This is a genomic window from Flavobacterium nitratireducens, from assembly GCF_029625335.1.
Classification (GTDB): Bacteria; Bacteroidota; Bacteroidia; order Flavobacteriales; family Flavobacteriaceae; genus Flavobacterium; species Flavobacterium nitratireducens.
The window spans coordinates 1,038,086-1,153,428 of the sequence record NZ_CP121111.1 but is presented as its reverse complement, the minus strand read 5'-3'; the positions used below and the strand labels follow the sequence as shown (position 1 = coordinate 1,153,428).

Annotated in this window: 95 protein-coding genes, 4 tRNA genes, 3 rRNA genes and 10 pseudogenes (1 of these 112 cut by a window edge); 43 read left to right on the top strand and 69 right to left on the bottom strand. The window is 34.2% G+C overall.

Annotation, left to right across the window (positions count from 1 at the left end; genetic code table 11):
* The 3 genes in view from P5P90_RS05450 to P5P90_RS05440 are tightly spaced (at most 37 nt apart) and all read right to left on the bottom strand, a layout consistent with a single transcriptional unit that may run on beyond the window.
* A protein-coding gene (locus P5P90_RS05450; protein ID WP_278036176.1) for a DUF1456 family protein crosses the window boundary here: on the bottom strand, positions 1-302 show its 5' portion. Its footprint begins 112 nt before the window's first position; 302 of the gene's 414 nt are visible here — the first part of the coding sequence; its start codon is at positions 300-302; the stop codon falls past the left edge of the window.
* A 37-nt stretch (positions 303-339) separates the two neighbouring features.
* Positions 340-1,383 (bottom strand): aminotransferase class I/II-fold pyridoxal phosphate-dependent enzyme, encoded by a 1,044-nt coding sequence (locus P5P90_RS05445; protein WP_278036175.1) that lies wholly within the window; start codon positions 1,381-1,383, stop codon positions 340-342.
* Positions 1,384-1,388: 5 nt separating this feature from the next.
* Positions 1,389-2,399: a dipeptide epimerase gene (locus P5P90_RS05440; RefSeq protein ID WP_278036174.1), complete on the bottom strand. Its 1,011-nt coding sequence runs from the start codon at positions 2,397-2,399 to the stop codon at positions 1,389-1,391.
* Positions 2,400-2,710: 311 nt separating this feature from the next.
* Here P5P90_RS05440 and P5P90_RS05435 point away from each other — a divergent pair, with 311 nt between their 5' ends.
* The gene (locus tag P5P90_RS05435; RefSeq protein WP_278036173.1) at positions 2,711-3,115 is read left to right on the top strand and encodes an excinuclease ABC subunit B; all 405 of its coding nucleotides are present in this window, start codon (positions 2,711-2,713) and stop codon (positions 3,113-3,115) included.
* Here the strand turns inward: P5P90_RS05435 and uvrB are convergent.
* The 8 genes from uvrB to trmD form a co-directional block, all read right to left on the bottom strand.
* On the bottom strand, positions 3,112-5,103 hold the full coding sequence (uvrB, locus tag P5P90_RS05430) for an excinuclease ABC subunit UvrB (RefSeq protein ID WP_278036172.1): 1,992 nt from the start codon (positions 5,101-5,103) through the stop codon (positions 3,112-3,114). The genes P5P90_RS05435 and uvrB overlap by 4 nt on opposite strands.
* A gap of 954 nt (positions 5,104-6,057) precedes the next feature.
* The gene (gene rlmF, locus P5P90_RS05425; RefSeq protein WP_278036171.1) at positions 6,058-7,017 is read right to left on the bottom strand and encodes a 23S rRNA (adenine(1618)-N(6))-methyltransferase RlmF; all 960 of its coding nucleotides are present in this window, start codon (positions 7,015-7,017) and stop codon (positions 6,058-6,060) included.
* Between the two features lie 376 nt (positions 7,018-7,393).
* Positions 7,394-8,056: a thiamine diphosphokinase gene (locus P5P90_RS05420; protein WP_278036170.1), complete on the bottom strand. Its 663-nt coding sequence runs from the start codon at positions 8,054-8,056 to the stop codon at positions 7,394-7,396.
* Between the two features lie 147 nt (positions 8,057-8,203).
* Complete coding sequence (locus P5P90_RS05415) at positions 8,204-9,007, bottom strand: DUF4249 domain-containing protein (RefSeq protein ID WP_278036169.1); 804 nt, start codon at positions 9,005-9,007, stop codon at positions 8,204-8,206.
* Positions 9,008-9,025: 18 nt separating this feature from the next.
* Positions 9,026-11,428 (bottom strand): TonB-dependent receptor, encoded by a 2,403-nt coding sequence (locus P5P90_RS05410; protein WP_278036168.1) that lies wholly within the window; start codon positions 11,426-11,428, stop codon positions 9,026-9,028.
* A 193-nt stretch (positions 11,429-11,621) separates the two neighbouring features.
* On the bottom strand, positions 11,622-13,853 hold the full coding sequence (locus P5P90_RS05405) for an NADP-dependent isocitrate dehydrogenase (RefSeq protein WP_278036167.1): 2,232 nt from the start codon (positions 13,851-13,853) through the stop codon (positions 11,622-11,624).
* A gap of 268 nt (positions 13,854-14,121) precedes the next feature.
* Positions 14,122-14,472, bottom strand: coding sequence for a 50S ribosomal protein L19 (gene rplS / locus P5P90_RS05400; RefSeq protein WP_278036166.1), 351 nt, complete (start codon positions 14,470-14,472; stop codon positions 14,122-14,124).
* A 227-nt stretch (positions 14,473-14,699) separates the two neighbouring features.
* Positions 14,700-15,374: a tRNA (guanosine(37)-N1)-methyltransferase TrmD gene (trmD, locus tag P5P90_RS05395; RefSeq protein WP_278036165.1), complete on the bottom strand. Its 675-nt coding sequence runs from the start codon at positions 15,372-15,374 to the stop codon at positions 14,700-14,702.
* 209 nt (positions 15,375-15,583) lie between these two features.
* On the opposite strand from trmD, the gene P5P90_RS05390 reads away from it, so the two are divergent.
* Positions 15,584-16,516 (top strand): peptidylprolyl isomerase, encoded by a 933-nt coding sequence (locus tag P5P90_RS05390; RefSeq protein WP_278036164.1) that lies wholly within the window; start codon positions 15,584-15,586, stop codon positions 16,514-16,516.
* Between the two features lie 123 nt (positions 16,517-16,639).
* Here the strand turns inward: P5P90_RS05390 and P5P90_RS05385 are convergent, their stop codons facing one another.
* A complete protein-coding gene (locus P5P90_RS05385) occupies positions 16,640-17,200 on the bottom strand; it encodes a thioredoxin family protein (protein WP_278036163.1) in 561 nt (186 codons plus the stop codon).
* A gap of 98 nt (positions 17,201-17,298) precedes the next feature.
* Between P5P90_RS05385 and P5P90_RS05380 the strand changes: the two genes are divergently transcribed.
* Positions 17,299-17,640 (top strand): tRNA-binding protein, encoded by a 342-nt coding sequence (locus tag P5P90_RS05380; protein ID WP_278036162.1) that lies wholly within the window; start codon positions 17,299-17,301, stop codon positions 17,638-17,640.
* 7 nt (positions 17,641-17,647) lie between these two features.
* Here the strand turns inward: P5P90_RS05380 and P5P90_RS05375 are convergent, their stop codons facing one another.
* From P5P90_RS05375 to P5P90_RS05360, 4 genes and pseudogenes are all read right to left on the bottom strand, one after another.
* Positions 17,648-18,451: a sulfurtransferase gene (locus P5P90_RS05375; protein WP_278036161.1), complete on the bottom strand. Its 804-nt coding sequence runs from the start codon at positions 18,449-18,451 to the stop codon at positions 17,648-17,650.
* Positions 18,452-18,562: 111 nt separating this feature from the next.
* The gene (locus P5P90_RS05370) at positions 18,563-19,468 is read right to left on the bottom strand and encodes a mechanosensitive ion channel family protein (protein WP_278036160.1); all 906 of its coding nucleotides are present in this window, start codon (positions 19,466-19,468) and stop codon (positions 18,563-18,565) included.
* A gap of 97 nt (positions 19,469-19,565) precedes the next feature.
* Positions 19,566-19,950, bottom strand: a pseudogene (locus P5P90_RS05365) (PUR family DNA/RNA-binding protein).
* A gap of 72 nt (positions 19,951-20,022) precedes the next feature.
* A complete protein-coding gene (locus P5P90_RS05360; protein ID WP_278036159.1) occupies positions 20,023-21,783 on the bottom strand; it encodes an ABC transporter ATP-binding protein in 1,761 nt (586 codons plus the stop codon).
* A gap of 202 nt (positions 21,784-21,985) precedes the next feature.
* Between P5P90_RS05360 and P5P90_RS05355 the strand changes: the two genes are divergently transcribed.
* The 3 genes from P5P90_RS05355 (at position 21,986) to yajC (ending at position 24,497) form a co-directional block, all read left to right on the top strand.
* Positions 21,986-23,089 carry a Glu/Leu/Phe/Val family dehydrogenase gene (locus P5P90_RS05355; protein ID WP_278036158.1) on the top strand — a complete coding sequence of 368 codons (1,104 nt, stop codon included), beginning with the start codon at positions 21,986-21,988 and terminating at the stop codon, positions 23,087-23,089.
* A 189-nt stretch (positions 23,090-23,278) separates the two neighbouring features.
* On the top strand, positions 23,279-24,190 hold the full coding sequence (nusB, locus tag P5P90_RS05350) for a transcription antitermination factor NusB (RefSeq protein ID WP_278036157.1): 912 nt from the start codon (positions 23,279-23,281) through the stop codon (positions 24,188-24,190).
* Between the two features lie 34 nt (positions 24,191-24,224).
* Positions 24,225-24,497 (top strand): preprotein translocase subunit YajC, encoded by a 273-nt coding sequence (gene yajC / locus P5P90_RS05345; protein WP_278036156.1) that lies wholly within the window; start codon positions 24,225-24,227, stop codon positions 24,495-24,497.
* Between the two features lie 126 nt (positions 24,498-24,623).
* Here the strand turns inward: yajC and pepT are convergent, their stop codons facing one another.
* The 3 genes from pepT to P5P90_RS05330 all read right to left on the bottom strand — a co-directional run bounded on the left by pepT (position 24,624) and on the right by P5P90_RS05330 (position 27,063).
* The gene (pepT, locus tag P5P90_RS05340) at positions 24,624-25,904 is read right to left on the bottom strand and encodes a peptidase T (RefSeq protein ID WP_278036155.1); all 1,281 of its coding nucleotides are present in this window, start codon (positions 25,902-25,904) and stop codon (positions 24,624-24,626) included.
* Positions 25,905-25,967: 63 nt separating this feature from the next.
* Complete coding sequence (locus P5P90_RS05335) at positions 25,968-26,375, bottom strand: DUF1003 domain-containing protein (RefSeq protein ID WP_278036154.1); 408 nt, start codon at positions 26,373-26,375, stop codon at positions 25,968-25,970.
* A 127-nt stretch (positions 26,376-26,502) separates the two neighbouring features.
* A complete protein-coding gene (locus P5P90_RS05330) occupies positions 26,503-27,063 on the bottom strand; it encodes a hypothetical protein (RefSeq protein WP_278036153.1) in 561 nt (186 codons plus the stop codon).
* A gap of 294 nt (positions 27,064-27,357) precedes the next feature.
* Here P5P90_RS05330 and P5P90_RS05325 point away from each other — a divergent pair, with 294 nt between their 5' ends.
* The 5 genes from P5P90_RS05325 to guaB all read left to right on the top strand — a co-directional run bounded on the left by P5P90_RS05325 (position 27,358) and on the right by guaB (position 32,976).
* Entirely contained in the window at positions 27,358-28,377 is a 1,020-nt protein-coding gene (locus P5P90_RS05325; protein ID WP_278036152.1) for a quinone-dependent dihydroorotate dehydrogenase, read from the top strand.
* A 107-nt stretch (positions 28,378-28,484) separates the two neighbouring features.
* Positions 28,485-29,348 (top strand): hydroxymethylglutaryl-CoA lyase, encoded by an 864-nt coding sequence (locus P5P90_RS05320; RefSeq protein WP_278036478.1) that lies wholly within the window; start codon positions 28,485-28,487, stop codon positions 29,346-29,348.
* Positions 29,349-29,457: 109 nt separating this feature from the next.
* Complete coding sequence (locus P5P90_RS05315; protein ID WP_278036151.1) at positions 29,458-29,964, top strand: hypothetical protein; 507 nt, start codon at positions 29,458-29,460, stop codon at positions 29,962-29,964.
* 65 nt (positions 29,965-30,029) lie between these two features.
* The gene (locus P5P90_RS05310; protein WP_340696442.1) at positions 30,030-31,370 is read left to right on the top strand and encodes a DUF5723 family protein; all 1,341 of its coding nucleotides are present in this window, start codon (positions 30,030-30,032) and stop codon (positions 31,368-31,370) included.
* 133 nt (positions 31,371-31,503) lie between these two features.
* The gene (gene guaB / locus P5P90_RS05305; protein ID WP_278036149.1) at positions 31,504-32,976 is read left to right on the top strand and encodes an IMP dehydrogenase; all 1,473 of its coding nucleotides are present in this window, start codon (positions 31,504-31,506) and stop codon (positions 32,974-32,976) included.
* A 68-nt stretch (positions 32,977-33,044) separates the two neighbouring features.
* Here guaB and P5P90_RS05300 read toward each other — a convergent pair whose 3' ends face one another.
* The 14 genes and pseudogenes from P5P90_RS05300 to pyrE all read right to left on the bottom strand — a co-directional run bounded on the left by P5P90_RS05300 (position 33,045) and on the right by pyrE (position 46,704).
* The gene (locus P5P90_RS05300) at positions 33,045-33,425 is read right to left on the bottom strand and encodes a PH domain-containing protein (RefSeq protein ID WP_278036148.1); all 381 of its coding nucleotides are present in this window, start codon (positions 33,423-33,425) and stop codon (positions 33,045-33,047) included.
* A 162-nt stretch (positions 33,426-33,587) separates the two neighbouring features.
* Positions 33,588-33,887 carry a DUF1905 domain-containing protein gene (locus tag P5P90_RS05295; RefSeq protein ID WP_278036147.1) on the bottom strand — a complete coding sequence of 100 codons (300 nt, stop codon included), beginning with the start codon at positions 33,885-33,887 and terminating at the stop codon, positions 33,588-33,590.
* A gap of 17 nt (positions 33,888-33,904) precedes the next feature.
* Positions 33,905-34,525, bottom strand: a complete 621-nt coding sequence (locus P5P90_RS05290; RefSeq protein WP_278036146.1) for a hypothetical protein — start codon at positions 34,523-34,525, stop codon at positions 33,905-33,907.
* Positions 34,526-34,654: 129 nt separating this feature from the next.
* Complete coding sequence (locus P5P90_RS05285; RefSeq protein ID WP_278036145.1) at positions 34,655-36,139, bottom strand: MFS transporter; 1,485 nt, start codon at positions 36,137-36,139, stop codon at positions 34,655-34,657.
* 325 nt (positions 36,140-36,464) lie between these two features.
* Positions 36,465-37,124: a response regulator transcription factor gene (locus P5P90_RS05280; protein ID WP_278036144.1), complete on the bottom strand. Its 660-nt coding sequence runs from the start codon at positions 37,122-37,124 to the stop codon at positions 36,465-36,467.
* Between the two features lie 88 nt (positions 37,125-37,212).
* Positions 37,213-39,624: a DUF4202 family protein gene (locus P5P90_RS05275; protein ID WP_422851721.1), complete on the bottom strand. Its 2,412-nt coding sequence runs from the start codon at positions 39,622-39,624 to the stop codon at positions 37,213-37,215.
* 31 nt (positions 39,625-39,655) lie between these two features.
* Positions 39,656-40,033: a nitrite reductase small subunit NirD gene (nirD, locus tag P5P90_RS05265; RefSeq protein WP_278036143.1), complete on the bottom strand. Its 378-nt coding sequence runs from the start codon at positions 40,031-40,033 to the stop codon at positions 39,656-39,658.
* 104 nt (positions 40,034-40,137) lie between these two features.
* On the bottom strand, positions 40,138-42,645 hold the full coding sequence (gene nirB, locus P5P90_RS05260) for a nitrite reductase large subunit NirB (protein WP_278036142.1): 2,508 nt from the start codon (positions 42,643-42,645) through the stop codon (positions 40,138-40,140).
* 341 nt (positions 42,646-42,986) lie between these two features.
* Positions 42,987-44,053: pseudogene (gene arsB / locus P5P90_RS05255) on the bottom strand (ACR3 family arsenite efflux transporter).
* A 2-nt stretch (positions 44,054-44,055) separates the two neighbouring features.
* Positions 44,056-44,688: an arsenate-mycothiol transferase ArsC gene (locus P5P90_RS05250; protein ID WP_278036141.1), complete on the bottom strand. Its 633-nt coding sequence runs from the start codon at positions 44,686-44,688 to the stop codon at positions 44,056-44,058.
* A 16-nt stretch (positions 44,689-44,704) separates the two neighbouring features.
* Positions 44,705-45,175: a DUF6428 family protein gene (locus P5P90_RS05245; protein WP_278036140.1), complete on the bottom strand. Its 471-nt coding sequence runs from the start codon at positions 45,173-45,175 to the stop codon at positions 44,705-44,707.
* Positions 45,176-45,193: 18 nt separating this feature from the next.
* Positions 45,194-45,526, bottom strand: a complete 333-nt coding sequence (locus tag P5P90_RS05240) for an ArsR/SmtB family transcription factor (protein WP_278036139.1) — start codon at positions 45,524-45,526, stop codon at positions 45,194-45,196.
* Positions 45,527-45,650: 124 nt separating this feature from the next.
* Positions 45,651-46,043, bottom strand: a complete 393-nt coding sequence (locus P5P90_RS05235) for an SRPBCC family protein (RefSeq protein ID WP_278036138.1) — start codon at positions 46,041-46,043, stop codon at positions 45,651-45,653.
* Between the two features lie 7 nt (positions 46,044-46,050).
* A complete protein-coding gene (gene pyrE / locus P5P90_RS05230) occupies positions 46,051-46,704 on the bottom strand; it encodes an orotate phosphoribosyltransferase (protein ID WP_278036137.1) in 654 nt (217 codons plus the stop codon).
* 7 nt (positions 46,705-46,711) lie between these two features.
* On the opposite strand from pyrE, the gene P5P90_RS05225 reads away from it, so the two are divergent.
* Positions 46,712-47,317, top strand: coding sequence for an NUDIX hydrolase (locus tag P5P90_RS05225; protein ID WP_278036136.1), 606 nt, complete (start codon positions 46,712-46,714; stop codon positions 47,315-47,317).
* Positions 47,318-47,450: 133 nt separating this feature from the next.
* A complete protein-coding gene (locus P5P90_RS05220) occupies positions 47,451-48,800 on the top strand; it encodes a DEAD/DEAH box helicase (RefSeq protein WP_278036135.1) in 1,350 nt (449 codons plus the stop codon).
* Between the two features lie 166 nt (positions 48,801-48,966).
* On the opposite strand, the gene P5P90_RS05215 is transcribed toward P5P90_RS05220, so the two are convergent.
* The 3 genes from P5P90_RS05215 to P5P90_RS05205 form a co-directional block, all read right to left on the bottom strand.
* Positions 48,967-49,545, bottom strand: coding sequence for a PhnA domain-containing protein (locus P5P90_RS05215; RefSeq protein ID WP_278036134.1), 579 nt, complete (start codon positions 49,543-49,545; stop codon positions 48,967-48,969).
* 123 nt (positions 49,546-49,668) lie between these two features.
* Positions 49,669-50,124 (bottom strand): pantetheine-phosphate adenylyltransferase, encoded by a 456-nt coding sequence (gene coaD / locus P5P90_RS05210; protein WP_278036133.1) that lies wholly within the window; start codon positions 50,122-50,124, stop codon positions 49,669-49,671.
* Positions 50,125-50,408: 284 nt separating this feature from the next.
* Positions 50,409-51,383: a D-alanine--D-alanine ligase gene (locus P5P90_RS05205; protein ID WP_278036132.1), complete on the bottom strand. Its 975-nt coding sequence runs from the start codon at positions 51,381-51,383 to the stop codon at positions 50,409-50,411.
* A gap of 215 nt (positions 51,384-51,598) precedes the next feature.
* On the opposite strand from P5P90_RS05205, the gene P5P90_RS05200 reads away from it, so the two are divergent.
* The 3 genes from P5P90_RS05200 to P5P90_RS05190 all read left to right on the top strand — a co-directional run bounded on the left by P5P90_RS05200 (position 51,599) and on the right by P5P90_RS05190 (position 56,883).
* Positions 51,599-52,228: a PASTA domain-containing protein gene (locus P5P90_RS05200; RefSeq protein WP_278036131.1), complete on the top strand. Its 630-nt coding sequence runs from the start codon at positions 51,599-51,601 to the stop codon at positions 52,226-52,228.
* The gene (locus tag P5P90_RS05195) at positions 52,218-53,261 is read left to right on the top strand and encodes an RluA family pseudouridine synthase (protein WP_278036130.1); all 1,044 of its coding nucleotides are present in this window, start codon (positions 52,218-52,220) and stop codon (positions 53,259-53,261) included. Before P5P90_RS05200 ends, P5P90_RS05195 begins: the two co-directional genes overlap by 11 nt.
* Positions 53,262-53,523: 262 nt before the next feature.
* Positions 53,524-56,883, top strand: a complete 3,360-nt coding sequence (locus P5P90_RS05190; protein WP_278036129.1) for a PAS domain S-box protein — start codon at positions 53,524-53,526, stop codon at positions 56,881-56,883.
* Here P5P90_RS05190 and P5P90_RS05185 read toward each other — a convergent pair.
* The 14 genes and pseudogenes from P5P90_RS05185 to P5P90_RS05120 all read right to left on the bottom strand — a co-directional run bounded on the left by P5P90_RS05185 (position 56,880) and on the right by P5P90_RS05120 (position 66,963).
* Entirely contained in the window at positions 56,880-58,004 is a 1,125-nt protein-coding gene (locus P5P90_RS05185) for an ABC transporter permease (protein ID WP_278036128.1), read from the bottom strand. The genes P5P90_RS05190 and P5P90_RS05185 overlap by 4 nt on opposite strands.
* 81 nt (positions 58,005-58,085) lie before the next feature.
* Complete coding sequence (locus P5P90_RS05180) at positions 58,086-59,192, bottom strand: ABC transporter permease (protein WP_278036127.1); 1,107 nt, start codon at positions 59,190-59,192, stop codon at positions 58,086-58,088.
* Positions 59,193-59,204: 12 nt separating this feature from the next.
* Positions 59,205-59,939, bottom strand: a complete 735-nt coding sequence (locus P5P90_RS05175) for an ABC transporter ATP-binding protein (protein WP_278036126.1) — start codon at positions 59,937-59,939, stop codon at positions 59,205-59,207.
* A 3-nt stretch (positions 59,940-59,942) separates the two neighbouring features.
* Positions 59,943-60,854 carry an ABC transporter ATP-binding protein gene (locus tag P5P90_RS05170; RefSeq protein ID WP_278036125.1) on the bottom strand — a complete coding sequence of 304 codons (912 nt, stop codon included), beginning with the start codon at positions 60,852-60,854 and terminating at the stop codon, positions 59,943-59,945.
* A 76-nt stretch (positions 60,855-60,930) separates the two neighbouring features.
* Positions 60,931-61,749, bottom strand: coding sequence for an HlyD family secretion protein (locus tag P5P90_RS05165; RefSeq protein WP_278036124.1), 819 nt, complete (start codon positions 61,747-61,749; stop codon positions 60,931-60,933).
* 68 nt (positions 61,750-61,817) lie between these two features.
* A complete protein-coding gene (locus P5P90_RS05160) occupies positions 61,818-62,546 on the bottom strand; it encodes a TolC family protein (RefSeq protein WP_278036123.1) in 729 nt (242 codons plus the stop codon).
* Complete coding sequence (locus P5P90_RS05155) at positions 62,521-63,075, bottom strand: TolC family protein (RefSeq protein WP_278036122.1); 555 nt, start codon at positions 63,073-63,075, stop codon at positions 62,521-62,523. The genes P5P90_RS05160 and P5P90_RS05155 overlap by 26 nt, the downstream gene beginning before the upstream one ends.
* Complete coding sequence (locus P5P90_RS05150; protein WP_278036121.1) at positions 63,072-63,665, bottom strand: TetR/AcrR family transcriptional regulator; 594 nt, start codon at positions 63,663-63,665, stop codon at positions 63,072-63,074. The genes P5P90_RS05155 and P5P90_RS05150 overlap by 4 nt, the downstream gene beginning before the upstream one ends.
* A 56-nt stretch (positions 63,666-63,721) precedes the next feature.
* Positions 63,722-63,916 (bottom strand): DUF6132 family protein, encoded by a 195-nt coding sequence (locus P5P90_RS05145; RefSeq protein WP_278036120.1) that lies wholly within the window; start codon positions 63,914-63,916, stop codon positions 63,722-63,724.
* Between the two features lie 7 nt (positions 63,917-63,923).
* A pseudogene (trxA, locus tag P5P90_RS05140) lies at positions 63,924-64,217 on the bottom strand (thioredoxin); the annotation flags it as partial.
* Positions 64,207-64,416, bottom strand: coding sequence for a hypothetical protein (locus P5P90_RS05135; protein WP_278036119.1), 210 nt, complete (start codon positions 64,414-64,416; stop codon positions 64,207-64,209). The pseudogene trxA and the gene P5P90_RS05135, both read right to left, overlap by 11 nt.
* Positions 64,413-65,246, bottom strand: coding sequence for a methyltransferase domain-containing protein (locus P5P90_RS05130; RefSeq protein ID WP_278036118.1), 834 nt, complete (start codon positions 65,244-65,246; stop codon positions 64,413-64,415). Before P5P90_RS05130 ends, P5P90_RS05135 begins: the two co-directional genes overlap by 4 nt.
* Before the next feature lie 8 nt (positions 65,247-65,254).
* Entirely contained in the window at positions 65,255-65,467 is a 213-nt protein-coding gene (locus tag P5P90_RS05125) for a YgaP family membrane protein (RefSeq protein WP_278036117.1), read from the bottom strand.
* 77 nt (positions 65,468-65,544) lie between these two features.
* A complete protein-coding gene (locus tag P5P90_RS05120) occupies positions 65,545-66,963 on the bottom strand; it encodes an MBL fold metallo-hydrolase (protein WP_278036116.1) in 1,419 nt (472 codons plus the stop codon).
* A gap of 189 nt (positions 66,964-67,152) precedes the next feature.
* Between P5P90_RS05120 and P5P90_RS05115 the strand changes: the two are divergent.
* Together P5P90_RS05115 and cydB are read left to right on the top strand one after the other, a co-directional pair.
* Positions 67,153-68,483 (top strand): annotated as a pseudogene (locus P5P90_RS05115) (cytochrome ubiquinol oxidase subunit I).
* Positions 68,484-68,486: 3 nt separating this feature from the next.
* On the top strand, positions 68,487-69,563 hold the full coding sequence (gene cydB / locus P5P90_RS05110; RefSeq protein WP_278036115.1) for a cytochrome d ubiquinol oxidase subunit II: 1,077 nt from the start codon (positions 68,487-68,489) through the stop codon (positions 69,561-69,563).
* 102 nt (positions 69,564-69,665) lie between these two features.
* Here the strand turns inward: cydB and P5P90_RS05105 are convergent, their stop codons facing one another.
* Together P5P90_RS05105 and P5P90_RS05100 are read right to left on the bottom strand one after the other, a co-directional pair.
* Positions 69,666-70,451, bottom strand: coding sequence for a sulfite exporter TauE/SafE family protein (locus tag P5P90_RS05105; protein WP_278036114.1), 786 nt, complete (start codon positions 70,449-70,451; stop codon positions 69,666-69,668).
* 69 nt (positions 70,452-70,520) lie between these two features.
* Positions 70,521-71,156 (bottom strand): Crp/Fnr family transcriptional regulator, encoded by a 636-nt coding sequence (locus tag P5P90_RS05100; RefSeq protein ID WP_278036113.1) that lies wholly within the window; start codon positions 71,154-71,156, stop codon positions 70,521-70,523.
* Between the two features lie 317 nt (positions 71,157-71,473).
* Here P5P90_RS05100 and P5P90_RS05095 point away from each other — a divergent pair, with 317 nt between their 5' ends.
* Together P5P90_RS05095 and P5P90_RS05090 are read left to right on the top strand one after the other, a co-directional pair.
* Positions 71,474-71,779 (top strand): rhodanese-like domain-containing protein, encoded by a 306-nt coding sequence (locus P5P90_RS05095; RefSeq protein ID WP_278036112.1) that lies wholly within the window; start codon positions 71,474-71,476, stop codon positions 71,777-71,779.
* Between the two features lie 50 nt (positions 71,780-71,829).
* Positions 71,830-73,410 carry an NADP-dependent glyceraldehyde-3-phosphate dehydrogenase gene (locus P5P90_RS05090; protein ID WP_278036111.1) on the top strand — a complete coding sequence of 527 codons (1,581 nt, stop codon included), beginning with the start codon at positions 71,830-71,832 and terminating at the stop codon, positions 73,408-73,410.
* A gap of 86 nt (positions 73,411-73,496) precedes the next feature.
* On the opposite strand, the gene P5P90_RS05085 is transcribed toward P5P90_RS05090, so the two are convergent.
* The 3 genes and pseudogenes from P5P90_RS05085 to P5P90_RS05075 all read right to left on the bottom strand — a co-directional run bounded on the left by P5P90_RS05085 (position 73,497) and on the right by P5P90_RS05075 (position 75,958).
* Positions 73,497-74,186 (bottom strand): NUDIX hydrolase, encoded by a 690-nt coding sequence (locus P5P90_RS05085; protein WP_278036110.1) that lies wholly within the window; start codon positions 74,184-74,186, stop codon positions 73,497-73,499.
* A 147-nt stretch (positions 74,187-74,333) separates the two neighbouring features.
* Positions 74,334-74,741: a sigma-70 family RNA polymerase sigma factor gene (locus P5P90_RS05080; protein ID WP_278036109.1), complete on the bottom strand. Its 408-nt coding sequence runs from the start codon at positions 74,739-74,741 to the stop codon at positions 74,334-74,336.
* 42 nt (positions 74,742-74,783) lie between these two features.
* Positions 74,784-75,958: pseudogene (locus tag P5P90_RS05075) on the bottom strand (IS3 family transposase).
* Between the two features lie 59 nt (positions 75,959-76,017).
* On the opposite strand from P5P90_RS05075, the pseudogene P5P90_RS05070 reads away from it, so the two are divergent.
* The 8 genes and pseudogenes from P5P90_RS05070 to P5P90_RS05035 all read left to right on the top strand — a co-directional run.
* A pseudogene (locus tag P5P90_RS05070) lies at positions 76,018-76,875 on the top strand (aldose epimerase family protein); the annotation flags it as partial.
* A 976-nt stretch (positions 76,876-77,851) separates the two neighbouring features.
* Positions 77,852-79,365 (top strand): 16S ribosomal RNA (locus P5P90_RS05065).
* 130 nt (positions 79,366-79,495) lie between these two features.
* Positions 79,496-79,569, top strand: a tRNA-Ile gene (locus P5P90_RS05060).
* A gap of 101 nt (positions 79,570-79,670) precedes the next feature.
* Positions 79,671-79,747 (top strand) — tRNA-Ala (locus P5P90_RS05055).
* A 159-nt stretch (positions 79,748-79,906) separates the two neighbouring features.
* Positions 79,907-82,789: ribosomal RNA gene (locus P5P90_RS05050) — 23S ribosomal RNA — on the top strand.
* Between the two features lie 147 nt (positions 82,790-82,936).
* Positions 82,937-83,045: ribosomal RNA gene (gene rrf / locus P5P90_RS05045) — 5S ribosomal RNA — on the top strand.
* Together the 16S, 23S and 5S rRNA genes with 4 tRNA genes alongside form the textbook arrangement of a ribosomal RNA operon.
* Positions 83,046-83,109: 64 nt before the next feature.
* Positions 83,110-83,182, top strand: a tRNA-Phe gene (locus tag P5P90_RS05040).
* 7 nt (positions 83,183-83,189) lie between these two features.
* Positions 83,190-83,275, top strand: a tRNA-Leu gene (locus P5P90_RS05035).
* A gap of 98 nt (positions 83,276-83,373) precedes the next feature.
* Here P5P90_RS05035 and P5P90_RS05030 read toward each other — a convergent pair.
* Positions 83,374-83,850, bottom strand: a complete 477-nt coding sequence (locus tag P5P90_RS05030; RefSeq protein WP_278036108.1) for a DUF6265 family protein — start codon at positions 83,848-83,850, stop codon at positions 83,374-83,376.
* Between the two features lie 314 nt (positions 83,851-84,164).
* On the opposite strand from P5P90_RS05030, the gene prfA reads away from it, so the two are divergent.
* From prfA to P5P90_RS05015, 3 genes and pseudogenes are all read left to right on the top strand, one after another.
* Complete coding sequence (gene prfA, locus P5P90_RS05025; protein ID WP_278036107.1) at positions 84,165-85,241, top strand: peptide chain release factor 1; 1,077 nt, start codon at positions 84,165-84,167, stop codon at positions 85,239-85,241.
* A 133-nt stretch (positions 85,242-85,374) separates the two neighbouring features.
* Positions 85,375-86,649: pseudogene (locus P5P90_RS05020) on the top strand (DUF5723 family protein); the annotation flags it as partial.
* Positions 86,650-86,766: 117 nt separating this feature from the next.
* Positions 86,767-87,549 (top strand): annotated as a pseudogene (locus P5P90_RS05015) (OmpA family protein); the annotation flags it as partial.
* Between the two features lie 78 nt (positions 87,550-87,627).
* Here P5P90_RS05015 and P5P90_RS05010 read toward each other — a convergent pair.
* The 3 genes and pseudogenes from P5P90_RS05010 to P5P90_RS05000 form a co-directional block, all read right to left on the bottom strand.
* A pseudogene (locus P5P90_RS05010) lies at positions 87,628-88,747 on the bottom strand (GTP cyclohydrolase).
* 16 nt (positions 88,748-88,763) lie between these two features.
* Entirely contained in the window at positions 88,764-89,339 is a 576-nt protein-coding gene (locus P5P90_RS05005) for a transporter (protein ID WP_278036106.1), read from the bottom strand.
* The gene (locus P5P90_RS05000) at positions 89,293-89,718 is read right to left on the bottom strand and encodes a transporter (protein WP_278036105.1); all 426 of its coding nucleotides are present in this window, start codon (positions 89,716-89,718) and stop codon (positions 89,293-89,295) included. The genes P5P90_RS05005 and P5P90_RS05000 overlap by 47 nt, the downstream gene beginning before the upstream one ends.
* A gap of 121 nt (positions 89,719-89,839) precedes the next feature.
* On the opposite strand from P5P90_RS05000, the gene P5P90_RS04995 reads away from it, so the two are divergent.
* The 5 genes from P5P90_RS04995 (at position 89,840) to P5P90_RS04975 (ending at position 95,850) form a co-directional block, all read left to right on the top strand.
* The gene (locus P5P90_RS04995; RefSeq protein ID WP_278036104.1) at positions 89,840-90,127 is read left to right on the top strand and encodes a DUF4834 family protein; all 288 of its coding nucleotides are present in this window, start codon (positions 89,840-89,842) and stop codon (positions 90,125-90,127) included.
* A gap of 45 nt (positions 90,128-90,172) precedes the next feature.
* Positions 90,173-92,614, top strand: a complete 2,442-nt coding sequence (locus P5P90_RS04990; RefSeq protein ID WP_278036103.1) for a YfhO family protein — start codon at positions 90,173-90,175, stop codon at positions 92,612-92,614.
* 45 nt (positions 92,615-92,659) lie between these two features.
* Entirely contained in the window at positions 92,660-93,949 is a 1,290-nt protein-coding gene (locus P5P90_RS04985; RefSeq protein WP_278036102.1) for a glycosyltransferase family 4 protein, read from the top strand.
* Positions 93,950-93,956: 7 nt separating this feature from the next.
* Positions 93,957-95,423 (top strand): oligosaccharide flippase family protein, encoded by a 1,467-nt coding sequence (locus tag P5P90_RS04980; protein WP_278036101.1) that lies wholly within the window; start codon positions 93,957-93,959, stop codon positions 95,421-95,423.
* Between the two features lie 130 nt (positions 95,424-95,553).
* The gene (locus P5P90_RS04975; RefSeq protein ID WP_278036100.1) at positions 95,554-95,850 is read left to right on the top strand and encodes a hypothetical protein; all 297 of its coding nucleotides are present in this window, start codon (positions 95,554-95,556) and stop codon (positions 95,848-95,850) included.
* 50 nt (positions 95,851-95,900) lie between these two features.
* Here P5P90_RS04975 and uvrA read toward each other — a convergent pair whose 3' ends face one another.
* Positions 95,901-98,711 (bottom strand): excinuclease ABC subunit UvrA, encoded by a 2,811-nt coding sequence (uvrA, locus tag P5P90_RS04970; RefSeq protein WP_278036099.1) that lies wholly within the window; start codon positions 98,709-98,711, stop codon positions 95,901-95,903.
* Positions 98,712-99,017: 306 nt separating this feature from the next.
* Here uvrA and P5P90_RS04965 point away from each other — a divergent pair, with 306 nt between their 5' ends.
* Positions 99,018-99,602 (top strand): RNA polymerase sigma factor, encoded by a 585-nt coding sequence (locus tag P5P90_RS04965; protein ID WP_278036476.1) that lies wholly within the window; start codon positions 99,018-99,020, stop codon positions 99,600-99,602.
* 55 nt (positions 99,603-99,657) lie between these two features.
* Positions 99,658-99,801, top strand: coding sequence for a hypothetical protein (locus tag P5P90_RS04960; protein ID WP_278036098.1), 144 nt, complete (start codon positions 99,658-99,660; stop codon positions 99,799-99,801).
* Positions 99,802-99,863: 62 nt separating this feature from the next.
* Here P5P90_RS04960 and P5P90_RS04955 read toward each other — a convergent pair whose 3' ends face one another.
* A complete protein-coding gene (locus tag P5P90_RS04955) occupies positions 99,864-100,511 on the bottom strand; it encodes an endonuclease III domain-containing protein (protein WP_278036097.1) in 648 nt (215 codons plus the stop codon).
* Between the two features lie 136 nt (positions 100,512-100,647).
* Between P5P90_RS04955 and bcp the strand changes: the two genes are divergently transcribed.
* Positions 100,648-101,100 (top strand): thioredoxin-dependent thiol peroxidase, encoded by a 453-nt coding sequence (gene bcp / locus P5P90_RS04950; protein ID WP_278036096.1) that lies wholly within the window; start codon positions 100,648-100,650, stop codon positions 101,098-101,100.
* Between the two features lie 117 nt (positions 101,101-101,217).
* Here the strand turns inward: bcp and P5P90_RS04945 are convergent, their stop codons facing one another.
* From P5P90_RS04945 to recF, 8 genes are all read right to left on the bottom strand, one after another.
* A complete protein-coding gene (locus P5P90_RS04945; RefSeq protein ID WP_278036095.1) occupies positions 101,218-102,606 on the bottom strand; it encodes an MFS transporter in 1,389 nt (462 codons plus the stop codon).
* Between the two features lie 1,638 nt (positions 102,607-104,244).
* On the bottom strand, positions 104,245-104,796 hold the full coding sequence (locus P5P90_RS04940; RefSeq protein WP_278036094.1) for an RNA polymerase sigma factor: 552 nt from the start codon (positions 104,794-104,796) through the stop codon (positions 104,245-104,247).
* Positions 104,787-105,761 carry a glycosyltransferase gene (locus P5P90_RS04935; RefSeq protein ID WP_340696463.1) on the bottom strand — a complete coding sequence of 325 codons (975 nt, stop codon included), beginning with the start codon at positions 105,759-105,761 and terminating at the stop codon, positions 104,787-104,789. Before P5P90_RS04935 ends, P5P90_RS04940 begins: the two co-directional genes overlap by 10 nt.
* A 263-nt stretch (positions 105,762-106,024) precedes the next feature.
* Positions 106,025-107,038: a UDP-N-acetylmuramate dehydrogenase gene (murB, locus tag P5P90_RS04930; RefSeq protein ID WP_278036093.1), complete on the bottom strand. Its 1,014-nt coding sequence runs from the start codon at positions 107,036-107,038 to the stop codon at positions 106,025-106,027.
* Between the two features lie 376 nt (positions 107,039-107,414).
* The gene (locus P5P90_RS04925; RefSeq protein WP_278036092.1) at positions 107,415-108,482 is read right to left on the bottom strand and encodes a glycosyltransferase; all 1,068 of its coding nucleotides are present in this window, start codon (positions 108,480-108,482) and stop codon (positions 107,415-107,417) included.
* Between the two features lie 6 nt (positions 108,483-108,488).
* Positions 108,489-109,163, bottom strand: coding sequence for a DUF2461 domain-containing protein (locus P5P90_RS04920; protein ID WP_278036091.1), 675 nt, complete (start codon positions 109,161-109,163; stop codon positions 108,489-108,491).
* A gap of 17 nt (positions 109,164-109,180) precedes the next feature.
* Entirely contained in the window at positions 109,181-109,567 is a 387-nt protein-coding gene (locus tag P5P90_RS04915) for a rhodanese-like domain-containing protein (RefSeq protein WP_278036090.1), read from the bottom strand.
* A 171-nt stretch (positions 109,568-109,738) separates the two neighbouring features.
* The gene (gene recF / locus P5P90_RS04910) at positions 109,739-110,818 is read right to left on the bottom strand and encodes a DNA replication/repair protein RecF (RefSeq protein WP_278036089.1); all 1,080 of its coding nucleotides are present in this window, start codon (positions 110,816-110,818) and stop codon (positions 109,739-109,741) included.
* A 241-nt stretch (positions 110,819-111,059) separates the two neighbouring features.
* Here recF and P5P90_RS04905 point away from each other — a divergent pair, with 241 nt between their 5' ends.
* The 4 genes and pseudogenes from P5P90_RS04905 (at position 111,060) to P5P90_RS04890 (ending at position 115,311) form a co-directional block, all read left to right on the top strand.
* Complete coding sequence (locus P5P90_RS04905) at positions 111,060-111,833, top strand: tetratricopeptide repeat protein (protein WP_278036088.1); 774 nt, start codon at positions 111,060-111,062, stop codon at positions 111,831-111,833.
* A 95-nt stretch (positions 111,834-111,928) separates the two neighbouring features.
* Positions 111,929-112,504, top strand: a complete 576-nt coding sequence (gene ribH / locus P5P90_RS04900; protein ID WP_278036087.1) for a 6,7-dimethyl-8-ribityllumazine synthase — start codon at positions 111,929-111,931, stop codon at positions 112,502-112,504.
* Between the two features lie 166 nt (positions 112,505-112,670).
* Positions 112,671-114,569 (top strand): DNA mismatch repair endonuclease MutL, encoded by a 1,899-nt coding sequence (gene mutL / locus P5P90_RS04895; RefSeq protein ID WP_278036086.1) that lies wholly within the window; start codon positions 112,671-112,673, stop codon positions 114,567-114,569.
* Positions 114,566-115,311 (top strand): annotated as a pseudogene (locus P5P90_RS04890) (rhomboid family intramembrane serine protease). The gene mutL and the pseudogene P5P90_RS04890 overlap by 4 nt, the downstream one beginning before the upstream one ends.
* Positions 115,312-115,343: the final 32 nt, after the last annotated feature.

The following is a 115,343-nucleotide window of genomic DNA, read 5'->3' as shown; positions in this document are numbered from 1 at the left end:
GGTTCGCCAGTAGCTGATTCTTTAGCTTTGGCAGGGATTTCGGACTTATGTTTAGCTAAAACTTCCTTAGGGTTTTTAGGGTTTTCCTTAGTCCCTCTTAAGTGAATTACAAGGCCATTTAAAAAATTACGTAAAACTTGATCGCCACATTCTACATAGTTAGGATGTTTTTCATCACGAAAAAATGCACCCAATTCGGATTTAGAAATTCTAAAATCTACCAATTCTAAAATTTCAACTATTTGATCATCGCGAAGCATTAGGGCTACACGTAATTTTTTAAAAATATCGTTGTTTGTCATTTTGTTTTATTTTTTACAAAGGTACATTATTATCATGTTAGCTAGTCTGCTTATTTTGATATTCGTTGAGGATTTTAATTATTTTATTTAAATCCTTTTTTTTGTGATTCGCAGTTATAATGATTCTATTCAGATATTCGTTATCAGAATTATATTTGAAATTTGTAATGATTATTTTTTTTGATGCCAGGATTGTATTGATGTTTTCAATCTTGGGGTAAATAACAGGATAATTTTGTTCAAAGAGAATCTTATTATTAGTCGCCAGTTTTAAACCTAAATAGGTTAGATTTTCTTGAAGTTTTTTTTGTTGTTTCTTGATTATTTTTTTTGCTTCGGCAATTGTATTTACAAACGCAGGATTCATTCCTGCACTCGACACAAAAATATCATTGTTTTTTAGTTTTTCAATAAAAACACTACTTCCAGCAACAACACCCCCTGATACACCTAAAGCTTTACCTAAAGAAGATACTAATATCTTATGTTGGATATTGCTATATTGTATAGAAGAATACAAACCACAACCCTCTTTACCTACTATTCCTAAAGAATGAGATTCGTCAATTACTAAGGCAATTTCTTTATGATTTGGGATTTGCTCTAAAACGCTAAGATCAACTGCATTAACAGAATTAGAAGGAACTGCGTCTGTGAGGATGGCTATTTTTTCTGTTGTATTATCTAATATCCTCGGGTTGATTTTTCCATTTATGAAAAAAGGAGAACTATTATTGTGTGAAATTGCTTTATGATTATTTGGAAAATGATAAAAAAGAAAGTTTTCAAATTCCAAATGTTTCAAAACCAATTGTGCTGCTAACATACCTGAAGAGACAGTAAGAGCGGCTTGTGATTGAATAAATTCAGCTAAAAAAGTTTCACCTTTCTCATAAGCCGAAAGTTTTATATTGGCATTTCGAGAACTTCCATAAGCTGTTCCCCAATGCTTGATGTTTTTGGCTGCTATTTTTTGGAATTTTTTATTTGGCGGTAAGCCTAAATAAGCTGTCCCGCCAAAGTATATGTATTTTTCGTTGTCGATTTTTATAATTCGATTTGGGAATTCCTCTACTGTCATTTTAGTTATTTTAAAACAACACCGGTTCCATTCAATTCTGAATAATCAATTTTTCCATGAGCTATTTTTACTCCTTTGGCAATATCTTCCGATAAAAGTAAAGCACCATCCATATCCACATAATCCAGTTGAGGCAATAAATGGGCTATTGCTGAAATTCCAACTGATGATTCCGTCATGCAGCCCACCATCGTTTTTAATCCTAGTCTTTTGGCTTGTTCAATCATTCTGCGTGCTGGAGTTAATCCGCCACATTTTACTAGTTTGATGTTGATACCATGAAAATGATTATAGCATTTGGCAACATCTTGTTCTACAATACAGCTTTCATCAGCAATTATAGGAAGCACCGAATGTTTGTAAATGAATTCATGACCTGCCCAATCATCCGCTTTTAAGGGTTGTTCTAGGAATTCAACACCTAATTTTTTTAGTTCGATGGCGTTGTTTAGCGTTTCTTCAATTCCCCAGCCACAATTTGCATCAATTCTAAAAATAGCATTAGTATGTGCTCTTAAAGCTTTGACAATTTCGATATCATTACTCGTTCCTAATTTGATTTTATAGATAGGCCAAGGTAGCTCTTTCATTTTCGACACCATCTTGTCTATCGTATCAATCCCAATGGTATAGTTAGTCAAAGGGTTTCTTTCGATATTATAGTGCCAAAGTTCATGTAGTTTTTTTCCTTGTTGACGTGCATACAAATCGTTGTAAGCCATATCTAATGCACAAAGGGCAAACATATTATGTTTAAGCTGTGGATACATTTTTGCCCAGAAATCTTCAGGTGTTTCATCAATTGTTGATTCGATGAGTATTTGTACTGCTTCTAAATCCTGTTTCATCATGGGTACGGTGATATTGTAATAAGGATTTGAAGTTGCTTCGCCATATCCTGAGAATCCACCACTTTTTAATTGTACTATTAAAGAGGGTTGGGTATCTATTGATTCTCTAGAGATTGTGAATGTGTGCTTTAGTTGTAGCTCGTATTCTCTAATAATCAATTCCATAATAGTCTGGTTTTATTATAAAATTAAGCTTTAAAAATGAATAATTTTTGCCCGATATGAAGAATTTTTAAATTCTGATTTTTTGAACCACATTTTGCTTAAATGATAAAAAAGTATAGTCGGAAAAACAAATAGTTTAAAAAGAGGGTTTTTACCATGTGATTTACTATCGACGAATAGCAAAAAATGATGATTTTTGTCCTTTTTTAAGTGGTTTTAAAATGCGATTTTTAAATCAAAACCGATGATTTTGAGTGTTTGATTGGGTTTTTATCTTAAAAAATGATATTTTAGCTAAAATTATTTATGATATGAGTACTAGCGTAGAAAAAAAGAAATTGCTTTTAGAAATGATTGCTTATGCGACAATCGATGGTCAACTGAGTAAAAAAAGCTATGATTTTTTATTTTTAATTGCTAATGAATTAAATTTCGAGAAAGGAGTTTTTTTAGACCTTTTTGGAGAAGAATTACCTGTTTTATCGGGTAATTTGAAACTTACAAGAATTAAACAATTTTATCAATTATTGCTCTTTTTTCAGAATGATGGTATTTTGCACAAACAAGATCCAGAATTAATAATTCATATAGCAATAAGTATGGGACTAGATATTGAAGCGATCAAAATTCTAGTCAAAAAAATGAAAAACATGCCTAATTCTGTTATTCCTGACGATGTTTTGTGGAATATGTTTTACGCAGATTATGAATATTAAGGCAGTTGTTCTTGTAATTTTTTTACTTCGTCTCTCAATTTAGCGGCTTGGATAAAGTCAAGTTCTTTTGCTGCCTTTTCCATTGCTTTACGCTTTTCGCGAATGCGTTTTTCAATTTCCTCTTTCGATAAGTATTCTGTTATCGCCTCTGCTGCTGAATTTATTGTATGTCCCATTTCGTATTCAATTGAAGGGCTTTTGGTAAAAGCACTATCAATTTTTTTATTTAAAGCTTGAGGGACAATATTGTTAGCCGTGTTAAAATTGATTTGTTTTGTTCTTCGATAATTGGTCTCGTCGATTGTTTTTTGCATACTATCGGTAATTTTATCGGCATACATGATGGCTTTACCATTTAAGTTTCGGGCGGCACGACCAATAGTTTGCGTTAAGGAACGATGCGAACGCAAAAAACCTTCTTTATCCGCATCTAAAATAGCTACAAGAGAAACTTCTGGTAAATCTAAACCTTCACGTAACAAGTTTACTCCAATCAATACATCAAATAGTCCTTTTCGCAAATCTTGCATGATTTCAATACGCTCTAAAGTATCTACATCTGAGTGAATGTAACGACAACGAATGCTTACTTTTGCTAAGTATTTCGCTAATTCTTCTGCCATTCTTTTAGTTAAAGTGGTAACTAAAACACGTTCGTCTAATTCGCAACGTTGTTGGATTTCCTCAATTAAATCATCAATTTGATTCAAACTAGGACGTATTTCGATAACAGGATCAACTAAACCTGTTGGGCGAATAACTTGTTCTACGACCACACCACCTGATTTTTGTAATTCATAATCCGCTGGAGTTGCTGAAACATAAATGACTTGGTTTTGCATGGCTTCAAATTCCTCAAATTTTAATGGTCGGTTGTCCATGGCTGCAGGAAGTCTAAAACCGTACTCAACTAAGTTTTCTTTGCGGCTTCTGTCGCCTCCGTACATGGCGTGAACTTGTGAAAGTGTTACGTGACTTTCGTCAACAACCATTAAATAATCTTTTGGGAAATAATCCAATAAACAGAAAGGACGTGTTCCTGCTTCACGGCCATCAAGGTAGCGCGAATAGTTTTCGATACCAGAACAATAACCTAATTCCCGAATCATTTCCAAATCGAAATTGGTGCGTTCTTCCAAACGTTTTGCTTCGAGATGCTTGCCTATTTCCTTGAAATAATCGACTTGTTTGACTAAATCTTGCTGGATTTGCCAAATCGCATTTTGCAATACATCGGGCGAAGTCACAAACATATTGGCTGGATAAATCGTCAACTTGTCAAATCGTTCAATAACTTTAGAAGTTTTAATATCAAAACTTTCTATTTCTTCAATTTCATCGCCAAAAAAATGAATGCGATAGGCGTCATCGGCGTAACTAGGGAAAACTTCCACTGTATCACCTTTAATTCTGAAATTTCCAGGATTAAAGTCGGCTTCCGTTCTAGAGTACAAACTCTGCACTAAAGAGTGTAATAATTTAGTTCGAGAGATTTCTTGATCTCTTTCGATAGCGATCACATTTTTTTGAAATTCTATTGGGTTTCCAATACCATATAAACAAGAAACAGAAGCAACCACAATAATGTCTCTTCGTCCTGAAAGTAGGGAAGAAGTAGTGCTCAAGCGCATTTTTTCTAACTCTTCATTGATAGATAAGTCTTTCTCAATATAGACTCCTGTAACAGGGATAAAAGCTTCCGGCTGGTAATAATCGTAATAAGAAACGAAATATTCTACTGCATTATTAGGGAAAAACTGCTTGAATTCCGAATACAATTGAGCCGCTAAGGTTTTGTTGTGTGCCAAAACTAAGGTGGGGCGTTGTACTTCCTGAATCACATTAGCCACTGTAAACGTTTTACCAGAACCTGTAACTCCTAGCAATGTTTGAAATTGTTCACCATCAACGATACCTTGTGCTAATTTTTCGATTGCTAGAGGTTGATCTCCTTTTGGTTGGTAATCCGATACGACTTGGAATTTCATTTGTTTTTTGTTGCAAAGTTGGAAGTTGCAAAGGTACAAAGTTTATCGGCAAAGTAAATTAATAGGCTGGGAACTGGGATAGTTTTTTATTTTTTTAATTTGTAAACCAAATTTTCTTATCTCACACAATAAGTGATTGAATTTTAAAATACAAATGATTTAGCTCGACTAAAATTGTCATCCCACATGATAAAATCCTCTCCGCTTGGCGCTATTTTTGTCTTTTTTATTAATGAAGGATTGCTAGGATATGCCTCTTTTTTTTGTCGAACTTTAAGTGAATAAAGCTAATTACACCTCCGTTTTCATCATAACTTCCTTTTAGAATTAAATCATGCCAACCATCAGTTTTTTGTGAACTTATGAAAATAGGAGGATTTGTTACAGAAAAATAAGTGTTAACAGTAAAGTCACTATTTAATAAATAAAAAAACAACCACCACTTCCGCAAAAATACCTACCTAAAAGACTGATAAAATATTCGTTTTTTCCATCGTCATTTAAGTCAATTTGGTAAAAACTGAAGGTTCTATCTATAGAAGTTAGGATTGTGAGGTTTTCTTTGTAATTTCTCGAAGAAATTTTATTATTCTATTCGCAGTGATTGCATCAGTGGTTTCTTTTTGATAATTGACATTGCTTGCGTTCACGCTTCTTATTTGTTTGGATGTTTTTTCAATTTTTGTAGAATTGTTTGTATCCAAAATATTATTTGGTTCTATTCCTTTATTGTTTTTGTTTTGACAACTGGCAATGAGAATAATCAAAAAAAGCTTATTCGAAGTGATTTAAATATTCGCATCTATTTATGGTTTAGTTACTAATATAAATATTACACTCAAGCAATGTACTGAAAATTTAAAAAACTATTGTTTAAAAACCGATAGTTTTTTAATGATGGAAATCCGTAAAGTTGAGAATTTACACATTCCGTTTTTAAGGATAAAAAAGTTATTAAAATCGCGGTTGCTTTATTTCAAATTCCCAATCTTGTTGTTGGTTTTCAGTCAGGAAAGACCAAGCAAGAATACGACTGGTTTTTTGGCCTTGAGCCATATCTATAGTGCGAATTTGAGCCGCGTTGACTTTGTTTAGTGTTTTGTATAAACTTTTCAAATGGGATTGTTTAGATACAAGTGTAGTAAACCACAAGCATTGCATCGGGTAACGGGCACTTTCAAAAATCATTTGTGTAACAAATCCTAACTCACCACCTTCACACCATAATTCATGGTTTTGTCCGCCGAAGTTCAAAACGGCTTTAGTTTGTTTTTGACCTTTTAAATTACTTACTTTTCTTAGGCTTCCTTCGTTTGCTTCTTCTGCCGATTTGTGAAAAGGTGGATTGCATATCGTGAATGCAAATCGATCTTCGGGAGTAATGATATTTTTAAAAATATAACGCGGTTCGAGTTGCAATTGCAAACTAATGGCATCTATTAAATGGGGATTGGCTTCGATAATTTTTGCGCAGTTTTTTAATGCTTTTTCGTCGATATCGGTTCCTACAAAACTCCATTCGTAAACCGAATTCCCGATGATTGGGTAGATACAGTTTGCTCCAGTGCCAATATCCAAACCTTCGATTTCCATACCTGTTGGTATTTCACCATTATTGCTTTCTGCAAGCAAATCAGCTATGTAATGGATGTAATCGGCTCTGCCAGGAATAGGAGGGCAAAGATAATTTTTAGGAATGTCCCAGTCCTTAATGTTGTAATGACTTATTAACAGTGCTTTATTTAAGCATTTTACGGCACTAGGATTGCTGAAATCAATACTTTCAATTTGATACTCATTAGTAAAAACATAGTTTTTTAATTCTGGGCAAACTGGAAAAAGTTGCTTGAAATCATAACGAGAACGGTGTAAATTGCGTGGATGTAAGTTTGATTTTTCAGTAATTGCAGTCATTTTAGGAGCGCTTAAATTTTGCGCAAAATTAAGCTTTTAATTTGGTAATGACTAATACTTAGTTCTTTGATTTTGAATTTGATAAGGGTTTTTGAGTAGAATTTCGAAAAAAAATAAATATGACTATCCGTTTCTTATACCAATCGTTGAGAACGGCACACAGATGAAACGGATTTTAATGGATGGATTATCACAGATTGTGATTCGCAAAGAGCTATAAAGATCCGTTTTTATCTGTTTAATCAGTGTTACCTGCCTGTCGGCAGACAGGTCTGTGGCTTATTTTTTATTTATTCCGCATAGCGGACAGTCATAAAAATAAAAATTGAATCGATTTCGATATTCAGGATTACTTTTGGGAATATTATATATACAATTAATCCATGCATTCCATCAGAAGTAAATCACCTTCTTGATGTTCAATAATTACTAAACCATCTTGAGCAACATGATTACTGCTTCCAGTGCGATAACCTATAGTGAGGCTATCATCTTTGAGAGGGTAGAATAAATTTTCGGAATGTATACCTGTAACATGGCCTATCGGAATTAACGAAATCGGAGTATTTGCAGTATACCATTTTTCAAATCTTCGAGGTAAAAGAAAAACCTTTGAATGATCGTCAAGAATTACAATTTTTAGTTTTTCTCTGTAACGGACAATATTGGTTAGGTTAGTTATAGTATGATCAGCCCTTTTTCCAGTTGCCCAAACTACATTAACCGCAGGAATATTTCTTTCGTACAAATAATCGAAAGCTTTTTCCAAGTCGGTTTTATCTTGGTCAGGTGTGTGGACTATTTCTATAGGATATTGCTTTTCTTTATAGTAGTTTGGATCGAAATCTCTGTCAAAATCGCCTAGCAAAACATCTACTTTGATATCGAGTTCCATGACACGTTCCATAGCAGAGTCGAGCACGATTACAAGTGGAGACCATTCCAATAACTGACCTAATAATTCAGGGTTACAGGCCGCACCATTGGCAATAATTAGTGCAGGTTCTTGATCGTCGCGAACTATATGATGTGATGACAAAGGATTTAGGATTTAATATGGCTAATTTTAGAAAGCAAAGATAGTTATAGTTTTGCGTTCCTATTTATTTTTTTAGAGTTGATTTAATCAGAAGAATTTATCTATAGATTAAATTTTTCTTTTTCAAATCATTGAATAGTATAGGTTCTAGCTGTCTGTTTCTCCCAAAGTAAAATAACCCAGAGGGAAATTATTAGGATTACTTATATTTTTGATATTTCCTCTAACAGTGGTCGGTGGGGTTTGGAATGGACCACCTGAATTGGTTCCAGTATTGCCAATTAAGATATTCATGTAATTGTAATATTGTTTAGATATCCCCATGTGTAGCAATTCTACGACATCCCCAGTTTTTAAATCGTCATTACTTGAATTACTGAAAAATTCATTACCCTGAAAGTAGATGTCTTCATCGATACTGTAGCTTATGGTTGCTTCATTTGTATATTTATAGCGATATAAATAGTAATTATTTACGTTTTCCGGGTCGTTAAAGTAGGCTTTAACCTCAATATCTTTTCCTGTAATTCCGCCTTCGTTGTTTTGTTCAACGCGAGTTATAGGTGTTAAGGACTGAAAAATTTCTGTTCCTGTATAGGTTTCACCTTTGTAAACAATAGTAAGGGTATATGTATCTCCAATTTTTGGAACAAAATTCGAACAGGAATACTCTCCTGTATTTGGAATTTCAACGAAATTAAAAGTAGTGTTTGTGCTGTTTTTTATGGAAATTTGGGCTCCACTTACCACTGGAATTTCAGTGTCATAATATCCTGTAGTGGTGGTTAATTTTATTTTTTGGGTACTTCCGGTAGTTCCTTTTGCCCATACAATGGTTGCTTCGATAACTAATCGGGGTGCTGCGGTGTCTAATTTTAAATCGACAACTTCTTCGCAACTACTTAGAATAGCGCTTACAAGAGTTAATAATGGAAATAATATCTTTTTCATTTGTTGATTTTTTAGAAATTAGAATTTAAAATTATAACTAACCGCAGGTACGATTCCAAAAATGGATGTTTTAACGGCTTCGTTAATGCCGGTATCTGTGTTTTGTCTAAACGTCATTGATGCCGCATTCTGGCGATTGTATAAATTGTAAATACTAAAAACCCATTCGCCTTTCCAGTTTCTGTTTTTGTTTTTATAAGGTGTTAAGGTCGCTGAAATGTCTAAGTGATGATAGGCAGGTAAACGATTTCTATTTCGGAAACCATAATTTGGTACATCTACACCTGCATAATTGTATTTACCATCTGGGTAAGTTGCGGGTTGCCCGGATTGTAAGATGAAATTAGCTCCAAAATCCCATTTTTCATTCAAGTGATATGCGGTAGTAATGGCTAAATTGTGTGTTTTGTCGTAGGCTGAACTATACCATTTACCGTAATTAATCCCTATTTCTTCAGGTGTTCTTCCAGGGGTTTGTTGTTCAGATAGTGAGAGGGTATAGGAAAGCCATCCATTCAATCGACCTTCATTTTTTTTAAACATCAATTCTAATCCATAGGAACGCATTTTTCCATTGAGAACGACTTGTTCTATAGCCTTATTAGCAATTAAAATGGCACCGTCAATATAGTCAAGGCGGTTTTGAATTTTTTTATAAAAACTTTCAATTTCTATCGAATAATCGCCATTTTTAATGTTTTTAAAGTAACCTATAGCTACTTGATCAGCAATTTGTGGTTTGATGTAGTTATCACTTGGCATCCAAACATCCAATGGAGTGGGAGAGGAAGTGTTAGATACTAATTGTAAATATTGAACCATACGATTGTAGCTGGTTTTTACAGCTTCATTATCGTTGATTTGATAGGAAATTGACATACGAGGCTCTAGGTAATTGTAACTTTGGATGGTTTTGTTTTTACCATAGAATTTACTGCCTGTAGGTGTTGCTTTTTCATAAATTTGAAAATCAGGATTAAAAACTACAGGATTGTTGTTCTCGTATAAATTAATAGTCGAATTTCCTAAACGATAAAACAAGCTATAACGTAAACCATAAGCAACACTGAATTTATTGTTTAATTTATTTTCGGCTTCAATATATACGGCGGGTTCAAAGGCGTATTTTTTGTCTAATTGGTCTGCATTAATTCCTGATTCTGGGCTAGAAGGTTTAATTGTTCCAGGATTAAATTCATAGTAAATTCCGTTTATCCCATAATTTAATTTAAAGTCATCCGAAATATAGTTTTTAAAATCGTATTTTATGTTGTAGTTTTTAATTCCAGATTTCCAGTTAAAGCCTACGAAATCTAAATCCAAACCATAGTAATAATCGCTGTAAATAAGGGAAAGATTTGAAAATAATTTATCAGAATACAGATGATTCCATCGCAAATTGAGCGTGGTGTTACCGTAAGTATTGCTGAAACTTTTATTAATGGCAAAAACATCGCGACCAAAATAACCCGATAAATAAAGGTTGTTGTTGTCGTTAATTTTAAAATTTAATTTGGTATTTAAATCATAAAAGTAAGCCGAGTTGTTTTTTTGATCTTCCGAAAGTTTTAAGAATAAATGGGCATAAGATGATCTTCCTCCAATTAAGAAAGAGCCTTTGTCTTTAACAATTGGACCTTCAGCAAGTATTCGACTTGAAATTAAACCAATTCCACCATTCACGTGGAAATCTTTACTGTTTCCGTCTTTTTGATAAATATCCAAAACGGAAGAAGCTCTTCCTCCAAAGCGAGCTGGAATTCCGCCTTTATATAGTTTTAAATCCTTGATAGCATCGGGATTGAAGACCGAGAAAAAACCAAAAACATGCGAAGAATTATAAATTGTAGCTTCGTCAAGTAGAATTAAATTCTGGTCTGCACCGCCACCGCGAACATTAAATCCTGAAGCGCCTTCTCCTGCATTTGTTACTCCTGGTAAAAGTAAAATGGATTTGATTACATCAACTTCGCCAAGAACAACTGGCATTTTTTTGATTGAGGAAATAGAGAGTTTGTTCACACTCATTTCGGGTGTTCTAATATTAGCTCTGCCTTGATTGTTGGTTATGACTACTTCTTCAAGTTGCTCGCTATTTTCAGTAAGTGCCCAATTTAACTTGTTGCTTTTTGTAATAATGATGTCTTTTGTAATGTTTTGATAACCAATGTAACTGATGTTTATTTTTTGTGTTCCAGAAGGAATACTTATAGAATAAAAACCATATTCATTGGTTGTGGTTCCGATTTTTAACTCTGGAAAATAAATAGAGACACCAATTAAGGTTTCGTTGTTTTTAGAATCTGTGATAATACCGCTTAGGGTGATTTTTTGCTTAACCGATTCTGTATCGTTTTGCCCAAAAAAGTGGAAACAAATCAATAGTGCTGAAAATAGAAAACTAATTTTTTTTGTAATCATTTTTTGAAGTTTGAATTACAAATTTCAATCATTATACTAGAAAAGACAAGAGGAAAACTGTTAATTATTGATTAATATAGAGGGTTAATTTAGAGATTAGATTTTTGTCTAAAAGCGGTGTTTTTTAATGTTTTAAATAAAAAAAAAGACAACCCTTTCGAGTTGTCTTTAGTTTGTTTATGAATAAATAAAATTAAGCTAATACAGAAATTTTATCTAAAATTGTATTGAAAGTAGTGCTTGGACGCATTGCTTTGCTTACTAAAGCAGGATTTGGTTGGTAGTAACCACCAATTTCCTGAGCTTTACCTTGAGCACCAATTAATTCAGCATCAATTGCGGCTTCGTTTTCAGTCAATTCTTTCGCAATTGGAGTAAAAATAGCTTTCAGTTCAGCATCTTTATCTTGAGCAGCTAAAGCTTGAGCCCAGTATAAAGCTAAGTAGAAGTGAGAACCACGGTTGTCAATTTGACCTACTTTTCTAGCTGGAGATTTATCGTTTTTCAAGAAAGCATCGTTAGCTTGATCTAAAGTTTCAGAAAGAACGATTGCTTTTTCATTATTTAAAGTTTGTCCTAAGTGCTCTAATGAAGCGCCTAGAGCTAAAAATTCTCCTAATGAATCCCAACGTAAATAACCTTCAGTGATGAATTGCTCAACGTGTTTTGGAGCTGAACCACCTGCACCTGTTTCAAACAATCCTCCTCCGTTCATTAATGGAACGATAGATAGCATTTTAGCAGAAGTTCCAACCTCTAAGATTGGGAATAAATCTGTTAAGTAATCACGTAATACGTTTCCAGTTACAGAGATAGTATCTAAACCTTCGATGATTCTCTCTAGAGTAAATTCAGTTGCAGCAACTGGGTTTAAAATACGAATATCTAATCCTGTTGTGTCGTGATCTTTTAGGTATGTGTTTACTTTTTCGATTAATTGTCTGTCGTGTGCTCTGTTTTCGTCTAACCAGAAAACAGCAGGAGTGTTCGATAAACGAGCTCTATTTACGGCTAGTTTTACCCAGTCTTGAATAGGAGCATCTTTTGCCTGACACATTCTGAAAATATCATTAGCTTCAACGGCTTGTTCCATCAATACGTTTCCGTTAACATCTACTACACGAACAACTCCGTTAGTAGATATTTGGAATGTTTTATCATGAGATCCGTATTCTTCTGCTTTTTGAGCCATCAAACCTACGTTTGGAACAGATCCCATTGTAGTTGGGTCAAAAGCACCGTGTTTTTTACAAAAATCGATTGTAGCTGTATATACTCCAGCGTAAGAACGGTCTGGAATGATTGCAATAGTATCTTGTAGTTTTCCTTCTTTGTTCCACATTTGACCAGAAGTACGAATCATTGCTGGCATAGAAGCGTCAACAATTACATCTGAAGGAACGTGAAGGTTTGTAATTCCTTTGTCTGAATTTACCATTGCAAGAGCTGGTCCGTTTTCAATCGCTTGATTGATGGCAGCTTCAACTTCTGCTTGTTGTGAGTGTCCTGCGATTTTAGCATAAACATCACCTAAACCATTTTTAGTATTTACGCCAAGTTCAGCGAATAAAGCGGCATATTTTTCGAATACATCTTTAAAGTAAACTTCAACGATAGCTCCAAAGATGATTGGGTCAGAAACCTTCATCATAGTAGCTTTTAAGTGAACAGAAAGTAAAACGCCTTGTTCTTTAGCTTCAGCGATTGTTTTAGCAACAAAAGATTTCAAAGCGCTCAAGTGCATTACTGAACTATCGATAATTTCACCAGCCTTCAATGGAGTACTTGCTTTAAGAACAGTAGCAGTACCGTCTTGTGCAATGAATTCGATTTTTACATCAGTAGCTTCAGCTACAGTAAGTGATTGCTCACTTCCGTAGAAATCACCGCTTTCCATAGAAGCAACTGCTGTTTTAGAATCAGCTGACCAAGCTCCCATTGAATGTGGATTTGCTTTAGCATAATTTTTTACCGCTTTTGGAGCTCTACGATCAGAGTTTCCTTCACGTAAAACTGGGTTTACTGCAGAACCTAATACTTTTGCATATTTAGCTTTAATAGCTGCTTCAGCGTCATTTTGTGGTGTTTCTGGGTAGTCAGGAACGTTATAGCCATGAGCTTGTAATTCAGCAATAGCTCCTTTTAATTGAGGAACAGATGCAGAAACGTTTGGTAATTTAATAATGTTTGCTTCTGGAGCAGTAGCTAATTTTCCTAATTCCGTTAATGAATCTTTTACTCTTTGCTCCTCAGTTAAAAACTCAGGGAAATTAGCAAGAATACGAGCTGCAACTGAAATGTCTTCAGTTTCAATTTCGATGCCTGCTGTAGCTGTAAAAGCTTGTACAATTGGTAAAAACGAATAAGTAGCTAACAAAGGTGCTTCGTCAGTTAATGTGTAAACAATCTTTGATTTTTGTGTCATTTTTTTTGTTTTATAATCGTAATTCTCTGTGAAAGAATGTGAAATGTATTGTTTGCTTTGAATAAAGCGGTGCAAAGATATGGAAATCAGACTAAAATATCCTCTGCTTTGTTATAGTTTTGAGTGAATTATGGGAATACTAACGACATTGTTATAAAATGTTATTTTTTTAAAGAATGTTCGGATAGTTTTGTTGAATGTTAAGGGGTTGTTATAGCAAAAAAAGTCCCGATGATAATCGGGACTTTTATGATAAAGAGATAAAAGATTATCTTCTTTTGTCTTTGATTTTTGCTTTTTTACCAGTAAGTTCTCTGAAGTAGAAAATTCTAGCTCTACGTACAGCACCTTTCTTATTGATTTCAATTTTTTGTAAAGCTGGTAAGTTGATAGGGAAGATACGCTCAACACCTACTGCTCCAGACATTTTACGAATTGTAAAAGTTTCAGTACTTCCAGTACCTCTTCTTTGGATTACAACTCCTTTAAAGAACTGAGTTCTTGTTTTTTCACCCTCTTTAATTTCGTAGTAAACTGTGATTGTGTCTCCAGCTCCGAAATCAGGGAAATCTTTTTTTGCAACAAATTCGCTATTAACGAAATCTACTAAATTTGCCATTTTAATGCTAATTTTGGATTAATATCGGACTAACATTCACGGGTATCGCCAGAGGTTAATCAAATGTGGCTGCAAAAGTAGTTAAAAAAATTAAATTCCAATAAAAGAAATTACAAATTCCAATAAAAAAAATTAAACTCTAAATAAAATCATATCCCAAATGCCGTTTTTCAACTGCTTAATCAATTGGAATTTGGAATTTAAAATAGTAGAATTTTAAAGGAAATTTATTCTAATAAATCCGGTCTTCTATTTTTAGTGTGCTCGTAAGCCATATCTTCTCTCCATTTGTCAATTTTAGCAAAGTTTCCGCTAGTTAATACTTCCGGGACTTTCCAGCCTTTGTAATCAGCAGGTCTGGTATAGATAGGTCCTGATAATAAATTGTCCTGAAAACTATCTGTAAGCGCAGAGGTTTCATCGCTTAAAACACCTGGTATTAATCGAATTAAGGCGTCTGATAAGACTAATGCTCCTAACTCTCCGCCGCTTAGTACATAATCTCCAATTGAAATTTCTTTGGTAATAAAATGGTCACGAACTCTTTGGTCAACTCCTTTGTAATGACCACAAAGAATGATGATGTTTTCATACATCGACATGGTATTTGCCATTTTTTGATTCAAAGTTTCTCCATCAGGCGACATATAAATGATTTCGTCATAGGTTCTTTGACTTTTTAAATAGGTGATGCAATCGTCAATAGGTTGGACCGTCATTACCATTCCTGCTCCGCCACCATAAGGATAATCGTCTACACTTTTTTGTTTGTTTGTGGTGTAATCTCTTAAATTATGAATATGAACTTCTACAAGGCCTTTATCTATTGCTCTTTTCATGATAGAAGCTTCAAATGGACTGCGTAATAGTTCTGGTAAAACAGTAATAATGTCAATGCGCATGATTGTAATTCTAAGTTTGAATGCTGCAAAGGTACAAAGTTTTTTTTCAGAAGTAATCTAGTGTGGTTGCGGCGTTTTTTTTATTTAGTAATTAATGTTAGCCTATATTTATTTTGTTGTTTTTAAAGTGAAAATAATTTTCTGTTTTGTACATGGATACATTCTATAATTTAATTAGTAAATTTGCGCTTCAATAAAAATTTTAAAAAATGGAAAACGGAATATATGCTAAATTCAATACCGCTAAAGGTTCGGTTTTAGTAAAATTAACCCACGATTTAACTCCAGGAACGGTAGGTAACTTTGTAGCCTTAGCTGAGGGAAATTTAGAAAATAATAAAAAACCTCAAGGGGTAAAATATTATGACGGATTAACTTTTCACAGAGTAATTCCTGATTTTATGATTCAAGGAGGATGTCCTTTAGGTTCGGGAACTGGAGATCCTGGATATAAATTTGATGATGAATTTCACCCAAGTTTAAAACATGATAAACCAGGAGTGCTTTCTATGGCTAATGCTGGTCCTGGAACAAATGGTTCTCAATTTTTTATTACTCACGTGCCAACTTCTTGGTTAGATGGAAAACACACTGTTTTTGGACATGTTGTAGAAGGACAAGAGGTTGTTGATGCTGTTGCTCAAGGTGATGTTTTAGAAACTTTAGAAATTATTCGTGTAGGTGAAGAAGCTAAAAAATGGAATGCTGTTGAGGCATTTAGAGTTTTTGAAGGAAACAGAAAAAAACGTTTAGAGGCTGAAAAAGCGGCTGCTGAAGAAGCTTTAGAAAAATTAGCTGCCGGATTCCAAAAAACAGAAAGTGGATTGCGTTACCAATTTATTCAAAGAGGTGAGGGTAAAAAAGCGGAAAATGGAAAAACGGTTTCTGTACATTACACAGGACAATTGCCTGACGGAAAAGTTTTTGATAGTTCTTACCCACGTAAAAAACCAATCGAATTTCCATTAGGACAAGGTAATGTAATTGAGGGATGGGACGAAGGTATTGCTTTGTTACAAGTAGGAGATAAAGCTCGTTTTGTAATTCCAGCTCATTTAGGATATGGTTCTCGTGGAGCAGGAGGTGTGATTCCACCAAATGCTACTTTGATTTTTGACGTTGAATTAATGGACGTGAAATAATTTTAGTATTCAGTGATCAGTTTTTAATGATCAGCTTGATTAAAATACAAAAGGGGTTTTCAAATCGAAAACCTCTTTTTTTATATCTGCTTCTTTCTTCTTTCTTCTTTCTTCTGCTTTCTGTTAAACTGTTTTCCATTTAATATTACAGCCTATACTTGGTTTTTGATTGGGATTGATGCTTCGATTGTATAAAATGCCGTCAATGGCACCACGTAAATCACTTCCGCTTAAAGGGATTCCGTTTCCGGGACGACTGTCGTCTAGTTGACCACGATAGACTAATTTGTTTTGATTGTCAAATAAATAAAAATCAGGTGTGCAGGCGGCGTTGTACGCTTTGGCTACTTCCTGAGTTTCGTCATAAAGGTATGGGAATTCAAAATTGTTTTGGAAACCATATTCTGCCATTAATTCAGGTCCGTCTTGAGGATAATTAATTACGTCATTGCTTGAAATAGCAATAATACCTATTCCTTGTACTCGGTAATCATTGGCGATTCTTATAATCTCATCAATTACATGATGCACAAAAGGACAGTGATTGCAAATAAAAAACACTAAAGTTCCTTTCTCTCCTTTTAAATCAGAAAAAGAGAAGAAATTGTTTGGTATTGTATCTTTTAAATAAAATTCTGGAGCTATAGTTCCTAGATCAATCATGTTAGAAGGTGTGCGTGCCATTATGCAAATACGTTAATTTGAGGTATAAAGTTACTAAAATTGAAAGTGTTTAAAATGTAAAAACTAATTTTGGAGAAAAATAATACTTTAGAATTTTTATGGAAACGAATCTGACTTGGTCTGAATTTGAAAAAGTAGCGATGCATGTAGGAACAATTATCGCAGTAAATGATTTTCCAGAAGCCCGAAAACCTGCTTATCAGCTTACGATTGATTTTGGAAAAGAGATAGGTGTTAGAAAAACATCGGCTCAAATAACTAAACGTTATACCAAAGAGCAATTGTTAAACCGGCAGATTGTTGCAGTTGTAAATTTTCCAAAAAAGCAAATAGGTAAATTTATGAGCGAATGTTTGGTTTTGGGAGCCGTTGGACAAGAAGGTGATGTTATCCTACTAGCTCCCGATTTTAAAGTTGAAAATGGTTTACGAATAGGATAACTATTTATTATTTTTCGATTGGTAAATTGTGGTCTAGTCCCCATTCTGTCCAAGAACCATCATATACCGCTTTTGGAGAATTGTTTAAGATTAATTCGTAAGCAATGAGATTAATACAGGCTGTAATACCAGAACCGCAGGAAAAATATAAGTTTTGATCCTGATGTGGCAGGATTTGTTTTAATTCTTCTTTAGGTAAATAATGTCCGTCTTTTAAAACTTTTGTAAAAGGGAGGTTCACGGCATTTGGAATATGTCCGCTTCGTAAGCCTTCACGAGGTTCTTCAGTTTCTGCATGAAATCGGTCCGATGAACGGGCATCAATCACTACAGCTTCTTTAGAAGTGAGATTGTTTAAAATTTGAAATTTATTTTTGAACATTTCTGGTTTGAAACGAGCTTCAAAATCGCCTTTAGGATAAGATTGAGGATTTACTTTTTGTAATGCGCCTCCCTCTTTTTCCCAAGCTGGAAATCCACCATCTAAAACCCAAACATTTTCATGTCCCATGCTTTTGAATAAATACCATGCCCGAGGGCTAGAATAGATTCCTTTGGTATCATAAACAACAATTTTGCTATGCTTGCTAATCCCTAGCTTTCTTGCTTCTTCGGTAAAAGCTTCTGGTTGCGGTAAGGTGTTTGGTAAAGGTATAGTGGTGTCGCTAAATTTGTTTTTAATATCAAAGGTACGAGCGCCTATGATTTGTAATTCATGTGGGGGACTATCCAAGACAGCATCTAAAATTATTAATTCGGGGTTGTCAAGATTGTCTTTAAGCCAACTAACAGATACGATAGGAGTTTTCATTTGATGATTCTTTTTGTGGTTATTGTTACACTAAGTTACAAAAAAGAATGGGCTTGTGTGATAAAGCGATGGTAAATAAAAAAGCCTGAAAACTATTTTCAGGCATAAAAGTTATTTGGTTTCTAAGGTTTCGGCAGCTTTATGGATAACTAATTGAGGGAATGGAATTTCAATTCCTTCTTTGTCAAAAGTGATTTTGATTCTTTTTCTGAGTTCGCCAGTAATGTCCCATTTTTTATCAGGAAAACTTTCTCCTAGTATTTTTAAAACTATGGAAGAGTCGGCAAATTCATCAATTCGAAGAAATTGTGGTGCTTGGATTATATATTCTTTCCATAAAGGATCATTGGCAAGTTCATTTCCTATTTGGTTTATGATATTAATGACTCTTTCAATGTCACAGTTGTAAGCTACTCCAATATTGATATTGATTCTGGAGAATTCATTAGAAAGGTTAGAAACCCTTTTGATTTCACCATGTGGGATATGATGTACGGTACCGTCCAGATCTCTAAGGGTTGTTTTACGTAGCGTAATTTGTTCGACTTTTCCGCTGGCTGAATCTAAATTGACAACATCGCCTACACGATATTGATTTTCCAAAATAATAAAAAGTCCAGAAATAATATCACGAATGAGATATTGACCTCCAAAACCGAATGCTAAACCTACAATTCCAGCAGCTGCAAGGATAGGGCCAATTTCGATCCCAAATTCATTCAATACCATCAATATGGTAATGCATAGAATAGCAATTTTTGTGGTGGTAGAAAATATTTGAATAAGCGTTGTTTCTCTTTTTTCTTCCGCTTCTTTTGAAGAGTATTTATCCGGTCGTATTGCTATACGTATAGCTTTTTGGATAAAGCGGATTAAAATTTTGTTTAGTAAAAAAGCAATACTTACGATGAAGATAATTTTTACACCGCTTGTCAATAACCAAGGAATAATTAATTCGGTGTACTGAATTAAGTTTTTACTCAAGATGTCTTGCCAATTAATAGTTGTTAAGTTCATGTTTTCTCTTTTTAATCAATAAAAAAAGTCCAAAAATCAGATATTTGATTTTTGGACTTACAAATGTTTAACCTTATAAAGCTTGATGAATATTAAATTAAATATCGTCAAAATCAATATCGGTGAAATTAGATATTTGAGGTATCACCATCTTCAATGTTTACTTTGTCAGTAGTGTATTCCTTTTTAAAATCTTTTTGATGTCTTTCTGAAATTACTTCTTCTCCTTTGTGGTTTAATACATAAGATGTCATTTCTCCAAGGATTTCTGTAAAGGCAGTAAAGTCCTCTTTGTACAAATATATTTTGTGTTTTTTGAAATGAAACGAACCGTCTTCTTCTGTGAATTTTTTACTTTCTGTAATGGTAATATAATAATCATCAGCTTTGGTAGCTCTCACATCGAAGAAATAAGTTCTTCTTCCTGCACGTAAAACTTTAGAAAAGATTTCTTCTTTTTCTAACATGTCATTTTCTCTCATAATCCGTTCTGTACAATAATATGGTTGTTAATTGAAACCAAAAATGATAAAAATATATGTATAAAGCAAGATTTATAGTAATTCTTTTTCAGAAAGTTGTTTTAAATATAATGAGGCATAATAGCCTTCTTGATTTATAAGCTGGTTATGAGAACCTTGTTGAATGATTTTACCATCTTCAAGGATAATTATTTTATCGGCATTTTTAGCAGAAGAAACACGGTGACTCACAATGATGGTTGTTTTGTCTTTGCAAATGGTGCTAAGATTATTTAAAATCGCTTCTTCTGTTTCGGTGTCAACCGCAGATAAACAGTCGTCAAACAATAAAATGGGTGGGTTTTTAATGATTGCTCTTGCAATGGAAACACGTTGTTTTTGTCCTCCAGAAAGTGTGATTCCTCTTTCACCTAGTACGGTGTCGTATTGTTTATTAAATCCCATAATGTTGTCATGTACTACCGCATTTTTAGCTGCAGTCATCACCTCTTCCATACTGGCATCTTCTTTCCCAAATTTAATATTGTTTTTAATACTGTCAGAGAACAAAAAAGCATCCTGAGGGACAATTCCAATGCTATTTCTCAAATCGAATAAATTGAGTTTGCTAATTTCTTCTTGGTCAATTTTAATTTTTCCTTCGGTTACATCATACATTCTTGAAATTAATGAAAGTACAGTAGATTTTCCCGAACCTGTTTTTCCTAAGATGGCTAGTGTTTCTCCTTTATGAATAGTGAACGAAATGTTTTGAAGTGCAGTAATATTTGTGTCTTCATAAGTATAACTCACATTTTCGAAGCTAATTGTACCTTCGATAGTAGAAGGTTTAGGATTGTTGTTCTTTATTTCAGGTTCGATTTTTAGGAATTCGTTAATTCTTTTTTGAGAAGCTTCGGCCTCTTGAACCATAGAAGAAACCCATCCCAGAGAGGCTACTGGCCAGGTAAGCATGTTAATGTAGAGAATAAATTCGGCAATCGTTCCAATGCTTTTTAAAGTCCCATTGATGTACATAGAACCTCCTACATACACAACGACCAAGTTGCTAATTCCTATTAATGCTAACATTAATGGTCCAAATAGCGATTGTACTTTAGCCAAATCCATGCTTTTGCTTTTGCTTTCTAGGGCGAGAGCCTGCATGTTATTTTGATGTTGAGCTTCTATAGAATAGGCTTTGATCACTCGTACGCCAGAAAAGATTTCCTGAGTAAAGCTAGAGACTTTGGATAAGTATTGTTGAAAAGTAGTGCTCCTTGTATTGATTTCTGTACTTAGTTTAAAAATAGCATACGACAGTATTGGCAGCGGAAGTAACGTATATAAGGTTAGTAGTGGTGATACTTTGTACATATACATTATTACAATGGCAAAACGGATAAAGGTGTTGATAGTATACATAACCGCAGGGCCAACATACATTCTTACTTTGGAAACATCTTCGCTAATACGATTCATCAAATCACCTGTGCGATTTTTTTTGTAGAAATTTTGAGATAGGTTTTCGTATTGTTGAAAAACTTCATTTTTTAAATCAAATTCGATACGACGTGACATTACAATTAATGTTTGGCGCATTAAAAAAGTTAAAAATCCAGCAATAATTGCAGTAGCAATAATTAAAAGAATATTTGAAATTAGCTCTTGCTGAAGAACAGCTTTAGGGATATTTGTGTCTTTTGCAAAGTTTTCAATCGCCAAGAACGACTTACTAATCAGTTTAGGAGTGAATAGCATGAAGATTTGTGCGATTATGGTGAATAAAATACCAAGTAAAAAATGGTATTTGTATTTGATGAAGTATTTATTTAAATAGAGTAATTCTTTCATTTTTTTAAGAGATTCTATATAGAATTGCTATTATTTTTAGTTGATTTTTGTCTTTAGTTGATTTTTGAATTCTTAAAAATAATTGATATTTTTAAATTAATTTTCGATTTTGTGTTTTAAAAATGAATTATTTGTTTTTTTTATATAGTTTTGAATAGTTATTTTGATGAATTCGTAAATATTATTTTAAAAACTGATACAAATGGATGCTACTTTCATAACAGAAAAGGAACTAAAAAAAATGGATCCTGTTTTTGGACAATTATCGTTTAATGATCATGAACAAGTTGTATTTTGTAATGACAAAGATACAGGTTTAAAAGCAATTATTGGTATTCATAACACGGTTATGGGACCTGCTCTAGGAGGGACTCGAATGTTTAATTACGCTAGTGAATGGGATGCTTTGAATGATGTTTTGCGTCTGTCGCGTGGTATGACTTTCAAATCAGCTATTACAGGTTTGAATATTGGGGGAGGAAAAGCGGTAATTATAGGCGATGCAAAAACACAAAAAACACCTGAATTAATGCGAAGATTTGGCGAGTTTGTTCATTCATTGAGCGGAAAATATATTACTGCCGAAGATGTGGGTATGGAAACAAGTGATATGGATTTAGTAAGAGATGTAACGCCATATGTAACTGGTATTTCTGAATCAAGAGGTGGAGCTGGAAATCCATCACCTGTAACTGCTTACGGTGTGTATATGGGGATGAAAGCAGCTGCCAAATCACAATTTGGTTCAGATAATCTAGCAGGTAAAAAAGTTGTAGTTCAAGGAATTGGTCACGTAGGAGAGGCGCTTGTTGATTATTTGACAAAAGAAGAGGCAATTGTTACTATTGCCGATATCAATTATGAAAGATTGAATGCTGTAGGTGCTAAATACGGAGCTCAAATTTTTACAGGTTCTGATTTATTTACAACTGATATGGATATATATGCACCATGCGCTATGGGAGCCACTATAAACAATGATACAGTTTATAAAATTAATGCAAAAGTAATTGCTGGTGCGGCTAATAATCAATTGGCTGAAGAGAATATTCATGGGGCTATTTTGCAAGAAAGAGGTATAACCTATGCTCCTGATTTCTTGATTAATGCTGGAGGGATTATCAATGTTTATGCAGAATTGGCTAAATATGATAAAAATGAAATTATGAGCAGAACTGAAAATATTTATAATACCACTTTAGAAATTCTCGATTTTGCAGCACAAAACGGAATTACTACGCATCAAGCAGCTTTAAATGTGGCACAAAAACGCATTGATCAACGAAAATTAGAAAATAGTAAATAAGGTTGTTATAATTCAGGTAGTAGTCATGGTTTTCAAATCAAATGAAAACCATGACTTTTTTATTTAAGAATTAAAGCCTGATTCATGAATTTTAATTTTATTATAAAAAAGGAAATCCTTATTTTTGCAAACTAATTTTTTAAAAGTTCTTATAAGGTGGTAAATAGACGACACATCCGCGTTAAAGTTATGCAAACCATTTATGCGATGCATCAAAACGGCTCAGATAACATGGAAAAGGAAGAGAAATTCCTTTTTTACAGTATCGATAATATTCAAGATTTATACCTTACAATGATTTCTTCTCTGCTTGAAATTTGTAAAAAAGAATCTCAATTTTTGCATCTATCAAGTCAAAAACATTTAGCAACTGCTGCCGAACGTAATCCTAACGAGAAATTTATTAAGAACAGTATTTTTGAAATCCTTTCCGAAAACAATTCTTTAAGTATCGCTTTAGAAACAAGAAAAATCAATGCATGGCATTTGCATGAGGATTATATAGCCTTGTTGTTGCAGGCTATTAAAGAAAGTTCGTATTATCAAAAATACATGAGTAATCCGGAACGTTCATTTGAGGAAGATAGACAGTTAATTGTAGATTTGTTTACCGAAGTGATTGTTCCAAATGAAAAATTATACGAGTTCTTAGAAGATGATAAATTGACTTGGATTGATGATATCCCAATGGTAAATACGCAAATTATCAAACAATTGAAAGCGATGAAGCCTATTGAAAATGATAATTTTAAAGTGCCAAAATTGTATAAGGACATTGAGGATAAAGATTTTGCTAGAGATTTGTTTCGTAAAACAATTTTAAACGAAAAAGAGTTAGCTAAAGAGTTTGTAGACAAAACACCTAACTGGGATAGTGATCGAATTGCTGAGGTTGATACCATTATTTTGAAAATGGCTATTTGCGAATTTTTGAAATTCCCATCCATTCCAGTAAAAGTGACTTTGAATGAATATTTAGAATTAGCCAAAGAATATTCTACTCCAAAAAGTAGTATTTTTATCAATGGAATTTTAGATAATTTGGTTAAAGAATTAGAAAGTAGTAAAAAAATGATTAAAACCGGTCGCGGTTTAATGTAATAGTATAGTAATCAATTAAAAAGAATTAAATATCATGGGTCAATTAAATCAGTTTTTGCCGTTTATTTTAATGTTTGTAGTTATCTATTTCTTTATGATTAGACCACAACAAAAAAGAGCAAAACAAGAAAAAGAATTTGAAAACAACTTGAAAGTAGGAGATAAAGTAATCACTAAAAGTGGTCTTCATGGTAAAGTCGCTGAATTAGCTGAAACAACCGTAGTTCTTGAAACAATGGCAGGAAAATTAAAAATGGAGCGTTCGGCAATTTCTATGGAAATGAGTGCTTCATTGGCTAAGAAATAAGATTCAATTTAGAGAAAATTATAAAGAAGTCGTTTCAACTTTAATTCGAAACGACTTCTTTTTTTTGGGTGAATCTCTGAGATTTTCTTCCAGATTTTATAGAGCTAGATTTTAAAGGTTTAACTTTTATTTATTTTTCTTTTTTGTCAGTTCCTTTTCTAAACCAAAGTTTGGTAATGCAGTAAGCTCGGCAATTTTTACAATTACTTCAACTGCTTTTTGCATGCTTTCTACTGGGACATACTCGTATTTACCATGAAAGTTGTGTCCGCCTGCAAAGATATTTGGGCAAGGTAGTCCCATGTAAGATAATTGGCAGCCATCTGTTCCCCCACGAATGGGTTTAATAATAGGTTTGATATTCAAAGTTTTCATTGCTTTTTCGGCAATATCTACAATATGTTTTACCGGAAGCACTTTTTCCTTCATATTGTAATATTGATCTTTGATTTCGGCAACAGCAATGTCTTCGCCAAATTGTTTGGCATATTTTTTATTGATTTTGCGTACTATTTTTTCAATTTTTTCTTTTCTTTTTTCGAATTTCTTTTTGTTGTGATCTCTAATGATAAGGGATACTGTGCTTTCTTCAATTGTACCTGAAACATTATGAATATGGTAAAAACCTTCATAACCTTTAGTTCTTTCAGGAACTTCATCGGCGGGTAATTCGTTAATAAAAGCATTAGCAATTAACATCGAGTTAATCATTTTTCCTTTGGCATAACCTGGGTGTACACTTTTTCCTTTGAAAGTGATTTTGGCTCCAGCCGCATTAAAATTTTCATATTCAAGTTCACCAATTTGGCTTCCGTCCATGGTATAAGCCCAGTCGCAACCAAATTTTTCCACATCAAAAAAATGAGCACCTCTCCCGATTTCTTCATCAGGAGTGAAACCTACTCTAATTTTACCGTGTTTAATTTCAGGATGGTTAATTAGGTATTCCATTGCTGTAATAATTTCAGTAATTCCAGCTTTGTCATCAGCGCCTAAAAGTGTTGTACCGTCAGTGGTAATAATCGTTTGTCCTTTGTATTGTAACAAGTCTTTGAAATAATCTGGAGATAAAACGATGTTTTGTTCTGCATTTAGAACGATGTCTTTTCCATCGTAGTTTTCTATAATTTGCGGTTTTACATTAGCCCCGGTAAAATCAGGAGTAGTGTCAAAGTGAGAAACGAATCCAATAGTAGGAATCTTTTCTTCAACATTACTAGGAAGCGTAGCCATGATATAAGCTTTGTCATCAATAGTAACCTCTTGCATTCCTATTGCTTTTAGTTCTTCTACTAATTGATTAGCTAAATCCCATTGTTTTTTTGAACTTGGAGTAGTATTAGAATTAGGATCCGATTCAGTATCAACAGTTACGTAGCTGATAAAACGATCAATAATATTTTGCATATAATGGTGTTTTTTTGTTGGTTTGCAAAGGTAGTATTAATTTGAACTAAAATAAAGTATGCTTTATTGCATATTTTCTAAAATTTGGATTATTTTATCTAGTTTTTCAACCTCTAGCGAATTCAATTTTGCTGCCAAGGCTTCAATTTCTAGTTTTGCTTCCTTATTGGTATTATAATCATCTTGCGCCTGAATTCGATCTCTTTCATTTTGTCGATTTTGCGCCATCATAATAATTGGAGCAGCATAGGCAGCTTGGGTAGAAAATAATAGGTTGAGTAAAATAAACGGATAAGCATCCCAATGATAGCAAAAGCCAATAAGATTTAGTCCCATCCAAACGATTACAAAAACAGTTTGCAAAATGATAAAACGCCAAGATCCCATTCCTTTGGCAACGGAGTCGGCTATACGGCTTCCAAATTCTAGGCTGTCATAGTGTCGTTGGTGCCAGTTTTTTGATAAATTCATATTTAGTGTTTTTAAAATTAGTATGAAGGTATAAAAAAATCGCAAAGACAATGATTGATTCTGCTTTCTATTGATGCATAAATCATTGCCTTTGCGATGAATTTTAATTTGGTATTTACATTAAAAATTATTCTCTCAATTTGTTCACTTTTTCTTGTGTTTTAATCAAGTCCTCGTTGAGTTTGTTAATTTTAATTTGCTGTTTGCTGATTTTGATGTTTTCTTTTTCAATTTCAGTAGGGCTAAGTTTTCCTCTTGTTTTTTTGTTTTCGAATTTTTTCTTTTCGTTAGCGAGCGTTTTTTCTTCATTAACAATTTTAGCTTTCAGCTTATTGATTGCTTTCTCCCCTGAAAGAATTTTGTCTTGTTTTTTCTCTAAATCGTTCAGTTTTTTTTCAAAATTCCGTTCATTTTTTTCAGCTCTTCTAGCCTCTTTTAATGCTCGTTTTTCTTCTCTCATTTTTGTTTTAAGAAGTTTAGCTTCTTCTTTTATCGCTATTTTTTCGGCATCATTTAAAGCTTTAGAATTGTCTTGCATATTCATTTTCATGATAGTGTCTTTTACTGTAGTGACAGTAGTTGTAGTCGTTTTAGTGACTAGTTTTATGGAGTCATTTGTGACATTCTGAGCCCAAAAGAATTGAAAACTAGAAATCATACCTAAGGTAAATAATGTTTTTAGTCTCATAATGATTCATTTTTAAGTTAATAATAAGTAGGTTATCATTGATTTGATAACGACAAATTAAGAAAAATCAGTATAAAACGGAAGTATTTTAGAACTGTTAAAATTGTTGGTAAATCATTTTTTTTATCGTAAGTAGTTGTATTTTAGCTTTTTGTATGAAGGTGTTTTTGTTTTTTTTGGGTTTTATTTAACGTAAGTTTATTAGGTTGTTTATGAGGTTATTTCTTTAAAGTTCTTATTTATAATTTTTTTATCCATTAGATAATTCTATTTTTGCACTCAAATTAAAAACCTATGTACAAACAGCTTATCCGACCATTGTTTTTTTGTTTTGATCCTGAAAAAATTCATCATTTTACCTTTGCATTAGTCCGTGTAACTTCTAAAATCCCTGGTTTTTCATCAATCTATAAATCACTTTATTTAGTCAATGATAAAAGATTAGAAAGAGAAGTTTTTGGATTGAAATTTAAAAATCCAGTAGGCTTAGCGGCGGGTTTTGATAAGGATGCTAAATTATATAAGGAATTATCCAACTTTGGTTTCGGGTTCATCGAAATAGGGACTTTAACTCCAAAAGGACAAGATGGGAATCCAAAAAAACGTTTGTTTCGTTTAAAAGAAGATTCGGCGATTATTAATCGAATGGGATTTAATAATGGAGGTGTCATGGAAGCGGTGGAACGACTAAAATCAAATCCAGGTGTATTAATAGGTGGAAACATAGGTAAAAATAAGGTGACTCCTAACGAAGAGGCTACTTCTGATTATGAAATTTGTTTTGATGCTTTATACGATTATGTCGATTATTTTGTGGTAAATGTAAGTTCGCCAAATACGCCTAATCTTCGTGAATTGCAAGATAAAGAACCGTTGACACAGTTGTTGCAAACCTTGCAAAATAAAAATTTGGCTAAGCCAAAACAAAAGCCAATTTTATTAAAAATTGCTCCAGATTTGACAGATGAGCAATTGTTAGATATTATTGATATTGTAAAAGAGACTCAGATTTCAGGTGTAATTGCTACCAATACGACTATTTCACGTGAAGGTTTACAATCAGAAAACAAAACCGAAGTGGGCGGCTTATCAGGGAAACCATTAACCAAGCGCGCTACAGAAGTGATTCGTTTTCTTTCTGAAAAAAGTAACAAGGCTTTTCCAATCATTGGAGTGGGAGGAATTCATTCGGCAGAAGATGCTATTGAAAAATTAGAAGCTGGAGCAAGTTTAGTGCAATTGTATACGGGCTTTATTTATGAAGGTCCAGCCTTGGTGAAAGCAATAAATAAAAAGATTTTGAGCAAGAATTAATCTTGTTGAAATACAAAATGATAAAAGCGTAATTCGTATTTCGATTGCGCTTTTTTTTGTGCTTTCTAAATTTTGCCAGTTTGCAACTTTTAGTATCTTTGGATGCTATGGAGCCAATTAAAATTATCGAATGCCCTCGTGATGCCATGCAAGGTATCAAAAGTTTTATTCCTACTGAGAAGAAAGTCTCGTACATTCAGGCTTTATTGCGTGTAGGCTTTGATACGATTGATGTTGGGAGTTTTGTTTCGCCAAAAGCAGTACCTCAAATGCAGGATACAGCAGCTGTTTTAGAACAATTGGATTTGTCAACAACCAAGAGTAAAATATTAGCTATAATTGCTAATACTAAAGGTGCTGAAACAGCTTCTCAATTTGAAACCATTCACTATTTAGGTTTCCCTTTCTCAATTTCTGAAAATTTTCAAATGCGTAATACCCACAAAACAATCGCCGAATCGATTGTGAGCATGCAAGAAATATTGGAGATAGCCTATAAAAATAATAAAGAAGTTGTGGCTTACTTATCTATGGGTTTTGGTAATCCGTATGGAGATCCATGGAATGTTGAAATTGTAGGCGAATGGACCGAGAAATTAGCAACAATGGGAGTTAAAATCCTATCGCTTTCGGATACTATTGGAAGTTCAACTCCTGATGCAATTCGGTATTTGTTTAGTAATTTGATTCCTAAATATCCTCAAATAGAGTTTGGCGCTCACTTGCATACCACATACGATAAATGGTTTGAAAAAATAGAAGCCGCATACCAATCCGGTTGTCGTAGATACGATGGCGCAATTCAAGGTTTTGGAGGTTGTCCTATGGCAAAAGATGAATTAACGGGAAACATGCCCACTGAGAAATTACTATCGTATTTTACAGCTAATAAAGAACAGTTGAATTTAAATCCATTGAGTTTTGAAAGTGCTTACAATGAAGCATCCAAAGTGTTTAATTCTTATTTTTAGCATGTTTAGGAGATACTATTTTGGTAAGTAATGCGTTAAAAGATAGCTAATTAATTCTAAGAGAATGAAAAAGTATTGTTTTTATAAAATCATTTGCATACTCCTTCTTATGGGAAGTAGTTTTTCTTGTACAAGTGATTTGAACTTTGATCAGGCCAATGATTTAAAACTCACTCCTGTTTATGAAGCAAATTTTAGCTATTTTGATGTGCCAGCAAAAAGTTTAGTGTCGGATACTGGAATGGAAATTCCTTGGGGGGGTGATGAATATGATTTTGATGTTTTTAGAGATAAATATCTGAATAGTTATTTACGAAAAGTTGATTTTCATTTCGAAATCAACAATACAATAAAAAGATCTTTTTTCTTAAATATTGTTTTGCTTGATGCAAATAATAGAGCATTAACTACAATAAAAAAAGATATTCCAGCCTATTCAGGAACAGCTACTATTGTTACCAGTACTGAAATTTTTGAAAACAATAGATTAGAATTGTTGAAAAAAACGGTGAAAATGGGCTTTTTAATAACAATAGGTTCTGGCTCTGCTTTGAATGCAAATAGTACTGGAAATTTAGTTTTACGTTCAAGTGCCACAGTTTATTTAGAAATCTAATGAGAAAGGGTTTTATATTTTTAATGGTACTATTTGTAGTTAATTGTTTTTCTCAGAATAAGCAAGTGTTGTACAATCTTACTTCGGTTCCACAATCTCTGATGTTAAACCCAGGAGCAGATTTTAAATACAGCTATTATTTTGGGGTTCCTATGCTTTCAGGTTTTTCTTTTAAAGTAGGGTCTAGTGGTTTTTCAGCTTATGATTTGTTTGCTAATGATGGAGTCGATTTTAATCAGAAATTGCGAAAAGTGGTAAATTCGACTACCAGAAATGATCATGCTGCAATCAATGAACAAATTGAATTACTTAATGGAGGCTTTAAATTAGGAGATTGGCTTGAAGACAAAGGGTATTTGTCTTTTGGATTGTATCAAGAATTTGATTTTTGGAATTATGTTCCTAAGGATCCGCTCGTTTTGGCATTATATGGTAATCAAAATTACATAGGAAAATCATTTGATTTATCGGATATAAGTGTTAAAGCAGAAGTGCTTACGGTATTGCATCTAGGTTATCACAAAAACATAGCTGATAATTTTATTGTTGGAGCAAGAGGGAAAATTTACTTCAGTGGATTTAATGCTTCATCAACCCAAAATTCGGGTTATATCCTTACCCGACCATCTAGTACCACTATGTACGAACAAATTGTAAGGTCTAATTTGACTTTAAATACTTCTGGAGTTTCAAAATATTTAGAAGACGATTATAATGGAGATACAGCTTCGGATGTACAAAATCAACTTTTATTTGGTGGAGATATGGGCTTGGGATTTGATTTAGGTTTTACTTATTATCCTAAAAAAAATACTCAAATTACCGCTAGTATTCTTGATGTTGGTTTTGTTAAACATACAAAGGATGTTGCAAATTATACGTATAGTGGTATCTACAAATACGAAGGGATTAATCCTAGTTTTACGAGCACAGATGATCCAGATGGTGTTTATAGTGATTTTAATGAGGCAATTAAAAGAGATACTTTGTACAATAAATATACTACTTGGCGTCCTGTAAAATTAAATGCGTCTTATCAATATTCATATGGGGTAAGCAAGGACGAAGACTGCGTGTGTGAAGCAGGAGAAAAACCATTCAAGAATGCAGTTGGTGCGCAACTTTTTATAATGAGTACGCCAAGGCTTCCTATTACCGCTTTAACGGGATTCTATCAAAGAAATATATCAAATAAGTTACAATTAAAAGCTACCTATACATTGGATTCTTATTCCTATACCAATATTGGATTGGGGTTGTCTGCTAGATTGGGAGCCTTCAATATGTATTTTATGGGGGATAATTTATTAGGCTATCGTGATTTGTCAAAATCACAAAGTCTTTCTTTTCAATTTGGGTTTAATTTTATTTTTAAAGATAGTAATGAACCACCTAGTCGATATTAAGTTAAGAATGTTTTGTAGCTTAAATAATATTAACAAATAGCTCGAATTGGACTCTAAAATTTAATTGGAATACAAATTTAATAAATCAAAATAATTTGCTATATTTGCACGCAATTCAACTAGAAATTGCAACATGATAGCACACAATTCAAAGATTATCGGTGAAGGTTTAACTTACGATGATGTATTATTAGTTCCTAATTACTCACAAGTGCTTCCTCGCGAAGTGAGTATCAAAACAAAATTCTCAAGAAACATAACACTTAATGTTCCTATTGTATCTGCTGCTATGGATACAGTAACCGAAAGTTCTATGGCTATTGCTATGGCACAAGAAGGTGGAATAGGTGTTTTACATAAAAACATGACTATAGAGCAGCAAGCTGCTAAAGTACGTAAAGTAAAACGTGCTGAGTCAGGTATGATTATCGATCCAGTAACTTTACCACTTACAGCTACAGTAGCTGATGCTAAAGCTGCGATGAAAGAATACGGAATTGGTGGAATTCCAGTAGTTGATGAAAATCAAACATTAAAAGGAATTGTAACCAACCGTGATTTGCGTTTCGAAAAAAACAGTACACGTCCTATCGTTGAGGTAATGACTAAGGAAAACTTAGTAACCGTTGCCGAAGGTACTTCATTAGCTGAAGCTGAAGTAGTTTTGCAAGGACATAAAATTGAAAAATTACCAGTAGTAGATCAAGATAATAAATTAGTAGGTTTGATTACATTTAGAGATATTACTAAATTGAATCAAAAGCCAAATGCTAATAAAGATAAGTACGGTCGTTTGCGAGTAGCTGCTGCATTAGGGGTTACTGCTGATGCTGTAGAAAGAGCGACTGCTTTAGTAAATGCTGGAGTAGATGCTGTTATTATTGATACCGCTCACGGACATACTAAAGGAGTGGTTGATGTTTTAAAAGCGGTTAAAGCACAATTTCCAGATTTAGATGTTGTGGTTGGAAATATTGCTACACCAGAAGCTGCTCAATATTTAGTAGAAAATGGTGCTGATGGAGTAAAAGTAGGTATTGGACCTGGTTCAATTTGTACTACACGTGTGGTGGCAGGTGTTGGTTTTCCTCAATTCTCAGCTGTATTAGAAGTAGCCGCTGCTATTAAAGGTTCGGGTGTTCCAGTTATTGCTGATGGAGGTATTCGCTACACAGGAGATATTCCTAAAGCTATTGCTGCCGGTGCTGATTGTGTAATGTTGGGTTCATTATTAGCAGGAACAAAAGAATCTCCTGGAGAAACTATCATTTTCGAAGGAAGAAAATTCAAATCCTATAGAGGAATGGGGTCTGTAGAAGCAATGCAAACAGGTTCAAAAGATCGTTATTTCCAAGATGTTGAAGATGATGTTAAGAAATTAGTTCCAGAAGGAATTGTAGGTCGTGTTCCTTACAAAGGGGAATTAAATGAAAGTATGTTACAATTCATAGGAGGATTACGTGCAGGTATGGGATATTGTGGAGCAAAAGATATTGCTACCTTACAAGCTACTGGACGTTTTGTGCGTTTAACTTCAAGCGGAATTTCTGAAAGTCACCCTCACAATGTTACAATAACGAAAGAAGCTCCAAATTATTCTAGATAATTCTACGCTTATAATTATAAAAAACGAAAGGCTGTCTTTGATTAGACAGCCTTTCGTTTTATAAAATATTATTTCAAAACATGTGTGGCTAAAACATTATGAACATCATAAACATTAACCGATTTATTAAATTGTTTTCGGATACTAGGCGTTTGTTCGCTTGAAACCCAAATTTTTAATTCCGCTTCCAAGTCAAAGGTGCCAGCAGTTTCAATACTGAAGCGACTAATGCTTTTATAAGTGATTGATTTGTATTCTGTTTTACTTCCTGTAACACCTTGTTTGTCAATTAGAATAAGTCTTTTGTTAGTGAAGATAAATACATCTCGAATAAGTTTGAAGCCCAGTTCTATTTCTTCGCTGCTAATAAGTAGTTTGCCATAATCTTTTTGTAACTCCTCTTGGCTTACAGTTCCTGCGTTACCAAGTATTGCCGAAAATAATCCCATAATTAATTATTAAATTGTACTACTCGTATGGCTTTTCGTTTACGCCCCGTTTATTGGTTTCTGGACTCCTTTTTTTAATAATGAATTTAAAATCAGATTGATAGAAATAAGTACGAATATATAATTTTGAATTGTTATTTATGAGTTCAATTTAAAAATAGTTTATAGCCAAAGTGTAATTTGGAGTTTTTTTCCAACAATGATTCTCTCTTTTTTACGGATTTCGGCTTTTAAAGGAAGAAGGTAAGTTTTCATTTTAGTATCAAACCAAATTGCCGTTTTCCATTCGGTTTTTCCAGTTTTGGCCACCGCTTTTAATCTTCCCCAACCTTCTTCTTCTGATTGCAGGCCTGTTCGTATTTCTGTAGCTATAGTTGTAGGCAAAGAAATAAAATACCAACCTCCAGGCGAAGGGTGTTGCCAGGTTTCAGCTGAAAATTGATATTTTATTTTTGCATTCAATACGTTTAATTTTTTAATTAATTGTATTTAGGAACGAAGAGGAATTCTTCTGTTCGGTTGGTTTTGGTCGAAATTCTAATTTCTTTTAAACAGCTTCCTTTTTCATCTTTGGTTTCACAATGCACCAAAACTTCGTCAATGAGCGTGTCATTTTTATCTTTGATGATGATTTTAGAAAGTTCTTTGTTGGTATAATAAAAATACTGAGTGTAGAACGGATTAAAATTATCTACTATTTTAGTAATACTTCCATCTGAATTATAATGATAAATGGATTCATTTTGTTTGTATTGTTTTCTGGTGTAACAACTGATGCGTTCACGCTGATTTGGTTTCCAGCGGGTTTTACAGTAATAAGGTTCTTTATCAGGATATCTTTCTACAATAAACCATAATTTTTTTTCGGTTTGCTGCAATACCTTGTCTAAGGAATCCACAGTTTGTGACGATTTGATGCGGCCATTGCGGGTAAAGATCATTTGTTTTTTATACAATAGTTTCTTCTGGTTGTTTTCCAGTAAATATTTTTCCTCGGTTGCTAGTTGTATTCCATCAGGTAGTTGTTTTATCGTAGTATATTTTTTTGAAACACAAGATGGTATCATTAACAGGATAATGAAAAGAGATAAGTTTTTCATAATCATAACGTTTAGTTCTACTAAGTTAATGATAAAGACAATTGGTTAAGTGTCTTGTGAGTAAAAAAAGAATGCAACACTCTTAAACTTAAGGGTGCTGCATTTTTTAATTTGATGGAAATAATAATATTATTTTACAACATCTATTTGCTTAGATAATTCAGGTTGGTTTTTGTTCATCATATTTGTGATAGTGATGTGCATCCAAACCAAACAGATGATAGAGAATAGTAAAATGAATATCCAGGAACTGGACCATAATCCGGTAGCGGTCAATAAGTAGCTGAAGATAATTGGACCGCAGAATCCACCTAAACCGCCTAATAGTCCTACCATTCCACCTACAACACCCACTTCAGAAGGGAAATACTCAGGAATGTGTTTGTAAACGGCCGCTTTTCCAATTCCCCATGAAATACCAATCAGGATTACCAAAACCAGATAAACCCACATGTTAGCATCAAAGTTGATTTTAGTGATTCCTTTAGCTAATAATTCTTTTTTGACAACCTCTTGGTTTTCTTTTACAATTACTTCCTGCCAGGATGTTTTAGTTGGGAAAATATTAGAACCATCAGTACTTAGTTCTTTTTTAGCTTCCAATGGAATATTAGTTTCACCTACTTTTATATTTGTTGTTGAAACTTCGGTAACCCTACCTGCTTTTTTAGCCATGATTCCTGCTCCTGCTGTGGTGATTTCCATTTTTGGCACCATTAACAAAGCACTTAATAGTACTGATGAACCCAGTACCCAGTACATTACTTTTCTGGCTCCGTATTTATCGGATAAATAACCTCCAAAGGCACGAATTACACCTGATGGTAAGCTAAACATCGTGGCAAACATACCTCCCATAACTAAACTGGTTTGGTACACGTTCATGAAATTTGGCAATAACCATTGAGAGTAAGCTACAAAACATCCAAATACTAAGAAGTAGTAAGCTCCAAAACGCCATACCCGAACATTTTTCAACGTACTTAACATTTGTGGGATAGTTTTAGTCGATTTTTCTAATTTTTTGTTTTCGGCAAATATCAAAAAAATAATACCAATTATTAATAAGACAGCTCCGTAGATAAGCGGCAGGATTTTCCATCCGTTTTCCGGGTCACTAGCTGAAAATTGGTTCAATAAAGAAGGAGCAATAAAAGTAGTGATAGCCGCTCCTGCATTTCCCATTCCGAAAATACCTAAAGCTCTTCCCTGCCATTCTTTAGGATACCATATAGAAGTATAACCAACACCGACAGCAAATCCTGTTCCTACCATTCCAAATAAAAAACTTAAAATAGCAAACATAGAAAAGCTATCTGCTGTTGGAAGTAAAAATAAAGGAATCGAACATAGTAATAGTAAAAAAGAGAATACGTATTTTCCACCAAATTTATCTGTTAGAATACCCATTGGTAAACGCATTATTGATCCTGTTAAAATTGGTATTCCAAGTAACCATCCTACTTGTACAACACTCCAATTGAAAATACCTTTGTCAACTAAGTAAGTTACTAATACACCATTAAGTGTCCAGCAAGCAAAACAAACAGTAAAAGCCAATGTATTAAGAAATAACATTCTGTGCGACTTTGAAAGAGAATTTGTATTTTTCATGATACTTGTGTTTTTAAGCAAATTTATGTAGTATAGACTAGTAAAAAGCTGCGAAAACGCAGGTTTTGAAAAATAAATACGTAAAAATACTTATTTTTATACGTATTTATGTGTTTGCTGCAAGTAAGTAGTCAGTTTCCTGTCGTTTATTTCTAAATTTTGGTTTATTATTTTTTTTAGTTTTATTGATTGTTTAAAGTTAAGTTTAGTGTTGGGATATGGCAGAGAATTATGGAATAAGTTTTTTATTCAGGATTATGTACAAATAAAAAATCCTGTTTTCTAGTCTAAACTAAAAAACAGGATTTGGATAAGATTAAGCTTATTATATCAATGAATACTCGGTAGCTTTGTTTGAAAGTTCCATTAGATTTTTGACTTTCAGTTTTTTCATTAGGTTAAAACGGTGTACTTCCGCAGTACGTTTGCTAATCTCTAAGGCTTCGGCAATTTCTTTGTTTCCTTTACCCGATAATAATAAGGTTAAAATTTCTTTTTCTCTTTTGGTAATGGTTAAATCTTCGGTAAGAGCCGGCTTTGGATCCAAAGAAGTTGAGGAATTAGTCAATTGATTAATTAAGATAGACGAAATGTCTCCTGTAAAGTATTTTCCTCCGTTAGCTACAGCGTGCAGGGCTTTCATGAATTCTTCTTTGCTAGATCCTTTTAGCAAATAACCATCGGCACCCGCTTTAATTGATTTTAAGACATATTCTTCAGATTCATGCATTGACAGCACAATAATTTTTACAGGATTGTTTTGGTTTCGTAATTTTTCAACTACTTCTATTCCTGTATATTGAGGCATTCTAATATCTACAATCAATAAGTCGGGATTGGTAGTCGTTACAACGTCTAATGCTTCTTGTCCATCTGTAGCTTCTCCAACTACTTCAATATTTTTTTCGCTTTCTAAAAGTGATTTTATACCATCTCTTACAAAGAAATGATCATCAGCAAGGACAACTTTAATCATTTGGTTCATAACGTACGTTTTTTTAAAGGATATAAAAAATTTACTTATTTTAAAGTCGTGCAATATACGTATTTTTTACGTATTTTCTTTGCAAAAATTATATAGGAATATTAAATGTAATTCGGGTGCCTTCTCCAGGTATCGAATTGATAAAAACCCTGCCATTAATGTATTGAACGCGTTCTTTCATGAATAGTAATCCCATTCCCGATTCACTATTGCGTTTTTTTTCTACTGTATTAATATCAAAACTTTTTCCGTTATCGTCAACGGTAATGCTAAGTATGTTATTGCTATGTGAAAGTTGCACGATAATATGGGATGAATCGGCATATTTGATAGCATTATTGATGGCTTCTTGCGTAAGGCGATAAATATTGATTTCGATTAATGAATCTAATCTTTGGTCAAAATCGGTTTTATTGTAAAACAGGACGTTCTTTCCAGTAAGTTTGGCTAATTCCAAGGTAAGTTTAGCAATCGAAGAAACAATACCGTGATCACTTAATTCGGGTGGCATTAGGTTAAAAGTAGCAGTTCGAACGCCTTTGATAATATCTAAAGATAATTTTTTAAGGTGTTCTATTTTTTGAGCCGATTTCTCCTTGTCATCGAGGTTAATACTTTCCAAACTAAATTTTAGTCCCGTAAGCATTTGTCCAATTCCGTCGTGGATTTCTCGCGCAATTCGGTTTTGTTCATTTTCTTGATTTTCAACAATTTTACTAGAAATAATCTTTTGTTGATTTATTTTTTCAATAATATTTTCACGATTTAATCGCTCTACTTCAAGTTCGGCATTTTTACGAATGGTGATGTTGAAACAAATGACTAATAATTCGGATTCTTCTTTGCGGATGCGAACAGGAATCATCGACATATCAAGCCAAAGTTTGTTACCATTTCTGTCGGTTGTATTGATTTCGCCTTGCCAACCGCTTCTTTGTTTGTCGGCAATAATTTGTTCAATTTCCTGTTGTTCCTTGGCAACTTTAGTTAATGCCTTGGAAAAGCTTTTGTCATTATCAAAAGAGGGATTGTATTGTAACAATTTAGAGAATTTCTCCCCCATGTGTATGATTTTACCTTGCGGACTTATACGGCAATATAAAAGAGTGTTCTCCATTGCAAAATTCAATGATTTTAGTTCTTTTACTGAATTTTCCTTTGCAATGCTTATCGTTTCTGTGTCTCTAGCAAGTTTGATTGCCCTTTTTTCAGAGAGGATAAGTTTTGAGATTAAGACTTCTATTTTTTTATTGGTAGGCTTAAAAATGTATTGGAATTCTAATAGTAACACTAGTAAAGTGAAAGTTAGAATACCATATTCAATATTACGTTGACGGGTTACTTTTTCGGAAGCTTCATATTCGTATTGACTTACAATGCGATTCATTTTGGTTAGAAAAATGGCTACATTGTCTAAGATTGTTTTTATTTCTTTTGGATAATTGTCTCTAGAAAGTGTTTCTTTATTGTGCGACAAAAATTTTTGAACTGCAAAATCTATTTTGTTAACATTGGGCTTTATGTCTGTATATAAAGAAGAAAGAGTGGTACTTTTTTCACTTGGAAAATTTAAACTATCGTTTCCTTTTTCAAGAGCAATATGAGTAGATTTCCATAGTTCAAGTGTCTTTTTGATGTTAGCCACTTCTTCATCAATGTTAGAATTTATAGAAGAAGAATTTAGAATAAGAATTTCTTTAGCTAACCGCTGACTTAACATTCTTTGTTTTCCCGATATGTTAATCAAACGGGAGTCATTGAGTTGACTGCTTATGTTATGCTGAATCAATAACTGACTCAGCAGAATCGTAATGGCAATAGTAATTAAAGCAAATAGATACATTTGCTTTAATTGTTTAAAATTAAGATTTTCAGAAAACGCTTTGGCTTCTTTTATCATAATGGGTCGAATTACAATCCTAAAGCTGTCTTTAATTAATTGTAGATTTTCAGGACTGTAGTTGATTTGCAGAGCAGCTTGATGTCCTTTTTCAGACATTTTATTCCAGGTTTTCAGAATAATGTTTTTAAGCTTTTCGGTATCGTGTTTTTCTACAAAGGGAGCTAAGTAGTATTCTAAGAATACCAAACAAATTACATCTTCTAACAGTTGGGTTTCTTCGTCTTTTTTAAGTAGTTTTTTTTCAATTAAGAATGAAACTCTGGCAATAAATTCAGTACTGTATCCTGCTTTTTCTAAGATTTCAGCAGTAAGTTTAGCGTGGAATTTTTTCAGGTCTTCACGCCATTTTAAATAACCCACACGATCCATTGGGTACGATTCACGGGCAATTTTCCAGCGACAGATATGCTGTGCTTTAGCAGCAATTTGTACTTCTTCAGATGCATTAGGAAAAAAAACTATAAGTTTCTCATACATTCTATTAGAGTATAGAAGTTCTTTAGGGAAACTTATGGATTCGTGTATTTCTATATTAGGATCTTGTGCATTTTCGGCATCAATCCATTCGCTTGCTTGTTGGAATTTGTTGTATGTCATTTGGAGTCAATTTTACTTCAAATATACATATTTATTCCATAAACCCAATGAATACTTCGCCTTCAACAATTTTTACAGGGTAGGTAGCAATGGTATAATCTTCGCCATTTAAATTGCTTCCATCCTTAAGGGAAAAGGTTTTTTTGTGGATTGGACAGGCAATTTTTGGTGTTTCTTCAGCAGAACCAATCATGCCTCTAGAAAGTACCATTTCTAATTTGTGAGGGCATACATTTTGGCAAGCATACCATTCTCCTCTTCTTTCAAAGTTAATTACAGCAATTTGTTTGTCCTTGTATTTAACGCAATTTCCTCCATCAGCAGGAAAGTCAGAGGTTTTACCTGCTTTAAACCAAACGGTAACATCGTTTAGGGTTACACTATTATATTTGTTTAATACGTTTTCCATGATATTTAATTTTTATTTTACCCTGTCTCTTTTTTTAAGAAGAAGAGACAGGATTAGAAATTGTAATTAATTTACTGATTGTTGTGTTTTTTTAGCTTTTAAGATTACCAATGTTTAGGCATTTTTTGCTCTCTTAATGGGATGTACTCTAGGTTGTCATCGCGGTCATCTGAGTTAGAGAAATGTTTGAATCGTTTCATCATTTCAGGGTCTTCGATAGCTTGTTTCCATTCGCACTCGAAAGTATCAACTAAACCTTGCATTTCTTCTTCCAGCGCGGCATTGATTCCTAAGCTGTCATTGATGATTACATTTTTCAAATAATCGATTCCGCCTTCTAGTTTTTCCAACCATGTTGATGTACGAACTAATGGACCAGCCGTACGGATATAGTACATAAGGAAACGATCCATGTATTTGAATACGGTATCTTTATCAATTTGTTCGGCCAAAAGTACTGCGTGTTTTGGATTTGCTCCACCGTTTCCACAGATGTATAAGTTCCATCCGCCTTCCACAGCGATAACTCCAAAATCTTTTCCTCTGGCTTCAGCACACTCACGGATACAAGCCGAAACACCACCTTTTAGTTTGTGTGGAGAACGGATTCCTCTGTAACGGTTTTCTAATTCTATTGCTAATGTTGTACTGTCGTCCATTCCGTATCGACACCAAGCATTACCTACACAGCTTTTTACGGCTCTTAAAGATTTTCCGTAAGCATGGCCACTTTCGAAACCTTTGTCAATCAGTTTTTTCCAAATAGAAGGTAAGTCGTTTAATTCAGCTCCAAATAAATCTACACGTTGTGCTCCGGTGATTTTTGTATATAAGTTGTATTCTTTTGCAACTTCTCCAATGGCGATTAATTTTTCTGCGGTTACTTCACCACCAGCCATTCGAGGCACGACAGAGTAGGTTCCGTTACGTTGAATATTAGCTAAGAAACGGTCGTTTGAATCTTGAGAAGTCACATGTTTGTTAGCTGTATCATTGTAAATACTAGAGAAGATGGAAGATAGTACTGGTCTGCAAATTTCGCAACCATCACCTTTACCAACAGTTCCTAGTACTTCGTTGTGATTCGTGAATTTATTTATTTTTACAATGTCGTATAATTCTTGACGACTATACGTAAAGTGCTCACAAACGACATCTTTTACTTCTTTTCCAAGTGATTTTTGGGCTGCTTTTACTAAATCAGAAACCATTGGTTTACAACCACCACAACCAGAAGTTGCTTTAGTTGCTTTTACAACATCCGATAATGTTTCGCAACTTCCATCAGTTATAGAACAACAGATACTTCCTTTAGTTACATTTTCACAAGAACAAATTACAGCCGAATCAGGTAAATCCATGGCACTACCCATCGTAGAACTTTCACCGCCCCTAGCTCCCAGGATTAAATCTTCTGGGTTTTTAGGCACTGCCATTCCGTTGATGTAAATTTGGAATAGACTATTGTAATCACTTGAATCTCCTACTAGGATACCTCCAAGTAATTTAGTTCCGTCTTTAGAAACGTTGATTCTTTTGTAGATACCAGTGAATTTATTTTCATAAACAATTGGAGTTCCGTCTTGGTGCTCAATAAAAGGGTCTCCAAAACTGGCTACTTCAACACCAATTAATTTCAATTGAGTAGACATGTCAATGCTTTCACGCATTGTTTTTTCGTTTCCTAAAATCTGTTCAGCGGCAACATCAGCCATTTCATAACCTGGCGCAACCAAACCGTAAATCATGTGGTTGTATAGGGCAACCTCTCCGATAGCGTAAATGGAAGGGTCAGAAGTTTGCATCTGGTTGTTTACCACAATTCCTCCGCGAACACCAACTTCCAGTCCTGCACCTCTTCCTAGTTCGTCCCTTGGTTTGATACCTGCAGAAATGACAAGCATGTCTACTTTAAGCAGTTCTTCTTCTTCAAACATCATTCCGGTGATAGCCTTATCACCGTCAATAAATTGTGTTGATTTACTTAGATGTATTTTGATGTTTAGTTCTTCTATTTTTGAACGAAGCATATCGCTTGCTCCTTTGTCTAATTGTCTCGGCATTAAACGAGGAGCAAATTCAACAACATGTGGATTTAGTCCTAAATCACGAACGGCTTTTGCGGCTTCTAGACCTAGTAATCCACCTCCTAAAACAGCAGCTTCGGTTGCTCCGTTTTGTTTTATTTTGGCTGCATAAGCCATAATAGCGTCTAGGTCTTCTATGGTTCTATATACAAATACTCCTTCTTTTTCCACTCCTTCAATTGGAGGGACGAAAGCTGCGGAACCTGTAGCTAAAACTAAATAGTCGTATGAATAAGAATTTTCTAAATGAGTGGATATTGTTTTGTTTTCTTTGTGAATATCTGTTACTAATTCAGAAGTATTTAATATGATATTATTTTCTTCGTACCAATTTGCTGTTGATAAAGATAAATCGTCAGCAGTTTTACCAGCAAAGTATTCACTTAAGTGAACACGGTCATACGCTCGTCTTGGTTCTTCACCAAATACGGTAATTTGATATTTTTCCTGCCCAGACTTAGAAATAAATTTTTCGCAAAATTTATAACCCACCATGCCGTTTCCGACTACAATTATTTTAATCATAATATCATTATTAAGTATTACAAAGCAAATATACGTATAAATACTTATGTATTGTACTTAATTTTTGTTTTTTTGATGTAAATTGAGATATTATGAAAAGGAGAGGGTTAAAATGGATATTATGTAAAAAAGTGTTGAAGTTTTTTTTGTTTTTTTGGTAAATGATAGCTTTTACTGAACATTTTTGGTGCTTTTTTGTCTTTTTTTAAGTTGAAATTATATTGAAAAAGAAGTGTTTGTGGATTATAAACGAAAAAAAGCACCAAAATAAGTGCGTAAAAAGTACTTATTTTGATGCTTTGGTAATAAAAAATTTCAATTTTTTTATTAAGTACAACTACTTAATTTTTTGTGTAGTATTTTTTTTGAAACCAAAAGGCAAGGTTTACTAAGGCGATTAGAGCCGGGACTTCTACTAGAGGGCCAATGACGCCTGCAAAGGCCTGTCCGCTATTAATGCCAAATACTCCGATAGCTACAGCAATAGCTAGTTCGAAATTATTACCTGTAGCTGTGAATGCGATAGCAGTACTTTTTGAATAGTCAGCTCCGAAATATTTTCCAATAAAAAAACTAACGATAAACATAATACCAAAGTAAATAACTAATGGAATAGCAATTCGGATAACATCCATTGGAATTTTGACTATTAAAGCCCCTTTTAAACTAAACATTACAATAATCGTAAATAATAAAGCGATTAAAGTAATTGGAGAAATAATAGGAACGTATTTTTTTGGAACCATACTTCGCCCTTAAAATAAATCAAAGTGTATCGAGTAATTATGCTTAAAGCAAATGGAATTCCGAGATAAATACCCACACTTTCCGCTATTTGAGCGATGCTAATATTTACTTCAAAACCTGTGTATCCAAAATAAGGAGGAAGTATTGTGATGAAGAAATACGCATAAACACTATATAAAAGCACTTGGAAGATACTGTTTAGGGCAATAAGTCCGGCTGCATATTCTCTATTTCCATCCGCAAGATCGTTCCAAACGACTACCATAGCAATACATCTAGCCAATCCAATTAGGATAACCCCAATCATGTATTCAGGATAATCACTAAGAAAAGTTAAAGCCAGAAAAAACATTAATATAGGTCCGATAATCCAATTTAACAGTAATGAAGCACCTAGTACTTTAGTGTTTTTAAAAACAGAACCCATTTGTTCGTATTTCACTTTCGCTAGTGGCGGGTACATCATTAATATTAGTCCGATTGCTAAGGGAATATTAGTGGTTCCTGATGAAAAAGAATTGATGAAATTACCACTTGATGGTATAAAGTTTCCAATGGCTAGACCAATAACCATAGCTAAGAAAATCCAAAGTGTAAGGTAACGATCTAAAAAACTTAATTTTTTTCGGTTAACGGCGGGTGTACAATGATTAGTAGACATAGTTATTTTTGAATTTGAGAAAATACGTAAAATAATTCCGTTGCAATTTGTGTGCTTCTTTCTTCGTATTTTTCAGCTTGTTGGGGTGTGTTGTCAAATGCTTTTGGGTCTTCAAAAGTAATTGGAATGCGTTTTTCGGCTCCAGCGATAAATGGACAACCTTGATCGGCACTCGAACAAGTTAGTATAGCAGCAAATGCAGCTTGTGGATTGAAATCGTTATCAAAAGTTTTAGAAAAACCAATAATAGGGTGGGAGTTTTCACTGTATTTAATGCTGTAAATTGGATTTTTCCCTTCGGCTATAGTGTTTATTTGAAACCCTGTTTTTTCTAAAGTTTGAGCTACAACTGGGAATAGCGCAGTTGCTTCAGTGCCTCCTGAGTAGCTAAAAACATTTTTAATGTCAAAATAAGTAGCCATTGTTTGTGCCCAAATTTGAGATAAATGACTTCTTCTTGAATTGTGAGTACAGATAAAGTTTAATCTGATTTCATCATTATTGTCATATTTACTTTGGATAAAATCAATCAATGGTTGTAGAATGATTTTTCGTTCTTCTGATATTGAAGTAGTTTCTAAAGATTGAATTTTAGCTTCAATGTTTTCAAATAATTCTGTTTTAACTATTTTCATTTTACTGGTTTTAGATTTAGCAACAACCTCCACCTGGAGTGCAACTGTTATTTTGAGTGTTAATTTGTGATAATCTAATTTTTGGTTTTGTGGCAGGAATACCGCATTGGTCCTCGGCTAAGCAAGCTGTTTTTTTGTTTAATAAGAGAAATTCTTTTCCGTTAAAACCTAGTTCGTATTTGCCAATCGTTTCATATTGGTATTCAACTTCAATTTCGTAATCTCCTATTTCAAGCGCTTTTTCAGACAACTCAATGATGTCTAAAAGTTTCTTTGGTTTTAAACGATGATCAAAATCGTTGGCATTCCATAATTGAAAATTAACCACTTTTTCATTTCGTATTGTTCCTCCACAGTCGATGAAATTTTTGGTAATTAAACCCACTTCAGTAACATGGAAATGCTCTGGAACAGCAGTTCCGTTTTCTAATACAAAAGAAACAGTGTCAACATTGCTCAATATCTTTTTAATTTCGGATAGTTTCATGATTTTCTACTTTTAAAGTTAACAACATTGGTCTTTTTTATTTTCTAAATAGCTATTTACGTGTTGGAAGAAGGCTTTTATTTTTTCAAATCCATTCTCATCAATACAATAGCAAATGGCATTTCCTTCAAGATTTCCCTTGATTAATCCTGCATTTTTCAATTCTTTTAAATGCTGAGAAACGGTTGGTTGTGCTAATGGTAATTCATTTACTATATCTCCACAAATACAACTGTTTACTTTGATGAGGTGTTGTATGATGGCAATACGAGCAGGATGACCTATCGCCTTTGCTAATGTGGCTAGTTCGTTTTGTTCGTCAGTGAAACTAGATGTTTTTGTGATTCCCATAGTTATATATTTATATTGCAATATTACGATAAATATTGATAAGTAGTAATTATAGGCTAAAAAAAATACCTCTAAGAATTTTAAATTCAAAGAGGTATCAATATTCGGTAATTGGTAGTCGTTTTTATAGTTTGGACATGTTCGTAGCCAATGTTTCAATAAATTTACTGATTGGACCTTTGACCATCATGGCCATCATTGGGTTGAAACTACCTTCAAAATCAAATTTTAAACTGCAAGAAGAAGCTGAAATAGGTTCGATATTAGTAATTAAAGTAAAAGGAACCTTGTCTGTAGCTGCACCCAAAACAATTTTATTAGGAGATAATTTTTCTTTAAGTTTTAGTTGAATCTCGGGCATTCCTTTTAAACCAAACAGGAACGAATCATCTCCAATAACTTCAAACTTAGCAATGTTTTCAGGCATTAGTTTTTCAAAGTTTTTCATCTTTGTCAATAAATCAAATAATTCTTGTGCAGATTTTTCAACGTTAACCTTTGGACTTTCTAAGTTCATGATGTATTTATTTAGTAGCTTCTTGCCCCCAAGTTGAAGGAGTAACACTCCATTCTCTTAAAGTACTTTGTTCTTTTTCAGTAATGTATTTTTTAGCTACTGCTAAATTTAAAAGATTTTGGTAATTGCTCAAAGTGTATAAGTCTACCTTGGCATTTTTGAAGTTTTCTTCGGCAACATCAAAACCGTATGTAAATATAGCGGCCATTCCTTTAATATTGGCACCTGCATTTTTCAATGCTTCAACAGCAAGCAAACTACTGTTTCCAGTACTAATTAAATCTTCAACAACAACTACATTTTGTCCTTTTTGCAAGAAGCCTTCCACCTGGTTTTGACGACCGTGTTTTTTAGCTTCAGGACGTACATAAACAAATGGTAATCCCATGCTTTCAGCAACAAGCATACCAATGCCTATAGCACCTGTTGCTACTCCAGCAATTACATCTGGTTTCCCAAATTGTTTCTCAATATGTTTTGCAAATTCATCTCGCACATAATTTCTTATGGCAGGAAATGATAGTATCAGACGGTTGTCACAATATATAGGTGATTTCCATCCAGAAGCCCATGTAAAAGAATTTTCAGGATTCAATTTAATTGCATTTATTTGTAAAAGCAATTCGGCTGTTTTTTCGGCTGTATCTTTATTAAAAATCATAGTACAAATGTATAAAGTTTTTGTGAACGACAAACCACTTTTTTTGACAAATAAAATCTCTAAAGAGACGGATTTTCAGTTGTTTTTATTGGAAAGTATTGATATTAAGCAGATTATAGTTAAAATTTTTCAAAATAAAATTCAGAAAGCCTATCTCTATCATCCTGATGAAAAAGAGATTATGAAAACCTTGAAAGCTAAAATTCCAGTAAATAAAGCGGGCGGAGGATTAGTTTACAATAAGAAAGGGGAGGTTTTATTTATTTTTAGAAATGGAAAATGGGATTTGCCAAAAGGAGGTGTGGAAAAAAAGGAAGAAATTGAGCAAACAGCCATTCGCGAAGTAGAAGAAGAAACAGGTGTAAATCAATTGAGAATTACCAATAAACTCCAAAAAACCTATCACGTTTTTAAACGTAACGGAGTGTACAAATTAAAAATTACACATTGGTTTGAAATGTATTCTGATTTTGATGGTACGCCACAAGGACAATTAGAGGAAGGAATTGAAAAAGTATCTTGGATTCATCCTAATGATATTCCGGAAGTATTGAAAAATTCTTATGAGAACATCAAATTATTATTCGAGGAAGAAAATATTATTCGAAGTTAGAAGTTAGAGGTAGGAAGTTAGATAACAGATTTTAGATTAGAAGTTTATGTTCTTAGTCTAAAATCTGTTTTTTTGTAGAGGTTCACTTCCCTCTTCTAACTTCCCACTACTTTTTTTTAAGTACCTTTGCCGAATGAATAAAAAACACCAATCCAATAATATTCTTTTGAATTTAGGTATAGATAGCCTAAATGAAATGCAGCTTGCTGCTCATGATGCCATTTTGAATGATAATAATGTATTGTTATTATCGCCAACAGGTTCTGGTAAAACGCTGGCTTTCCTGATGCCTGTTTTAGAAATGCTCTTGCCTGAGATTCTTTCGGTTCAATGTTTAATTATCGTGCCTTCACGTGAATTAGGTTTGCAAATTGAGCAGGTTTGGAAAAAAATGGGTACAGCTTACAAGGTAAATGTTTGCTACGGCGGACATTCGATGGAAACGGAAATCAAAAATTTGAGTAATCCACCAGCTGTTTTGATTGGTACTCCTGGTCGAATTGCCGATCATATTGAAAGAGGAAGTTTCCGTTTGGATAAAATTCAGACCCTAATCTTAGACGAGTTTGACAAATCCTTACAGCTTGGATTCCATGAACAAATGTCTTTTATTATTGGGAAATTATCGAAAGTCAACAAACGAGTTTTGGTTTCGGCTACTTCTGATATTGAGATTCCAAAATATACCAGAGTAGTTAATCCAACCGTTTTGGATTTCATTCCAGAAGAAGAAACAGCATCGAATCTTTCGACTAAATTGGTTTTTTCGAAAGAAAAAGATAAACTCAATACCTTATTCCAATTACTTTGTTTCATTCAATCGGAATCGGCAATTGTATTTTGTAATCATCGTGATGCGGCCGAGCGTATTAGTGATACTTTAAATGAAAAAGGGATTTACTCAACCTATTATCATGGCGGAATGGATCAGGAAGAACGTGAACGCGCGTTGATTCAATTTCGAAATGGCAGTGTTAGTTATTTAATCACTACCGATTTAGCCGCTCGCGGACTCGATATTCCCGAAATGAATCACGTAATTCATTATCATTTGCCATTAAAAGAAGATGAATTTACCCATAGAAACGGACGTACTGCCCGTATGACGGCGACAGGTACAGCATACATCATTGCACATGAATCGGAGAAAAAAATGGAGTATGTAGATTATGAAAACATTGATATTTTGTCCGTGGAGTATGCTAAATCATTGCCAAAAGCGCCACAGTTTCAAACCATTTATATTAGTGGTGGAAAGAAAAATAAATTGAATAAAATTGATATCGTTGGTTTCTTTTCTCAAAAAGGCAAATTAGAAAAAGGCGATTTAGGTTTGATTGAAGTCAAAGATTTTATCTCATTTGCAGCTGTAAAATTCCCTAAAGTAAAAAGTTTGTTGCAAAATATTCAGGATGAAAAAATGAAAGGTAAAAAATATAAAATTCAGGTCGCCCGAAACGTGATTAAGAAAGTAGAGGAGTAGTGTTCAGTGTTCCGTTTTTTAGTGAACAGTTTGTAATTCCACTAAAGAAATGATAACTGATTTATAAAATTCGAATAAAAAAAACGTTAGCAGAAATATATTGCTAACGTTTTTTTATGCACTAAGTTTACTGACCACTAAAAAACTGATCACTGTAAACTGATGATTATATTTTCTTCACGTATTGTGTAATGATTACAATCATCTGACCGTCAACTTTTCCTTCAATGTATTCGGCGTTTTCATGGTCTAAACGGATGTTTCTCACTGCAGTTCCTTGTTTTGCCACCATACTCGAACCTTTTACTTTCAAGTCTTTGATTAAAACCACTGAATCTCCGTGTTCTAAAATCACTCCGTTACTATCACGGTGAATGATTTTGTTTTCGTCGTCTTCACCTTCGCCAGTCGCTTTTGCCCATTCTAAGGTATCTTCTTCCAGATACATCATATCCAGTAATTCCTGAGGCCAACCCGCAGCACGCAAACGGCTTAACATTCTCCATGCTACCACTTGTACCGGAGTGTGCTCGCTCCACATACTGTCATTTAAACATCTCCAGTGATTTAAATCTTCGTTACCTGGGTTTTCGATTTGGTCTTTACAGGTTGGACAAGTGAAAATAGCTTCGTCAATTCCACCTTTTTTTGTTGGAAGTACTTCATACACTTTTAGGTTTTCCGTTGTGCCACAAAGTTCACATTTTCCTCCACTACGTTTATTTAATTCTCTGTCTAAGCTCATTATTGATTTTTATTTTTTTGGCGAATGTACATTTATTGAGGACTTTCTGCAAATTTGATGTATAGTAATTAGTCCATAGTGTTGCAGTCTGCTATCTGTCAACTGACAACCGAAAACTGACAACTATTTTACTCTAACTGCTTTCGGAACTAGTTTTTCATATTCTCCACCATGACGCAAAACATCGCGAACAATACTCGAACTGATATACGAAGTACTTGCAGCAGTCAATAAGAATACCGTTTCAATTTTAGAAAGATGCCTGTTAGTATGTGCAATGGCTTTTTCGAATTCAAAATCTGCCGGATTACGCAAACCACGCAGAATGAAATTAGCACCAATCTTTTTGCACAAGTCAATGGTTAAGCCTTCGTAGGTAATCACTGAAACCTTAGGTTCGTGTTTGAAAGTTTCCTCAATAAAGCGTTTGCGTTCTTCAAGCGGAAACATGTATTTTTTCTCGGCATTAACTCCGATAGCAATTACAATTTCATCAAAAAGAGGAATCCCTCTTTTGATAATGTCTTCATGACCTAAGGTAATAGGATCAAATGATCCCGGAAATATGGCTTTTCTCATTGTTGAGTAACTAAGTTTCTGAGTGGCTAAGTTACAAAGTTTTTAGGAGAGTTTGGTTTTTAGGATCTTCTTCCTGCTCCCGAAGGTTCGGGTAAGCAACTTGAATATTTTGTCGAGTTACTGAATGAGATTTCTCCTTTGTCGAGTTACTGGATGAGATTGCCACGTCCCGAAGTGTCGGGACTCGCAATAACATATTGAGGTGTTAAAAATAAAGCCACAGCTTTAAAAGATTAATCTGTGCTAATCTTTTAAAGCTGTGGCAAAAATAATTATGTATGTTTTTAATTAGCCAAAGCCAACTCAATCGCATTAGTAAACAAGTCTTCTAGTGAAATTCCGGCTGCGGCAGCTTGTTGCGGAATCAAGCTTTCGGTAGTTAAGCCTGGAATGGTATTCATTTCGAGCATGTGTGGTTCGTCGTTAACAATGATGAATTCTGAACGAGAGAATCCTTTCATTTTTAATACTTCGTAAGCGCGTTTAGCAATAGCGCCTACTTTTTGAGTCATTTCGTCTGAAAGGCGGGCAGGGGTGATTTCCTGAGATTTCCCTTGGTATTTGGCTTCGTAATCAAAGAAATCATTTTCAGAAACGATTTCTGTAATTGGCAATACGATGATTTCGCCTTTGTAATTGATAACACCTACAGATACTTCAGTTCCGTCCAAGAAACTTTCAATGATAATTTCGTTGTCTTCTTTGTAAGCGGTTTCGATTGCAATTGGTAATTCGGCTTCGGTTTTTACTTTTGAAATTCCGAAACTGGAACCTGCTTTGTTTGGTTTTACGAAACAAGGCAAACCTACTTTGTTAATGATTTCGGTAGTATTAATCACATCGCCTTGATTTAGGTAATAAGAAACGGCTGTTTTAATTCCGTATGGTTTTAGAACAGACAATAAATCTCTTTTGTTGAAAGTCAAAGAGGCTTGGTAATAATCGCAAGAAGTTTGAGGAATACCTAATAATTCAAAATAGGCCTGCATTAAGCCATCTTCTCCCGGCGTTCCGTGAATGGCGTTGAAAACACAGTCAAATGTAATTTTGTTTCCGTTGACAGTAACCGAAAAATCGTTTCGGTCAATTGGGAATTCGTTGTCGGCATCGTCAACATACACCCATTTTTCTTTGAAAATATGGATGCGATAGCCTTTGAATAGGTTTTGATCTAAAAATTTGTAAACTACGTTACCGCTAATGAGTGAAATTTTGTACTCACTGGAATAGCCGCCCATGATGATGGCAATGTTTTTCATTTAGTTGCGTTTGTATGATAAATATCGATTTTTTTTAGCCCCGATAGTAGTGGAAATCTTATTTATCCCGACTCTTTAGGGATAAAAAGATTGCAACGGATAGCGGGAAATAGCTCCTAAACTTGGCTGTAGCTGAGGTTAGGACGCATAAAACAAAATTATCATTTTTTTTGAAACGAAATAGCTTTATCTTTGCCACCTATAAAAATAAATATATGAGTTTACGTAAATATCTTACTAGCCGAGTGTTCTTTGGGCAAGTATTTCTTGCTGCTTTAATTATTGCCGTTTTGGGTTATCTTTTTATGCATTGGTTAACTTTTACTACAGATCATGGACATGAAATTATGGTTCCTGATTTGAGAAAATTAACCGAAGAACAAGTAGAGGAAAAGTTAGATGAGTTAGACTTGGACTATGTAATCCTTGATAGTGTGGATTACCGTGGAGATTATCCAAAATACAGTGTGGTTCAGCAGGATCCTTTACCGGGTGAAAAGGTAAAAGAGGGTAGAAAAGTATATTTGAAAATTAATAGTTCTGGATTCTCGTCGATTAAAGTGCCTGATTTGATTGAGAAAACCTACCGTGAGGCTGTGCCTACCTTGAAAGCGTTAGGATTAGAAGAAGGAACAATTACTTATATCCCTAATTTAGGAAAGGATATGGTTCTTGAAATGCGTTACAAAGGAAGAAATATAAAACCGGGTGACCGGGTTTTGAAATCGTCTAAAATTGACTTGGTTTTAGGAGACGGAAAAGCGAGTTATGAGGAAGATATTGCTACAGATACAATTGCAAATCCAACAACAACCCCAACAGAAGAAGCACCAAATGAACAATAATATTGAGCCGATTGATTTAGACGAAGAGGAATTATTTGAACATTTTAAATTTGAAGTTCCTAAGGGGCAGGCTTTATTGCGAATTGACAAATATCTGATGGGATTGATCCCTAATGCGACTCGTAATAAGATTCAGAATGCCGCAACCGAAGGCAATATTTTTGTGAATAATGTCAAGGTAAAATCAAATTACAAAGTAAAACCATTTGATATTGTAACGGTGATGTTATCCCATCCGCCGTTTGAAAACCATGTTCTTCCTGAGAATATTCCGTTGAATATTGTGTATGAAGATGATGCTTTGTTGTTAGTAAATAAAGAACCCGGTTTAGTGGTGCACCCAGGACACGGAAATTATACTGGAACATTGGTAAATGCATTGGCGTTTCATTTTGAAAATTTACCCATGAACAGCAGCGAGCGTCCGGGATTAGTACACCGCATTGATAAGGATACTTCGGGCTTGTTAGTTATTGCTAAGACTGAAGCTGCGATGACGCATTTGGCTAAACAATTTGAAGCTAAAACTACCGAAAGGGAGTATGTTGCTTTGGTTTGGGGAAATGTGGCTGAAGAGAGTGGAACTATCGAAGGGAATTTAGCCCGTCACTTAAAAGACCGTATGCAAATGGCGGTTTTTGATGATCCGGAAATAGGAAAACCTGCGATTACTCATTATAAGGTTTTGGAGCGTTTAGGTTATGTGACTTTGGTTTCCTGCATTTTGGAAACGGGAAGAACGCACCAAATTAGAGCGCACATGAAACACATTGGTCATCCATTGTTTAATGATGAGCGTTATGGTGGTCACTTGATTTTAAAAGGTACTACGTTTACTAAATACAAGCAGTTTATTGAAAATTGTTTCAAAGCTTTGCCTAGGCAGGCACTTCATGCTAAAACCTTAGGTTTTGTGCATCCAAATACTGGAGAAATGATGCGTTTTGATACCGAATTGCCACAGGATTTTCAGGATTGTATCGAAAAATGGCGTAATTATTCGAAATCACACCACACCGACGAAGAAGAATAAAATGAATCCATGCTATAGAACAAAAAGCCGCTCATCGAGCGGCTTTTTGTTTGTGGGCTTATACTGTAGGTTCTAATTGAGTACTTTCAGCGATTCGGTTCCAGGCATTGATGGTTACAACTACCATAATAATTTACGTTATTAATACTCAAATCTAGGTGAAATTACTTTTGGAGACTATTTTAATTTTTTCAAAAGTGTGATATGTAAATCTAAATTTTTTATATTTACGTGTAGAAATGCAGTGTTTATACTTGATTGTATGGGAGAATCAAAATTGGAAAATGAAGCTTTGAAAATTAAAATTCAAGAGCAAGAGTTAAGAATTGAAGAGCTTCAAAAAGAATTAGTAACTCAGAATGTTATTTTTAATGACTTAAAAAATAACCTTTATGTTTCGTCTATTGTTGTTTGTTCTTTTACGATCGATAACAGCGCTAATTTGGCTTGTAATTATGTACTAGGCTGTAGGGATAAACTTTACGGAATTGATTTTACGGATTCTAATGCTGTTCCGGCATTAATCATGAGCCGAATACACGAAAAACATAAGGCTAATTTCTTGAAAGGGATACAAAAGGCGCAATCAAAGTTGGATCCCCTTGTTATTCAATACCAATATAATCATCCTGAAAAAGGATTGATATGGCATGAATTTAATGTTTTGTGTGATGGCATTTTAAATGGGAAAGCTTCTTATCAAGGGGTTGTAAAAGATATAACCGAAAGTAAGTTTTTAGAACAAAAAATGAATAAAGCAATTCGTTTGTTTCATTTTATAAGCCGTATTAATCAGATTATTGTTCGTTCAACTACTAAGGAAGAATTATTTAAAGAAATTTGTAAAGTTGCTGTCGATATAGGTAAATTCAAGATGGCATGGATTGGTATATTAAATTATGAAACTCTAAATGTAGATCCTGTTAGTGCTCATGGTGAGGATGCACAAGATTATATGCAAATTTTAAAAACACTATCTATTAATTTAAATTCCGAAACCGGAAATGGTCCAAGTGGTTTAGCTATAAAAACAGGGATGCATCATGTCTGTAATGATTTAGAAGATGATTCGTGTATGAAGCCAAGGAAAGAAGAGGCTTTGAAAAGTGGATTTCGTTCTTTGGTCTCCATTCCAATTAAATTCTTTGGGAAAATAATAGGTGTTTTTGTTATTTATTCTGGAGAAAAGCATTTTTTTGATGATGAAGAAATTGATTTACTAGTGAAGGCTACAACTGATGTTACTTTTGCTTTGGAATTTTTTGAAAAAGAAGAAATGCGAAAAAAAGCAGAGCAGGCAGTGGCAGAAAGCGAACAAAGATTTCATACGCTTACCGAAGTATCACCAGTAGGAATTTATCGTGCAGACTTAAATGGCGCTACTACATATGTCAATCAGCAATGGACCCAAATTGTGGGTTTAAGTTATGAAGAATCATTGGGTAACGGCTGGTATTTTGCTATTCATCCTGAAGATAGAGTACAATTGTTTAATGAGAGGGATAAAGTTATCAATAAAAAATTATGTTCGTTAATTGAATATCGATTTGTAAAGCCAGATGGGTCGATAATTTGGGTTATAGGACAGGCAACTCCAGAGACAAATTCAGAAAATAAAATAATTGGTTACATAGGTACCATAACAGATATTACAAAACGTAAAGAAGCTGAAGATAATTTTATCAAGGCATCAAAGAAAATGGAAGCCATCATACAGGCTATCCCTGATTTAATGTTTGAAGTAGATTTACAGGGTGTAATTCATAATTATCATTCTTCTATTGAGGATTTGTTGATCATGCCTCCTTCTGCTTTTATAGGAAAGAACGTTGTTGAGGTCTTACCAAAACAAGCTGCGGATGTATGTCTTTCTGGATTAGAAGAAGCTTATGAGAATGGATTTTCTAGAGGAAAACAGTATACATTGTACCTGTCTAATGTCTTGCACTGGTTTGAATTATCATTAGTGCCAATGAAAGAAGATGATACTAAAGAGCAGCATTTTATTGTTATTTCTAGAAATATCACTGAACAAAAAAATATTGAAAATGCACTTGTTAAAAATGAAGAACGTTATCATGGCTTATTAACTAATTTAGAAGCAGGAATTGTAGTTCTTAATAATGAAGGAAAAATAATAAGTTGTAATAGTAAGACATCAGAATTGTTAGGCTTTAGAATAGAACAATTGCTGGCTAACGATGAAGCGTTATTGCAATGGAATTTTTTGAATGATGATGATTCAAAAATGCAACCAGAACAATTTCCGGTTTATCAGATTATTAAAAGTAAATCGGCCATCAAGAATTTTCCTTTGGGTATTGTAGATTCTAAGACGGATAATGTAATTTGGGTTTTAGTAAGCGGTTTTCCAATGCTTGATGAAGAGGGAAACATACAGGAAGTTGTAATTAGTTTTATCGATGTATCTGTAGAACGCAAAATGAATTTAGAAATTCAAAAAGCTAAAGAATTGGCTGAAAAAGCAAATAAATCTAAAACAGATTTCTTAGCTAATATGAGTCACGAAATTCGAACTCCACTAAATGGTATTATTGGATTTACCTCGTTGTTAATGGAATCAAAATTAGATGAAATACAAAAAGAGTACATGATTACCATTAATGAATCGGCGGCAACTTTAATGGATATTGTAAATGATATTTTGGATTTTTCTAAAATTGAAGCTGGTAAATTAGAACTTAAAATAGAAGAAATTGATCTTTTATCATTGATAAATCAGATTGTTTCTTTGTTTAAATTTCAGGCTAATCAAAAGAAAATAGATTTAGTATTGCATATTGATGAACAGGTACCTCATTTTATCTATGCTGATTCATTACGCTTAAAACAAATCATTATAAATTTAATAGGTAATGCTATTAAGTTTACGCAAATAGGAAGTGTTACCTTAGATGTACGAGTTGTATCTAATATAGATGAATCTCATGTAAATATGCTTTTTTCAGTAATAGATACCGGAATAGGAATCAAAGAACAAAATCAAGCTAAGATATTTCATTCTTTTGTTCAAGAAGATAATTCAATAAGTCGTCGGTTTGGAGGTACAGGATTAGGCTTGGCTATTTCTAACCAACTTTTGGCTCTAATGGATTCTAAATTAGAATTAGAAAGTAATTATGGAGAAGGAAGTAGATTTTATTTTTCACTTTGTTTGAAAAAAGGAAGTGAAACTCATAGTCATGAACCTATTGAAAATAAGGTATTGTATACAAATGAGACATTTGAGGCCAAGAAAATTTTGATTGTTGAGGATAACAAAATTAATATGTTTTTGGCGAAAACATTAATATCAAAAATAATTCCTAAAGCTGTAATTATTGAAGCAGGTGATGGTATAGAGGCTGTTGAACAATTTAAAAAACACCAGCCAGATATTGTTTTGATGGATATTCAAATGCCTAATAAAAATGGATTTGAAGCTACTTATGATATACGAAAAATTGAAAAAACAAAACTAACTCCTATTATCGCTCTTACGGCTGGAATTTTTGTGGAAGAAAAAGAAGAATATCTAAATTCTGGAATGAACGACTATGTAACTAAGCCTTTTAGTTTTACAGATTTAGAAACTATTATGTATAAATGGTTAAAAGATTAATTTGTTTTTTTATAACTCCAAACGGCTAAACCATTAATTATAAAAGCGTAAAAAGCAATTATAGAAAAAGGTTGGCTAATATCAGAGAAGGTAGCGCCTTTGAGCATCACCATTCGAATGATTTCCACAAAATACCGAATAGGATTAAACAAAGTAATTTGTTGCGCCCAGTTAGGCATGCTTTCAATAGGAGTGAATAATCCGCTCATCAAAATAAAAATAACCATAAAAAACCAGGCAATAAACATGGCTTGTTGTTGGGTTTCGGTATAATTGGATACTAATAAGCCAATGCCCAGAACGACTAATAAATAAACCGAAGTAAACAGATAAATCAGACCAACGTTTCCTAAAATTGGAATACTGAAGACCAATCTGGCAATAAGCAAGCCGACGGTCAGAATAACCAATCCCAATACCCAAAACGGAAATAATTTACCAATGATGAATTGGTGTTTTTGTATAGGTGTAACATTAATTTGTTCCAATGTTCCTATTTCTTTTTCCCGAACAATATTCATAGCTGATAAAAATAACGAAAGCATGGTAACCAATAAAACGAGAATCCCCGGAACCATCAGTGTTTTGTAATTTAAGGTATTGTTGTACCAAAAAGAAGGAATACTGATAATACTTTGTGGCTGAACATAAGAAGCATCGTTGTATTGATAAAGTTGGCTTCTAATTTTTTGATTGTAACTATTGATGATTTGATTGATATACACATTTTCAATGCCAGCGGCAGCACCGTCAATCGCGTTAATACTTACTGATAAATTTGTTTTTTTTTCGGTTAGGAGATTGCGTTCAAAATGATAAGGTATTTCCAGAATGACATCTACTTTTCCCTTTTGCATTTGTAGGTTGGCTTCTTTTTTGGAATCAAAATTTTCAATAATGTTGAAATAATCAGACGATTGAAACTTACTGATTAATTCTCTCGAGGCTTTGGAGTGATCCTGATCGATATAAGAAAATCGGATGTCTTTTACTTCAAAACTGGCAGCATTGGATAAAATCAGTAATTGAACAAAAGGTAACACAAAGATGATAGGCAACATAGCTTTATTTCTAAAGATTTGTCGAAACTCTTTTTGTATAATGAATACTATTGTTTTCAAAATAGTCGGTTTAAAATTTAATTTTTTCAAAATCTAAAATCTGCAATCTATCCCGATAGCTATCGGGACTGCAATCTCATTTTACTCCAGTCTGATTTTATATTTTTTGATACTTAACAGAATAAAAAATAAAGTCATTCCAATAAGAATCAAAGTTTCTTTCCAAACAATAGTAAGGCTTGCCCCTTTGAGCATAATGGCTTTGATTATTATAATGAACCATTTGGCCGGTATAATATTACTGATGATTTGTAAGGGTATGGGCATGCTCGAAATAGGAAATATAAATCCAGACAAAATGATTACCGGAAGCATTAATCCCATTAAAGAAATCATCATGGCGGTTTGTTGGGATTGTGCTATTGTTGAAATCAGAATCCCAAGAGACAGCGCAGTAACAATAAATAGAATACTTTCAAAAGCGAGTAAAAACAGACTTCCCTGAATAGGCATTCCAAAGACAAAAACTCCCAGAATAACAATAACTGTTGCGTTAATTATGGATAAGAAAATATAAGGAAACACTTTTCCCAGGATTACTTGTAAAGGATTCAATGGAGATACCAATAAGACTTCCATGGTTCCTAATTCTTTTTCTTTGGTTATTGAAATGGATGTCATCATTGCAGAAACCAACATTAGTATAATTGTCATTACACCGGGTACAAAAGTGAAAACACCTTTTAATTCGGGATTGTAATACAATTGGGTTTGGGTTTCAATTTGAAAATTAGGAGCAGTTGTTCGATTTTTTTGCTGAATATAATTTTGCAATATGGCATTGGTATAATTTGTAATTGTATTAGCAATATTAGGATCGGTGGCGTCAGTAATGATTTGAACTTTTCCCTGTTTTGAAGTTTGCAGGTTTTTGATAAAATTGTTTTCGAAAATAACAACAGCTTTGACTTTCCCTTTTTCGAATATGGATTGTATTTCCGATTCGCTGTTGATGGTTTCTTCAATATGAAAATACTTCGAAGCATTAATTTTATTGATAATTTTTTGGGTTTCTGTATCTTTGGACTTGTCCAAAACAGCAATATTCACATTGTTGATTTCATTGGTAATGGCAAAACCAAACAGCATAATCTGGGCAATAGGCATCCCAAAGAGAATAAACATCGAGCGTTTGTCTCTAAAGATGTGATAAAATTCTTTTTTTATAAAGCCAAGAAACCGTTTCATACTACTTCATTTTTATTCAACATTTCGAGCCAATTTTAAAAATACTTCGTTCATGGAAGTTACGTTGTATTGCTGTTTTAAATTTTTGGGCGAATCCAATGCTTCAATTTTTCCTTCGACCATAATGGAAACACGGTCACAGTATTCGGCTTCATCCATGTAATGGGTCGTGACAAAAATGGTAGTTCCTTTGTGGGCTTCGGCATAAATCATTTCCCAGAATTGTCTTCTCGTAATTGGGTCAACGCCGCCGGTAGGTTCATCCAGAAAAACAATTTTGGGTTCGTGTAACAAGGCAACCGAAAAAGAAAGTTTTTGTTTCCAGCCTAAGGGTAAATCGCCTACAAGTTTGTTCAATTCGTTTTCAAGTCCTAAATCACTAATTAATCGGGCTGTTTTTTCTTTAATTTGATTCTGACTTAAACCATAGATTCCTCCAAAAAAAGTAATGTTTTCTTTGATTGTCAAATCATCGTACATGGAGAATTTCTGACTCATATAGCCAATGCTTTTTTTGACCATTTCGGTGTTGCTTTTTACATCAAAACCAGCCACTAAAGCATCTCCGGAAGTAGGCTTTGAAATTCCAATGAGCATTTTCATGGCAGTGGTTTTTCCAGCTCCGTTTGCTCCCAGAAAGCCAAAAATTTCTCCTTTGTGCACCTCAAAAGAAATATTGTTTACAGCAGTGAAATTGCCGAATTTCTTGCTGAGGTTTGCAACTGCTATGATTTTCTCTTTTTCCAAGCTTTATTGATTTAGAGTGGTCAAATCCATAAAAACATCTTCAATACTGGTTTTTGCAATTGAAATAGTAATATCAGAATGCTGTTTTTCACTTAAATAATTTTCTAATGCTTTCGTATCAAAATCTTTATTTTGATCGATATAATGAATGTGTTCTCCAAAAGCAAAGACACTATACTGATTTGGATATTTTTTTAGATCCAAAATCAACTGATGCATGTTTTTGGTTCTTATGTTATAAATCTTTTTGTCGTAAGTGGTCACAATATTTTCAGGACTGTCAATTTTTAGAATTTCTCCCTTTTGAATCAGCGCAATCCTGTCGCATAAGGCAGCTTCATCCATATAGGGTGTAGAAACCAAGATGGTAATTCCTTTGCTTTGTAAGCGCTTGAGCATTTCCCAAAATTCCTTTCTGGAAACCGGATCCACACCGGTTGTTGGTTCATCCAAAAACAACACTTTAGGTTTGTGAATCAAAGCACAGCATAAAGCCAGTTTTTGTTTCATTCCGCCTGATAAAGCACCTGCTCTTCGGTCTTTGAAAGGCTCTATTTGAATATAGATTTCTTTGATTAAGTCGTTGTTTTCTTCGAGAGTGGTGCCAAAAATAGTAGCGAAAAAGTTCAGGTTTTCAGCAATTGTCAAATCCTGATACAAGGAAAATTTGCCAGGCATATAACCGATACAATTTCGAATAGACTTATAATCTTTTACGACATCAAAATCTGCAACCGTTGCTTTACCTTCATTAGCTAATAAAACGGTTGTTAATATTCTGAAAATAGTCGTTTTTCCAGCTCCATCAGGACCAATAAGACCAAATAATTCGCCTTCTTTTACTTCAAAAGAAATATTAGAAACAGCAATTGTGTTCTTATAAGATTTGGAAATATTTTCGACTTGAATACTCATTTTTTAATAACAATTTCAATATCTAACCATCAACTACAAACTACAAACAACAAACAACAAACAACAAACCATAAACTTAATTCATCCACATTTCAGCAGGCATTCCAATTTTTAAACTGCCATCATTTTTAACCTTGACTTTTACAGCATAGACTAAGTTGACACGTTCTTCTTTGGTTTGAATGACTTTTGGGGTAAATTCGGCTGATGAAGAAATCCAGGAAACAAGTCCATCAAAGTTTTTCATTTCGTTGCCATTATCAATTTTTACGCTTACTTTCTGTCCGATTTTAAGTTGTGGTAATTGGGTTTCACTCACATACACACGCAATGTCATTTCCGAAATATCGGCGATTTTATATAATGGTTTTCCAAATGAGGTAATCTCATTAGTCTGGGCATATTTGGCCAGAACTGTTCCTTTTATCGGATTGATGATGTAGCTTTTTTGTATTTGGTCATTGATTTTGGCAACCTGGGCATCGATGGATTTGGCTTCGTTACTGATTGGTGCATTTTGGGTGCCCACACTGTTGATTTGTTGTTTTAGAACATTGACCTTGCCATTGATTTCATCCACTTGTCTTTGTGTTGCGGCATTTTCGGCAAACATATTTTTGATTCTTTTTTGTTCAATCAAAGTTGTTTTCAGTTGTTCCTGCAAAATGCTGTTTTGTGATAATACATTTGCTGATTTGGAGGCTATGGTTTTTTTGGAAGCCAGTAATTGCAGTTTGCTCAAATACAGTTGTGTAGTGTCAATGATTCCGATAGAAGTGTTTGCTTCCAATTGGTTGCCTTCTTCAACATTAAAAGCAAGTAATTTTCCGTTGGCTTCTGCCGAAATGGTAACTTCGGTAGCTTCAAAATTGCCGTAACCATCCGCTTTTTTCATTGTCTTTGTTACAGGAAATCAGACTGGTGATGACTAAGAGTGCGATTATATTTTTCATGCTACTATTTTTAATTTCCTTGAATCGTTTTATAATTGGCCTGCGCCAAAAGCAATTGAATTTCATGTAGGCTAAAATTGGTTTTTGCTTCGTATAATTGGGTAAATTCCACCAGATAATCCGAAGCTGTTATCACTCCGTTTTTGAGTTGGGCATCCGATGATTGCAAAACCTTTTCTCGCAAAGCGATGATATCCGTATCGCTGGTTTTGATTTCCTCCAGTTTTTCAATTTCATTTTGCATTTCCTGTAATTGCAAATTGTTGTTAAGCAAAAAAGTCTCTTTTTCATTGGAAACCATATTTTCAGAAACGCTTAATATTTCTTTGTCTGTTTTTGCTTTGTTCCAGTCAAAAACATTCCAGTTGGCTTTTAAACCAACGATATAAAAAGTTTGAAACGAATTGTCGAGCATATTCAATCCTGGATTTCCGTAACCTGCCTGACCAAATGCCTTTAGTTTAGGAAGCTGGTTTTTGGCAATGGCATTTTTTGAAAGTTCGATTTGTTCGTTTTGTAAATCGTAAACTTTTAACTCAGGACGACTGATTTCTTTGTTTTGTGTCCAATGGATTTCAGGTTTAGAAAGACTGACAGCTTCGTCAAAAGATGTATTGGTCAGTAAAGACAGGCTTTCAAAAGCTTTTTTTCTGTCAAATTTTATTTCGCTAAGCTGTTGCTGAATTTTCAAATTTTCGGCTTCTAAAACTTTTTCAGATGATGGGAAGTAGGGCTCCAAATTTCACTCCCGATTTTACTTCTGCAATTTTTGATTGTAATTGCTTTTGTTTGGCCAATAAAATAGCTTTTCGTTCCTGTAAAAGGAAAATTGAAAAATAGAGTTGGTTTATTTTTAGTTTTAACTGATATAAGGAAACAGCTATTTGTTGCTGTTGTAATTGGTTTTGAGTGTTTTTGAGTTTGTTGTTTAACCCGTGCAATCCGCCATTATAAATAATCTGATTAACGTCCAAAGTCGCTCTATATTGGTCTTTGTTAAGTGGATTAATTGTTGAATTTGGAATTTTTATCGGAACTTGTGTTACATCCGATTGATAGGTTGCCTGGGCATTCAAATCTACTTTTGGAAGATAGTCTTTATCGCTGTTTTCAATTTCTAAAGTAGTTTTTTTTGTAATTAATTCATTTTGTTTGGCCAAAGGATAATTCTTGTCCACCCAATTGTAGCAATCTTCTAAGGATATTTTTTGTTGGCCAAAGCCTAACAAAGGAAATAGGAACAGCAATATGATGTTGAGGGTTCTCATATTTTTATCGAATTTATGATGTCTTGTGCAATCGTTGTTTTTCTTTCTTCCATCATTAGTCTAAAATCCTCATCTGAAAGTTGCAAAATTCCTTTTACCATAACCTGAGCTGCAAAAGGAAATACGGTCATCGAAAAGATATTCAACAGTAATTGTTTTGGATTAACTGCTTTTAAAGTACCATTTGCGATTTCCGATTCGATTTGAGAGATAAAAAAATCAGGATTAGGTTTGTTGGCATGATGCAAAATATTCATTACAAACTCCGGGTTATTATTCATTTCCTGAATGACAAATTGCGGCAAAAACGGATTGTCAATAACAAATGAAATATACTCCTGTGTAAACTGTTGTATCTTTTCAAAAACGGTTTTTTTCGAATTAAAGATCATATTGATTTGTGGTGCCAACTGACTAAAAGCTTTCATAAAAACGGCTTCAAAAAGCTGTTGTTTGTTTTTAAAGCAATAATGAAGCATAGCTTTATTAATACCGGCTTCATCTGCGATTTCCTGCATACGCGCACCAGAATAGCCTTTCTTCTGAAATACTATTCGGGCGGCATTAAATATTTTTTCTTCAGTAGTCATCTAACTATTTGGTTTAACCATTTGGTTAACAAAGTTAGAAAAAAAAGTAATCGAAATTACTTTTTTTCTTTTTTTATGAATGAACTACTTAATAATCCGCCAATTAAAGCGCCGTAAAGAGTAGCATTCAAAGGTTTGGAAGTAATAACACAAGTTCCAGTAATACAACCTACATATTTATAATACAGATAGCCTGCAACTGCTCCTAGAATCACTCCTATAATTGTTACTATGACAGCTTTTAGGTTCATTAGATTCTTTTTCTTTGATAGTTGCGATAATTGCGTTTTTGTCCATCACACCTGACTGTCTCCATAATTGTTTTCCTTTTTGAAACAAAATCATAGTGGGAACTCCACGAACTTGATATTGTGCAGCAATTTGCTGGTTTTTGTCAACATCAATTTTAATAATTGAAATTTCTTCGCCAAGGTTGTCTTTTACTTCCTTTAAAATAGGACCCAACATTTGGCAAGGGCCGCACCAAGTGGCAAAAAAATCTACTAGAATTGGTTTTTCCGATTGTATGAGTTGATCAAAATTACTGTTCATTGCTATTTGTTTTATTTTTAGGAATTGTACATCCATTTAAACCACATCCAGTATTAAATAGAGCTTGGAAAAGAAAGAAAACAGCCATTACACCAAATAGTATTTCATGGTATTGAAAAGCTTGTTGGAGTGAAAATAAACCAAAAGCTAAACGAATCCAACGCATAACATGCCAGTTTGTAAAAAGTAGTTTCTTCATGGCTGCATTAATTGTATTTTATAGTTTTCATCATAAGACACTATCTGTTGTAGTAAATGAAGCGGTATTTCGGTTTTACTCACCATTAAAACTTCGTTAAAATTCGAATTCATACTTACATTTAGAACAATTTCTACGGCAGCAAATTTTTCTGAAACCTTTTCCATGCAACCACTACATGTAATACCCTCAAAAGTATACAATGCAACATTTACCTTTTCGTTTTTAATAAATTCAAAAAATAATTCACTGTTGTTTCTTGGTACAACAGAATCCTTTGCCAGTGTTAATGTATCAAAGTGAAAAGCATCTTTAAAGAGCTTTTCATATTCTTTTTGGTTTCCACCAAAGGGGGGACTTACCTCAAATTCGCGATTGAAAAGTAAACCCGCTAGTTTTCCATTAGTGCTTAAAAGCTGATGCATTTTCCAAACATATTTTTGACGCAGTATTGGAGGTAAGGCACAAAAGAAAGTTTGTTCAATGATTACATCGTATTTTCCGTTGAGGTCAAAAAAATCGCCTTGAATAATCGTAATTCCTGTCTTTTGAGCAAATTTTTGCTTCAAGTTTGCTACCAAAGTTGGAGCTATATCGATAATTGTAATGTTTGTAAAACCCTTATCCAATAGATATTCGGCTTCGTAAGTATTCCCACAACCGGGTATCAGTATGCGATATTGTTTATTGTCTAATCGATCAATAAATTTTTGGATTGGAGGAGCAATTTGTCCTAAATCCCAACCTGTTGAATTGGCTATGTATTGTGCATCCCAATAATTTTGATCGAGAGGTTTATCACATACAACACTGCAGCAAGAATCTTTCATAATCAAATTTAAACGACTTTATTTTTCTTATTTGTATTAATTCCCCAAGGTGTATACAAAGGACAAAAATTAATAAAACTTGTAATCACTAATATAACCGCAAAGGCTATTAAAAATATACCAAAATTACCTGTTACTGTTTGTGTAAAATACAAACTAGCTAAAATTACTGCAACAGTAAGGCGAATAGTCTTATCTGTTTTACCTATATTCTTTTTCATGATTTCTATAATTTTAGGGTTAAAATGCAAAACCGATTACTATAAATTTACGGATTAATCCGTTTTAAATCAAGTATTTATGTGTTTAATGTTTTACTTTGGCAAACAAAATCTGTTTTTGGGATTGAAGTTTTAGCGATAGCATTAAAACCACCTTCAATTTCGGTGAAATTTCTAAAACCTCTTGCTTGCAAAATAGATGCAGCTATCATACTACGATAACCACCAGCACAATGTAAATAAAACGGTTCTTTCGGATTAATATCTTTAATCCAATCGTTGATGTAAGCCAAAGGTTTAGAATAGGCATCTTCAACGTGTTCGGCGGCATATTCGCTTTCTTTTCGTACATCAATGATGGTGTTTTCTCCTATATTTACTTCATTAGCAAATTCATCCGCTGTAATTCTGTGAACCGTATCAATTTCTTTGCCTGCTTTTTTCCAAGCTTCAAATCCTCCGTCAAGATGCCCAAGGATATTGTCAAAACCTACGCGGCTCAAACGCGTAACTGTTTCTTCTTCTTGATCAATTTCGGTTACTAGAATAATAGGTTGTCTTACATCAGCAATTAAAGCACCTACCCAAGGAGCAAAATCGCCTTCGATTCCAATATTGATTGACTGGGGTATAAAACCTTTCGCAAATACAGCATTTTTACGGGTATCTAAAATTAAAGCGCCACTTTCATCAGCAATCGCTTCAAAATCAGCTACAGGAATAGCAACCATTCCTTGATTGAGAACATTTTCAAAACTTTCATAACCTTGTTTGTTCATGGCAACATTCATCCCGAAATAGGCTGGAGGAGGCAATAAGCCGTCGGTTACTTCTTTAATGAATTCGGCCTCTGTCATATTAGCTCTTAAAGCATAATTCGTAGCTTTTTGATTGCCAATGGTAGAAACCGTTTCTTTGCTCATGTTTTTGCCACAAGCACTTCCTGCACCGTGAGCAGGATATACAATCACTTCATCAGGTAAAGTCATGATTTTATCTCTTAACGAATGGTATAAAGTGGCTGCTAATTGTTCCTGAGTCATATGTGCTGCCTTTTGAGCCAAGTCAGGACGACCAACATCACCAATAAACAATGTGTCTCCAGAGAAAATAGCATATTCTTTTCCTTTTTCATCAAGTAGTAAAAATGTAGCACTTTCCATTGTGTGTCCTGGAGTGTGTAACACTTTTATTTTGATTGTACCTATTTGAAATTCCTGACCATCAGTCGCGATTACCGCTTCAAATTCAGGTTGAGCAGTGGGGCCATAAACAATAGGAGCACCAGTTGCTTTACTTAAGTCTAAATGTCCAGAAACGAAATCGGCATGGAAATGCGTTTCAAAAATGTATTTTAGTTTTACATTATCACGTTCTAAACGATCTAAATAAGGTTGAACTTCACGTAAGGGGTCAATTATGGCCGCTTCGCCATTAGAAGTGATGTAATAGGCTCCTTGAGCAAGACATCCAGTGTATATTTGTTCTATTTTCATAGCAATTTTATTTTTAATTATACATACAAAGGTAAAGCTTCTGCTTAGTCCATCTGGTGACTAAAGTTACACAAAAGGGCTATTTTGCATTTTTTGTTATAAAAAGTTAAAATCCGAATTTTGAGTCTTTTTTTATGCAAATTTTGGGGCGTTTAGGTTAAATTTGTGGTATCAAAAAATGTCTTTCCTATGGAAGAAATGCTCTTTTATGATCGCATGCAATTTGCATTTACGATTACCTTTCACTACTTATTTCCACAGTTAACAATGGGACTTTCGTTAATTGTTGTTTATTTCAAATGGAAGTATCTAAAAACTAACGACCCACATTATAACAAAGCCACTCATTTTTGGATGAAAGTCTTCGCTCTAAATTTTGCAATGGGGGTTGTGACAGGAATTCCAATGGAATTTCAATTTGGAACAAATTGGGCTAAATTTTCAGAACTTACAGGAGGGATTATTGGACAAACCCTTGCTATGGAAGGTATGTTTTCTTTCTTTTTAGAATCGTCCTTCTTAGGGATGTTTTTATTTGGAGAAAAGATTCTCGGGCATCGATGGCATTTTGTAACCGGATTATTGATTTGTTTAGGATCATGGGCTAGTGGTTTTTTAATCATTGCAACGCATTCCTGGATGCAACACCCTGTGGGTTATGAAGTTCTAGAAAATGGAAAATTTGTACTCAATAACTTTGAAGCTTTGTTTACCAATGTTTGGCTATGGCCATCCTACTTGCACAATCAGGCAGCTTCGTTAGTGACCAGTTCATTTGTAGTGGCAGGTATTGGAGCATTTTACATTTTATGGAATAAGAATGTTTCCTATGGAAAATTGTTCTTGAAAACAGGAGTTGTCTTTGGATTGATTTCTAGTCTCATTGTAGCAATGCCTACAGGTGATTTATTGGCTAAAAATGTTGTGAAACATCAACCCGTAACATTTGCAGCCATGGAGGGAATTTTTCATACAGAAAAAAAGGAGCCGAGATTGTATTAATCGGGCAACCCGATGTAAAAGATAAAAAATTAGATAACAAGATTGCTGTTCCTAATGTGCTGAGTTTTTTGACTTATGGGAATTGGGATACAGAGGTAAAAGGCTTGGATCAATTTCCTGTAGATGTTCATCCCACCAATATTTCAGGATTGTATTATGCTTATCATATTATGGTAGGTTTAGGGACACTTTTTATTGGAGTGATGGTATTGGCAGCTTTTCAATTAAGCCAAAAAAAATTGTTTGAAACCAAATGGCTTTTGTGGGCATTTATGTTTCTAATGCCCTTTCCTTATATTGCGAATACCACAGGTTGGTATACAGCTGAGTTAGGAAGACAACCTTGGTTAGTATATGATTTGTTGCGTACTGCGGATGGTGCATCGCCAACAGTCTCCTCTGGGAATACTTTATTTACCTTAATGGGCTTTGTAGGTTTATATGCTTTGTTAGGAATGTTATTTGCAATTTTAGTTGGAAAAATTATTTATCACGGTCCAGAACCAGTAAAAAAATAAACGATGGAATTCTTTTGGTATATTGTATTGATAGGCATTTTAGCAACCTATTTAGTATTAGATGGCTACGATTTTGGAGCTGGGATTATTCATTTGTTTTTTGCTAAAACTGAAAAAGATAAAAAAGCAATTACCAATGCTATTGGTCCTTTTTGGGATGCCAATGAAGTTTGGTTGATTGCAGGCGGAGGGGTTTTGTTTTATGCCTTTCCAACATTATATGCTGCTTCTTTTAGCGGGTTTTATTTGCCTTTGATGATGATTTTATGGCTGTTAATTTTTAGAGCCGTAGGATTAGAATTGCGTGGGCAAATTCACAATGCAATGTGGGAAGCAGTTTGGGATAAAGCTTTTGGGATAGCCAGTTTGTTATTGGCTTTGTTTTTTGGGATGGCGTTGGGAAATGTTGTTCGTGGGGTAAATCTAGGAATGGTTGTAAATGGTGTTTCTACGCAGGAACCTCATTTTTTCTTTTTGCCTTTGTGGAATCCTAGTTTTAGTCCTGAAGCGGCCGAACTTGGAATTATAGATTGGTTTACACTCTTTCTGGGCGTTGTAAGTGTGGTGTCATTAATGATTCATGGGGCCAATTGGATTATCTATAAAACCAATTCTTCTTTAAATGAACAATTAAGACAATTGGTTTACAAATTGAATTTTGTACTACTAGTTTTGGTAGTTGTGTCAATATCTGTTTGGCATATTATTGAGAAAGAACCTTTCCATAATTTTATCAATAATCCATTGCTTTTTATTTTTCCAATAATCACATTTGTGGGTTTGTTTGGACTTTTTAAAGTGAGAACATTCAAAAAAGACGGAACAGGATTCCTGTTTTCGAGTCTTTTCCTTGTTGGAGGATTTACTTCTACAACGGCTTCTATTTTTCCCGAAGTTTTGCCTTCGACTAATAAAGTGAATCCATCGTTAACTATTTATAATGTTGCCAATGGTGATTATGCTTTATCAGTAGGTGTGTATTGGTTTGCAGTTGCTATATTGTTAGTTATTGGCTATTTTTTTATTCAGTATAAAGTATTTAGTGGAAAAATGGATGATGTAGGATATGGAGAACATTAGCATTAAATGTAAAAGTAAAAGAGCCAATTTTAACCGTAGTTAGATTGGCTCTTTTGGGAAATATTAGGGTTTGTTGTTTACTTTTATATAAATCCTTTACGATTATAGAATGATTTCTTTGAGTATAATATAAATTCCCATTACTAATACAAACCAACCAAAAATCGGTTTTAGTTTTGTGCCGTCAATTCTTTTAGATAGTAAAATTCCAACGAACATTCCAATAAAAGCCATGGCGGTTATTGAAAACAAAAAACGATAGTCTATTGGGGTATTGATGTATAAGTCACCTACAAAACCTATTGCAGAGTTGATAAAGATAATGAGCAGCGAAGTTCCAACTGCTTGTTTCATGGGCAAATTAGCAAAGAATAACAATGCAGGAATAATTAAAAAACCACCTCCAGCTCCTAAGAAACCGGTTACAATGCCTACTAGAAAGCCTATAAAGGCAAGTTGAGGATAATTTGTTTTATTTGGACGATCTTCATTTTTAGTTTTCTTAATCATCGAAATGGAAGCGCTAATCATGAGTATGGCAAACACAATCATGATTAATAAGTTTTTAGACACAGCATAAGATGCGATGGTAAATAGCGTATTGGCAATTTTAGGAAAAATTACTTCTCTGATTATCAATATGGAAAACACAGAAGGAATCGCAAAGTATAGCGCCGTTTTTAATTTTAGATTACCAAGTTTGTAGTGACTGAATCCTCCGTATAATGCGGTAGTACCTACAATGAATAGGGAATAACTGGTGGCTAATTCAGGGTCGACTTTAAATAAGTAAACTAAAATAGGAATCGTGAGTATTGAACCTCCTCCGCCAATTAATCCTAATGAAAGTCCAATTATGATTGAAGCAATATATCCGAAATATTCCATCTTGTAATTTTTTACAAAGGTTGGATGTATTTCGGTTGATTACAGTAACATTTGTCACACGAAGCTTTTTTATATAAAAAGTTCAATTTGGTTTCGATGTAATCGCAATAAACCGCGTTGTTCCATTTTTTTTAAAAGGCGGGAAACTACCTCTCTGGAAGTGTTTAATTCGATAGCAATTTCTTGGTGTGAAAGATTGATTTCTTTGCAACCGCACGCTTTTGCATGTCGCTTTAAATAAAATTCTAATCGTTCGTCCATTGCTCTAAAAGCGATGTTATCAATTACTTCTAGTACTTCTTCAAATCGGGTTCTATAGGTGTAAATTACAAATTCATACCAAGAGCGATGATTCATCATCCATTTATCCATTAAGGATAGGGGAAAAGTAACGGCCTCAACATCTTCAACAACCTTTGCTGTAATTTGACTCGTTTGGTTTTTTGTTGAACAAATTAAAGAGATGGCACAAGCTTGTCCGGGTTGTAAATAATACATTAAAAACTCTTCGCCATCATCTCCTTCTCGATAGATTTTTAATTGTCCTTTAAGGATTAGCATGGTACTTTTGATGTATTGGCCTGTTCGCATGATAACATCACCCGCTTTGAAGTATTGTAAAGAGGAGTTGGCTTCAATTTCCTGTATTAATTCATTCGAAAAATTGGGAAATGCGTTTTTAATATTTGGTGTTTCTGTTGCCATGTGTATTGTGTTTGTAGAAGCTAAATCTTGTCGATATTTCGTTATTTTTCTAAAAAAGCTAAGACTTTTGTAAAAGTAGTTAAAATTTGATGGTAGTTATTCAATGTTTTCTGTGTGTTAGGAAAAAGTTAAATTGAGAATATTCTATTCAAAATGATAATATCGAGTTAGTTTTTAATAAAATTATAGGGTATTCTTAGTTTTGTTGGTATAAGTTCTTCACTAAAACGTTTTCTTTAAAATATTTGCTATTTCAAATTTCAAAGGCTAATTTATAGCAAAAACATCGTAATTTTACAAAAAAACAGAACAGTATTATGAATTTAACACAAGAAGATTGGATTGCTCAACTCGAGGAAGATGGGAATGCAGTAATATTAGACGTAAGAACAGAAGCTGAATGCGATGAAGGAATTATTCCTAATGCCATTAATATTGATATTCATCAAGGGCAAGGATTTATTTCTGAAATTGAAAAATTAGATAAGAGTAAAAATTATTATATCTATTGTCGTTCAGGTGCTAGAAGTGCAAAAGCTTGCGAAATAATGAATGAATTAGGATTTGATAATACCTACAATTTATTAGGCGGTATGCTTGAATGGGAAGGTGAAGTAATCTAAAAAAACACATAAATAAGTTAACGAACTAACAACAACAAAACAAAATTTAGATGAATTCAATCCCGGAAGAATTTAAGATAAAAACATTATTACATCAAGATACCTATTTAGTAAACGGCGAATTGAAAAAATGGACCGGAAAAACTACAGAGGTTTATTCTACGATATCTTCAACAGAAGAATATGCACCTACTTTATTAGGGACAATTCCTTTTATGGGTGAAGCAGAAGCACAAGAAGTGGTGGAATCTGCGAGCAATGCTTTTAATAAAGGGCAAGGATTATGGCCTACAATGAAAGTGGCTGATCGCATTAAATGTATGGAAAATTTCGTGTCAAAAATGAAAACGACTCGTGAAGAAGTAGTTAAGTTGTTGATGTGGGAAATTGGGAAATCATTAGGTGATTCTCAAAAAGAATTCGATAGAACAGTTGATTATATCTACGATACGATTGAACATTACAAACAATTAGACCGAAGCAATGCGCATTTTACCAAAAGTCAAGGTGTAAATGCAATGATTCGTAGAGGTCCAATAGGAGTTGTATTGTGTTTAGGTCCTTACAATTATCCGTTAAATGAAACTTTTTCATTATTGATTCCGGCTTTAATTATGGGGAATCCAGTAATATTTAAGCCAGCTAAAAACGGAGTTTTATTAATTTCTCCTTTATTAGAAGCTTTTCAAACTAGTTTCCCAAAAGGAGCAATAAACATTGTTTACGGTAGAGGTAGGGAAATTGCCTCTCCAATTATGAAATCAGGAAAAATTGATATTCTGGCATTAATTGGAAATAGTAAATCCGCCATTGCTTTACAAGATCAACACCCTAATAAAAACAGATTGCGTTTGGTATTAGGATTAGAAGCTAAAAATCCAGCGATTATTTTACCAGATGCCGATTTAGATTTAACTATATCTGAATGTATTACGGGAACATTGTCTTTCAACGGTCAGCGTTGTACAGCTTTAAAAGTTTTATACGTTCATGAATCAATAGCTGAAGAATTTAATAAAAGATTTTCTAAGGCTGTTGATGAGTTGGTTTATGGAAATCCTTGGGACAAATCAGTTTCATTAACCCCACTACCAGAGGTAGAAAAACCAGGATATATACAAGGCTTAATCGATGATGCAACTAGCAAAGGTGCTACGATTATTAATGCCAAAGGTGGACAAGTATCTGAAAATTATATTTTTCCTGCTGTTTTGTTCCCTGTGAATAAAGAAATGAGAGTGTATCACGAAGAACAATTTGGGCCAGTGGTTCCAATTATGACTTTTAAGGATATTCAAGAACCATTAAACGATATGGCTGAATCAAATTATGGTCAGCAAGTGAGTTTATTTGGAAAAGACAGTAAAACATTAGCTCCACTTATTGATGTGCTAGTGAATTTAGTGTGTAGAGTTAACTTAAATAGTTCTTGCCAACGTGGACCAGACGTGTACCCATTTACAGGTCGCAAGGATTCTGCGGTAGGTACCCTTAGTGTTTTTGACGCTTTACGTTCATTTTCTATTAGAACCTTTGTGGCTTCTAAAGATAATGCTTACAATAACGAAATATTACAAGAATTGTTAAATAATAAAGAATCTAATTTTATTAATACTGATTATATCTTGTAGTAGTTAACTAAAAACAAAAACAAAAACGAAAAAACCGTCCTGATAGCTATTGGGACGGTTTTTATTATTTTAGAAAAAAAGATCTTTTATAAGTTTAATGCAAAGTTATTAAGTGATTTTGCATCGTATTTTTCTTTATCAAATTTATAAAGATAAGAGCCTTTTCTGGACGATAACATATCTTTTTCGTTGAGTTTCACTAATATGTCAAGTGAATTAATCTTACTAATAAAATTTCTTTTGTCCAGTTCTTTGTCTAAGATGGCTTCGTATAATTCTAGCAATTGACGCATAGTGAATTTTTCTGGTAAGAGTTCAAAACTTACTGGTTTAGTGGAAGTTCTATAACGTAGTCTACGCATGGCATGCGCAACCATTTCGTTATGGTCAAAAATTAATTTTGGCATATGGGAAATATTGAACCATTCAGCGTGATAATTTTTGATTAATTCTGTATTATGATTTTCAATATTAATTAGGGCATAGTAAGCAACAGAAATGGTTCTTTCTACAGGGTCACGATCTACTTCACTATAAGAATATAACTGCTCCATGTATATGTTTTGTAAACCTGTATAATGATTTAAAACACGGGTAGCAGCGTCATTTAGGGATTCTTCTTTTTTTAGGAAACCACCCATCAAAGACAATTTGCCTTTTTCGGGTTCAAAATCTCTTTTGATGAGAAGAATCTTAAGTCCTTCATTATCAAATCCAAAAATGATACAATCTACTGAAAGTAGCACTTTGTCTTCAGAACTATAACTGTTTAGCATCTTGTTAGATTATTTTGGTGTAAATATAAACACTTATTAAAAAGTATCATAATTAATTAGTGTTTTGAAAACATTTTTGTTTTTGAACAATTTAAGTGTAGAATTTTTATTGATTAGTTTGGTTTTGTAAAAATTCAATAATATGAATTATCTAAAGGCTAAGAATAGATAAATATCGGTTTTATCACCAATTGAATTACGTAAAATTGTGAAGGCCTTTGTTATATGGGCTTCAACTGATTTTATGGAAACATTTTTGTATTCAGCAATTTCAATATTAGTAAGTCCCTCTTCTTTACTGAGCAAGAATATCTCACGGCATTTAGGTGGCAAATTTTGAATCTCCCGCTTAACTAATTTGATGATTCTTTCTAACGAATGTTCGTCATCCGTTTCTACAATAGTATTCAATGCATCAATATATTTTTTTTCTAGTGGATAAAATGATTTTTGTGTGCGATAATGATCTATGAATTCATTGTAAACAGATTTATACAACAAATTTGTTAGTACAAAATCATCTTTAAGATTTTCTCTTTTATTCCAAATACGCATAAAAACATTCTGTGGATATGCAAACAAAAACGGCACATTAAGTTAAGCTACATTTTTGTAATTAATTTGATTGTTAAATTCTTCAATAGTTGCATAATTCAAAGTGGAATGTCTCCTTTTTCTGTTGTACCAAATTTCAATATATTCAAAGATTTCCAGTTTCATCTGTTCTTTAGAAATCAGTTTGTTCCCCTAAATTAATTCCGTTTTCAAAGATTTGAAGAAGCTTTCCGCCACAGCATTATCCCAGCAATTTCCTTTACGACTCATACTGCGGGTTATTTTTTTATAGGAATCAAGAACATTTACAAACTTTTTACTGGCATATTGAACACCTCTGTCAGAATGAAAAATCAAACCTTGATCAATATCTCGGTTTTTAACCGCCATTTTCCAAGCTCCAAGCGTAGTTTCTTCTGTATTCATTCCGTCACTCAAACTCCAACCGATAATTTTTCTGTCGTATAAATCCATAATAGTGGTCAGGTATACAAAACCCTCTTTAGTTTGGATATATGTAATATCCGAAACCCAAACTTTTGAAGGCATTTTTACAATAAACTCTCTGTTTAATACATTTTCGACAACTAAATAATTATGATTTGAGTTGGTTGTAACTTTGAACTTCTTGCTTAATTTGCTTCGTAAGCCAAGTTCTTTTATATATTTTGCAACTGTAATTCGTGAAACTTTATAACCTAAATACTGCAGTTCCAATGCTATTCTAGGACTTCCATATCTTTGTTTGGCTCCAAAATAAATCAATGTTATCTGTTCTTTTATGGCAATTTTTAGTTGTTGTCTTGCTGTGACTGCTTGTTTTTTCCATCGGTAATAACTTCCGCTGCTCACTTTTAGAACTTTGCACATTTTTTCGATCGGGAATAGTTGTTCATTGCTTTTTATGAAACTATAAATCATCGACCGCTCTTGGAAAAAATGCCGATTGCTTTTTTTAATATATCACGTTCTAACTCGGCATCTTTGAGTTTTTTCTTTAGTTCGTGAATTTTTTCTTGCTCGGGAGTGAGTTTTAAATTTCCTTTCCCAGGAAAACTTCCTTCTCCAAATTCCTCGAACTCTTTACGCCATTTATACAACTGTGGTGCTGTGATTCCCAACTCTCTGGCGAGTTCTGATACATTTGTTCTCTCATAACTCAATTGAACGGCTTTTTCTTTAAAAGCTTTGTCATAAATTTTGAGGACTTGTTTCATAGGTTAAAATTAAGATTATTTCTTAACTTTATGTGATGGCTAAGTTAGCACGTCCAGATAATCCTTATTTCGGGGCTTTAATTGGTAGATATGGTAATCGTATTGGTAAAGCTAAATTTACTTTGGATGGAAAAGAGTATAAATTAGCGGCTAATGACGGGCCAAATAGTTTGCATGGTGGACCATTAGGGTTTCATAAAGTGATTTGGACTGCTGTTGAAGCAAAAGGAGGAACTTATGGAGTTTTGAAATTAAAATACCTTTCAAAAGATATGGAAGAAGGTTTTCCTGGAAACTTAACGGTTTTTGTTACCTATACTTTAAAAGCAGATAATACTTTGGAAGTAGATTACGAAGCTACTACAGATAAAAAAACAGTATTGAACTTAACGCAACATTCTTATTTCAACCTTTCAGGCGATTTTACAAAAACTATTTTGGATAATGTAATCACTATTGATGCTGATAAATTGGTTCCAGTTTATGAAACATTGATTCCAACAGGAAAATTAGACGATGTAGCTAATACGCCATTTGACTTTAGAAAACCAAAAGCGATTGGTAAAGAAATAGGAGTTGCTAATGAGCAATTAAAAAGAGGTAAAGGTTATGACCACTGCTGGGTGTTGAACAATCAAGACAAAGGTTTCCGTTTTGCAGCTTCAGTTTACGAACCAACAAGCGGTAGAGTTATGGAGGTTTACACAGACGAACCTGGAATCCAGTTGTACACAGGTAATTTCTTAGATGGTACTTTGCCTACAAGAGATGGTAAAACGTATGCACACAGAACAGGTCTTTGTTTAGAAACGCAACATTATCCAGATTCTCCAAACCAAAAAGATTTCCCAACGACGGTTTTAAATCCTGGGGAAACATATAAAACAAAAACGGCTTTCAAATTTTCTACTAAATAATAAAGAGTAGTTTTTTTATCATTACAACCCGTCTCAATTCGTTGTGGCGGGTTTTTTATTTGTTTTTTCAGGAGCTCTTTCCTGCTATCCGCTTCAATCTTGCTTGCCAAACACTGGCAAGCAAGGATTTTCACTGCTACATGCCTTGCCGGCAGGCAGGTCAGGGCTAGGGTGATTGCTAGAAATAATATCTCTACTATATATATAATGTAAAATCCTTAGTAAACTTCGTGCTTCCTTTGTGCTCTTTGCGGTAAATTTCACTTTTATGTCATTATATATTGAGTAAAAACCTTAGTGTTCTTAGTGCTTCCTTTGTGTTCTTTGCGGTTAAAAAGCCTTTTTTACTATATTTAATAGTACAAAAACCTTAGTGTTCTTAGTGCTTCCTTTGTGTCCTTTGCGGTTAAAATAATGTCTAAAACTCCAAATTCCTACAAAACCGAAAATTTCTTAAAAATTAAACTTCATGTTATCAGTTGATTAAAAAATAAACCCAAAATAGTTTTGAAAAGTACTTGTTTAATCGAATAAAGGTTCTACTTTTGCACCCGCAACAGCGAAAACGTTCTATTAAATACTGGCAGGCTAAGAAGAATGATTCGGACGAAAGTTTGAAAAAAAAGTTTGAAAAAAGCTTGTGAGATTTGAAAAAGCGATTTACATTTGCACCCCGCAAAACACGCAAAGTTATTTGAGATATTGACAAGAGAAAAGGAGTTAAGTTTCGGTAAATAAATCGAAAAAAAAACTTTAAATTTTACTTGTGAGTAAAGAAATAAGTTGTAGTTTTGCAGCCGCTTTGAGAGACAAGCGAAAAACAAAAAGACACGTTCCTAGACATATTGAATTGACAGCCGTCTCGTTTTAAAAACGGGACAAAAAAAATAAGAGTAATAGAATCGCGAGATTTGAATAAACCGATAGTAACTTGGAGTCAATATAAAACAAGAACTTTTATAAGTTCAAACAATATACGATGAAGAGTTTGATCCTGGCTCAGGATGAACGCTAGCGGCAGGCTTAACACATGCAAGTCGAGGGGTATGCCGATTTATCGGCAGAGACCGGCGCACGGGTGCGTAACGCGTATGCAATCTACCTTTCACAGAGGGATAGCCCAGAGAAATTTGGATTAATACCTCATAGTATAGCAGTTTCGCATGAAACCACTATTAAAGTTCCAACGGTGAAAGATGAGCATGCGTCCCATTAGCTAGATGGTAAGGTAACGGCTTACCATGGCTACGATGGGTAGGGGTCCTGAGAGGGAGATCCCCCACACTGGTACTGAGACACGGACCAGACTCCTACGGGAGGCAGCAGTGAGGAATATTGGTCAATGGACGCAAGTCTGAACCAGCCATGCCGCGTGCAGGATGACGGTCCTATGGATTGTAAACTGCTTTTGTACGAGAAGAAACAACATTACGTGTAATGTCTTGACGGTATCGTAAGAATAAGGATCGGCTAACTCCGTGCCAGCAGCCGCGGTAATACGGAGGATCCAAGCGTTATCCGGAATCATTGGGTTTAAAGGGTCCGTAGGCGGTTTAGTAAGTCAGTGGTGAAAGCCCATCGCTCAACGGTGGAACGGCCATTGATACTGCTAGACTTGAATTATTAGGAAGTAACTAGAATATGTAGTGTAGCGGTGAAATGCTTAGAGATTACATGGAATACCAATTGCGAAGGCAGGTTACTACTAATTGATTGACGCTGATGGACGAAAGCGTGGGGAGCGAACAGGATTAGATACCCTGGTAGTCCACGCCGTAAACGATGGATACTAGCTGTTGGGGGCAACTTCAGTGGCTAAGCGAAAGTGATAAGTATCCCACCTGGGGAGTACGGGCGCAAGCCTGAAACTCAAAGGAATTGACGGGGGCCCGCACAAGCGGTGGAGCATGTGGTTTAATTCGATGATACGCGAGGAACCTTACCAAGGCTTAAATGTAGATTGACCGTTTTGGAAACAGAACTTTCGCAAGACAATTTACAAGGTGCTGCATGGTTGTCGTCAGCTCGTGCCGTGAGGTGTCAGGTTAAGTCCTATAACGAGCGCAACCCCTGTTGTTAGTTGCCAGCGAGTCATGTCGGGAACTCTAACGAGACTGCCAGTGCAAACTGTGAGGAAGGTGGGGATGACGTCAAATCATCACGGCCCTTACGCCTTGGGCTACACACGTGCTACAATGGCCGGTACAGAGAGCAGCCACTGGGCGACCAGGAGCGAATCTATAAAGCCGGTCACAGTTCGGATCGGAGTCTGCAACTCGACTCCGTGAAGCTGGAATCGCTAGTAATCGGATATCAGCCATGATCCGGTGAATACGTTCCCGGGCCTTGTACACACCGCCCGTCAAGCCATGGAAGCTGGGGGTGCCTGAAGTCGGTGACCGCAAGGAGCTGCCTAGGGTAAAACTGGTAACTAGGGCTAAGTCGTAACAAGGTAGCCGTACCGGAAGGTGCGGCTGGAACACCTCCTTTCTAGAGCCTTAGTTTTAGCCAAGTGCAGGCTAAGGATAAAGATGAAAAGGTACTAAAGGTCAAAAATTAAGATTGTATTACTCTTGCTGTTAATTTAAAAAAAAGAATAAAGAATTTAAGTAAAAAACAGAGTCTCGTAGCTCAGCTGGTTAGAGTACTACACTGATAATGTAGGGGTCGGCAGTTCGAGTCTGCCCGGGACTACTTTTTAAACTTAAATAGGAAATTTTAGAGGTTGAGTTACACTTAAAGTGAACCGTTTCAAAAAACTGTTAACTTATAACTGTTAACTGACAACTAGATACGGGGGATTAGCTCAGCTGGCTAGAGCGCCTGCCTTGCACGCAGGAGGTCAACGGTTCGACTCCGTTATTCTCCACCAAGAAGTACAAAGATAAGAGTACAAAGTATTAGGATAAGTCTTAATACTTAATACAAAAATCTTAATACTGATTAAAGTTCATTGACATATTGAGATAAAAATATTAAAAAAGTAGAAAGAACACGTAATTATGTTTATCATTAGGCATAATTATAAGTACAATAAGCAAAATAAGGGCGTATGGGGGATGCCTAGGCTCTCAGAGGCGAAGAAGGACGTGATAAGCTGCGAAAAGCTACGGGGATCTGCACACAAGACTTGATCCGTAGATATCCGAATGGGGCAACCCACTATGTTGAAGACATAGTACACCGATAGGTGGGCAAACCCGCTGAACTGAAACATCTAAGTAGGCGGAGGAGAAGAAAACAAAAGTGATTCCGTAAGTAGTGGCGAGCGAACGCGGATTAGCCCAAACCAATGTTGTTACGGCAATGTTGGGGTTGTAGGACCACGACATTTCTTGCATGAAGAATTAGAATTTACTGGAAAGTAGAGCCATAGAGAGTGATAGCCTCGTATAAGTAATGAATGTAAAGAATAGTGGTATCCTGAGTAGGGCGGGGCACGTGAAACCCTGTCTGAATTTGGCGGGACCATCCGCTAAGGCTAAATACTCCTGAGAGACCGATAGTGAACCAGTACTGTGAAGGAAAGGTGAAAAGAACCGTGAATAACGGAGTGAAATAGATCCTGAAACCATACGCTTACAAGCGGTCGGAGCTTCTTCGTGAAGTGACGGCGTGCCTTTTGCATAATGAGCCTACGAGTTAACGTTGCTGGCAAGGATAAGTACTTCAGGTATGGATCCGTAGCGAAAGCGAGTCTGAATAGGGCGCTTTAGTCAGTAGTGTTAGACGCGAAACCGTGTGATCTACCCATGGGCAGGTTGAAGCTGTGGTAACACACAGTGGAGGACCGAACCGGTTGACGTTGAAAAGTCTTCGGATGACCTGTGGGTAGGGGTGAAAGGCCAATCAAACTCGGAAATAGCTCGTACTCCCCGAAATGCATTTAGGTGCAGCGCTGAGCATAAAGTTATATAGAGGTAGAGCTACTGATTGGATGCGGGGGCTTCACCGCCTACCAATTCCTGACAAACTCCGAATGCTATATAATGTTTCTCAGCAGTGAGGGCTTGGGTGCTAAGGTCCAAGTCCGAGAGGGAAAGAACCCAGACCATCAGCTAAGGTCCCCAAATATATGCTAAGTTGAAAGAACGCGGTTTGTCTGCCCAGACAGCTAGGATGTTGGCTTGGAAGCAGCCATTCATTTAAAGAGTGCGTAACAGCTCACTAGTCGAGCGGACGAGCATGGATAATAATCGGGCATAAGCATATTACCGAAGCTATGGATTTTGTAGTAATACAAAGTGGTAGGGGAGCATTCTAACAGGGTTGAAGGTGTGTTGTAAAGCATGCTGGACTGGTTAGAAAAGAAAATGTAGGCATAAGTAACGATAATGCGGGCGAGAAACCCGCACACCGAAAGACTAAGGTTTCCACAGCTATGCTAATCAGCTGTGGGTTAGTCGGGACCTAAGGTGAACCCGAAGGGGATAGTCGATGGCCAACGGGTTAATATTCCCGTACTACTAAATACTGTGATGGGGTGACGGAGTGATGAAAGCGCCGCGAACTGACGGAATAGTTCGTTAAAGTACCTAGCTATAGGTCCTGTAGTTAAATGCGCAGGAACTGGTGAAATACGATAGTACACAGAGACTTCGGTTGAAGTGATAGTGCGCCTAAGGGCTTCCAAGAAAAACCTCTAAACTTCAGGTATTTAGTACCCGTACCGTAAACCGACACAGGTAGTTGGGATGAGAATTCTAAGGTGCTCGAGAGATTCATGGCTAAGGAATTAGGCAAAATAGACCCGTAACTTCGGGAGAAGGGTCGCCCTGAGTAATCAGGGCCGCAGTGAAGAGGTCCAGGCGACTGTTTATCAAAAACACAGGGCTCTGCAAAATCGTAAGATGAAGTATAGGGCCTGACACCTGCCCGGTGCTGGAAGGTTAAGAGGAGATGTTATCTTCGGAGAAGCATTGAATTGAAGCCCCAGTAAACGGCGGCCGTAACTATAACGGTCCTAAGGTAGCGAAATTCCTTGTCGGGTAAGTTCCGACCTGCACGAATGGTGTAACGATCTGGACACTGTCTCAGCCATGAGCTCGGTGAAATTGTAGTAACGGTGAAGATGCCGTTTACCCGCAGTGGGACGAAAAGACCCTGTGCACCTTTACTATAGCTTAGTATTGACCTTGGATAAATGATGTGTAGGATAGGTTGGAGACTGTGAAGTGGCGTCGCCAGGCGTTGTGGAGTCATTGTTGAAATACAACCCTTTGTTTATCTGAGGCCTAACCCCGCACTGCGGGGGACATTGCTTGGTGGGTAGTTTGACTGGGGTGGTCGCCTCCAAAAGAGTAACGGAGGCTTCTAAAGGTTCCCTCAGTACGCTTGGTAACCGTGCGAAGAGTGCAATGGCATAAGGGAGCTTGACTGAGAGACATACAGGTCGATCAGGTACGAAAGTAGAGCATAGTGATCCGGTGGTTCCGCATGGAAGGGCCATCGCTCAAAGGATAAAAGGTACGCCGGGGATAACAGGCTGATCTCCCCCAAGAGCTCATATCGACGGGGGGTTTGGCACCTCGATGTCGGCTCGTCACATCCTGGGGCTGGAGAAGGTCCCAAGGGTTGGGCTGTTCGCCCATTAAAGTGGCACGCGAGCTGGGTTCAGAACGTCGTGAGACAGTTCGGTCTCTATCTACTGTGGGCGTTAGAAATTTGAGTGGATCTGATTCTAGTACGAGAGGACCGAATTGGACAAACCTCTAGTGTATCTGTTGTCCCGCCAGGGGCACTGCAGAGTAGCTACGTTTGGAAGGGATAAGCGCTGAAAGCATATAAGCGCGAAACCCACCACAAGATGAGATTTCTTTTAAGGATCGTGGGAGATGACCACGTTGATAGGCTATAGATGTAAAGGCAGTAATGTCATAGTCAAGTAGTACTAATAATCCGTAAGCTTATGTACGCTTTTCCCCCGATGTAAATCGGGGAGGAAACTTTCTAAATGAATTAAAATTCTTTATCTCAGTATGTTAAAATATTGTTTAATTGATAATTAACAATTTATAATTGATAATTAATGATTAAAAGTTGCCCAAGCAACGAACAACCTTAAGGTGGTTATTGCGGCGGGGCTCACCTCTTCCCATTCCGAACAGAGAAGTTAAGCCCGCCTGCGCAGATGGTACTGCATTTTGTGGGAGAGTATGTCGTCGCCTTTCTTTGAAAACCCTATTCTTTGAATAGGGTTTTTTATTCAAACTTTTAGTTTTCATAAAAGTATGAGGTACCTTAGCTCAGATGGTAGAGCAATGGACTGAAAATCCATGTGTCCCTGGTTCGATCCCTGGAGGTACCACATTACTGCTCGGATGGTGAAATTGGTAGACACGCTGGACTTAAAATCCAGTGAACAGCAATGTTCGTGCGGGTTCAAGTCCCGCTCTGAGTACAAAACCTCAATTAGTTTTCTAATTGAGGTTTTTTTATGCTATTATATTCCGTTCTGAAATACCATATACAAAAACATAGTTAGTTTTTGTTAAGAACTTAGTTTTTTTTGTGAAGAATAAATTTTTCTGATGAAGCTTTACCAGATTGTACTCCTGAGATTTCTGCAATTATACCGTTGTTTGTTTTTTGATAACTGATTTTTTGAGGATAATCATGTTTTAAATTTTCAAATACAAGTCCCTTTTCTACTTCTTCTTTCATTTTAAAGCTAATAGGTTTTTCGTTATTTTGTCCTTTTATAGTTGTAGTGTAGGTAAGTGTCTCTTCTTTTTCTTGTAAAATTATTGATTCATAATGGATAGTGTCTTTATCTTTAATAAAAAGAGATAAAGCTTTGTATGTACTATCATTTACTTTTGTCCAATTTTCAGTAAGTGTGCCAGTATTTGATTTGTATTCCCAGCTTCCTAATAGCCAACTAGAATTTTTTATTAAAAGTTTTTCATTATCTGTCTTTTTTTGACAAGCTGATGTAATAAGGAATATAGAGACTATGGTGGGAATTTTTTTCATATTGGAGTTATTAATTATATGGTTAAACAAAATTAATAAAAATACAGCTTAGCTTTATTATTTTTAGTTTTTTCGTTTAAAAATGATTTTAGATAAGTTGTATTTTGAAGATTAGTAATAGTTTGAAAACTATTGCCTAGCCCTGATGGAAGCAGCATCTCCTTATTTAGAAAAACAAGGCTTTTTAGCCGTATTTTTTTTAATAAGGGATATAGCGGACAGCAGGAAAATGCTCCAGAAAAATCTGAATTAGTGAATCTAAATTGTACAATCTTTTTTGTATTTTTGCACTCCAATTATAAGGACATACAATTATGTTAGACAGACTTCAAATAGTAAAGCAGCGTTTTGATGAGATTTCGGATTTGATTATCCAACCAGATGTTATTGCCGATCAGAAACGTTATGTGCAGTTGAATAAAGAATATAAAGATCTTAAGGCTTTGGCTGAAAAAAGAGATGAATATGTTCTTTTGATGGCTAATATTGACGAAGCTAATGAAATTATTGCTGATGGCAGTGATGCAGATATGGTTGAAATGGCTAAAATGCAACTAGATGAAGCCAAAGAGCGATTGCCACTGCTTGAGGATGAAATCAAATTTATGTTGATTCCTAAAGATCCTGAAGATGCTAAAAATGTGATGGTTGAAATTCGTGCTGGTACTGGAGGTGATGAAGCGAGTATTTTTGCCGGCGATTTATTTAGAATGTATACTAAATATTGTGAGAGTAAAGGCTGGAGAACTTCGGTTGTAGATATGAATGAAGGAACTTCTGGAGGTTTCAAAGAGATTATTTTTGAAGTAACGGGAGAGGATGTTTATGGAACTTTGAAGTTTGAAGCTGGTGTTCACCGTGTGCAACGTGTTCCTCAAACAGAAACACAAGGAAGAGTTCATACATCTGCAGCAACCGTTATGGTCTTGCCAGAAGCAGAAGAGTTTGATGTGCAACTAGATATGAATGATGTTCGTATTGATTTCTTTTGTTCATCTGGACCTGGAGGACAATCGGTAAATACTACTAAGTCGGCAGTTCGTTTGACACATATTCCTACTGGATTAGTTGCTCAATGTCAGGACGAAAAGTCACAACATAAAAATAAAGATAAGGCGTTTACCGTGTTGCGTTCTCGTTTGTATGAAATGGAATTAGCAAAAAAACAAGAAGAAGATGCTAAAAAACGTAGTTCACAAGTAAGTTCGGGAGACCGTTCGGCTAAAATTAGAACCTATAATTATGCTCAAGGTCGTGTAACTGATCACAGGATAGGTTTGACTTTGTATGATTTAGGAAATATTATGAATGGTGATATTCAGAAGATAGTTGATGAGTTACAGCTAGTTAACAATACCGAAAAGTTAAAGGAAGCCAGTGAAGTTTTCTAAACGTTAATTTATTATTATTTGTTAAAAAAAGACTAATTTATTTAGTAAGATTTATTTGAAAAGCACTTAATTTGCATTTGTAAATTAGGTGTTTTTTTTGCTCTAAATTATTAATAAAAAATGAATTGAATTTATGAAAAAGAAAAGTTTTTATCTTTCATTATTGGCATTGGTTGGTTTTTCTAATTTAAATGCTCAGTCCTATCTTGGTTTTACCCATGATAATTATGCGGGTGTTCATGGTGCTTTGTTTAATCCTGCATCTATAGTTGATTCTCGTTTTAAAACAGATATTAATTTGTTTTCGTTGAGCGCTGCGGTAGGTAATGATATGTATGGGGTGAATGTCTTTGATGCTTTTAAAAGTGGTTATGATTTTGATTTAGAAGCTAAGAAAGATTTTAGTACAGCAAACAATGTTTATTTTAATACTGATGTTATGGGGCCTTCATTTATGCTTAATATTACCCCAAAACATTCGATAGCTTTATTTACAAGAGGTAGGTCTTTTTTAAATGTAATTGATGTAAATGGAAAAGTAATTAATGATTTAACCAAAGATAATTCTGCAAGTTTTCCTTCAGCTAATTTAGGAAGTCCAAATGCTGTTGGAAATTCATGGGGAGAATTAGGACTTACTTATGCAGCCGTATTGTTTCAAAGAGGACAACATTTTTTGAAAGGAGGTATTACTGCTAAATATTTACAAGGTGTTGCTAATTATCATTTTCAGGGAACTAATGTTACTGTAGCTTATAATGATACAGGTTCAGATGTTACAAGTACTTATACTACAACCGGTAATGCTATTTATGGTTCAAGTCAGGATTTTGCTACTAATTCGGATATTGAAATTGATTCTAATTCAAAAGGTTTTGGGGTTGATTTAGGTTTGGTTTACGAATGGAGACCGGAATATACAGCTGACAGAGCAGATATCAACGATTTAAAAGAATTAAATAAATACAAATTGCGTTTTGGTATTTCGGTAACTGATATTGGTACTATGAATTATGATAAAGGGGTTCGTAATATTTATGATTTAAATAGACCGTCTTTGTCACGTCCAACTCCAATTACCGTGGCTGATTTTGACAATGCAGACAATTTTGATGAGTTTATGAAAGATAATTTTAATCATACTCTTGTCAATGGAACATTGAAATCGTTTTTGCCAACAGCTTTACATACAGATTTAGATTGGAATATTCATCATAAATTTTATTTGAATGCTAATGCTGATATAAGTGTAGTGAATAAATCCAAATTGAATCAAAATAGTATTGCAAATCGTTTAAGTTTAACTCCTCGTTTTGAATCAAGATGGTTCAGTGCTTATGTTCCTATTTCGTATATGGATTATAGTAAACAAGCACTGGTTGGATTTGGATTAAGAACAGGAATCTTATTTGTTGGTTCGGGTTCTATAGTAACTAATGCTTTTTCGAAAAGTTCAAAAGCGGCAGATGTATATTTTGGAGTAAAAATTCCTGTTTATCAAAAAAAGGCTAAAGATAAAGATGGCGATGGAATTGTAGACAAGGAGGATGCTTGTCCAGAAGTGGCTGGTCCAGTTGAAAATAAAGGTTGTCCATGGGAAGATAAAGATTGAGACGGCGTATTAGATAAAGATGATAAATGTCCTACTATTGCTGGTCCTGCCGAAAATAAAGGTTGTCCATGGGAAGATAAAGATGGAGATGGTGTGTTAGATAAAGAAGATAAGTGCCCAACTGTTGCTGGACCTAAAGAAAATTCAGGTTGTCCTTGGGGAGATAAAGATAACGATGGTGTTTTAGATAACGCAGATAAATGTCCAACTGTTGCTGGTCCAAAAGAAAACGCTGGATGTCCTTGGGCTGATACTGATGCAGATGGAGTGTTAGACAAAGATGATAAATGTCCAAAAGTAAAAGGAACCGTTGCAAATAATGGTTGTCCTGAGGTTACCAAAGAAGTTATAAAGAAATTAAACGATTTCTCTAAATCAATTTTGTTTGATACTTCAAAGGCGACTATTAAACCAGAATCAAATGTTCAGTTAGATGAAATTGTAAAAGTTATGAACGAGTATTCTAATGCTAATTTTAAATTAGAAGGTCATACGGATAGTACTGGTATTGCTGCTAAAAATCTTCAGTTGTCTAAAGATAGAGCCGCTGCAGTTAAAAATTATTTAATCGCTAAAGGTATTAGTGCTGATCGACTTTCTTCTGAAGGATATGGTATCACTAAACCGATAGATTCAAATAAAACAGCTGAAGGAAGAGTTAAGAACCGTAGAGTTGAATTTATTCTAGTTAAATAAATAAAATCATATTTATATAAAAAATAGGCTATCATTTTCTGATAGCCTATTTTTTTCTCAAGTGATTTGAGGATATTTTTATAAGTCTTTTTTGTATGTTTTTCTTCGACAATGCACTTTTGGGTTAAAATGTTTCCAAATGTTATGAATTGCATGGTTGTCTATTAATTCTGGTGTTCTGAGAACAGTTTTCCACTCCTTTTTCTTTAAAAGTTTCGTAATATTCGTTAAAAATTACTGCTGTCACTGCTTTGTTTTGGTATTCAGGATGGATGCCAATTAAGTAAAAGATCATGTCTTTGCTTTGTTTTTTAGCTTTCAATAAATGGAATATACCAAAAGGAAATAGTTTGCCATTTGCTTTTTGTAAAGCTCTAGAAAAAGAAGGCATTACAATTCCAAAAGCGATTATATTTTTGTCCTTGTCTTCAATAAATTTAATGTATTCAGGATTAATAAAACTGATGTATTTCTTTTTGAAATATTCTTTTTGTACATCAGAAATTGCAACAAATGAAGATAATTTAGAATAGCTTTCATTGAAAAGATCAAACATTTTATCTACATAAGGCATTACTTCTTTTGTAGTTTTAAAGTTTAATGGCGTTAATTGATATCTTTTTTTAATCAGTTCGTTTGCTTTTTGAAAAAACTCTGGATTTACATTTGAGAAAGGGAATTTACTCTCAATATATTCTTTTTCTACAACATAACCTAGTTGTTCAAAATGAGTAGCATAATACGGATGATTGTACCATGTAATCATAGTTCCTAGTTGGTCGAAGCCTTCAGTAAGAACGCCTACTTTGTCAAGGTTTGAAAAACCCATAGGGCCTTCTACGTATTCCAGATTATGTTTTCTTCCTAATTTGTATACTTTTTCTAGTAAGGCTTTCGTTACCTCGATATCGTTGATGACGTCAAACCATCCAAAACGAACTTTTCTTTTTTGTTGGTCATTAACTTCTGCCCAATTTATGATTGCTGTTATGCGTCCTGCAATTTTTCCGTCTTTGTATGCAATGTAAAAATAAGCTTCGGCATTTTCAAAAGCGGGATTTTTAGTTTTGTCAAAAGAGGCTAATTCGTCAGCTATTATTGGTGGTACCCAAAATTCATTGTCTTTGTATAACGAAAAAGGGAATTTTATGTATTCGGTTAGTTCTTTTTTAGTTTTAGCTTCTTTTATTGTTATCATCTTTAATTTTTATCATTTATTGTATAGCGTCTCTTCGTTTTTGATCTTTTCGGGCTGCTTTTCTTACCGATCTCGGTTTTGATGGGCTGTCGTCTAAATCGACTTTGACTTCTTTGTATCCTGCATCGTATCGCCATGAAAATCCTACTCCTCCATAAAATACGGTTGGAGTATCTTTAATTAAATTATGGCTTATTGAAGCATCAATTTGCATGTTTTTGCCTAGTAAAAAGGCTGCGCCACCTCGAAAAATGGCATCGCTGTAAAAATCGCTTTTGTAACCTTGATTTTCAATAAATCCCGACCATTTTTTACTTATACCTTTTGTTAGCGTAATGATATAACCATAGCTAGGATAGTCTGTAGTGAGGTAATCAGCGATAATATTTGTAACAAAAACCCATGAACCATCACCAAGATGATTTTGGGTTATTAACATTACCTTTGGTGAAATCATAGCTTCAGGAGAAAATGCATACGGATTGTCTTTCATCGTAAAATTTGCTCCCGCATAAACAGATACAGCAGGAATTAATTGATGCCAGTCAAAGGAATGATTCGCTTTCCAGCTGTATACATTTATTTTTTTCATAATTTTTGAAAGGGTCATAAAGAAGATATTTAGCACCTAAAACCGTTTGTTTTAAATTGGATTTTGAGTATTGATCAAAAGCGGAAACAAAATCTTGTTTTTGATATTGAATATTTGCAATTACTTCGAGTTTTTCCATCAAAAACCCATAGCGTAAATCAAGATCTAGTCCATAACCATTGGCATCATAGCCTAATAAACGATGGTTTTCATTAATACCGTAAATACCTGTTTCTACTTGGATTACTGATTTACCGACTGCGTAAGCTGACATGGATTCACCAGGTCTGTTCGAATTGATTTCGTCGGTATGTTGTGCGAAGTTATAATTTGTAACTAGGCTAAAAGCTGTAACTAATAAAATTTTGAATTTAGGCATGGTGATTTGGATTTTATAAGTATTAAGCTTTCCAAAAGTACTATATTTTATTATTTATTTAAGAATGATAATCCATTTTTGAATCTAGTATTTGTTAAATTTGCTAAAAAAACATTTGATTATGCAACTTGCGTCTTTTTCAGGATTTTTAAGAACACTATTTATCATTATATCTTTCTATTACATTTTTAGATTTTTGGCAAAATTGTTTTTGCCAGTCGTAATCAAAAAAGTGGTAGAGAAGGCAAGTGAGAATATGCATCAGCAACAACAACGCCAGTATCAATATCAGAATACTTGGCAAAGAAAGAATGATGGTGAAACCATTATTTATAATACGGATAATGTAAAAAAACCACGAGAGACTAAAAAAGTAGGAGATTATGTGGATTACGAAGAAATAGATTAAATTTGTCCCACATACGATTCATACTTTTAATAAAATTCTCGAAAATTGAAAATAATAAATAAGTTTTATCCGCACGCTATTGCCATTCTTGGTTTTGTTCTAGTTTCTCTAATTTATTTTTATCCTGTACTTCAAGGGAAACAAATTTTTCAATCGGATATTGCTCAATATACCGGTATGGCTAAAGAGCAAAATGATTTTCGAACCATTGAAAATGCGGAGCCATATTGGACTAATTCTGCTTTTGGCGGAATGCCAACTTATCAATTAGGGGCTAAATATCCATATGATTTTATTGGAGCAATTGATGATTTTTTACGTTTTTTACCGCGTCCAGCTGATTATTTATTTTTGTATTTCTTGGGATTTTATGGACTGCTTTTAGTTTTAAAAACGGATCCTTTAAAAGCTTTTTTTGGAGCAATTGCTTTTGGATTTTCAACATATTTAATCATTATTTTAGGAGTAGGACACAATGCTAAGGCACATGCAATTGCTTATATGCCATTGGTAGTTGCAGGTTTTATTTGGGTTTATAATAAGAGATATATTGCTGGTGGATTGCTTACAATGATTGCAACGGCTCTAGAAATCAATGCGAATCACTTTCAAATGACCTATTATTTGTTGATTTTGTTATTGATTCTTTCTGCCTATTATACATTCCAATTTATAAAAGAAAAAGAATATAAAGCGCTTTTAACTTCTGTTGGCGTATTAGCAATAGCAGGAATTTTAGCTATTGGAGTTAACGCTACTAATTTAATGGCTACTGCAGAATATGCAAAGTTTAGTACTCGTGGGAAAAACGAATTGACTTTTAATCCTGATGGTTCTAAAAATACGGATACCAGTGCCATGACGCGTGATTATATTACCGAATATAGTTACGGTATCGCTGAAAGTTTTAATTTGATAGCACCTCGTCTTTTTGGAGGTTCTAATAATGAGAGTTTAAGCAAAGAATCAGCAATTGTTCAGTTTCTTCAACAGCAACAAATTTCCGAAGGACAATATATTACGGAAGCACAAGCTATTGATTATGCTAAACAAGGGATGCCTACATATTGGGGAGACCAGCCTATTGTGGCTGCTCCTGCTTATATAGGTGCGGTAGTTTTCTTCTTAGCTATATTGGGCTTACTGATAGACGAAAGAAAAATAAAGTATGTTTTTGCTATAGGAGCGGGAGTTGCTTTATTGCTTTCTTGGGGTAAAAATTTTCCAGTTTTAACTGATTTCTTTATCGATTACGTACCAATGTATAACAAGTTTAGAGCGGTTTCGTCAATTCAAGTTGTATTAGAGTTATGCTTTCCTATTTTGGCTGTTATGGGGTTACATTCTTTTTGCAAGGCTGATAAAGCAAAGCAATGGGAAGGATTATGGCAGTCGGCAGCTATAGGTTTGGGGACTATTGTAATTTTATTTTTATGCAAAGGAATGTTTAGTTTTTCTGGGGCTGGAGATAGTTACATGGCTCAAAGTTATGGTCCTGGTTTTGTAGATGCCATTAAGAGTGATCGAAAAACAATGTACAGCGCCGATTTGTTGCGTTCGGGATTCTTTATCATTTTAACTGCTGGAGTATTATGGATGCTATTTAAAGAAAAATGGGCACAAAAAACAGCTATCATTTTGATTGGATTAATCATGATATCTGATTTATTCTTAGTAGATAAAAAATACGTTTCAGATAAGGATTTTGTGAGTAGTAGGGAAGTGGATATGCCTTTTCAAGAAACAGCTTCTGACGCTCAAATTTTAAGAGATACCACACATTACCGTGTATTTGAAGTTAATGGAAACTTTTCTAGTGCTAGAGCTTCGTATTTTCATAAATCAATTGGAGGTTATCATGCTGCAAAACCTCGTAGAATGCAACAATTGTTTGATTACCAAATTGCAAAAAACAACATGGAAATTTTAAACATGTTGAATGTAAAATATGTAATTCAAACTGATAAGGAAGGGAAGGAATTTCCAACTGTAAATCCTGACGCTAATGGAAACGCATGGTTTGTTAATGATGTTAAATTAGTTAATAATGCTAATGCTGAAATGAAAGCCTTGGATAATATTAATACCAGAAAAGTGGCGGTTTTCAATATTCAAGCTAATAGATCTAAGTTTAAAAACGCAAGTTTGAAACATAATTTAGATACAACAGGTACGATTCAATTGCGAGTTTACAAACCGAATTATATTAAATATTTTTCAGAGAGTAAAAATGAAGGATTGGCTGTTTTTTCCGAAATATACTATCCATACGGATGGAATGCCTATGTTGATGGTGTTAAAACAGAACATTTCCCAGTTAATTATGTGCTAAGAGCAATGATGCTTCCTAAAGGATCTCATACGGTTGAATTTAAATTTGAACCAGAAGTAATTGAAACTGGAAGTACAATTACACTTATAAGTAGTGTGACAATGTTAATCTTTTTTGCAGCTGGAATTTATTACGAGCGAAAAAAGAAGATTTAAAATTTTGTATGCCTTTTTCCCTTTAAAAAAATAAAAGTAAGAGTATTGGAACCAAAAAAAGTTCTTATTATCACGTATTATTGGCCACCAGCTGGAGGGCCAGGTGTACAACGCTGGTTAAAATTTGTGAAATATTTACCCGATTTTGGTATCCAACCCATTGTTTATATTCCTGAGAATCCAACCTATCCTATTGTAGATGAGAATTTAGTAAAGGATGTATCGGACAAGGTGATTATCTTAAAACAAAAAATATTTGAACCCTATCAATTGGCTTCTTTTTTGTCAAAGAATAAAACCAAGAAAATGAATTCAGGTATTATTCCGAATCAAAAAAAACAATCTTTTTTAGACAAACTATTGTTGTGGATTCGTGGTAATTTATTCATCCCTGACGCTCGGTTTTTTTGGGTAAAACCTTCTGTGGCTTATTTGGAAAAATACATTTTGGAGCATAATATTGACACCATAGTAACTTCAGGACCGCCACATAGCTTACATTTAATAGGGTTAGAATTAAAAAATAAATTAAATCTGAAATGGTTTGCCGATTTTAGAGATCCATGGACAACGATAGGTTATCATAAATCCTTGCGTTTGTCAGATTTTGCGGCTCACAAACACAAACAATTAGAATCGGAAGTTTTAAATACTGCCGATACTATTATCGTTACCAGTAAGACTACTAAGAAGGAGTTTGAAGCCTTGACTACTAAACCAATTGAAGTAATTACGAATGGTTATGATGTAGAGAATGTCGAAAAACAACCTCTTGATACACGATTTAGTTTGGCGCACATAGGTTCATTTCTTTCAGCTAGAAATCCAAAAATTTTATGGCAAGCTTTAGTAGAATTAATAGCTGAAATTCCTGAATTCAAATCACATTTAGAAATCAAATTGATAGGAGCAGTTAGTCAAGAAATTTTGGAAAGTATTACTGCATTTGATTTGAATGATTATTTGAATAATGTAGGTTATGTATCCCATGAAGAAGCTATTGTTCAGCAAAGAAAATCTCAAGTTTTATTGCTGATAGAAATAGATTCCGAAGAGACTAAGAGTATCCTACCAGGTAAACTGTTTGAATACATGGTTTCAAATCGTCCTATTATTGCCCTAGGGCCAAAAGGTTCGGATTTTGATGAGATTATCACAGGGACTAACACTGGAGTGTTTTTTGATTATTCTGAAAAGGAAAAATTAAAAAAGGTAATTTTTGGATATTACACCCAATTTTTAGAGGGTAAATTGCAATCTCATGGAGTAGGTTTACAAAAATATTCGAGAAAGAACTTGACACAGGAGCTTACTTCATTACTTCTTAAATCCTAAAAAAAATATGGGGCTTGTTTTAAATCAGTCTTTAAAAAATACTATAGTTACTTATATTGGTTTTGCCATAGGAGGAATCAATACCATCTATTTTTATCCTCATTTTTTAGGAAGTACTTACTATGCATTAACCACTTATCTTTTATCGGCGTCGGCTATCATTATGCCTTTATTGGCTTTTGGGATGCAGAATACTTTGGTAAAATTCTTTTCTCAATGTCAAAATGAAAAAGAAGAGTCTACATTTTTGTCGTTTGTAGTCTTACTACCTTTAGTGTTATCTATTCCTTTGTTGCTTCTTTTTTTATTCTTTTACGGAGATATTTCCGATTATTTATCGAAGGTTAATCCTATTGTTAAAGAATTTTTGTGGTTTATTCCATTTATTGGAATTTGTATGGCTTATTTTGAGATATTTTACGCCTGGGCAAGGGTGCATATGCATTCGGTTTTTGGAAATTTTATCAAAGAGGTAGGTTTACGCTTTTTGTCTTTACTTACTTTAGTGGGTGTGTATTACGATTATATTAGTCCGCTACAGTTTATTTATATTACAGCTTTTACCTATTTTTTGGCTTGTATAATAACTATGTTTTATGCTTTTTACTTAAAAAAACCTCATTTTCAATTAGCTATCCCTCATAATGTTAAAGCCATTGCCGAGTACACTTTTTATATTATTTTATCGGGTGGAGTGGCTACATTGTTATTGGATATCGATAAATTGATGTTGAACCAGTACATTAAAATTGAAAATATCGCTTATTATTCTGTTGCGACTTATATTGCATTGGTGATTTCAGTTCCTAGTAAGGCCATGTACCAAATTACTTATCCCATTACGGCTAAATTAATGCACGAGGAAAAGCACGATGAGTTGGTTGATTTGTATAAAAAAACATCTATCAATTTACAAATCGTAGGTGGCTATGTAATGCTTTGTATTTTTGTGAACATTAACAAATTGTATGAAATGATTCCTGAAGAATACAGTGGTGGATTATGGGTAGTTTTCTTAGTAGGATTTTCTAAATACATTGATTTAATTTTAGGAAATAATTTGGCTATTATTTTTAATACAAAATACTATAAAACAGTATTGTTTTTAGGAGTAGTTCTCGTATTATTAACCGTAGGACTTAATATGATTTTTATTCCACTGTATGGAATATTAGGCTCGGCAATAGCAATACTTTTATCTGTTATTTTGTATAGTCTGGCCAAATTAATTTTCGTCCAAAAAAGATTGGATTTATATCCTTTTACTAAAGAAAGTTTTTATTCTCTTGTTTTAACCCTTGTTTTATTTGTAGGTTTTTATTTTTGGGATTTTCCTGTAAATGGTATTATTGCGATACTTTTAAAGTCGGTTATTGTTAGTGTGGTTTATGTTTATTTGAATTATAAACTGCTTATTTCTCCACAAATTAACGAAGCCTTGGATGGTGTTGTTAAAAAAATATTTAGAAAATAGTTAGAGGATGTTTTTTTAAATGTTAATCACCAAAAGTGGGTATTGATTTTTTATAATAAAGGAATTATTTTTGTGGTAAGTTTTGTATTATTAATTTAAAACTTAATTTTTTCAATTTAATCCTCTAATTATGGAAAGCAATACACTTATTTTAAATGAGAACTCAAAATTGTTATCTCGTGTTTTAGATCAAAAAGTTAAGAAAGGTTTTGTAGTTGAAGAGGTTAATAACAAGTTGCCATTTGTTGTGCTTTCAAAAAAACCAAGGAAAGTCAATCATAATTTGAATTTTTGGATATCCTGTGCTACTTTTGGTTTGTGGTCGATTCCCTGGATATATAAATCGTACAAAGCAAAAAAAGAAAAGAAGATAATCATCGCTATAGATGAAGATGGAAAACTTTTTGAAGAAGAATGTTACAGTTAGAAGTATAAAAAAAACAACTCTATAGATTAATCTGAAGAGTTGTTTTTTTGTTATTTGAGTTTTTCTTTCAGATATTGAGCTGTAATAGATTTTTTGTTTTTAATGATTTCTTCAGGAGTTCCTACTGCTAATAACTGTCCACCATTTTCTCCTCCTTCAGGACCCAAATCAATAATCCAATCGGCACATTTTATTAAATCGAGATTGTGTTCAATAACTAAAAGCGAATGTCCTTTTTCAATTAATGCATCAAAGGAAGCTAAAAGTTTTTTTATGTCATGAAAATGTAATCCAGTAGTAGGTTCATCAAATACAAATAAAGCCTTGTCTTTAGTCGCACCTTTAACTAAGAAAGAAGCCAGTTTGATACGTTGCGCTTCTCCACCCGATAGCGTTGAAGAGGATTGACCTAATTGTACATAACCGAGACCCACATCCTGTAAAGGTTTTAATTTTTGCGAGATTTTATTTTGCTTGTGTTCGCCAAAAAAGTGTACTGCATCATCAATAGTCATTGTCAAAATATCATTGATGTTTTTGCCTTCGTAGGCAACTTCTAAAACTTCTTTTTTAAAGCGTTTGCCGTTGCAGGTTTCACATGGTAATTGAACATCTGCCATGAAAACCATTTCTACATTGATGGTTCCTTCACCGCTACAGGTTTCACAACGTCCTCCGTCAACATTAAAAGAGAAATGTTTGGCCTGATAGCCTCTTATTTTAGACAATTTTTCTTTTGCAAATAAATCTCTGATGTCATCGTAAGCTTTGATGTAAGTTACCGGATTGGAACGTGAACTTCTGCCAATTGGGTTTTGATCGACATACTCGATGTGTTTGATATGAGAAAATGAACCTGAGATTTCGCTAAACTGTCCTGCTTTTTCGCCTGCATGGTCTAATTTTTTTTGTAAGGCAGGAAACAGAATTTTTTTAACCAATGTACTTTTGCCACTTCCGGAAACTCCTGTGATTACAGAAAGTACATCCAGTGGGAATTGAACATCAATATTTTGTAAATTGTTTTCTCTGGCTCCTTTTATTTCGATGAAATTTTTAAATGGGCGACGTTTTTTCGGAACGGATATTTCTATATCTCCGTTTAAATATTTTGCAGTTAATGAAGTCGATTGTAGAATTTCGTTAAAACTCCCTTGTGCAACCAAATTTCCTCCAAAAGTTCCTGCTTCAGGTCCGATATCGATAATCATATCGGCGGCTTTCATAATGTCTTCATCGTGTTCTACCACAATCACGGTATTGCCTAAATCACGTAGAGATAACAATACTTTTATCAGTCGTTCACTGTCTTTTGGGTGTAAACCAATACTGGGTTCGTCAAGGATATACATCGAACCTACCAAGCTACTTCCCAGTGAAGTGGCTAAGTTGATACGCTGCGATTCTCCCCCGGAAAGTGTGGCTGAATTTCGGTTCAATGTAAGGTAGTCCAAACCAACATTGCTTAGAAAGGATAGACGGTTATTGATTTCGACTAATAATCTTTTGGCAATTTGCTTTTCGTATTCGTTAAGCTCAATGCTTTTGAAAAAATCAATTAAATGACGAATAGGTAAGTCGACTAATTCCGAAACCGTTTTGTCATTAATTTTAATATAGGAAGCTTCTGGACGTAAACGTTTCCCTTTGCAAGCCTGACATTTGGTTTTTCCTCGGTATCGCGATAACATAACGCGATTTTGTATCTTATAATTTTTCTCTTCCAGTTCTTGGAAAAAATCATTTAATCCTTGAAAATATTCATTTCCAGTCCAAATGAGTTCTTTTTGTTCATCCGTTAACTGAAAATAGGGTTTGTGAATAGGAAAGTCAAATTTGTAAGCATTATTGACTAATTGGTCACGGTACCAACCCATGCTTTCGCCTCTCCAAGGAAAAATGGCGTTTTCATATATTGATAAACTTGTGTTTGGAATTACTAATTCGGCATCAATCCCTATGATATTTCCATAACCTTCGCAAACAGGACAAGCACCATAAGGGTTGTTAAAACTAAATAAATGCAAATTTGGTTCTAAAAAAGTAATTCCGTCCAATTCGAAATTATTCGAATAATCCAATCGATTATCCGTATTTAGTTCTTGCAAATAACAGATTCCTTTTCCTTCATAAAAAGTAGTTTGTACTGCATCAGCAAGACGGTTGTAGAATTCTTCTTCGTCTTTAACTACAATTCGGTCAACAATTAAAAGAACATCTTTATTGTCTAACGAATGTTGGTCTGTCACTTCGAGCGAAGTCGAGAAGTCATCGAGACGCACCGTTTCATTATTGACCAATATTCGGGAAAAACCCTGTTGAAGCAATACTTTTAATTTGTCTTCGAGTTGTCTTCCTTCTTCCAGATGGATAGGAGCAAGAAGTAACCATTTGCTGTTGAGTTCAAGATTTTTTACATCATTAATTACATCAGTAACGGTGTTTTTTTTGACTTCACGCCCCGAAACCGGAGAAAAGGTTCTTCCAATTCGGGCATATAATAATTTGATATAATCGTAAATCTCTGTAGAAGTTCCTACGGTAGAACGCGCATTGGTGGTGTTTACTTTTTGTTCAATAGCAATGGCAGGAGCAATTCCTTTGATGTATTCTACTTTTGGTTTGTCTAATCTTCCAAGGAATTGTCTAGCATAAGAAGACAAACTTTCTACATAACGGCGTTGACCTTCAGCATACAAAGTGTCGAATGCTAAACTTGATTTCCCTGAACCGGAAAGTCCTGTAATTACAACTAATTTGTTGCGGGGAATGACAACATCAAGGTTTTTTAAATTGTGAACCTGAGCTCCTTTGATTATTATATTTTTTTTGGGATCTATTTTAGAAAAGTCAACTTTCATATAAAAAATGCAATTTGTACAAAAGTAAACATTTTATAACTGAGAATTAAGCTTGATTAAATCATTGTCTGATATTGAGTAAGGCTTTTAGTGTGATAAATAGTTGGTCATAAAATTGAGAGTAAATACGTTAAAGATGAATTAAATTTTGTTTTGGTTTAATTTTTGTGGTTTTTATTTGCGAAGCAAGACAAATATTTGTTAAATTTGGAAATCAATTCATATTAAAAATAAAAGCGCCTATAGTAAAAAACTACTTTTTAGAAACATACCCCCAATTTAACTCAACTAAAAAGTATTACTATGATAGCTAATATTCAAATTCCAGACGCTCTGTTGGTAAAGGATTATGTGGCAGGTAACGAAGAAGCCTTAGTTACCTTAATCAAAAGACATGAATCTAAAATTTATGGTTTTATATATTCTAAAGTATCAGATAGAGATGTTTCAAATGATATTTTTCAGGATACCTTCATTAAAGTAATCAAGACTTTAAAATCGAATTCGTATAACGAAGAAGGAAAATTTTTACCTTGGGTAATGCGAATCGCACATAATTTGGTCATTGATTATTTTAGAAAAAATAAAAAAATGCCTATGTATCGAGAAACCGAAGAGTTTTCGGTTTTTTCAATCATGACGGATGAGTCTTTAACGATAGAAAATCAGTTAATTGCAAATCAGGTAGAAATGGATTTGCAAAAATTAATTGAAGAACTTCCGGAAGACCAAAAAGAAGTTTTGGTGATGCGAATGTATAAAGACATGAGCTTCAAAGAAATTTCGGAAGTTACAGGAGTAAGTATTAATACGTCACTGGGAAGAATGCGTTATGCACTAATGAATTTGAGAAAAGTAATTGATAAGCACCAAATTATTTTGACTAATTAAACAATATTTGACTTGTTGTGGCGTTGTATCGGAAGAAAATGTTAAAAGGCACAATATGGCAAAAATTTACTCTCAAAAAAAACAAGTCAACACAAACATGAAACCCAAAAAAGAAGTAATAGCTTTTCTTTTAAATTATTCCAAAGCGCTTCACGTTGTAAAAGTGGAGGATAAATGCTTTGAAATGATAGTAAATTAATCTAATCGAGCTTGTATAAGCTGTTTTGTAAATCTCACTAGTTAATTGAAAATTAGTGAGATTTACTTTTTATAACCCTCCAGATTTGTTTTTCGACCAATCGTTCGAGTGATAATATCTTTTTCTAAATCCATGCCTCGGGCTGGGGAATATTCTCTTCCGTACCAAATCATTTGCAAATGCAAATCATTCCAACATTTTTCCGGAAATAAGCGTTTGGCATCTTTTTCGGTTTGTACTACATTTTTTCCATTGGATAAATTCCAGCGGTACATAAGGCGATGAATATGTGTGTCTACCGGAAAAGCAGGATAACCAAAACCTTGTGACATCACTACACTCGCTGTTTTATGACCTACAGCCGGAAGCGCTTCAAGGTCTTCGTAATTATCAGGTACTTGTCCGTTGTGTTTTTCGATTAAAATTTGGGATAAACCATGAATTCCTTTTGATTTCATAGGCGATAATCCACAAGGGCGAATAATTTCCTTGATTTCTTCTACTGATAATTTGACCATATCATAGGGATTGTCGGCCTTTGCAAATAATAGCGGTGTAATTTGGTTTACTCGTACATCAGTGCATTGCGCCGAAAGCAAAACGGCAATCAATAGGGTATAAGGGTCTTTATGGTCTAATGGAATAGGGATGCTAGGATAAAGTTCTTTTAACGTATTTATAACAAATGTAACCCGTTCTTGTTTGGTCATTTTGGTTTAATTTTGAGATGTAAAGAAAAGAAATTTCAATGGCAATAACAATTGCAAAAATCATTGTCATTAGTAATTTTAATGAATCAATTTTATACTCTATAACTCATAACTCATAACTTAATATCTCACAAACATGACAACATTAAAAAAAGGCGATAAAGCACCCGAATTTTTTGGCGTAGACCAAGATGGGAAACCACATCAATTAGAAGATTACAAAGGAAAGAAATTAGTAGTTTTCTTTTATCCAAAAGCAAGTACGCCAGGTTGTACTGCCGAAGCTTGTGATTTAAGAGATAATTACGAGCGTTTTCAAGCCAATAATTATGCGTTGCTGGGCGTTAGTGCCGATTCGGCGAAAGCCCAAGCAAAATTCAAGGACAAATACGAATTTCCTTTTCCATTATTAGCCGATGAAGAGAAAGAAGTTATACAAGCCTTTGGTGTTTGGGGACCAAAAAAATTCATGGGTAAAGAGTACGATGGGATTCACAGGACAACTTTTGTAATTGATGAAAACGGAATCATTGACGAGGTCATTGAAAATGTAAAAACCAAAGAACACGCTGCTCAGATTTTAAAGTAATTGAAAACGCCACAAAAGAAACTCTCTTGTGGCGTTTTATATTTGTTGATTTGATTTTGATTTTATTTATACCATAATATTCGAGTGAGAATATATTTGATTTTAAATTGTTCGGTATTATTTTGATTTTGCAAAAGCGACAGCAGGCATTACTTCGCCTTTTACTTCGATTTCATCTTCTTTGTCTTTAACTGCAAATTTTACAGCTAAAACAATAACTCCCGTGATTAGAATGATAATTCCTAGGATGTAAAAAGCATTGGTGTAATCTATTAAATCTTTAGTTTGAGATACTCCTGTTTCGTTGATTACGTCTTTAGAGAATTTTATTGCTTTGGCTTTGAATAAGAAAGCAATCAACATCGCTCCAATATTTCCACCAGCTCCTACGATTCCGGCTACACTTCCCACCGCTTTTGGATTTACGAAAGGTACAAGACTGTAAGTAGCACCGTTTGCCATTTTTAAACTCATTCCGAACATAAACATTAAGAAGATAGCTACTCCTAATTGATTGGTCATTCCGAAGAAAATAATTCCAATACCTTCAACAACAAGTAATAATGCTAGTAATAAATTTTTACCTGAAAATCCGTAGCTTTTACCTACTTTATCAGCAACGATACCTCCTAAAGGTCTTGCAAAAAGATTGATTAATCCAAAAAGGCCCGCACATAATCCAGCTGTTTTTAATGTTGCTCCAAAAGTATCGGTGAAATAAATAGGAGCAAAGTTGTCAATGGTGATTTCAACACCAAAACAAGCTGCATAAGCCACAGTTAAAACCCATGTACGGTAATCTTTTACAGCCAGCATGAAAGTGTTTTCTTTGGTCTCATTTTCAATTCCAAGTTCTTTGTAGTTACCATTTGGTAAATCTTTCGTATATCTGAAATAGATGAAAGCAAATAATAATAATAGTATTCCCGGAACAATCATGGCATATCTCCAGCTGTCTTCTTTTGTACAAACCCCTAATCCTACGAATCCTGCAGCAATAAGTGGCATCATAATATTAGCTAAACCTGCTCCAGCGTTACCAAAACCACCTGCAGTAGCATTGGCAGTTCCTTTAATTGAAGGTGCAAACATTACTGAAGTATGGAATTGAGTGATTACAAATGAAGCCCCAATAACTCCGATAGCTAATCTGAATAAAAGGAAACTTTCATAAGATTGCGAAGTACCAATTAAAAATACCGGTATCGAACAAATTATTAATAACCAAGTATAAGTTAATCTTGGCCCAAATTTATCTACCAAACGTCCTATTAATAATCGAGCGATGATCGTTGCCGAAACAGCTGCAATTTGAATGTTACCCAATTGATCTTTTGTAAGGTGCAATTGCTCTTTAGCAAGTGGCATAAGTGATGCCATTCCGAACCAAGCAAAAAAGGAAAAGAAAAATGTTAGCCATGTAATGTGGAAGGTGCGCATTTGAACACCTTTGCCACTAAAAATGTTTAGACTAGAAAGCGGTTGATTTGTTGAAATTGAACTCATATCAAAAAAAAATTATCGTTTGTTTGTTTTGTTTTGTCTAAGTAGAAAACTTTTTCTAAGTGTTTTACTTATTTACAAGACAAAATTAGAGGCTTTTTTTTGATTAAAACTTGCGAAAACGCAGTTTTTAGAAATTAATTACGTATTTATACGTAAGTAGTTTTAATAATTATACTTAAATGAGTTTTATGGGTATAAAATAATCCACAGCGTACAAGGGGTGTAAGGCTGTGGATCATTAAATTTTATTTTCTTAGAGAAAAAATTAAGTACAGATAATATTTTTAAATTTTTCAGGTATTTTACGATTTGTTTGGTCTTCAATCATCAAGAGTTTAAAAGAATTATGTTTTATTTCTCACAATCTTGTCATTTCGACGAAGGAGAAATCTCATTAAGTAATTCAAGAAAGTATAAAACTATTTGATTGTAGTTGAAAGCACGGAAAGTTTTTTCATGCTATCGTTGTGTTATATATAGAGCGGTCTTGGTTACAGAATTTGCTTAGCTTTGAGGAAAAGCATCGTGAGATTCCTCATTCTTCGGAATGACAAACGGGGTGTTTTTGGTTTGTGTGAAAGAATATTTTTCAAACGGTTTTACCCTCAATCCTGTCATTTCGACGAGGGAGAAATCTCATTAAGTAATTCAAGAAAGTATAAAACTATTTGATTGTAGTTGCAGGCACGGAAAGCATTTTCATGCTATCGTTGTGTTATATATAGAGCGGCCTTGGTTGCAGAATTTGCTTAGCTTTGAGGAAAAAGCATCGTGGGATTCCTCATTCTTCGGAATGACAAACGGGATGTTTTTGGTTTGTGTGAAAGAATATTTTTCAAACGGTTTTACCCTCAATCTTGTCATTTCGACGAAGGAGAAGTCTCATTAAGTAATTCTGGAAAGTTAATCACTGTAGTAGGCACTGATTGCAAATCCGACTATCTGGTTTTATGACTAAATAAACTTTGCTAATGTAAGTATACCAACAGCAGAGCCAATTATTATCCAACTTCTCTTGGTAGGGGCATATTTTTTTCTGAATTCCGAATTATTTAAAATGACTAGAATTATAATAAATATTATTTCGACAAAATACATTACAATTTTTGAAGACAAATTCAAATCGCTTGGATAGTTTATAGTGATTCTATAAAAACTGAATGCTAGTAGAATTATAAAAATTGTCCACGTCACTATACTTGCAATCCAACCATTTTGGGAATTATTGATTAATTGACATCCAGAAGAAATAGATATAATGGAGAGAATGAAAAGGATATAGTTTTTTTGAAACTTATTTCAATAATGCTTTTATGGTCGAATAAGGGATTTTTCCATAAAAATGTATAGTATTCTGTGATTGTAGTTGCTATGACGTATAATAAAAGAAAACCCAAAATTATTTGAACTCCAGACAGCACTTTTTCAAATATTCGCCAATTCTGTTTCATTGAATGCTTTGTTTAAATTGTTTTTACAATGACATTTTGTACATGTCTTACAAAGATAAAAACTTTTCTTACTTGTAATGGTGATAATTTATTTAAACAATTAAGAGCTGTCAGGTTTTTAAAACCTGACAGCTCTTAGCTGAAAAATCTTAATTTTCTTAATCCCTCAATGGTTTAAAAAACAAATCTACCTACGATTATTGATAATTTCGGCTAAAAGTTTCTTAGCTCTAAGGAGTTTTACTTTGACGTTGTTTAGCGGTTCGTCAATTTTATCGGCTATTTCCTGATAGCTCATTTCCTGAAAATAACGCAGCTGAATCACTTCCTGATAATGAGGTTTCAGTTCCTTGATGTATTGGAGTAAAAGGGACAGGTTTTGCTCGGTAATCAACTCGTCTTCTTTGGATGGAGTAGTGTCGGCAATATTATAGGCTTTTTGATCTTCTTGCTCTGTGATTTCTACAAAAAGACTGCTTTTTCTTTTGCGTAGCATGTCAATATAAACATTCTTTGCAATCGAAATCAGCCAAGTGTTGAATTGGAATTCAGGGTTGTAAGTGTCAATTTTGTCAAAGGCTTTCGAAAAAGTTTCTATGGTAATGTCTTCGGCATTGGTTTCGTTTTCGGTGCGTTTTAGCATAAAGCTATACACCTCATTCCAATATTGATTTAATAGAAAGGTAAAGGCCGTTTGGTCTCCTTGTTTTGCTTTTTCGATTTGTTTACTTATTTCCAATTGACTGGTTTTGAAAAAATATTAGTAAAAAATACGTTGAGTTGAGTAAAAACAAGCGCTAATTCGAATATTGGAAACCAAAACTTAATGTCCTTTTCTTTTAGTTTTCCTGCAGCGAATCCGATGCAAATCCATGCACATAAGTACCTAAGACCTACTAAACTCAACACTAAAATCCATTGAAATTGGAAGGATAATAAAACAGATGCTAAAATGATAAATAACAATTGGGTGCTGAAAAAGAAACCCAATTGCAATTGGTCAATCGTTTTATAATGTTTAGCAGTAGCTACGTGTCTTCTTTTTTGGGTAAACCATTCTTTGAAGCTTTTCTTTGGTGCCGAGTAAGTGAAACTTTCGGGCATAAAGGCTACTGTGGTGTTACCGCCATTAGCCGCTTCGTTAATGAATAAATCATCATCGCCTGAACGTACCTGAATATGATTGATGAATCCATTTACTTTGAAAAATTCTTCTTTTTTGTAGGCCAAATTTCGCCCTACACCCATATAAGGATATCCTAATTTTGCCCAAGAAAAATATTGAATAGCCGTCATTACCGTTTCAAAACGGATTAGTTTGTTCAGGAAGGAATTGGCTATTTTTTCATAGCCTCCATAACCTAAAACAATCGTTTTATGTAAGGTAAATTGCGAACTCATAGCAGTAATCCAATCTTTTGATGTTGGGTAACAATCGGCATCAGTAAACAATAAATATTCTTTCTTTGCCGCTTTGATTCCTAAGGTTAAAGCGTATTTTTTATTGCCCCAAAAGGCTTCGTTGTTTTCTACCTTAACGAGACGAATGTTAGAATATTGTTTTTCGAAGGCTTCAAATAATTCTAAAGTGTTATCACTCGAAGCGTCGTCGATTAAAACAATCTCATAATCAGGATAGTTTTGTTCGGCTAATAGCGGAACATATTTTGCTACATTTTCTTCTTCATTTTTGGCACAAACAATGACAGAAATAGGTACTCTTTTAGGGGTTATTTTTTGAGCTTTTGCAAAAGCAAATTTCCCAAAAACACCTAAATAATACGCAATTTGAATAGCAACTATAGCAATAAAAAGTAAAGAATTAGTATAAGCATCAGCGATTAATGGGTTAGTAATTCCTGTACCGAAACCTCGGTACGAGAGAGTGCAAAGGTATAAATAGAATTAGGATTTGAAAATGGTAGAATAGGAATTTTAAAAGAAAATTTTCAATCCTAATTTTTGATTTAAATGATGTTTACTTCTGCTTCGATTTGGATGCCAAAAGTTTCAAAAACAGTTCGTTGCACTATTCTGGATACTTCTAGGATGTCTTGTCCTGTTGCTGTTCCGTAATTTACTAACACTAAGGCTTGGTTTTTATGAATTCCTGCATCGCCAAAACGTTTGCCTTTTAAACCGGCCTGTTCAATTAACCAACCTGCTGGCACTTTCACTTCGGTAGCCGAAACTTCATAGAATTTCATTTCAGGGAATTTTTGATGGATTTTTTCAAAATCACTTTTCAAAACGATTGGGTTTTTGAAAAAGCTACCGCTGTTTCCCAGTTCTTTAGGATCGGGTAATTTGCTTTGTCTTATGGCAATTACAGCATTGCTTACGTCTTTTAATCCTGGATTCGAAATGTTATTTTTGGCTAATTCGCCTAAAATATCGCCGTAAGAGGTATTGATTTTGTGATTGCGTTTGGTCAATTTAAACACCACCGAAGTGATAATGTATTGTCCTTTTACTTCATTTTTAAAAATGCTTTCACGATAACCAAATTTACATTCGGCATTAGTAAAGCTTTTTATTTCTTGAGTGTCAATATTTATCGCTTGACAGGAAACAAAAGTGTCTTTGATTTCGGCACCATATGCACCAATGTTTTGAACGGGAGTTGTTCCCACATTTCCTGGAATTAAAGACATATTTTCTAGTCCGCCATAGTTTTGTTCAATGTTCCAAAGTACAAATTCATGCCAATTTTCGCCCGCCTGACTTTCAATCCACACATAATCATCGTCTTCATTGATGACTTTTTTTCCTTTCAAATCAATATGAATCACCAAAGCATTTATATCCTGAGTTAATAGCATATTGCTCCCACCACCAAGAATGAATTTCTTTTCGGCTTTGTGTTGTTCTAAAATGCTTTTTAATTCGGCTAATGATTGAACTGCCACAAATTGTTTGGCTTTGGCCTCAATGCCAAAAGTGTTATAGTTTTTTAAAGAAAAGTTATGTTGAATTTCCATAAAAGAAAGTGCTTTTTAAGTCGTCAATTGAAGGCTCAAAAGTAATAATTATAATTTTTGGTTTTACCACAAAGGCACAAAGTTTGCGCAAAGTTCGCTAAGCTTTATGTTCTTTGCGAAAATCTTAGCGAACTTTGTGGTTAAAGTCAACCGCAAATTGTTACACCTGTTCGCTACCGCTTGAGTCGCAAATTATTTGTTTAAAATCTTTGTTTTTAAAATTGCCACAAATTTTAATAAATGAAAATAAATTTATCTGAACTTCTTTTTTTTGCTTTTCTAAGATGCAAAAACTTATACGTCTTATATGGTTGAAAAAAGCTTCAGATTAAACAGGATTTTAGGGAAACTTAATGTTTCTTAATTTCTTAATGGTTTAAAATGGATTCCTGCTGTCAATCAATTCATGGTATTTATCAGCAATGATTTTCATATTGATATTGTAGTTTGTATGGGTTTCGATAAATTGTCGGTTTTCCAAGACGGCTTTATTTCGAATAATTGGATTTTCAAACGCCCATAGGATTTCATCAGCGAGCATTTCAGTATTATCAACGGTAATCAATTGTCCATTTTCCCGATGACGAATCCAACTCTGGTTCCCGGCAATGTTAGAAACTATTGGGTAGCAACCGCAAGCCATGGCCTCGAATAACGAAGCAGAAACGCCTTCGGTTATGGGCATACTGATGTAAATGTTGGATTGATGTAATAATTCCGGAAGTTTGCTGTTTGGGATCCTTCCTTTGAAAGTTACCTTGTCTTCGATTTGCAATTTTTTAGCCAAATCTTTCAAGTATTCTAGCCTATTTCCATCGCCAACAATGCTTAAATGAAAAGCAATTCCTTTTTGATTTATAAAGGAAAAAGCTTGTAAAATAACTTCATGTTTGTATTCTGGTAAAAGAGAGCGAGTCACAATGGCTCTTATTTTTTCGGCTGAAGCCGTATTTTTATATTCGAATTTTTCTAAATCAATACCTTTGGGTAAAACCAAAACTTTTTGCATATCCACATTCGAATTTTTCATGTGTTCCGCCATAATTGGACCCCACGCATGAATAAGCGTAGCTTTTTGAAAGGCGTAGTTTTGTAAAATTCTCTTAAACGGAATAGTGATAGCACCTTCGGGCCATAAATCGGTTTTGCCTTGTTGGGCAATAGCTATGACTTTCATTCCGGAAATTGCCGCCAAAAATCCATAACTAGTGGTTCGTTCGGCAATAACCATATCAGGCTTTTCCTCACGGATATTTTTTCGAATAGAAAAAGGGGCGAAAATAAATTCCAGGGTTCTTAGGATTCTGTTGAAAAAAGTATCGTTTGATGTTTGTAATTCCCAGATGATGATTTCAAAATTCCCAAATTCCTTCAAGCCGTTCATCCAGGTAATGGCATCGGCACGGTAGCTTTCTCCCAGAAAAAGTATTTTTCTTTTTTTCATTCCGTATTATTCGTCGACTGTTACAGCACGATTCATGAATTCGTTCAAAGGTTTTAACACTATTAATTTCTGACTCATTTTGGCAACAAAATCTTTTTGAGTTACTTCGCTTATATCAAATTTTTGAAGAGTTTCAAAACTTTTCAATTTTAAAAATTCTATCGCAGGATGGTCTTTTTCGTAGCCTCTTGGAGGAGTTTTGAGTAGGTACTTTTCGTTGCGTGAAAAATCGCCAAATTCTTTTTTGAAATTGGGTTCCGCTAAAATGGCTTCCAAATCATCATAGAAAAACGCAATTTCTTTGCGTATTTTTTTTAAATCATCAGCTTCAGGAGCGTAGAAACCACCAGCAATAAAACTGCCACCTCTTTCAATATGAATATAATATCCAGAACGATTGAGGTTCTTAGAGCCCGAAGATAACCAAACACCCAAATGCGCTTTGTAGGGAGATTTATCTTTAGAAAAACGAATATCACGATTGATTCTAAAGGTGCAATCTTTGATTTCAAGCATTTCCAAAGCCGGATCCATAGGTTTCATTACATCTAAAAAAGCAGCTACTAATTGATGGTAGTCTTTTTTGAATACTTCGTATCTTTTTTTATTTTCTTGAAACCATTCACGGTTGTTATTGTTCCTTAAATCGTCAAGGAATTGTATTGATTCTTTGCTAAGCATTGAGAAGTTTTTTTAAATTATTTTTTTTGGTTTTCTGAAGTCCATTGTAGAAAACCGCCATCAAGATTATAGATTTTTTTAAAACCTAATTCGGCTAGTTTTTCAGATGCTTTTAAACTTCTTTTTCCACTTCGACAATACACATAAACGGCTTTGTTTTTGTCTAGCTTTTGTACTTCGTGTTCAAAATGACTTCCTTGCCAATCGATGTTTAAGGCGTTATCAATGTGTCCTTCTGTATATTCAGTAGGAGTTCGTACATCTAATAGTTGTGGCTTTTTTGAACTCTTTATTTCTTTTGCGAAAGCTTTGACTTCAATTGTTTTAATGGATTCTGAAGTTTGACTTTGGCAAGAAATTATGGTGAATAAAATAACGAGTGTTAGTAAGGGCTTGAATTTCATGGAATTTGAATTTTAATAATATCAAAAATAATCAAAAAGGATAGGTTTTCTTTAGTTTGTGATTTTTTTTGCCACGGATTTTACTGATTTAAATGGATTTTTCCTTTTTTCTTAGCTAGAAAAACTTGGTGTACTTTGCGAAAATCTTTTTATACTCTGTGGTAAAAAAAATTATAAGTTGAATATCTTATATGATTGATGCGTTGATTTTACGATGGCTTCAGTTCTTTCCGGATGAGTATCTGAAATGAAAAGTTGTCCAAAAGTGTCTGAATTCACCATTTCGACAATTTTGGCAACGCGAGTTTCGTCTAGTTTGTCAAAAATATCATCAAATAATAAAATTGGTTTTACGCCACTTTGTTTTTTAAGAAATTCAAACTGTGCTAATTTTAAGGCAATCAAAAAGGACTTTTGCTGTCCTTGTGAACCAAATTTTTTAATAGGATGATTATCGATTTCAAAGGACAAATCGTCTTTGTGGATTCCGTTGCTGGTATAGTGTAAAGCGCGATCTTTATTGATGTTTTCTTGTAAAAGGCTCAATAAATCTTTTTCAAACAAATGACTTTCATAGACTAATTGTACCGATTCTTCCGAACCTGTAATCGCATGATGGTGCTTACTGAAAATAGGTATAAATTCGGCTACGAATTCTTTTCTTTTTTCGAAAATATATTTTCCAAATTCGTTAAGCTGTTCGTTGTATATCGATAAGGTATCATTGTCAAAAACATGGTTCAAGGCAAAGTATTTCAACAAAGCATTTCGCTGACTCATTACTTTTTGATATTGAATTAATTGTTGGAGGTACAAAGAATCGAGTTGCGAAATAATACTGTCAATGAACTTTCGGCGGGTTTCACTACCTTCGATGATTAAATCCCTGTCGGCTGGCGATATAATTACCAGCGGAATAAAACCAATATGATCTGAAAATTTTTCGTAGGCTTTGCCGTTACGTTTTAATATTTTCTTTTGTCCTTTTTTTAAGCTGCAAACGAGTTGTTCGGTTCGGTCATTTTTGATGAATTCGGCATCAATAACAAAAAACTCTTCTCCGTGTTTGATATTTTGAACCGCCAGCGGATTAAAGTAACTTTTACCATAAGATAAATGGTAAATAGCGTCTAGAACATTGGTTTTTCCAATACCATTTTTACCCACAAAACAAATAATTTTACCATCGAATTCGAAACTGGCTTCTGAAAAATTTTTATAGTTGAATAAAGAAATTTTTTTTAAATACATTGTAGGCTAGGCTGCTATTGAGGGAATTACTAGTTTTAGTTTTGCTCTTAAATAAGGCTGCAAATTATTGAAAAATATCGATATAATGGGCTATTTGATTTAATCTGTTGAAAAAAAGCAAGCTTAAATCGCCGTTATTTCAATAAATAGAAAATATTTTCCTTTTAGTTATAAAAAATAGGATTTTTTGCGTGGGTTTGAATAAAAATTTTATTTTTGCGGTTCACTAAATTATTTATAAATGGCTACGTACAATAAAAGAGGATATAAAGCACCAAAAGAAAAAGAAGTAAAAGAGGTAGTAGAAGAAGTAGTAATTGATGAAAAAAACAGTACAACTGCTGAGGTTTTTTCTAAATTAGATGAAACTGCATCAAAAACGGAAGACTGGGTTGCTAAAAACCAAAAAATTATTATTGGTGTAGTAGGAGCGATTGCTTTACTAACAGTAGGTTATTTAGGATACCAAAAATTAGTTGCAGAACCAAAAGAGGATGAAGCAGCGAGTGAAATGTTTGTGGCACAACAAAACTTTCAACAAGCTGTGAATGGAGTAGCAAGTGACTCTTTATACAAATTAGCTTTGAATGGTTCTGAGGGTAAATTTGGATTCGTTAAAATTGCCGATGAATACGCAGGAACTTCAGCAGGTAATTTGGCTAATTATTATGCAGGTTTGGCTTATTTGAATACAGGGAAATTTGATGAAGCTATCGAGTATTTAAACAAATTTAGCTCTGATGATATTGTTTTAAATGCTTTGGCAAAAGGAGCCATTGGTGATGCTTATTCTGAAAAGAAACAAGACAAAGAAGCTTTTGACTATTATGTAAAAGCGGCTGAGTCTAATAAAAATGATTTCACTACACCTCGTTTCTTGTTGAAAGCGGGTAAAACAGCTTTAGCTATTGGAAACAAAGAAGAAGCATTGAAATATTTTACACAAATTAAAGAAAACTATGAGAATACTCCAGAAGCAGCTTCAGTAGATGCTTTGATTGGATTATCTCAATAAGACAGATAAAAATATAAGGATTGGTGATTGCAAGGAACTACTTGTAATCACCAATTTTTATTTATAAATTGAAAGACTTAATAAATATATTTAATATGGCAACGATTAATAAAAATTTATCAGTTTACGACAAAAGTTCACTTCCTAATGCAAAGAATTTTCGTTTTGGAATTGTGGTTTCGGAGTGGAATGACAACATCACAGAAGGTTTGTACAAAGGGGCTGAAGATGCCTTGTTAGACAATGAAGTTCCAGCTCAAAATATTATTAGATGGAATGTTCCTGGAAGTTTTGAGTTGATTTATGGTTGTAAAAAAATGTTGCAAACTCAAAAAGTAGATGCTGTTATCGCGATTGGATGTGTTATTCAAGGGCAAACAAAGCATTTTGATTTTGTGTGCGAAGGGGTGACGCAAGGAATAAAAGATTTGAATGTTCAAACCGATATTCCAGTTATCTTTTGCGTCTTGACCGATAATACGATGCAACAATCTATTGATAGAAGTGGAGGAATTCATGGAAACAAAGGAACTGAAGCGGCAATTGCAGCCATCAAAATGGCTTATATTCGTGAGCAGGCTACATTAGTACATGATTTTGCAAATAAAAATTTATTGACCTCTGGTGCTGCTCAATTAGGGGAAGGAACACCTTTAGAATTAAAAGAATAAATACTAAATAATTCATAATGAAACCTATGCTGTTTGTAGAAAATAGTATAGGTTTTTTGTTTTATTTATGATTGGTAAAGGCGTAAAAGCCGATAGAATTTTATTAAATTTGCTCGTGTTAGTTATCTTCTGAATTGCTAATTACGCTAAACCGAATACAAAAAAAATGTCGAGTATCATCCAATTACTTCCTGATCATGTTGCTAACCAAATTGCTGCTGGAGAAGTGGTTCAAAGACCTGCTTCGGTGGTGAAAGAGTTACTTGAAAACGCAGTAGATGCTAAATCAACAGATATCAAATTGATTATCAAAGATGCTGGCAAATCTTTGGTTCAGGTAATTGATAATGGAGTAGGAATGAATGTAACTGACGCCCGTTTGTGTTTTGCCCGTCATGCAACTTCAAAAATTCGTCATGCTGAAGACTTGTTTAGCTTGCATACGAAAGGTTTTCGTGGAGAAGCGTTAGCATCTATTGCTGCGATTGCTCATGTAGAAATGAAAACCAAACAAGCTCAGGAAGAACTGGGAACGCAAATTGTTATTGAAGGAAGTAAATTTGTTTCTCAAGAATCGGCAGTATTACCACAAGGCACTTCATTTGCGGTTAAAAATTTGTTTTTCAATATACCAGCCCGACGCAATTTCCTGAAATCAGATACGGTGGAATACCGTCATATTATTGATGAATTTCAGCGTGTGGCTTTGGCACATCCGAATATTCATTTTACGTTTTATCATAATGGAAGCGAAATGTTTAATTTGCCCATTTCGACCTTAAGACAACGTGTGGTTAATGTTTTTTCGGGTAAAACCAATGAAAAATTAGTACCTGTACAAGAAGATACGGAGATTGTTTCCATTCAAGGATTTGTAAGCAAACCAGAATTTGCTAAAAAGAATAGAGGAGAGCAGTTTTTCTTTGTCAATGACCGATTTATAAAAAGTGGCTATTTGCATCATGCGGTTATAGCTGCTTATGACGGATTATTGAAAGAAGGTACACAACCCAGTTATTTCTTATATTTAACTGTTCCTGCGAATACGATTGATATTAATATCCATCCCACTAAAACAGAAATTAAATTTGATGACGAAAGTGCTTTGTATGCTATTTTAAGGGCTTCTATCAAACATAGTTTGGGGCAATTTAATGTAGCTCCTGTTTTAGATTTTGATCGTGATGCTAATTTAGATACTCCTTATCATTACAAGGATAAAGATATGGATGCCGTAACACCTACCATTCAGGTAGATAGTACATTTAATCCTTTTGCAGATGATAAGGGTAACAAGCATTATGCGGCTTCAAGTTCTGGAAGTTCAAGTTCCGGTTCTTATTCCAATTATAAAAAACCAGCAGCAACTGCCAGTTGGGAAAGTTTGTATGTGGGATTGAAACAAGAGCAAGAAGCATTTCCTATAGAAAGTGCCGAAATTTCTTTTGAAAGCGAAGAAGTCACGGCTTCATTGTTTAATGATGAAGACGTAGAACACAGTGTACAACAGGTATATCAAATTCATAAAAAATATATTGTTTCGCCTATAAAATCAGGAATGGTTATTGTGGATCAACAGCGAGCGCATCAAAGGGTGTTGTATGAGCAATTTTTAGCTAATATGACGGTTCATCAAGCCTCGAGCCAGCAATTGTTGTTCCCTCTTAATTTGTATTTTTCGTCGAGCGAAATGGAATTAATAGCCGAATTGAAATTATCGTTAGCCAATACAGGTTTTGTTTTTGAAGAAACGACAGATGAACATGTCGTGATTTCAGGAATACCAGTGAATGTTACCGAAAGTGAAGTTTCGATGGTTTTAGAACAATTATTAAGTGATTTACAAGAAGGAATTCCTGAAAATAGCTTTAGTCAAAATGATAGTATTGCTAAGTCGATGGCAAAGAGTTTAGCGGTAAAAACAGGAACGAGTTTAACAATAAAAGAACAAGAGAATTTAGTTAATGGACTTTTTGCTTGCAAAGATCCTAATGTTTCTCCTTTTCAGAAACCTACTTTCATTACGATGCGTGTGGAAGATATAGATAAAAAATTTGCGATATGATGAATGTAACCGAAACGGTAAAACAACTGATAATAATTAATATTCTATTTTTTGTTGGCACATTGATAGTAGGAGATCCTGCTTATCAAATGTTGGCAATGTATTTTCCAGAAAATCAAAATTTTCATGGTTGGCAAATCCTATCTCACATGTTTATGCATGGAGGATTCATGCATATTTTCTTTAATATGTTTGCTCTTTTTTCATTTGGTTCGGCATTAGAGCACTTTTGGGGAAGTCAAAAGTTTTTGTTCTTTTATATTTCTTGTGGTTTAGGTGCGGCTTTGTTACATACTGGAATCAATTATTATTATTTTAATGATGCTATAAAAATATTAGAAGAAAATGGTTTTCAAAAAACGGAAATATTGAAGCTATTAAATCAAGGGCAGATTAATACAGCTTGGCAAACCATATTATCACCATCAGAATATCAAAATTTTGTAGAAGCTTTTGCAGGTACTGTAGTTGGTGCTTCTGGTGCTATATACGGAATTGTTGTTGCTTTTGCATTTATGTTCCCGAATGCAGAATTGGCTTTGATGTTTATTCCTGTTCCAATTAAGGCAAAATATTTTGTGCCTGGTTTGGTCTTAGTAGATTTATATTTGGGTGTATCTGGACAATCAATTTTTGGAGGAGCAGGAATTGCTCATTTTGCGCATGTTGGTGGGGCATTGTTTGGTTTTTTGATTATGTGGTATTGGAAAAAAATCAGTTTAATAGCAACCGTTGGAATTAATTTATTGCATATCTATTAATTAAAGGAATAAG

Excerpts from the sequence above, each read along its gene's own strand:
- cydB (WP_278036115.1), top strand. The coding sequence starts at position 68,487 with ATGGAATTCTTTTGGTATATTGTATTGATAGGCATTTTAGCAACCTAT.
- P5P90_RS05410 (WP_278036168.1), bottom strand. The coding sequence starts at position 11,428 with ATGATTACAAAAAAAATTAGTTTTCTATTTTCAGCACTATTGATTTGT.
- P5P90_RS05325 (WP_278036152.1), top strand. The coding sequence starts at position 27,358 with ATGTACAAACAGCTTATCCGACCATTGTTTTTTTGTTTTGATCCTGAA.
- P5P90_RS05095 (WP_278036112.1), top strand. The coding sequence starts at position 71,474 with ATGAATTTAACACAAGAAGATTGGATTGCTCAACTCGAGGAAGATGGG.
- P5P90_RS05215 (WP_278036134.1), bottom strand. The coding sequence starts at position 49,545 with ATGAGCTTAGACAGAGAATTAAATAAACGTAGTGGAGGAAAATGTGAA.
- P5P90_RS05090 (WP_278036111.1), top strand. The coding sequence starts at position 71,830 with ATGAATTCAATCCCGGAAGAATTTAAGATAAAAACATTATTACATCAA.
- P5P90_RS05380 (WP_278036162.1), top strand. The coding sequence starts at position 17,299 with ATGGAAACGAATCTGACTTGGTCTGAATTTGAAAAAGTAGCGATGCAT.
- P5P90_RS04915 (WP_278036090.1), bottom strand. The coding sequence starts at position 109,567 with ATGAAATTCAAGCCCTTACTAACACTCGTTATTTTATTCACCATAATT.
- P5P90_RS04945 (WP_278036095.1), bottom strand. The coding sequence starts at position 102,606 with ATGAGTTCAATTTCAACAAATCAACCGCTTTCTAGTCTAAACATTTTT.
- recF (WP_278036089.1), bottom strand. The coding sequence starts at position 110,818 with ATGTATTTAAAAAAAATTTCTTTATTCAACTATAAAAATTTTTCAGAA.
- coaD (WP_278036133.1), bottom strand. The coding sequence starts at position 50,124 with ATGAGAAAAGCCATATTTCCGGGATCATTTGATCCTATTACCTTAGGT.
- P5P90_RS04995 (WP_278036104.1), top strand. The coding sequence starts at position 89,840 with ATGCAACTTGCGTCTTTTTCAGGATTTTTAAGAACACTATTTATCATT.
- P5P90_RS05105 (WP_278036114.1), bottom strand. The coding sequence starts at position 70,451 with ATGGAATATTTCGGATATATTGCTTCAATCATAATTGGACTTTCATTA.
- P5P90_RS05320 (WP_278036478.1), top strand. The coding sequence starts at position 28,485 with ATGGAGCCAATTAAAATTATCGAATGCCCTCGTGATGCCATGCAAGGT.
- P5P90_RS05290 (WP_278036146.1), bottom strand. The coding sequence starts at position 34,525 with ATGAAAAACTTATCTCTTTTCATTATCCTGTTAATGATACCATCTTGT.
- P5P90_RS05435 (WP_278036173.1), top strand. The coding sequence starts at position 2,711 with ATGAGTACTAGCGTAGAAAAAAAGAAATTGCTTTTAGAAATGATTGCT.
- P5P90_RS05445 (WP_278036175.1), bottom strand. The coding sequence starts at position 1,383 with ATGACAGTAGAGGAATTCCCAAATCGAATTATAAAAATCGACAACGAA.
- P5P90_RS05120 (WP_278036116.1), bottom strand. The coding sequence starts at position 66,963 with ATGAAAATAGAACAAATATACACTGGATGTCTTGCTCAAGGAGCCTAT.
- P5P90_RS05155 (WP_278036122.1), bottom strand. The coding sequence starts at position 63,075 with ATGAGAACCCTCAACATCATATTGCTGTTCCTATTTCCTTTGTTAGGC.
- P5P90_RS05235 (WP_278036138.1), bottom strand. The coding sequence starts at position 46,043 with ATGAACTTAGAAAGTCCAAAGGTTAACGTTGAAAAATCTGCACAAGAA.
- P5P90_RS05205 (WP_278036132.1), bottom strand. The coding sequence starts at position 51,383 with ATGAAAAACATTGCCATCATCATGGGCGGCTATTCCAGTGAGTACAAA.
- P5P90_RS05390 (WP_278036164.1), top strand. The coding sequence starts at position 15,584 with ATGGAAAACGGAATATATGCTAAATTCAATACCGCTAAAGGTTCGGTT.
- P5P90_RS05130 (WP_278036118.1), bottom strand. The coding sequence starts at position 65,246 with ATGAAAGATTCTTGCTGCAGTGTTGTATGTGATAAACCTCTCGATCAA.
- P5P90_RS05005 (WP_278036106.1), bottom strand. The coding sequence starts at position 89,339 with ATGAAAAAAATAAATGTATACAGCTGGAAAGCGAATCATTCCTTTGAC.
- P5P90_RS05330 (WP_278036153.1), bottom strand. The coding sequence starts at position 27,063 with ATGAGACTAAAAACATTATTTACCTTAGGTATGATTTCTAGTTTTCAA.
- uvrA (WP_278036099.1), bottom strand. The coding sequence starts at position 98,711 with ATGAAAGTTGACTTTTCTAAAATAGATCCCAAAAAAAATATAATAATC.
- P5P90_RS04925 (WP_278036092.1), bottom strand. The coding sequence starts at position 108,482 with ATGAAAAAAAGAAAAATACTTTTTCTGGGAGAAAGCTACCGTGCCGAT.
- P5P90_RS04960 (WP_278036098.1), top strand. The coding sequence starts at position 99,658 with ATGGCAAAAATTTACTCTCAAAAAAAACAAGTCAACACAAACATGAAA.
- P5P90_RS05190 (WP_278036129.1), top strand. The coding sequence starts at position 53,524 with ATGGGAGAATCAAAATTGGAAAATGAAGCTTTGAAAATTAAAATTCAA.
- rplS (WP_278036166.1), bottom strand. The coding sequence starts at position 14,472 with ATGGCAAATTTAGTAGATTTCGTTAATAGCGAATTTGTTGCAAAAAAA.
- P5P90_RS05415 (WP_278036169.1), bottom strand. The coding sequence starts at position 9,007 with ATGAAAAAGATATTATTTCCATTATTAACTCTTGTAAGCGCTATTCTA.
- P5P90_RS05250 (WP_278036141.1), bottom strand. The coding sequence starts at position 44,688 with ATGAAAATAGTTAAAACAGAATTATTTGAAAACATTGAAGCTAAAATT.
- P5P90_RS05225 (WP_278036136.1), top strand. The coding sequence starts at position 46,712 with ATGTATAAAGTTTTTGTGAACGACAAACCACTTTTTTTGACAAATAAA.
- P5P90_RS05100 (WP_278036113.1), bottom strand. The coding sequence starts at position 71,156 with ATGGCAACAGAAACACCAAATATTAAAAACGCATTTCCCAATTTTTCG.
- ribH (WP_278036087.1), top strand. The coding sequence starts at position 111,929 with ATGGCAACGATTAATAAAAATTTATCAGTTTACGACAAAAGTTCACTT.
- P5P90_RS05285 (WP_278036145.1), bottom strand. The coding sequence starts at position 36,139 with ATGAAAAATACAAATTCTCTTTCAAAGTCGCACAGAATGTTATTTCTT.
- P5P90_RS05405 (WP_278036167.1), bottom strand. The coding sequence starts at position 13,853 with ATGACACAAAAATCAAAGATTGTTTACACATTAACTGACGAAGCACCT.
- P5P90_RS05145 (WP_278036120.1), bottom strand. The coding sequence starts at position 63,916 with ATGAACCTAAAAGCTGTCATAGTAACAATTATAGGAGTGATTCTAGGA.
- P5P90_RS04920 (WP_278036091.1), bottom strand. The coding sequence starts at position 109,163 with ATGCTTAGCAAAGAATCAATACAATTCCTTGACGATTTAAGGAACAAT.
- P5P90_RS05275 (WP_422851721.1), bottom strand. The coding sequence starts at position 39,624 with ATGACATACAACAAATTCCAACAAGCAAGCGAATGGATTGATGCCGAA.
- P5P90_RS05170 (WP_278036125.1), bottom strand. The coding sequence starts at position 60,854 with ATGAGTATTCAAGTCGAAAATATTTCCAAATCTTATAAGAACACAATT.
- P5P90_RS05385 (WP_278036163.1), bottom strand. The coding sequence starts at position 17,200 with ATGGCACGCACACCTTCTAACATGATTGATCTAGGAACTATAGCTCCA.
- P5P90_RS05030 (WP_278036108.1), bottom strand. The coding sequence starts at position 83,850 with ATGAAAAAAATTCCCACCATAGTCTCTATATTCCTTATTACATCAGCT.
- nusB (WP_278036157.1), top strand. The coding sequence starts at position 23,279 with ATGCAAACCATTTATGCGATGCATCAAAACGGCTCAGATAACATGGAA.
- P5P90_RS05085 (WP_278036110.1), bottom strand. The coding sequence starts at position 74,186 with ATGCTAAACAGTTATAGTTCTGAAGACAAAGTGCTACTTTCAGTAGAT.
- P5P90_RS05135 (WP_278036119.1), bottom strand. The coding sequence starts at position 64,416 with ATGAAGAAACTACTTTTTACAAACTGGCATGTTATGCGTTGGATTCGT.
- mutL (WP_278036086.1), top strand. The coding sequence starts at position 112,671 with ATGTCGAGTATCATCCAATTACTTCCTGATCATGTTGCTAACCAAATT.
- P5P90_RS05300 (WP_278036148.1), bottom strand. The coding sequence starts at position 33,425 with ATGGGATTATTTTCGGCAATACTTGGTAACGCAGGAACTGTAAGCCAA.
- P5P90_RS05200 (WP_278036131.1), top strand. The coding sequence starts at position 51,599 with ATGAGTTTACGTAAATATCTTACTAGCCGAGTGTTCTTTGGGCAAGTA.
- guaB (WP_278036149.1), top strand. The coding sequence starts at position 31,504 with ATGATAGCACACAATTCAAAGATTATCGGTGAAGGTTTAACTTACGAT.
- P5P90_RS05150 (WP_278036121.1), bottom strand. The coding sequence starts at position 63,665 with ATGACTACTGAAGAAAAAATATTTAATGCCGCCCGAATAGTATTTCAG.
- prfA (WP_278036107.1), top strand. The coding sequence starts at position 84,165 with ATGTTAGACAGACTTCAAATAGTAAAGCAGCGTTTTGATGAGATTTCG.
- P5P90_RS05360 (WP_278036159.1), bottom strand. The coding sequence starts at position 21,783 with ATGAAAGAATTACTCTATTTAAATAAATACTTCATCAAATACAAATAC.
- P5P90_RS05335 (WP_278036154.1), bottom strand. The coding sequence starts at position 26,375 with ATGAATTTATCAAAAAACTGGCACCAACGACACTATGACAGCCTAGAA.
- P5P90_RS05165 (WP_278036124.1), bottom strand. The coding sequence starts at position 61,749 with ATGAAAAAAGCGGATGGTTACGGCAATTTTGAAGCTACCGAAGTTACC.
- P5P90_RS04955 (WP_278036097.1), bottom strand. The coding sequence starts at position 100,511 with ATGACCAAACAAGAACGGGTTACATTTGTTATAAATACGTTAAAAGAA.
- P5P90_RS05240 (WP_278036139.1), bottom strand. The coding sequence starts at position 45,526 with ATGGGAATCACAAAAACATCTAGTTTCACTGACGAACAAAACGAACTA.
- P5P90_RS05370 (WP_278036160.1), bottom strand. The coding sequence starts at position 19,468 with ATGAACTTAACAACTATTAATTGGCAAGACATCTTGAGTAAAAACTTA.
- bcp (WP_278036096.1), top strand. The coding sequence starts at position 100,648 with ATGACAACATTAAAAAAAGGCGATAAAGCACCCGAATTTTTTGGCGTA.
- P5P90_RS05375 (WP_278036161.1), bottom strand. The coding sequence starts at position 18,451 with ATGAAAACTCCTATCGTATCTGTTAGTTGGCTTAAAGACAATCTTGAC.
- P5P90_RS05440 (WP_278036174.1), bottom strand. The coding sequence starts at position 2,399 with ATGGAATTGATTATTAGAGAATACGAGCTACAACTAAAGCACACATTC.
- P5P90_RS05355 (WP_278036158.1), top strand. The coding sequence starts at position 21,986 with ATGGATGCTACTTTCATAACAGAAAAGGAACTAAAAAAAATGGATCCT.
- yajC (WP_278036156.1), top strand. The coding sequence starts at position 24,225 with ATGGGTCAATTAAATCAGTTTTTGCCGTTTATTTTAATGTTTGTAGTT.
- rlmF (WP_278036171.1), bottom strand. The coding sequence starts at position 7,017 with ATGACTGCAATTACTGAAAAATCAAACTTACATCCACGCAATTTACAC.
- P5P90_RS05080 (WP_278036109.1), bottom strand. The coding sequence starts at position 74,741 with ATGCGTATTTGGAATAAAAGAGAAAATCTTAAAGATGATTTTGTACTA.
- trmD (WP_278036165.1), bottom strand. The coding sequence starts at position 15,374 with ATGCGCATTGACATTATTACTGTTTTACCAGAACTATTACGCAGTCCA.
- P5P90_RS05315 (WP_278036151.1), top strand. The coding sequence starts at position 29,458 with ATGGGAAGTAGTTTTTCTTGTACAAGTGATTTGAACTTTGATCAGGCC.
- P5P90_RS05195 (WP_278036130.1), top strand. The coding sequence starts at position 52,218 with ATGAACAATAATATTGAGCCGATTGATTTAGACGAAGAGGAATTATTT.
- P5P90_RS04975 (WP_278036100.1), top strand. The coding sequence starts at position 95,554 with ATGGAAAGCAATACACTTATTTTAAATGAGAACTCAAAATTGTTATCT.
- P5P90_RS04905 (WP_278036088.1), top strand. The coding sequence starts at position 111,060 with ATGGCTACGTACAATAAAAGAGGATATAAAGCACCAAAAGAAAAAGAA.
- uvrB (WP_278036172.1), bottom strand. The coding sequence starts at position 5,103 with ATGAAATTCCAAGTCGTATCGGATTACCAACCAAAAGGAGATCAACCT.
- murB (WP_278036093.1), bottom strand. The coding sequence starts at position 107,038 with ATGGAAATTCAACATAACTTTTCTTTAAAAAACTATAACACTTTTGGC.
- P5P90_RS05000 (WP_278036105.1), bottom strand. The coding sequence starts at position 89,718 with ATGCCTAAATTCAAAATTTTATTAGTTACAGCTTTTAGCCTAGTTACA.
- P5P90_RS05220 (WP_278036135.1), top strand. The coding sequence starts at position 47,451 with ATGAATAAAAAACACCAATCCAATAATATTCTTTTGAATTTAGGTATA.
- pepT (WP_278036155.1), bottom strand. The coding sequence starts at position 25,904 with ATGCAAAATATTATTGATCGTTTTATCAGCTACGTAACTGTTGATACT.
- nirD (WP_278036143.1), bottom strand. The coding sequence starts at position 40,033 with ATGGAAAACGTATTAAACAAATATAATAGTGTAACCCTAAACGATGTT.
- pyrE (WP_278036137.1), bottom strand. The coding sequence starts at position 46,704 with ATGATTTTTAATAAAGATACAGCCGAAAAAACAGCCGAATTGCTTTTA.
- nirB (WP_278036142.1), bottom strand. The coding sequence starts at position 42,645 with ATGATTAAAATAATTGTAGTCGGAAACGGCATGGTGGGTTATAAATTT.
- P5P90_RS04980 (WP_278036101.1), top strand. The coding sequence starts at position 93,957 with ATGGGGCTTGTTTTAAATCAGTCTTTAAAAAATACTATAGTTACTTAT.
- P5P90_RS05180 (WP_278036127.1), bottom strand. The coding sequence starts at position 59,192 with ATGAAACGGTTTCTTGGCTTTATAAAAAAAGAATTTTATCACATCTTT.
- P5P90_RS05280 (WP_278036144.1), bottom strand. The coding sequence starts at position 37,124 with ATGAACCAAATGATTAAAGTTGTCCTTGCTGATGATCATTTCTTTGTA.
- P5P90_RS05245 (WP_278036140.1), bottom strand. The coding sequence starts at position 45,175 with ATGAAACTATCCGAAATTAAAAAGATATTGAGCAATGTTGACACTGTT.
- P5P90_RS05125 (WP_278036117.1), bottom strand. The coding sequence starts at position 65,467 with ATGAAAAAGAATATAGGTAAAACAGATAAGACTATTCGCCTTACTGTT.